We start from the raw sequence: 115,343 nt of genomic DNA on the forward strand, positions 1-115,343 counted from the left end.
TCGATCCCACTTGCTACAGCCGTCATAGCATTTTCCGGTTTCGGATCATTATCAGTCAAGAAGGTTACGGATTCGGCCGCAGCTAAGGTCTTAACATACTGAAGATTGGTTTTGACCGCTGCGGCTAATTCGTTGGCAGTTACTTTGAGGAGCACCGGACTTTTCCTGCCGGGCGGTACATTAACTTCTGCCCGCATATTACGAATCTCCTTGATCGTATCCATCAGCACAGTCATGATTTGTTCGGCTTCGGTTTGTACAAGACCGGCCTGCTCGCCGGGCCAAGGGGCAACAATGATACTTTGTCCGTCATGGGGCAGATTCTGCCAAATAGACTCGGTAATAAACGGCATGAAAGGGTGAAGCAGCTTGAGAATGTTGGATAAAACATACCACAATATATACTGGGCTGTATTGCGGCCCTCGGTATCCTCTTTGTTATAAAGGCGGGATTTGGCCAGTTCAATATACCAATCGCAGAATTCATCCCAAATGAAGTCATATAGTCCGCGGGCAGCCTCACCCAGTTCAAATCGCTCCAGATCGAGGGTTACTTCCCTGACTGTGCGGGCATAACGGCTTAAAATCCACCGGTCAGCCAAAGTATAGCGGGAAACATCCGGCCTAAACGCAGGATCAAAACCATTAAGGTTCATCATTACAAAACGGGATGCATTCCAAATCTTATTGGCAAAGTTTCGGCTAGCTTCAACCCGTTCCCAATAAAACCTCATATCGTTACCGGGTGTATTGCCCGTTACCAGCATGAAGCGAAGGGCATCGGCGCCATATTGATCAATAACCTCCAGGGGATCAATTCCATTGCCTAAAGACTTGCTCATTTTCCGTCCCTGGCTGTCACGGACGAGACCGTGAATAAAGACATGGCGGAAAGGTATATCGCCTTTAAACTTCAGGCCCATCATAATCATGCGGGCCACCCAGAAAAAGATAATATCATACCCCGTCACCAGAACACTTGTGGGATAAAAATGTTTAACCTCAGGCGTATCCTGCGGCCAGCCCATGGTAGAAAACGGCCACAAAGCGGAACTGAACCAGGTATCAAGAACATCCGGGTCCTGCTCCACTCTACCGCCGCATTTCGGGCAGGAGGTGATGTCATCCCGGGATACGGTAACTTCACCACAGTCACAATACCAGGCAGGGATACGATGACCCCACCAGATTTGCCGGGATATGCACCAATCGCGAATATTCTCAAGCCAGTTTGTATATATTTTGGTAAATCTTTCAGGCACAAATTGGATCTTGCCGGAAGTGACGGCCTCAATTGCCGGTTCAGCCAAGGGCTGCATTTTAACAAACCATTGTTTGGAAACCATAGGTTCAACTACAGTGCTGCAACGCTGGCAATGCCCCACGGCGTGAACGTGCTCGTCAATTTTAACCAGATAGCCCTGTTCTTTTAAATCACTCACCAAAACCTTGCGGCACTCGTAACGGTCCATTCCGGCATATTTGCCCGTATCAGCCGCCATTGTACCGTCCGGGTTCATTACGATGATTTGCGACAGCTGGTGCCTTAAACCCATCTCAAAATCATTGGGGTCATGGGCGGGAGTTACTTTAACCGCACCGGTCCCGAAAGCCGGATCAACGTATTCGTCGGCAACGACAATCAGCCGGCGGCCAAGTATAGGCAATAGCAGATATTTGCCGATTAGCTGCTTGTAACGTGAGTCATCAGGATGAACGGCAACGGCTGTATCGCCCAGTATGGTTTCCGGGCGGGTAGTTGCAACGGTTATATACTCGCCTTCCTGTCCTTCTACCGGATAACGGACATAATACAGATTACCCGGCTTTTCCTCGTGTTCCACTTCAATGTCGCTTAAAGCAGTGCTGCAGCGCGGACACCAGTTGGTAATCCGGTGGCCCTGGTAGATCAATCCTTGCTCGTATAAAGTGACAAAAACTTCACGAACGGCCCTGGAACAGCCTTCATCCATAGTGAACCGTTCTCTGGGCCAATCACAGGAAGCGCCCAACCGCTTGAACTGATTAATAATCCGGCCGCCGTACTGTACCTTCCAATCCCATACCCGGCCAATAAAGGCTTCCCGTCCTAAATCGTAACGGGATATGCCTTCTTGCGCCAGCACCTCTTCCACTTTAATCTGGGTGGCAATGCCGGCATGATCGGTTCCCGGCATCCACAGCGTATTATATCCCTGCATCCTTTTAAAACGAATCAGGACGTCCTGGAGAGTGCTGTCCAAAGCATGCCCCATATGAAGCTGCCCTGTAACATTGGGTGGCGGAATCACGATGCTGAAAGGCTGTTTTCCAGTTTCCACTTCAGCGTGAAAGAATCCGTATCTTTCCCAATATTCATACCACCTGGACTCAACTGCTTGAGGATCGTAAACTGTTGACATATTCTGTTCCATAGTTTCCCCCCAGTCGCAATAAAAAAAACTCTTTTCGTCCCTTATAAGGACGAAAGAGTTTTCAACCTTCCGCGGTACCACCTTGATTTCCGGTAAAAAGCCGGACGCTCAAAACCGTAACGTGGCTATCCGGCTGTACCTACTTTTTTTTCGGTACAGCAACTCCTGGCTGACCTTCTGCCGGTAAACCGAGAAGCCTTTCAGCCAGGGGCTTCTTCTCTGCACAGCTGTATCCGGCGTACTTTTCCAATCATCGCTGATAATTGTATAGAATTGGTTATATTATAACTTTCGTTTTCAATGAATGTCAAGCCAGCCTGCAAAAATATGCTACCTAACATGCCAGATAGATCTGGCCTTCTCAAGGTCAGCCACTGTATTAATATTCATAAAACAGTCTAAGTCTGTACCAAACTGTTTCCATTCCTCTTCGCCAATATAATGAATCGTAACAGCAGGGAAAAAATCTTTTATACTGCGCCGGTCGTGGAATAGGCATGATTCAATCGGGGCAAGACAGTTTTTTGAATATATGGCATGTAACGGTTCGACGCTTTCGCCATTGAAAGGAATTAATATGTCCTCATCCGCCAGGCGATTAACCATATACCGGATAAAATCACCATTGATAAACGGCATATCGCAGGCAAAAACAAAACTGTATTGAGTTGGCGCCCAAGTCAGGGCAGCATGTAGTCCGGCCAAAGGACCCTTGTTTTTAATAATGTCCCCGACCATTTCACAGTTAAGGTAGGCGTATTCTTCTTCGCTATTGGTCAATATGACCGGCTTTTTGTCAAATATAGACGCCAGCTTGGTTACCATTATCTCAATGAGCGGTTGATTACCAAGTTTCACAAACGATTTATTCGTTCCCATGCGGCGGCTTTTACCCCCTGATAAAATAAAAGGGGTAATTTGACCTAAAGCAAAGAGGTTCAGTTTATTATCCATCAATATCATTACCATTCTCCGCAAGGCAGTCCAACTTGGTCCCATTATAATGCTCAATCTTTAGTATTGTCAAGTTGCCGGCCGTATAATCTTGGAATACTCTATTTCGGTACTAATAGTTAAACAAATCGGCTCCCCGCCGGGAGCCGATTTGTCATTGCTATTTACTGCTAGCCAGCTTTTTCAACTTTCACTGCGCATACTTTATATTCATAGGTTTTGGTTATTCTGTCAATGGAACCGCTGGTAATTTCATTAGTGGGAGTTGACGCAAAGTGGAAGGACATCCAGACTACTCCCGCCGGTACACGGTCCGTTACCCAGGCTTTGGCCTGTACCTTGCCCCGGCGCGATGAAACTGCAATCATATTCCTATCCTTGATATTTAAGCGTTCAGCATCTTCCGGATTGATCATAGCCAATTCCTCGGAACGGAACTCAGTCAGATTTTTGGAATAGCCGGGAGTGGTTACATTATAATGATAGAGAATACGGCCGGTGGTGAGCAGTAAGGGGTATTCGGCGTCAGGCGATTCACCGGGCGATTGATGTTCAATAGCCTGGAACGCACCTTTACCGCAAGAGAATTTACCCTTATCGTGAAGATATGGGGTACCGGGATGGTCCTTATGGGGAACCGGCCATTGCAAGCCTTTCTCGTCAATGCGGTCATAAGATACACCGCCGTAAATCGGACTTAACGATGCCATTTCATCCATAATTTCGCTGGGATGATTGTAGGACATCGGATAACCCATTTTGTTTGACAAATCCCTAATAATACGCCAGTCCGCCCGGCTGTTGCCGATGGGATCAATGGCTTTGCGGACTCGCTGCACCCGGCGTTCCGTATTGGTGAAAGTGCCGTCTTTTTCGGCAAAGGAAGCGCCAGGAAGCACCACATCAGCCAATTTGGCGGTTTCAGTCAGAAACAGGTTTTGTACGACCAAAAAGTCGAGATGTTTAAGCCCTTTTCGTACATGGTGAGCATCGGAATCCGTTTTTACCGGATCTTCGCCCATGACATACAGAGCTTTTAAGTCGCCGCTAATTGCCGCGTCAAACATGTCGGGAATCATCAGACCGGCTTTATCTGGTAATTTTACTCCCCAAGCTTTTTCAAACTTTTCGCGGGCCGCTGCATCGGTAACTTTTTGGTAGCCTGAGAACACATTGGGCAATGCCCCCATGTCGCAAGCGCCCTGAACGTTGTTTTGACCACGCATTGGGTTGAGACCGGCATTCGGTTTGCCAATATTGCCGGTCATCATGACTAAATTGGCCAAACTCATAACATTGTCCGTGCCGCAAACATGCTCGGTAATACCAAGTGTATAGAATGCCTGCGCACACTCGGCGGTTGCATACAGTCTGGCTGCTTCCCGCAGCAAATGCTGGGGTACGCCGGTTATGCCCTCCACATATTCAGGGGTATATTTCTCTACTACTTCAGCCACTTTGTCAAAACCGGTGGTGCACGAATCAATAAATCGCTGATCCTGCCAGCCGGATTTGAGAATAATATGCATCAAGCCGTTAACAAGGGCGATATCGGTACCGGGCTTCAGCCGCAGCCAAACATCAGCTTTACCGGCCAGTTCAGTTTCGCGTGGATCAGCAACAATCAGTTTGGCACCGTGGCGAAGCGCTTGACGCATTTTCGCGCCAATAACAGGGTGAGCTTCCGTTGGGTTGGCGCCGATAACAAACAGCATTTTGCTGCTGGGTATTTCATTGATGGAGTTGGTCATTGCCCCGGAACCGAAAGAGGTGGCCAGACCGGCCACAGTGGGGGCGTGTCAGGTACGGGCGCAGTGATCAATGTTGTTGGTGCCAATCACCGCGCGCATAAATTTTTGCATCAGGTAGTTTTCTTCATTTACGCACCTGGCCGAACTGAGTGCGGCCAAGGCATCACCACCATGATTCTTTTTTATTTCACTAAATTTGCTGGCAACTAAATCCAGGGCTTCATCCCAGGTTGCTTCCACAAATTCGCCATTTTTCTTGATTAAAGGGGTAGTAAGGCGTTCCGGACTATGAATGTAATCGGTGCCAAAACGGCCTTTCACACAAGTGAGGCGGCCGTTCACCGCACTGGTCGGGTTAGAAGTTACGCCGATTACTTGGCCGTCTTTGACATTAAGGTCGAAGTTGCAGCCTACGCCGCAGAACGGACAGGTTGTCTTAACTTTGGTAATTTCCCAACTGCGGCCCTTACCCATCATGGCTTTTTCTTCCAGCGCGCCTACCGGACAGACAGCTACGCAGTTGCCGCAAAATACACAACTGGATTCTTTATAAGTGGTATCCAGCGCCGGCGCAACCTTGGTGTTAAAACCCCGGTAAGCAAAGTCGATAACGCTGCAGCCGTGAAGTTCTTCACACATTCTGATACAACGACCGCACAGGATGCACTTATTCATATCTCTGACAATAACTGGGTTGTCTTCTTCAATCGGGTAGGCATGTTTTTCACCGCCGAAAGCTCCTGCCCTGGCGCCATACTTGTAAGCGTAATCCTGTAACAGGCACTCGCCGTTTTTGGAACATGTCAGGCAGTCCTCGGGATGGTTTTCCAGCAGCAGTTCAAGAATTGTCTTGCGGGCCTCGACAACAGCATCGGAAGTTGTGGTTACAACCATTCCTTCTGCTGCTTCAGTAACACAGGATGCAGGCAGGCAGCGGAAGCCGGCAATCTCGACGACACAAATCCGGCAGGCGCCGGGCTTGCTGAGTTCCTTATCATAGCACAAAGTCGGAATAAAGATGCCTGCCTTCTGGGCAGCTTCCAGAACTGTAGCGCCTTGGGGTACTGTTACTTGTTTGCCGTCAATGGTTAAAGTTACTTCAGCCAAGATAAAGCCTCCTCTCTTTCATGGGTGTGTCTACTTCTCAACAGCCTTCAATTTCTCCAAAACGTCATCAAGATTCAACGCCTCAGCCCAAGTTACCTCAACAAACTCACCGTCTTTTTTCAACATAGGCGCGAGGGGCTGGTCAACATACAGCAACTCAATGCCGAGCCGGCCTTTCAGGCACAGGGGGCGGCTCTTGCCGGGGGGTTGGGCAGCAACGCCGACAACTTTGCCGTCTTTTATATTCAAATTAAACTTGCAGCCTGAATCGCAGAATTTGCAGGTAACGCTCTTTTTGGTAAATTCCCAGGCGCGCCCTTTACCGGCCATAGGCTTATAGGTAAGAGCAGCCACCGGGCAGACGGCCACACAGCGGGCGCAGTAGACGCAATCCGATTCACCGAGGGACTGGTCAATGGCCGGTGTCACTATTGTATTAAAGCCGCGGTGGGCAAAATCAATAACCGCCCGGCCTTCAACCTCTTGACAGATAGATACGCATTTGCCGCAGAGAATGCACTTGTTGCTGTCCCGGAGGATATACGGATTAGAATCGTCGATGGGGTAAGATTTTTTCTGACCTTCAAAGCTGGATTTTTTCACATCGTACCGATAGGCATATTCCTGTAATCTACAGTCGCCGTTCTTGTCACAGGTCAGGCAATCGGTGGGATGGTTGGCCAGCAAAAGTTCGATAATGGTACGCCGGGCCTCGATAACAGCCGGCGACTCGGTGTCCACAACCATGCCGTTGGCAGCTTCAGTGACGCAGGAGGCAGGCAGGTTTCTGGCTCCCTGAATTTCTACCACACACATCCGGCAGGCGCCAAATCCGGGGTTCTCCTCGCTGTGGCAGAGAGTAGGAATAAAAAATCCCGCTTGTCTGGCTGCTTCGAGAACGGTGGTACCGGCCGGTACAGTTACCGCTTTATCGTTAATAGTAAGCGTTACATTCGCCATTTTTATACCTCCTTACGCCTTAATAATGGCCTGGAATTTGCATTTTTCCACACAGGCCCCGCACTTGATGCACTTGTTGCGGTCAATTTCATGGGGTTTTTTCGCTTCGCCGGTAATGGCGCCGGCGGGACAGGCCTTGGCGCAGGCGGCACAGCCGACACACTTTTCCGGATCGATGCTGAACGTGGCCAGAGCTGCGCACACACCGGCCGGGCAACGCTTCTCGTTGATATGCGCCTCATATTCATCACGGAAATAACGCAGGGTGGTCAGAACAGGGTTGGCGCATGTTTGACCGAGACCGCAAAGAGCCGATTTCGTGATCGTTTTGCCCAGGCGCTCCAGGGTAGGAATATCTTCCGGTTTGCCCTTCCCTTCCGTGATCCGGGTAAGGATCTCCAGCATCCGCTTGGTTCCTTCACGGCAGGGAACACATTTGCCGCAGGACTCAAGCTGGGTGAAGTTCAGGAAGTAACGGGCAACGTCAACCATGCAAGTGGTTTCATCCATGACTACAAGACCGCCGGAGCCCATAATTGCTCCTGCCGCATTAAGGGAATCATAATCTACAGGCAGGTCCAGCAAAGATTCCGGTAAACAGCCGCCGGACGGACCGCCGCTCTGAACGGCCTTAAATTGCTTGCCGCCTTGAATACCGCCGCCAACACCGAAAATAATATCGCGCAGGGTAATACCCATGGGAACTTCGCACAGACCGGTATTGTTGATTTTGCCGGTAAGACAGAAAACTTTGCTGCCTTTGCTCTTTTCGGTGCCCATGGAAGCATACCAGTCACCGCCGTTGCGGATAATAAACGGAACATTGGCATAAGTTTCGACGTTGTTGAGGTTGGTGGGCTTATCCCACAATCCCTTGTTGGCCGGGAAGGGCGGACGTACACGGGGCATACCGCGCTTGCCTTCAATGGAGTTGATGAGTGCGGTTTCCTCGCCGCAAACAAATGCGCCGGCGCCGGCTTTGATTCGGAAGCGGAAATTGAAGCCGGTGCCCAAAATGTCATCGCCTAAAAGGCCAAGCTCCTCGGCCTGGGCAATGGCCAGGTTGAGGCGCCGAATGGCCAGCGGATACTCGGCCCGGCAGTAAATAACCGCTTCATCCGCACCAATAGCAAAACCGGCGATCATCATGCCTTCCAAAACCGAATGCGGGTCGCCTTCAAGAACACTGCGGTCCATAAATGCGCCCGGGTCACCTTCGTCGGCGTTACAAACAATGTACTTTTTGTCGCCAACGGCATTACGAACAAACTGCCACTTCATGCCGGTGGGAAAACCGCCGCCGCCCCGGCCTCTCAGGCCGGACTTTTTGATCTCGTCGATAATGGCTTGGTTATCCATGGTCAAAGCTTTCTCAAGACCCTCATAACCACCAGTGGCGATGTAGTCCTCAATGCTCTCGGGGTTAGTCCGTCCAAGACGGGAGGTTACACTCCTGACTTGCTTTTCATAATAGCTGTGCCGGTTCATTTCAGGAATGCCGGCATAACTCTTATTTGCGCCGGCTATCTGCATGATTGCCCACTCAGTAACCGGTTCGTTTTTGACAATATGGCTATCGATGAGTTGGCTTACCTTTTCCGGGAAAATATCGCCATAAACAACAGCGGCCGACCCGGGAACAGATACTTCAACCACCGGCTCCTTGAAACAGGCGCCAATACAGCTGGTAAAATCAATATCTATATCCAGGCCGCGTTCAGCCGCTTCTTTCTTAATTGTATCCATAACTTTCTGACCGCCTGCGGCAATGCCACAGGTGCCCAAGCCTACCACTATACGCGGCTTGTTCAGCCTGGCATTGTATTTTTCCAGGCACTTGGGGCGCAATTCGTTTAAATTCTTCATTTGTGCCATTTGTGTCATTTGTGCACCTCCTCTTACTCGTATTGAGCCAAAATTTTGGGAATATCGCCGACTGTTATCCGCCCATGGGTGTCGCTATTGACCATAACACAAGGCGCAAGACCGCAAGCCCCGATACAGGCCACTTGCTCCAGGGTAAAGCGCAGGTCCTCGGTTGTTCCGCCATCGCCTACGCCAAGGTAATCCCCCAAAGCCTTAAAAATCTTGCCGCCGCCACGAACGTGACAGGCAGTGCCAAGACACATGCGGATAATGTTCCGCCCGCGAGGCTTCAGATGGAATTGGGCATAAAAAGTACATACCCCATAGACTTTGCTAAATGGAATCCGTAATTCCTGGGAAATCTTTTCAAGTACGTCTGCAGGCAAGTAACCGTAAATATTCTGGGTTTCTTGCAGCACCGGAATCAAAGCGCCCTGATAATCACGGTAATGATCCAGTAATTCCTGCAGCTTCACTTCTTTTTCAGATTCTACTTGTGAGCCGCAATTGCATGTTGCCAATGTTTGTCCCTCCTAAGATATTTTGTGCTCTCCCGGAAACCCGAGATATTATAGATCAAGGCGTTTAACCTTAAATCTTTTTTTATTTCCAAAAATACTAATCTTTCGACTATTCGGAAGTATAGAAGTATATTCCATTGCGCATGTGAAAAATCCTACATGACATAGAAGATTTTTTTCACCAATTTTATTGGCGATGGGGGGAATAATTTGCGAACTTGCCATTTACCATGTTACCATTTTATAATGAACTTGTACATATACAATTAATGAGGTGATTACCATTATCCCGGTAATATCAATCATCGGCCGCTCAAATTGCGGCAAAACCACATACTTGGAAAAATTAATCAGCGAAATGAAGCGGCGTGGATATAAAGTCGCGACAATTAAACATGATGTGCACGGATTTGATATGGACAAACCCGGGAAAGATACCTGGCGGCACGCCCAGGCAGGAGCGGATATTGTTTGTATTTCCTCGCCGGGAAAAATGGCAATGATAAAAAAAGTTGAGCAGGAGCTTTCCCTTGATGAAGTCGTAGCCCACATTGAGGGTGTTGATATCATCTTAACGGAAGGTTATAAACGGGAAGCCAAGCCAAAATTTAAAATTGAAATATTTCGCCAGGAGGTTTGCGACAGTCCTTTATGTATTAGAGACGAATTACTGGCCATGGCTACCGACACTGTGGTTTATGATGATGTACCGCACTTTCCTTTGGCGGATGCCGCTCCCATGGCTGAATTTTTAGAAAAAAATGTATTGCGTCATGTTTAGGGTGCAACTTAATAGATATTAATATTAATTAAAAAAATAAAAAGTTGAGAAAATTTTCTCAACTTTTTATTTTTTTAATTACGTGATTTAAGCTTTTTTAAGCTTTAAAATTTGAAGTTACTGCCCACCAATACGGTTCTTCCCTGGGCCGGAAAGAATAATTCATCGTCATATTGGGCGTCAAAGACATTGTATATGGTGACGTACCAATCCTGTTTGTCATTAATTTGACGCTTGACTTGAAAATCCAGCGTATGGTAGCCGGAAAGGTAAGAATAAACAGGTTTTTGCCCGTTGACCGTAGTGCGATTGTCGTTCGCGCCGGTATCATTGGTGAACCTGTCGCTGGGGACCCAATGGCCGGTAAGACTGAGTGTATATCCTTTGCCGGCCTGGTAATCAACGCCGTAATTTATGTGGTTCTTAGGGGTGTAGGTCAGGTCTGCGGTGTATGTTGTCCCGTCGGAGTTTTGATACACAGCGGCAGTATCTAAATAAGTATAGTTGAAAAAACTGCTCCAGCGGGGAGAAATTTTTTTGTTGAGGTTCAGTTCCACACCCTTGATTCTCGCCCAGGCGAGATTGATAGATTTCTGCGGATTGCCGGGGTCGCTGCCAATCTTATCGGTAATATCATTTCGGAAAATAGCGATATCCCCTGTCGTATTCTCATCGAATTGATGCTTAAGTCCCAGTTCATAATTCTTGGCTTTCTCCGGTTTTAGATCAGGAGTGCCGTTCGCGCCGAAAAGCTGGCTCAGTAAAGGGAAACTGCAGGTTTGACCGTAGGAAGCCCGCAGCGTGTTGCGATTGTCCAACTGATAAACCACATTGACGGTAGGGTCGGTGGATGAGACTGTGTCGGTGGCTAGATCAGCATTCGTTAGCTTATTCCGGTCGTGCCTGATGCCGAGCGTGACAGTGGTCCTGTCGTTGGGGGTAATATTATCCTGCAAGTAGTAGTCAAACCGGTTGCTGTTCGTCATAACCCAGTTATAGTTGTTAGGATCGTTAGGAGCCGTTGAAGGAGAACTGGAGGATTTCCAGCCGATATTATTATACATCGTCCCGAAAGTCAGCGTATGTTTAGAGTCTAGCTTCCAGTTGCCTTTAAATTCCCAGCCGTTTAAAAAAGTGTCCCAAAGGCTGGCATTCCACCTCGTTATATCATAAGCGTTACCGCCGTTGCCGGCGATATTGCCGCTGAGCCTCACTCCTCCGGGCACTCCTACTAGGCTGCGGTCATAATCGCCCCCGTTGGCCCACAGGCCTTGGGATTCAGTATAACGGTAGACCTTAAAATTATAATCAAATTTACTGTCGACCTTTTTGTCATAATCCAAAACCAACTGGGTTTTTTCCCAGTCTCTATATTGCCAGTTGTTCAAGCCGGGCCAAAAGCCACTTGTAGAACTTACCTGCTTGCCATAAGGATCATACATTTGTAAAGAGGCGCCGGAATCGGTTGTCGAATACCCGCCGATAAAAGATAATGAGGAGTTGTCCTGGAATTTCCAATTCAGTTTGGTGTTGAAATACTGAGTTTTCAAGGTAGCATTGGACTCAGAGTCGTATCCGTCATTATGTACAGAGCCTGCGTTAATAAAGTAATTAAACTTGTCGTTGCCTCCTCCATAACTCACAGAGCCGTTCAGAGTGCCATTGGACCCGCCGACAACAGAAACATTGCCGCCCGGATAGTCCTTGCCGTTTTTGGTGGTAATTAAAATTATTCCCCCGATGGCGTCCGTGCCATAAGCTACCGGGGCAGGGCCTTTGATTATTTCAATTTTGGCAATATTTTCTACGGGAAACATATTTAAATCCACCGTGGCTGATCTACTTACTTTGGCAAAAGGATTAACGAAAACACCGTCAATATAAATTTTGGTATAAGTTAGCTGACTCCCGCGGATATCCACGGTTTCAGCGTTTTTTTTGCCCCGGTGCAAGTTCAGGCCGGGAACATCCTCCAGAGCCTGCGCCAGATTTTGCGCACCTTTGGCCTTAATATCCTTGTCAGTTATCACACTGGTAGTGACTAGATATTTCTCCAGCGGGGTTGCATTCACTACCACCTCTTCTAAAGTAGTGTCCGACGGCGCCGGACTGCTCTCCGCCGCGAAAGCCAAACCAGGCAGCATCAGTAAAAAACAATTAAAAATTGCCAGATTGCGGATAATTTTTTTGTCCATTGATTTTCCCCCCCATTTACTACCCCTATTTATTATTTTTTATTTATAGTTCCTGCCCATTAGTCATGAGCGCAGGCTATGCAGGCAATTCTTCCTTCCCGCATTCGTACCCAGGGTTCCATAATTTGTTCACCGCAAAATTCACAACTGGGAGAATTGAAGATAGTTTCCCGGTCGGGAAACACCATAGCCACCGGATAAACTTTCAATATAGTCTCATCACTTAATGTTAATAGTTCTTCCATGCGTTTCCCCTGCTCCGCTTTGAAGGCCAGGTATTCTTCGTTGGAAGCTTTGCCGCTCATAACTTTGCGGGTTAAAGCATTGCCTTCGGGCGTATATTGAAAGGCTTCCGCCCTAGTTACCACGCGAACGGCTTTTTGGGTTTTGCGGCATCCCACCGTGAAAGCCTGCTTGCCGCAATTCTCAATAAATAACCTGCCTTTACCGATGGTACAGCCCAGCACCACTTGAAATGCGTCAACCGTACAGCGATCCGTTTCCGCAATGGTAACCAGATCGCCCTCTGCCGGATCTTTCATCCCTAAGGCTGACAAGGCTGCTTTCGCCAGGCGGTAACCAGTCACCAAGCCAGGGCAAACATGCCCGTGAAAATCCACAACTTTCTGAAAATCCGGCGGATAAGGATAAGTAGTTATCATGGTAACGTAAACCTCCTCCTAAACCTCCTCCTAAAATTTAATAGCTAACGCCATAGCATTGTACCGGATAGGAATCCCATGCTGACGGCGGGGGAATTTGCCGGCCCCGCTCCAAAAACAGCAATTGATCCCCCAATGCTTTGGCCTCATTAGCGTCATGGGTAACAAGTATAAAGGGAATGTCCCAGATTTGCTGCATTTTTTTCAGTTCAACCTGCAATTCAAGGCGGGTATCATGATCGAGAGCGGATAACGGCTCGTCCAATAATAGAATATGCGGTTCGGCCATTAAAGCCCGCGCCAGGGCCACTCTCTGCTTCTCACCGCCTGATAAATTGTGTATATACCTGCCGGCAAGATGGCCGATTCGCAACAGGCTCATCAGTCTGGCATACAGTTCATTTGCTTTACTGTTGTTTTTTTTCACACCATACCAGATATTCCGCCGTACATTCATATGGGGAAAGAGGGCGTAATCCTGAAACATGTAACCAATACGCCGGTAGCGCGGCGGAATAAACCGGTTTGATTCGGAAGCAAAAAATACTTGTTCGCCTTTCATTATTGTTCCTTCATCAGGCTTTATAAGCCCGGCAATGCAGCGAAGCGTCGTGGTTTTGCCGCAGCCGGAAGGCCCAAATAAAACCACGATATTATTCTGGACGGAAAAATGTATGTCCAGGGTGAAGTCGGCCAGTCTTTTTTTTATATCTACATGCAGCATTAGAATATCTCCCTTGCAGATAATGTCCCGCGCCTGGACTTAGACCAGATATTCAACCAGACAATGAGTGAAAAGGTAATAAGACTGATAATTATTACATAAAATCCCGCCTGCGTCAGGTTATTTGACTCAGCAGCGAAATAGATGGCCAGCGGAAGCGTCTGGGTTTTGCCGGGGATATTACCGGCCACCATAATCGTAGCGCCAAATTCCCCCAAAGCCCGGGCGAACGACAATACCAATCCCGCCACCAGCCCCGGCCACGACAACGGCACCGTTACTGTCCAAAAGACCTTCCATTCACTGGCCCCCAGCGTTCTGGCCGCATCTTCCAGCGATTGGTCTATTCCCTGGAATGACGCCTTGGTGCTTTGGTACATAAGGGGAAAAGCCACCACGATCCCGGCTAAAATTGCCGCATAGGGCGTAAAAATGATTTGTGTATTAAAATATTCACTTAGCAAACGCCCTATAGGCCCATTTTTTCCGACTAATACCAACAGCAAAAAGCCTGTCACCACAGGCGGCAGGACCAGCGGCAAGGTAAATAAGGCTTCGACTGCCGCCTTGCCGGGAAAGTCCCGGCATCTCATCGAATATGCGGCTGAGATGCCGAGGACAAAAACGAACCCAAGCGACATTGCCGCTACTTTAAGGGATAAAATAACAGGCTGCCATTCAATAGTTGTGTGCATCGTAAGCTACCATCCTGTTTTGACCTGATTCAACCCCTAATCCTATTTTCCCATGGTAAAACCATATTTTTCAAAAACGGCCTTGCTTTCCGCACCGGATAAGTAGGTCAGAAAATCTTCCGCTGCTTTCTGCTGTTTAGTACCGGCCAGCACTGCCGCAGGGTACAGAATGGGTTGGTGCGATCCCTCGGGAGCCGTAGCGGCCACCTTAACCTTATCACTGGCAAGGGAGTCGGTTTTGTAAACAATGCCTGCCTCCACATTACCTGTCTCCACATAGGCGAGAACAGTTCTGACATCTTTGGCAAATACGACTTTTTCTTGTACTTTATCCCAAATGTTCAGTTTCTTCAGCACTTCCTGGGCATATTGCCCGGCCGGAACAGTGGCGGTTTCACCAAGCGCCAGCTTCTGAACACTATCCTTTGCCAAATCCTCATATGTAGTAATTTCCAATTTGGAATCTTTGGGTACTACGACGACCAGTTTGTTTTCTACCAGATTTTTGCGGGTAGCTTTGTTGACAAGATTCTTTCCTTCCAGTTCATCCATTTGCTTCGGCGCTGCAGATATGAAAATATCGGCGGGCGCTCCTTGTTCAATCTGTTTCTGCAAGGAGCCGGACGCTCCCAAGTTATATACTAATTTCACATTGGGATTTTTTACTTGATAGTTCTTCTGGATTTCAGTAAGAGCATCCTTCAAACTGACTGCGGCAGATATATTAAGTTCCACAGGCTCTTGCTGGGCGGCAGGGGCTGGCTGCTGGCTCTGCTTGGCGCCGCCGCAGCCGGAAATAGCCAGCACTACCACTAACATAAATGCCATCATCACTAGAATCTTCTTGTTCATAAACTTCATAAACAATTCCTCCCAGATCAATTTTTTTCACCCTTGTCCATTATTTATAGGCAAGGTATCAGCTTTTAATCACCGCCCCCTTCCTCATGCATAAAAAACATAATACCTAAAATGAAAATGAATGAAAAAAACACAACAAAACTAGACAAAAATCCTTCTTTTGTAATTATATAGGCAGTTGCTCCTATTGGCAAGATTATTATGTTACTTTATATTGATACTGCAGTGATTTAGTTGCTTCAATTGTAAAGTTTTGCATTCAAAGAGTCAAAGCCCCTGAATAAAATCACGGGAATGCGCAGCCGCATTCCCGTAACAAGAATGAAATAAAGTATATGAAAAGTCGACAAAAACCGGAACGAAAGCGTACTGGTTGTACGCTGAAATGAAGCACGCAGAAATAACAACGCAACTGGCGGTTTTTCAGCAGTTTCTATCTTAAATGAGCAGTAAACTTGTATCCGCCAGTTTACCAACTGCCCCGAACTGCTTAGAAGCCGTCAGCTGCTAGGCGCGACGAGGACCGGAACGGAAGCGTACTAGTCGTACGCTGGAGTGAGGACCGCAGGAGCAACAACGCAGATGGCGGCTTCTAAGCAGTTCCCCCCTTAAAGCCAACTAATCGCTAAGCAGAATAACCTCAACCTCCGCCCCTGCTGGCAACGGCGGTGTATCTTCCGGTATGACGATAAGCGAGTTTGCCGCCATAGCCGACTTTAGCATTCCGTTACTCTGAAAATATAAAGGTTCAGCCAAAATATCATTATTTTTCTGCCAGCACCTTGCCCAAACAAAACGTTTAGCACCGGTTTTTTTGTTGAAGGCAGCTGCAAGTACCGCTTTAACCCGCGGTCGCCACCAAACCTTACGTCCGCCCATTTTCAGTAATACCGGTCTAACCAGTTGCTCGAATGAAATAGCGGCGGCGGCAGGATTACCGGATAAACCGAGAAAAAGTTTGTCTTCCCGTAGTCCGGCCAAAACCGGCATTCCCGGTTTTATACTCACCCGGTCAAAGAGTACGGTTATTCCTAATTTTTTATAAACTTCACCAATAAGATCATAATCTCCCACCGAGGCTCCGCCCGTTGTCATGAAAACATCACAGTCCGAGGCTGCTTCCAGCAGATGGGCAATTTGATCCACATCATCCGCGGCGTTGCCCATTAATACAATTTGTGCGCCTGCTTCCGACGCCAGAGCACTCAGCATATAGCTGTTAGAATTACGAATTTTTCCCAAAGACAACGGGAAATCTACCGGAACAATCTCGCTGCCGGTGGCAATTAGCGCCACCCGGGGCTTACAGAAAACAAAAGGCCGTCCTTTTCCCAAAACCGCCAACATCCCCATTACGCCCGCGTTAATCACAGTACCGGGAGATATAAGTTCTTCTCCCTGGCAAATTTCCTCCCCGCGGAAACATATGTTTTTGTTTGCCCCTTTGCCTTCAAGAACAGTCACCATCTCACCGTCGACAACAGTATCCTCCAACCTGACTACGCCGGTGGCCCCGGGCGGCAGCGGCGCCCCGGTCATGATCCGGCACGCTGTTCCTGGGGTGACAGGTTTTTGGGAAAGCCCGCCGGCGGGAATATTATCAATCTGCCGCAAGACGACCGGGTTGTCCGGCGCAGCATTGGCAACCTCCTCCGCGACAAGGGCATACCCGTCCAAAGGTGATCGGTCGAAAGGGGGAAAGTCGATATCGGATACTACGGTTTCCGCTAAAACCCGGTGCCAGCAATCGCTTAACGTTACTCTTTCCTTTGGCATTACGTTTACTGAATTTAACAATATTTCCTGGGCTATCTCCAACTTAATCGCCATCGTCCACCCCTCTTTAATTTACTTTCCAAAAGGACAGTAAGGATACCTGCATTCTTGACACCTTAGACACAAGCCACCGTACCCCATACCGGCAAAGTCCTGTTTCGTTAATCTCTCACCGGCAAGAATCCTCGGGAATACCAAATCAAAGACCGTTGTTTTGGAAAACATACCGCATCCGGGCAGTCCTAAAATCGCAACCTTGCCAAGATAAGCTAACATAAACATCGCTCCCGGCAGTACCGGCGTTCCATAGGTAACAACCTCGGCGCCGGTAGCACGGATAGCTTCCGGAGTTACATCATCCGGATCAACCGACATTCCGCCTGTGACAACAATCACATCAACGCCGGCGCTGACGAAATTGAGAATAGCGCGGGTAATTTTCGCCTGATCATCAGGCTGTGAGCTAATACCATGGAAAGCTGCATTATATATTTTAATTTTTTCCGCTAAGACAGGGCCGAACTTGTCCTGAATGCGGCCAAAAAAAACCTCATTGCCAGTAACAATCACAGCTGTTTTAAGGGAGTTTAGCGGTTTTACCGATATTATATCTTCATATTCGTCGGCAACAGCCCCGGCAGCCCGGATAACAGCATCCTCCACCACCAAAGGGACTACTTTAATCCCGGCCAAAATATCCCCTGCTTTAACCGGCTGGTTGCCATGCAAGGTGGACAGTACGATATAATCGACTGAATTAATCCTGGTCACCGCCGCGCGGTTTACTTTTAGTAGCCCTCCTTGCTTGGCGACAAGATCAACCCGCCCTTCCACCGGCTCTGTAATCGAAGTGTTCGCGCCAGCCACTTTGCCGGCAATCCGTCTGGCCGCCTCGTCTTCATGCACTTGCCCTTCACCTAGTTCTAACAAGTAAATATGTTCCTTGCCGATGTCCAGCAGGTGTGGTATATCTTCCTGCCGGATAATATGTCCTTTTCGAAATAGCGGCCCCTTATATTCTCCCGGTACAATTTTTGTCATGTCATGCCCCAATACCATACCAACAGCATCACATACCCGCACTTTTTTGAACGACACTTGATTCCCCCTCCGAGTCCCCCGAATTATTATGCCGGCAATATCCGTTCCGAATGAATAAATGAGTAAATAAGTAACTGCAATCTTGATTTTGTGATAAATCAAATATTTATTTCGCGCAAAATATTTTCAATCCTGCCATTGATGAATCGATTATTGAATCGATTATTTTTTCACGTAAATAGCAAATATTAACCTAATCTCTCCAGCCAAGCCATCCTATTTTTCTCTATCAAATCCGTGCAAATCTTACACTCCTCACTAAGTACCCGCTCCTTGCCCGCCCAGGGATAACGGGGCACGGTATAAGACGCCGGCTGGCTGGCAACACTTTGCAAAGACATAACATATTCTGCCGGCAAACCTTTCTCCCTTGCGCCCCGGATTATGGCGTCCAAATACTGGGCACTAGGCGGCTTAGGGTTGCCCAAAGATGATTTTTTATAAATTAACGCATCTTCAATACGCCCCCTGCCATCGACAACCGTAACCGGATAATGAAAATAATTGCCGGCGCCGTCGACCCGGGCATCCATCCATTCGTCAAGCCGTTCGCATTCCGCAAAATCCAGGGCATAGAGCACCCCCCACAGTTCTGCCCCGGTATCAGCCACAATTGTTTCCACCGCGCCATCCCAAATTGCCGAATAGCCGTAAAAACCCAGGCGATAGCCCGGAAGCCGGGCAATGTTCAGCACCTGGGGGTGTATATCGATCTGCCGCACCTGCTCATTGTTCATGTTAATTCCATAAGCAAAATAATGCCGAAATTTTCTCCGCCGCAATATTATTCCTCCCTTGATTCTACTTAATCCTACTTGATCCTATTTAACGGGGCACAACAAGTTGTCGATCGGTTAACAACCCATTAACAACCCTGGCAGCTATTGTAAAAACTAAAAATTTGGTGTAAGATAAATATTAATGTGTAAAGCGTGACGAATAGGAGACGCTATGGCCGACAAAGATCTCTATACCCCGGAAGAAGTGGCAAAAACCTTGAGAATTTCCCGGTTTACCGTTTATGAGCTGATTAAACGCGGTGAATTGCCAGCTTACCGGATTGGCCGCAGCATGCGGATAGAAGCTGTCGAACTGGAAAAATATATACAGAATTCCAAGCAAGCCCTCACATCTGCCGCCCCGAATTCGGTTGCCCACAGCCAAGACTTTTCCGCCCCGTCCGGCCTTATTCTCTGCGGCCAGGATGCCGTCCTCGACGTATTGGCCAGTCAGCTGGAATCAAGGCTTCAGGGCAACCGGGTTTTTCGGCGCTTCATTGGCAGCATCGGCAGTTTGATTGCTTTATATAACCAGACAGTAAACGTCGCTACCGCCCATTTATGGGACAGTGACAGCGACGAATACAACATTCCCTATGTCCGTCGTTATCTTCCCGGCCAAAAGGCGCGCATCGTTAATCTTGTCTACCGGATGGAAGGCTTTTACGTTGCTCTGGGCAACCCCAAAGGAATTGCCGATTGGAGTGACTTGACCCGTCCGGACGTAAGGTTTATCAATCGCGAGCCCGGCGCCGGCGCCAGGGTGTTGCTGGATGAAAAACTGCGCCGTCTTAATATTGATTCCAGCCTGATTAAAGGTTACAACCGCAAAGAAATGAGTCATTTGGCTGTTGCCAGTTGCGTCGCCCGCGATGATGCCGATGCCGGCATCGGTACGGAAAAGGCGGCGATGCAAGTTGCCAATGTGCAGTTTGTTCCGCTGCAAAAAGAACGGTATGATTTGGTTATGTTGCGGCAAGACGTGGATAATCCGGAATTTAAGCTGATGATGTCCATCCTGCGCTCCGCCGAATTTCGCCGGGAAGTGGACGGAATGGGCGGTTATGATACTTCGCTTATGGGTGAAATCGTAGCCGATGTATGACAAAACTGCAATTGTTTAAAAAAGACGCATTTCCCACGGCACTGTTGTGCCGACGAACAATTAACAGTACAGTTGCCGGCTGCCGCTTCCCGATATTTTTGGAACCTTCTTTGCCAAATGTCAGCAAAAGTATATTCCCGCAGATTGAATGAATATTGTGCATCATTGCAGAATGAGCAAGGCAATACGTTAAGGTTTTCATCAACATAAACGGAAAAAAATCCGCACTCGCAGCTATCCAGAAAATCGGCATCAACCATTGTATTACATAACAAATTTGGCACAAAACAGGCATCAAATCCTATTTTTATTTTAGTTGCCGGCTGATCCACCAATTGCAGAAAACGCCGCAGCTTCTCTCCCGGTTTTAGACAATCGTCATCGCCGGCCATTCCTAAAGGCTTGTAGGTTAAAAAGACTATGGAGTTGAAACTTGTAAAATATTCATCGCAAGCGCCGCTGAGAATATCACTGGCCTGGTCAATACTCACTTCGGACAGCACAAAGTGAATATTGGCCTTTATTTTAGTTTCTGCCAATTTTGCGCCCAGTTTTGCCAGTTGCTGCCCAGTCATAGCTGTGCGGTAAGGATCATAAGAAATTGCCACGGCGCCGCAGTATTGCCTGGTTGCCTTTATTATCTCAGGGGTAAAGGCAATGCCGCTGGTTGTGTAATTAGGGATTATGGCGTAATCTTCCCTGGTGGTGCGGAAAATCTCAATAATATCCGGATGCTGCAACGGTTCGCCGCCGCCCAGGGCCACCTGGAAAACTGCCCCGTATTTCTTATCGGTTAACTGCTCTAACACGCACCGGTAATCGGCAAGGGACATAAAACCGCCCGCCGGGCTGCTGTTCCGGTAGCAATAACGGCAAGTATTGGTGCAGTAGTTTGATATGGAGATATCAGCCAGTTCAGGCCATGGCGCCATTAGAGGATTGGCGGCAAATGTATCGCCCCACCGGAAAGTCGCTCCGGTTAAAGTATCCCCCATAAAATTATAACCGGTTTCATGTCTGCGAACCAATCCCATATCAGTACACCCGCTGCTTGCCGCTGACAGGCGTTGCGCCAATAACCTGCAAGTCTCCGATTTTACCCTTGTGCAGCAGCGAACAGACTATAGCCCACAGCTGTTCATCCGTATATTGGCTAAAATCCATTTGCCGGACATCAGGCATCTGCCAATGATAGAACATGCCGCCATCCTGAAAATATTCCGCCAATACTTCTTTAATCTCTTTGGGCCGGGTTGTAACCACCAGACTGTGTACCGGCTCATTATTTATTGTAATCGTTTCGCCTTCGCGCTCCAGTTTTTCCAGGAGAAATTGGATGAGCCGGCTTTTGCCCGACGGCCCGGCCTGTTCAATCATTTGCTCCGCCATGTTTTTTTTCAGTGTAAGCAAAAAGCTTACACTGCTGCTGTTAGTAACAAAATCTGCTCTAATCTTCATAATCTTTCGCCTCGCTTATACTTATTTGTCCGGATTCAAAATTTCTGACACTTCGTTGTCACTCAGTTCATAAGAGTAAAAGGACCGGTAAAAATTTTTCACTTCCAAAGCCATATCCACGTCAGCAAATAATTCCGGCTGCAGGACTTTGGCAATCCACAAGGTCTGCAGCGCTTCCTCGGCGCTGCGCAGGGACCACAGGTAAACACCTTTGGGATTTACATAAACGCGGTTATTTTTTACAGCGTTAATCTGACTCCACTGGCTGCTTTTTTCTATCACCGCCTTGGCATCGCGGGATGCCGCAATAATTACGTCGGGGTTCCACTGAATTATATTTTCCACCGTCACCTCCCTGCCTACACCGTCAACCCCGCCTGAAGCCGCAACATTTTTGCCGCCGCCCATTTCAATCCAGGCATCGGTTATTGAATTTTTACCATCGGTACTAATGGGCTTATTACCGGCATAATACACTTTCAGCCGTTGATCGGCGGTAAGAGATTTGGTCCTGTCGGTGACTTTACGGATGTTGGCCGTATAATAATCACAAAACTGCGCGGCTTTTTCCTCTGACGGCGGTCCCAATACTTTGCCGACCACTCTGACCGCCTGCATTATTTCTTCCGGGTTACTGAGACTGACCTGCACTACCGGCACTCCCATTTCTTTCAATTTATTGTTATTGCCTCTAGCATTCCCGCCGAAAACAACATCCGGCTTGGTCTTCGCCAATTCTTCCGCATTTACTTCACCAGCCAGAAAATCAAAGGGCGCCGGTATTTCGCGAATCCGCGGATACACCTTGGCCAAAATGCAATTGTCTTTCAAACCGTTTGTCGTTGCCACAAGCTTATCGCCGGCTGCCAGCATAATCACAAACTGGTTCATAGCGCCATTGGCGGCAACTCGTTTTACTTCCTGCGGCAAGGTAACAACGGTTCCGTTCATATCCGTTACTGTTCTGTGCCCGCCGGCGTCGCCCGCCGGCGGAGACGCCGGCGGCTTCGCGCAGCCGCCGGCAACAGCAAGCACAATCAGTATCATAACGGTTGCCAATACATGTTTTGCCTTTATTAGCACCATCCCTTAAAAACCTCCGTTTTGTCCAATCTAAAAACTTCTGCTTATCTCCAGGCCGATTGTGCGGCCAACGTCATAGTAATACCCTGCTTCCGCATCTTTTCCCGTACCACCGGGGTATCCTTTGTAAAAAGTGGCGTATTTTTTGTCAGTCAGGTTCTGCCCATATAAGGTGATTTTCGTATATTTATCCAGTTTCTTACTGATGCTGGCGTTCAAAACGGTAAACCCGCCAATCGGCGCCTGATAAGAGCCGCTGATGTATTTATAGGGGTCAACCCGGAGAAGGCTGATAGCGCCGTCGATAGAATCTTTTTTGTAATTAAGGCGCAGAGAGTATTTATTATTGGGGTTTGTCGCATCTTCCTCCCAATTGCTGGCAGTATAGTATGTATAGCCAAAATCGTAGCTCCAGGTGTCAGACAAGCGGCCGTTTATTCCCAGTTCCACCCCTTGCCGGCGGCTGGCCGGCAAGGTTTTATAAAGCGGCACGCCAACTTTTGTTACGCCGTCGGTGTCATACATGTAACGCTCTGCCGGGTCACTGGCGCCGTCTGATGCCAGGGCATTCTTTATATCATAGTGAAAGGCCGTCAGTGAAACATGAAATGCCGGATTATATTTAGCATTGACACCCAGTTCATATTTCATCCGTTTTTCCGCCGGCAGGCTTGAGCCGTCGCTGGAAACATAGGCCTCCGCATAGGGGGTTTTGTTGTGGGAAACTCTGGCGGTCAGTTTATATACCGGATTCATTTGATAATTTGCTCCCAGCGAATAGCTGGTGGTGTCATTGGCCCATACGCCGCTGGCAGTCCGGGCAGTATACTCCGTGCCATTTTCCGTATAATAGTATTTGCCTGTCCCCTCCTTGATATAGCGCTTATCCAGGCGGGCCCCGCCGTCCAGCGTCAGTTTGCCGTCAACGCGGTATTCATCATACAGATAGTAGCCGTACAACTTTTCCCGGCCGGCGCCGGTCACGCTGCCCTCCGTCAATTGATACCAGTCGATCAGCTGCGTGCCGAATTTCAGCGTATTGTTGCCGTTGGTAATGGTATGCATCAAATTTATGTCATCAGTGCTGTCCTTGTAACGCTGTCCCTGGAACGCGTAATTCATGGCGCCGGTAGTCACATTGTAGGTGTATTGGTACTGGGTGCCGTCCGTGGCGGTGTGGCCATAGCTCAGCAAAGTGGCCTGTTTGTCATTCCATTTTTTCTCGGTGCTGAACGAAAACAGGCTGGTATTAATCGGATCGTACTTCCACATGGCCAGCGTGGTTGCGCTTGTTACCCACTTGCCGGCGGCGTTTTTCGTCCAGGGGTAAGGGGTAAGCCTATCCATAAACGGCTGGATCTCTCTCTCTCCCCTGCTGACATACGCTGACATTCTGGTAGTGAAGCCATTGTCCTCGTAGCCGGCATTAAACAGGAATGAGTTTGCCTCATAGGCGTTGTTCCAGCCGTCTACCTCTTTATAAGTGGTGCCGGCCGCACCCTGATCGTAGGATGTGGTATTATAGGGCGCGTACCATTTGTCGGTTTTGCCGTCGGATTTTGTGCCGAAATAGCCAAAACCAAAGTAGCCTTTATCTTTACCCTTGTCTTTAATGGTGCCGCCGCTGAACAAAGTGAGTTTGCGGGTATTGAGGCTGCTGTAGCTGATCGTTGCATTATTTTCCGTACCCCTACCTTTGGCCCGGCGGGTGTTAATGAGGATAAAGCCCTGGTTGGGCGCCACGAAAGAGCCCGGCGCGGCCAGCGGTCCCACCGTGAGCACGGTGGAATCCCTGACAACGGTTACGGATTCTATCAGTTCCACCGGCAAATCTCCCAGAATGCGCTGGGCCTCTGTCGCCGACATGTATACGCCGTCGACGATAATGCCAATATTGCTGTTGCCGCCGCCGCGTCCCTGCACGAAATTGTGAACTCTGGCGCCCTGCCGCTGGATACTGATCCCCTGGGCAGTTTCCAGCAAATCATATACATCCCGGGGCCGTATGTCCTCAATGTCCTTTCTCGTAAAGGTTTCCACGGCGGTGCTGCTCTCGGGCAGCACAAACCGGCTGGACAGCGGCTCGGGTGTTGGTGCAGTCTCGGTTATTTCCGCCTTATCTTTCGTATCGTGTACTTCCACTTCAGCCACCGGAATACTGGTAGTCTGAGTTTCCTCCGGCGCGGCATCCTCCGCGTCGGCGACTCCGGGTGCTGTCAGCGCCAGGACAACGGCCAGCGCCGTCCCGCATACCTGTTTGGTTACCCCTTTTTTATTATTCCTTTTTCCCAAGTCTGTCCCCCCGTTTATAATAATTTACTGCTCAGCTCTTGCATTCCCGGGATCCGGCGCGCGGGATTTCCTTTACTCAAGTTTCATCATCCACACGCCGCTATAGCTTACCGGGAAAAATCTTGCGTGAAACTCCCTAAGCTTATCCTCAGGACTCAGATCGGCGAATTCCCGGGGATACAACTCTTGGGCCACCGCCTGTATGCCGGCGAAAGCAAAGATATGGCCGACAAAATTATGAAACACACTATATACCCGTTTGTTTTTCACGGCCGCCAGTAATCCCAGCCGGGACGGTTCATGTAGGCGGCCAATAGTCGCTGCGACTGCTCCGCCTGGGCATAATAGCCGCAGCGCAGTCTCCCCCCTGCACCTGCCAGTTTTGTCCGGGAAGAATAATCACAGCCGGATTGGCACGCATAAGCTGTTCCGGATTAATTGCCGCCATATTGGCAACCACCCCGTCGGCAATATTGTTGGCCTTCAGTTTATGCAGCACCGCTCCCCAGGAGTTGTATTTTGCCGCATCGCCATAACTGCCGTACGTATTGGAATATTTATCATTACTCCCCGGAATACAATCATTCAAGCTCTGCCTGGAGATCATACAAGCCCTTGCGTCGATATTCCATGGCCATGACCGCATTGATCAGCTCTTCCACCAGATTGACGGCGCCGTTAAAGCCTGCATAGCCGCGGTTGCTGATGCTTATCGAATCAAACACCGGATAGGTGTAGCGAATAAGCGCCAGTCCGTGCCGCTCGGCCAATTTTCTGTCAAAGGAAGAGCCAAAGAGGATGACGGCGTTTGATTCCACGACCTGCTGCGCAAAGTCAGCCGGCTGCTCCTCGGAATCATTGCCGGCGGCCAGCACCTGCATGCCCAACTCTTGCCGCAAAAATATCTGCAGCGCCCGGGCCCGGCAGGTGTCGCCGCCCACGGCAACCGGCAGCGCGTACAACTGACGGATATAATCGTAGGCGGCTTGTAAATTCTCCGTCGCCCGGCGCTCCTGGCTGCCAATATGGCTGCCAAGCCTTAGGCTCAGTGCGGCGGCAACGGCTGCGGCAAACCGGCGGCTGCCTTCCAGGCCGTAGGGATAGTCGACAACGACCTGTGGCGTGCCGAATTTTTCCGCCAGGTAGTCGCCGATGGCTTCAAAGCCGGGAAAAACGATGTTCAGCGCCGCTGCCGGCACATTGCTGACCGCCGCGTAGTTGTCGTAGGGGAAAACGGCGTTAATCTCCACCTCCTTTCCCAGTAGCCGCCTGATTTCCGCCAGGTCGGCGTCGGCTTTAAAATCATCGGCCAAAATTCCGATAAGATTGACGGCCGTCTGTTGGACCGGCTTGGCCGTCATCGTGTCGATCAGGGTCTTCATGGCATGCAGCATGCCGGCTGCCATATTGCCTTTGAAGCCGGCCGCTTTGAAGAGCACAATCTTTTTGGCGGTGGCAACCGTGGCGATAATTCTTTCCACATCATCGGCCATGATTTCCGCCACACAGCCGGTGATAACAAAAATGACGGGCGAATTCTCGTACTGTTCGTTGCTGTGCGCCAGTGCCTGCCGCAGCGAACGGGCGCCGCCAAAAATCACGTCCTCCTCATACAGCACACTGCTGGCCTGCCTGACATCCTGCAGCCGGGAAGGAATATGAAAAGCCATTGTCCCCCAGCTGCAGCCGATGGTGGAATGGATCAGCACGGCCGCATCCCTGACGCTTGCGGCCGTACGGTAAGCGCCAAACAGGGTGCAGCCTGTCACGGCAATCATGATGATGCTCCTCGCAACAGCCACATCTTCCGCCACAGGATATGGGACGAGGTCACCGCCGGCGTGTCCAGCAGCGGATAGGTGAGCGGGTTGTAGCCGAATTTTGTAAGCATCAGCCCTCTGGCGGGCGCCGCCTGTTTTACTTTGCCGGCCAGATCATAGGCAATTTTGCGATAATTTTCAAAATCAAACGGGGTAAACAGGGTCTCGTCGGCCAGGATTCTGGCATCAGGCCACGCCGCCGCCAGTTCCCTGCCGCCCAGTACATAATCGGTTGCCGCCATAATCTCCCGCAGTTCCTCGGCCGACGGGTTGATGATCACTTGTGCCTTGCTGCCGTTTTTCGCCAGCGCGTTATAAATATTGCGAATGCCCAGCTCCACCGTGTCCGGCAGCGAGCCGGCCAGCCGCATTCTTCTTTGGTCAATGGCGAGGCAGATATAATGGATCGGCAGGCCGTAGTCCTGCCCGTAAGTGTCCAGCAGGGCCGGTATATTGCCGAAAGAGCGGCTATATACGGTAAAACGGTAACGCCCCAAAAACTCCCGCACCGGCTGAAGCTGGGCAAGGGTATGCTCCCGTTGCCGTTCCAGCACGGCGGTGGCCTGTTCCTCCAGGTCAAAGTGCCGGGCGATGGCCCGGTAAAGGCGGACAATACCCTGCAGCCCCTGATAACCGGCCGGCCAGGTCACCGGAAAATATTCGGTGCCGAATAGGGCCTGCATCCCCTTGGCCCACCGGACCCGTCTGACAATATTAAGTTGCGCCCGGGGCGCCGTGACAATGTCCGCGGTGGTACAGTTCGGCAACAGGCAGTTGGTATGAATGCCGATAGCCCGCAGGGTATCTACCATGCCTTTGATAACGAGGTTGCCGCCTGCGCCCCAGGCAAAGCCTTCAATATTAACCGTGCGGGACGCTACCGGCTGCCCTTGCATCACCTGCCTGACCAGGGCCGACATAAGTTCGCCGAAGCCGCAGCCTTTGTATTCCTCCATTTCCCGCCCGAGGGTCTCCGGCTTATCCCAGTGTTGCAGCCATTGCCGGAAGTATCTCTTTTTGGTGTTTTTGTCAATGTGGGAAAACACTTCCGATTCCACGGCGATCAGCCGGCTGGCCACCAGCGGCTGGAGCTCGGCCAGCACACCCCGGATTTCCGCATGGATCATATCGGTCGCCGTACTGGGAACCACTACGATCAGCGCCGGCTGATAACGCCGGGAAACCGCCAGTACGGTTTCCCGCAGCTTATCGGCGCCACCGAAGATAATGTCTTTTTCACTTAAGTTGGTGCACTCGGCTTCATACACCGGCAGATACCGCCGCCGGGCATTGTAGCGGTAATGGAAGCCGCAGCCGATCGGGCCGTGAATGATGGGAATGGCATCCTTGATCTCCCCGGCGGCAAACAGGGCGCCGCTGATTTTTCCCCCGACGCTGAAGCTGTGGGGAACGGTTGAGGAATAGATGCCGGTAAAGCAATGCTCCTGATAAAAGTCCCGCAAATTATTATTCATGTTTACCTCCTGCCCGCGAGTGTTAAAACTCGACTTTGGCTGACAGTGACACCATCCGCGGCGCGCCCAGCAGCAGGCCGTCACCGCTGCGGTAATAGGACCAGTACGATTTATTAAATATATTGGAGACATACAGATTGTACGTGGTCTTATGGCCCTTGCCTGCGGTCACATACCGGATGCCGGCGTCAAAGGTGGTTGCCCCCGGCATGTAGGCCTGGGTCGCATTGGTGTCCACCGGCCGCCGGCCAAAGTAGTTCACGCCGGCGGAAACCGTCACTCCGCTTACCTTGGGCATTTTATATTCCAGGTAGGCTTTGGCCATCTGCTCCGGCACATTGACGGGAACCTTGCCGTTCTGGACAGGATTGCTTTTGTTTTCGATAATTTTAGCCTTCATCAGCGTGAAGCCGCCAATCAGCGTCAGCCGTTCGTTCACTTTGCCGGTGGCGGTAACTTCCAGCCCCTGATGGATCTCCTTGCCTTCCTGTTTATAGATGCTGTCCGCCGGGTCCAGATACCCGTTGGCCTTATTCATTCTAAACAGGGCCGCAGTCACATCCATATTGCCCATGGTGGCCTTGACGCCGGCCTCCCATTGATCACTGACATACGGCGGCAGCAGTGCCCCATTGTTGACGGCGCCGGCGTTATTTACGTAACCGCCGCTCTCCAGCCCCTGCATATAGGAAACATAGGTGGCGACATTGGGATGGGGCTTATAAACAAGAGCTACGCTGGGGGTGGTTTTATAATTGGTGTAGCCGGCGCCGCTCACCGGGTTGCCGGTATTAATGTCCCAGGTCTTGTAGGTCAGCCGGGCCCGGTTGACTCCCAGCAGCGCCGACCAGGCGGGATTGATGGTAATGCGGTCGCCCACCATAAAGCTTTCATACTCGGTGGCCGACGGATTTTGAAACACATCGGCGCCAGCCGCCGGCCGCGAATAGGCTGAGGGACCGTAAATATTGGAAGGCCCTAATGTATAGAACTGATCCGCGCCCCGCTTATAGCGAAAGCTGGTCCCCCAGTAGCCAAAGGTAATGTCATGGCGGATCTTCGCCGTAGTAAAGGCGGTATCAAACAGCAGATACGCCGAATGCGTGTCTTCGTACTGGGTGGGAGTATAGACGTATCTTTCCTGGTAGCTGCCGGCAGCGGTAAGGCCCGAAGGCTGAATGTAGTCGTAGCGCCGCCACATATCGCCGTACCGGTAGGCGGCCCGCAATTTGAAGTTGTCGTTCAGCTTAGATTCCAGCCCGATTCCCATTAACGTCTTTTCGGAATCATTGTGCGTCCAGGATTGCCCGTATTGCCTGGCGGCATCAAAGCTGTCGGCCGAGGGAACCTGGCCGTTGACCAGCGGAATGTAGGCTGCAAGCCCCCGCATGGTTACATCCTGGTGAAAATAGTCGGCTTTAAGCAAGGTAGCCGGCGAAAGCTGATAATTAACCGCTACGGCAATCAGGCTGCGGTCCTGGGAGCTATTCTCAATATAAGTGCCGCCATTTTCCCGGTAAGCATTAAGCCGGTAGGTAATACGGCTGTTACCAGCCACCGATCCGCCGAGATCGGCATGAATATACTGAATCCCGCCTCCGTACAAACCGGTGGCCAGGCTGGTTAACGGCTGCGAAACCGGTTGCTTGCTTATATAATTGACCGAACCGCCCACAGCCGAAAATCCATACAAGAATCCCGAAAGGCCGTTAAGCACTTCAATTCTTTCCACATTTTCCAGCGGCACATAGGTAAAACTACGGTCGACCAGACCGTCGCGCAAATCGCTTTGATCAGCGGCCGTAAACCCGCGGACCATGACCCGTGACAGGGAACTATACGTATTGGACTCCATCAGCGTCGCTACCGTGGGATTGGTCTTTAGCGCCTCGGATTCGGTGTGGGCGCCGCGATTTTCAATCAATTCCCCGGAAGTGACATGCAGAGAAAAGGGGGTATCCTTGAGCACCATCTTCCCCAACGGACCGGCCTGCCCGGTCCGATACCGGTAACCGCTGGCGGCGCTGCCCTCCTGGGGCGGGTTTTGTTCCTTCTCGTCCTGAACCTCCACTTCGGTCAGCGGAACATCGCCGTCCGGCGGGGTGCGAACTTCAGCCTGGCTGTCCTGCACCGCCGGTTGTGTTTCCGCCGCCGCGGCTGGAGCGGCAATGCCCCAGGCCACCAATAGCGCCAATGCGGTCGAATAGATAACCGGTTTCATACTTTTCGGGTTGGTGTGCATCTTTATTCCCCCATTCATCGGTGTTTGCGACAGTAAAAAAAATTAGCTGCCAGGAATACAGTTATCCTGTAGCTAATACCTCATTGTATTACACGTATGTAATTGCCCCGCAGCGGTCGTTAGTTGTTCAGGGAATTAAGCCGGCTGCCGTCCGGCGACAGGCCGCTCAGTATTTTGGCGGCTTCGTCGTCGGTGAGCGGATAGTGGTAAAACCTGGCATAGTAATCTTTAAGATCAGCCGTCAGGTTGAGCTCGGGAAACAGTTCCGGATAAAGTTTCTGGGCCATAAATTCCATTAGCAGTACTCCTTCCGTACTGCCGTCCCAAAAGAAGACGCCTTCCGGCACCGCATATACTTTCCCGGTTCTGACCGCCTTGATATTCTGCCATCTGGCGTCTTTAAGCACTAAATCGACAGAATATTGCCGGCCCACAAAAATGACATCCGGGTCCCATTGAATGATTTCTTCCATGGCTACGGCGCCTTTGCCGTCAAGGCCGGTATGTCTGACAAACATATCGGCGCCGGCCAGCTCGCCAAAGCAAAAGGTATTGGTATTTTTCCCCTGGGTGCTTAACGCGCCGGGCCCCCGCAGGTAGTAAGCCTTTAACCGCCGGTTTGCGGGTATTTTCTCCGTCCGCGCTGTTACATACTTTACTTTCTCGTCAAAATAGGCGCACCATTGTTCCGCTTTTTGGGCGGCTGCTTCGCCCATAACCTGCCCGAACAGCTGTACGGCCTGCTTCATGGCTTCGGCGTAGTCCCGACTGCCGGTCAGCCTTACGGATACCGGCTGGGACACCAGCACCGGTATACCCAAAGCCGTCAGGTCCTCAAGCTGCTTTTTGTCAAAACGGGCAAACACGATATCCACTTGTTTCTGCAAAAGCTCTTCCTTGTTTACGATGCCGCTTATTTTAGCTATGTTTTGCACAGCGGGATTGGTCTTAAGCATCCACGGGGCGTTGGTTAATACCATGGCCGCAAGTTTATCGCTTTCCCCCAGCAAAAAAAGTTTTTCATAACCCAGCACTTCCAGGGCGGCTACCCGGTTTATCCTGGCCGGTATTGCCACCTGCCGGCCCGCCAGATCGGTCACAATCCGCCGGGGCCCATTGCCGGCGGTTGCTTCTGTCTGCTGCCGGGCGCAGCCGCTTGCATAGGTGACCAAGGCTGCCGCTGCCAGGAGAAGAAAGAACACAGCTGTTTTTCTGATTGTGATCGGCCTCCTTATTTGCTGTCCGCCTCAGCTGCCGGCATGATTCACGGCTATGGCGATTTTCGCCAGGCCGCTTTGCTGGATGGCGTCCATTAGTTCGACCACCCGCCCGTGTTCCACGCTGCGGTCGGCATTAATGATGACCGCCAACTGCGCCCCGGCTTTGCTTTGCTGCGCCAGGCGAGCCGCCACCGCGGCCGTTGAAGGCATGGCCTCCTTATCCCAAAACAGCTTGCCGTCCTTGGTTACGGTCAGCGTTACCACCTGCCGCGTCTGATCAGGCATGCCCGCGGCCTGGGGCAGGTTGACCGGCATACTGTACTGGCTGGTCATCGACAAGGTGGCCATCATAAAAAACACAAGCAAAAAGAACATGGTATCGATCATGGGAATAATTTCAATTCTGGCTTTTTTAGCCGGATTGCGCGGTATTCGCATTACTGTCATCCTCCTCGGTCTCTTTTCCCGGCTTCTTTTTCAGCAAGTCACTAAGTTGGGGGATGCAATATGGCCTGCACTTCGGTTTCGTTAAGTTCATAATCATAGAAGATCTTATAAAACTCCCGCACTGCCTGATTCATATCGATATCCCGGAACCGGTCGGGCTGCAGTATTTTTGCCGCCCACAAAAGCTGGAGAGCGCTTTCGCCGCTCCTGGTACACCAGGCATTTACGCCCTTGGGACTGACATATACCTCGCCGTTGAGCACCGCCGGCAATTGTTGGCACCGGCTATCCTGGAAAACCAGCGCCCGCTGGTCCGCGTCCCGCGTAATAATAACATCCGGCTGCCAGTTAACCAGGCTTTCCATGGAGATGTCCGCCCTGACGCTTTCCACGCCGCCGGCCGCCGCTACATTTACGCCTCCGGCCATAGCAATCCAGGAAGTTACAACTGAATTTTTTCCCTCGGTATTCAGCAGGTGATCGGCAATATAGTAGACTCCCGGCTTGCGGTTCGGGTCAGCCGCCGCTTGTCTGGCTGTCAGCTGCCCGACAATGCCGTCGAAATAACGGCAAAAACGTGCGGCCTTATCCGCCTCCCTGGGCCCCAGTACTTGCCCCAGAAGGGTCACTGCCTGTTTAAATTCGGCCGGGGTGCTGAAGTACACGATAAATACCGGTATCCTCACCGACTCAAGCTGTTTTTTCAGCAAATCATTATTGGACCATAAGATAACTACTTCCGGCTTAACTTTAAGCAGTTCCTCCAGGTGCAAAGTGCCGGCAAAGACAGCGGGTATATTGCGGATGCCGGGAAAAACTTTGGCAAACCAGGGATTATCCTGTACAACCGGTGAAGTTGCCACCAATTTGGGCGCAGCCCCCAGCAGCAGCAGCAGCGAGGACAAGGATACGCCATTGGTGGTTATGCGGGTAACCTCGGCCGGCAAAACCACCCGGTTGCCGGCCATGTCCGCAACGACCCGGGTGCCGGATGCCGCCGGCCCGGCGCGCTCCGCTGCCGGTTGATAAAGAAGCCGGAGAAAACCCAGGACCGCCAGCGCAGCAATCAACAGCCAGATCAGCTTTCGGTTAGCCATTACAATTGGAGTTCAGCCGAAAAAGCTACGGTGCGCGGGTTGCCCAGATAGAGAAGATCGCTGCGGGTAGTCCAGTAATTTTTATCGGTAATATTGTCAACCATTAACCGGAAAGTAATATCCTGGCCGTTAATTTTGGTATTATAACGGACACCGACATCGCCCACAACTACCGCGGGAATGGAAACGGTATTGGCCGCGTCGACCCACTGTTTGCCGGTGTAGGAAATACCGCCGATCAGTGTTAATCCTGGAACTGAAGGTAAATCGTACTCGGCAAACAAACGCGCCATGGATTTAGCGACTCCCTGCGGGGTTTTGTTCAATAAATCGGCTGTGCTTGTTTTGTCCACTTTGGCGTTAAGCTGGGTGAAACCGCCGACGAGGGTCAGGTTCTTGTTAACCTTGCCGCTGATGATAACTTCACCGCCGTTATATAAATTACGTCCGTCCTGAGTGGAAATTTGCGTAGCCGAGTCGGTATACTGACCGGCTTGGTTAATGCGGAACAGTGCGGCACTGACATCCACTCCGCCCAGCTTGGCTTTGGCGCCCAGTTCCAACTGTTTGCTCACATACGGGGCAAAAACCTCGCCCAGATTGCCTGCCGTTGTGGAAACCAGCCCTTTTTGCAGCGCTTCCAGGTAAGAGGCATAGACAGTCACATTGGCTTTCGGTTTATATAGGACGGATACACTGGGCGTAAACTTGGATTCATTGTAAGGCGTTCCGCTGCTTACGCCTGTGGCTGAATTCCAGCTCCGGTCATCGATAGAAGCATAATTGCCGCCCACGATCATTGACCAGGTTTTGCTGAAAGTAAGCTGGTCAGCCAGCAATAGCGACTGATACTTGACCTTTTGCGAGGGAGTAGTGCTGTAAGTAAAAACCGGATTGGGCGGATAACCCGAGTCGGCCAGCAGATACTGCGTGCTGCTGGTATAACTGCCGGCGCTGCCAGCCGGATATTGGGTTTCAATTAAATCCTGCATCCAGCCCAATGTCAGCTTGTGGCTCCATTTACCGGTTTTAAACTCTTTATCAAGAAAAATACTGCCCTGATTGGCTATCGTATGGTAGGCGCCCTGATAATCCACCCTGGGCGTATAAACCAGCGGACTGCCGTTTACCAGCCGCCGCCGGTAGGTGCTGTACTCTCTCTCCACATCGCTGTAACGGTATGCCGCCCGCAATGTTAGGGTATCATCCAGCTTGGCCGTAAAAGAAGTGCCGATTCTGTCAGTTCTGTCGCGGGCGAAGGAATAAGGGGAACCCCAGTTAATGGAAGCGTCGGGAGCACTTGGTATACTGGTTGCGCCATTGCGCATATAAAATGCCTGCGCGTATTCCAGGTCCCGTTCAAAGTGAGAAACATCAAACGACCATACGGTATTGGGATTCGGATGCCAGTCAAACGCGCCGCTCACTAAAGAACGTTTGTTTTTCTGTTTATCAATGCCCGTGTCGCCGCCGGTTACGCCAAGCACATTCAGCCGGTAGGCGAATTTGCCGTCTTTCCCGGCAGGGCCGCCGAAATCACCCCGGATATAGCCCTGGGAGCCGCCGTAGTTTCCCAGGGTCACCGCTTCCAGCGGAGTGTTTGTTGGGCGTTTCAGCACATAATTGATCATGCCGCCGGGTGAAGTCACCCCATAAAGGAAACTGCTGGTGCCGCTCATGACTTCGATGCGGTCTTTGTCCTCAATCGGCTCGACAACGGCCGTGCCCCGCAAGCCGTCAACAGCAACATTGCTGGTCCAGATGGAACTGGTAATGCCCCGGATAACATAATAATCAGTTACGCGGCTGCCGCCGGTCCCACTCTGCACGGCAGGACTATATTTCAGGGCATCGGCTGCCGATTCCGCCAGCATATTTTTCATGAGTTCACCAGGGATCACACTGATAGTATAGGGCGTGTCCAGCAGCGTCCGTTTTCCCAGGGGGCCGATATTCACGTCAGTGGCGCGGTAGCCGTTGGCCGCACTGCCGTCGGGAGCCGGACGCGCCTTGGTGTCTTTTACTTCCACATCCAGCAACGGAACGTCATCTGCCGGCAAGACGCCGGTTGCCGCCGGCTGGCTGACAGCCTCCTCCGGCTGCGGGGCCGCCGTCTCTTCCGCCCCGGTCAAACCAGGCATTCCCAGCGTCAGAGTAATTGCCAGCGCCGCGCCCCAGACCACCGGTTTCAAATTGCGCTTTTGCCGTTTCATAATATCCTCTCCCTATGAAGCAGTGCCGGCGGCCTGTTCCTGCAGTGCCAGTTCCAGCCGGGTCGCATATTGTTCAATGGTTTCTGTTTCCCGCTCCACGCGGGTCAGAAAGTAGTTATAGGGTATCAGGGTTATCACTGCTACCGTTATGCCGGCGGCGGTGGCAATCAGCGCCTCGCCCACCCCGCCGGTCACGGCGTGGGGCTGGCCTATACCGGATGCAGCCATAATCTGAAAAGAGCCAATCATGCCGATAATCGTTCCTAACAGCCCCAGCAATGGCGACAAGGTTATAATGGTATCTAAAGCCGCCAGTCCCCGCCGCATGCCGGCTACTTCGGCGATACCCGCCGTCTCCATGGCTTTGCCCGGACAAAACCGGCAGTCAAGTCCCTTGTGCAATACCCGGATGATCGGCAGATCGGCATCGCCAATTTTCTGCTGCGCTTGCTCCATATGGCCCTGCCGGACCAGCGCCAGCAGGTCGTCGGCGTGGTGCACCCTGCCGATCCGCCGGAAAAACAGCCAGCGTTCCACAATAATGGTAATGGAAATAATTGAGCATAATGCCAGTGGTAACATAATCCAGCCGCCGCTTGCGAGCGTCTGCACCATAGATTCATTTCCCCTTTCCTTAACGTGAACATGGAATCATTCCGGATCCGTAAGGCGGAATGTAACTTTTACGTCATAGAAGCTGGCAACGGGATTCCCGCCTTGAGTTGCCGGCGAAAAACGCCACTTTGCCACTGCTCTGACGGCAGTGTCGTCAAATATGTCATAACCGCTGCTCTGACGGACGGTCACTGTTTTGGCCGAACCATCAACATCAATCAGCACACGTACTATTACCGCCCCTTCCCATCCCTCCTTCCTGGCGGCGCTGGGATAACCCGGCGAAACTTTATGCAGGACACTGGCTGAGCCAGACTGAACCGCGCCGGCTCCCTGACTCTTGCTATTTTGATCTGCCGCCTCAGCCCCAGGGCTGGCTGCCGGCTCTGCCGCCTCATTCCCGCTTGTATGCGGCAATGGCGGCAAAAATGCTTCCCCTGCCGGCGACTTAAGGACCGGCGGCACAGTACGGTCCGCCTGCACCTGCCGCGCTGGCCGGCGCTGTTCCACCGGCGCCGCCGCCGGCTCAGACTCGTCAGGCGCTGCTTCCGGCGCAGGCTCATCAGCCCCCGCGGCCGGTGCAGCCGTCAATGCGCCTGTTTCCAGCACACTGGCCGGCACTATTTCTATTGCCGCTCGGGGGGGCTGCACCACAGCCGGCGTCGTTTGTCCAATACACAAGATATATATCAATAAGACGCCATGAACCGCCAGTGATATTCCTGCACTCTTGCAATACGAACCGTCGATCATATTGACCACCAGCCCACCTCCTTTACAATGAATTTCTTAACCTAATTAACCTGGAATGCTAAGTAACTACAGGCAGGATTTCCGCAGTTAATACTTCATTGCATTGGGATTTTATGTTAATTTGCTGCGTAATTATATGTTTGCAGCAAATGGAATGCATACCTGCACCTCGCTGCCGTTTTTCAGTTCCGACTCGATAATCTGCACACTTACGCCATAGGTTTGCCGTAAATAATCCTCGGTAATTACCTGTCCGGGTAAGCCGATGCTGAAAATTCCGTCTCTGCCAAGGGCCATGACTTTCGAGGCATAAAACAGCGCATGATTGGGATAATGGGTTGTCATTATGACGCCGATGCCTGATTCGTTGACAAGTTTCTTTATATATTCCAAAACCCGGATTTGATTGCCGAAGTCCAGGTTAGAAGTCGGTTCATCCATGATCAAAATCTCCGGCTGTTGGGCAAGAGCTCTGGCAATCAGCACCAGTTGGCGCTCCCCGCCGCTGATCTCGGTATATATGCTGTTTCTTAAATAGGAAATTGCCAATGTGTCCAAGGCCTGTTCAGCTATTTCCAAATCAATGCAAGTGGGCGAGCCAAACATACTAAGATGCGCCGCTCTTCCCATAGCCACTACATCCACTACTTTGAAAGGAAAGGGCGGCGTATGCGCCTGGGGAACATAGCCAACCCTGGCGGCGAAGCGCCGGCGCGACCAATTTTCAATATTCTCGCCGTCCAGGCTGATTCTGCCTGACTGCAGCTTTAAAAGCCGCAAAATAGTCTTGAACAATGTCGTTTTTCCCGCGCCGTTCGGGCCAAGCAAACAAAGAAATTCGCCGGACTTAATCTCGAAGGAAACGCCGCTGATTACCGGCTTTGACCCGTAGCCGCAGGTAATGTCATCGATTTCCAGTATCAAGGTTCCCATCCCCTTTACAGTGCAGTTTATGCCCAGCCTTTCCGCGTATTTATCAACAAATACAGAAAAAAAGGAGCGCCAATAATAGAAGTCAATATTCCCAAAGGCACCTCCACCGGAAACAGCGTGCGCGCCAGATTGTCGACCGCCAGCAGAAAAATGCTGCCCATCATAATCGTTGCCGGGATCAGGAATTTATAGTTGGGACCCATCAGCAGCCTGGATAAATGGGGTACAATCAGTCCGACCAGACTAATGACGCCGCTGATGGAAACGGCGGCCGCCGTAATCAGCGTTGCACAGGCAATGACAATAAGCCGCAGCCGGCCGGTATTGACCCCTAACGCCTTGGCTTCCTCTTCACCAAAGGCCATTATGTTCAGGTTCCAGCGCAGCAGATAAAGCACGGCTAATCCGGACAGGATCGGAAAAGCGGCCATTCTCACATCCTCCAGCGTAACCGCAGCCAAGCTGCCCATCAGCCAATACGTAATGGCCGGCAAGGTGTTATTGGGATCGGCGACATATTTGACCAGGGAAACAAATGAGGTAAACAAAGTTCCAACAATCACGCCCGTTAAAATCATCACCAATATGCTTTCCCCCCGGCGGCTAAACCATATAGCGACTATATACGTGACCAGAACCGCCAGTAAACCGAAGGCAAACGCCGTAAGCTGAATGGCAACAGGGTTAAAAGAAAGAAGTATGCCCAACGCAGCGCCAAAGCTGGCGCCGGCCGTGACTCCTAAAATCCCGGGTGAAACCATGGGATTTTTGAACATCCCCTGATAGGAAGCGCCGGCTGTCGCCAGAGCAGCGCCGACAAGCATAGCGGCCATAATCCTGGGAAGACGGATTTGAGTCAAAATAACCTCTATTTCCGGTGACCAAGATTGCTTAATCGGAATTATTTTGGAAATTAATACGGTAAATATTACATCAGGCGCAAGAGGGTGCCGGCCTAAGGCAAAAGACAAAAAGAACATGATTAGTAAGGCAGCCAGCAGCAGCAAAATTTTTTTATTCGCAGCTTTCTTATCGTCTACAGGCATATCAGCAGCTCCTATTCATACCGTCTTCAATAACAACAAAAAGCCTCTCCATTCATCGAATAGACAGGCTTCTTTGCCTCACTAATAGCCGGCGCAACTGTAAGCAGGCAATAAATTTGTCCGCCAACTAACGTGTTCTGTTAAGCGTGTAACCTTGGTTAATAATATGAATCCGCTGGTTGGGCAAATTAGCTAAATCCACCAGCAAGTCGCCGTTGTCCTGCAATACGTTGTCCAGCCATACCGGCTGCTCTTGGCAGGAAATTTCCAATACGCGAAAATTTCGTTTGCGCAAAACCGTATCCAATACGCGCTGCATGGACACCGCATTGGCTGCTTCCGCCGGACTGAGCGTCAGGCTGTAACGGCCGTCGCCTTTGGGCTCAGGCAGGGAAAAAATTGGCGCCAGGGAGCGTCGTACGCGGTCGCTTCGTTCCAAGAGCACCTCATGCCATAATTCGTCAAGGAATTCTTCCGGCTTCCCAGGTATTTCCCAAATCAAGCAATTGATTTTTTCCAATTCAAAATAGGGGATACCGCTAACGGACAATCCGACAAATACCGAACACTCGCCGAGAAAACCGGCAATTTGGGCTATTCGCCGGCGAGTTTCCGCCATGTTTGAACCATCGCCCAAGCAGCAAGGCATTTTGCGGTTAATCCTCCAGGTGCCATGCTGACGGCCAAATACAACAATCTGCCCAAACTCGAAGATTGAACAGGTATTATTGTCTGACCCGACCATTACGGCAATTTCTTTATTCATCGCAAGCCTCCTTTGTTAAGCATAATACTTACAGCGCTAGCGAAGCCGTGAGGTATTCCCTGCCCCGGCCGCAGGCAATTGTCAGCGGCCGGAATGCACCGGACAAACTAACGGGCAAATTGGCTGCAGTCAGCCGGTGGCGAAACCGGGGCCGGCCGGCCATGCATGCATGCCGCTGACACTAATTCGGCCAAAGTCGGCAGTTTTTCCGGCTCAATGCCGGTAGCGCAATCGGCAAACGTGGAAAAGGTATGGACGGCATGCTGCAAAGATACGTTGCCGGCCCGCTCGCCGATACCGTTGACAGTCACGCTGACGAACGGCGTTCCGGCTTGGACAGCCGCAAGACTGTTAGCCAGCGCCAGGCCAAAGTCATTGTGCAGGTGAATTTCCAGCGGCAGCGGACAATGTTCAACCAAACGGCGCATTTTGGCATAAGTCCCCAAAGGTTCCATCAGGCCAACTGTGTCGGCGTAACGAATGCGCTCCGCACCTGCTTGGGCAGCCGTAGCCGCGAACCGCAAAAAAAACTCACAATCGGCGCGGGAAGCGTCTTCCGCGCCCACCAGAACCCGGCAGCCGAAACTGCGGGCGTACCGCACCGACTCACCGATCTTTTGCAACACCCAAGCACGTGATTTGCGCAGCTTACAGTTAATGTGCAAATCCGACACCGGCGCCGAAATATGGATGAAACGGCAGCCGCATTGGACCGCGGCTAAAATATCGTCTTTGACCGCCCGGCACCAGCCAATTACCTGGCTGTTTAATCCCAATTGGTTTATCGCGGTCAGCGCTTCCCGCTCTTCCGGGCCATTGGCGGGAATCCCCGCTTCAATGGCAAAAACTCCCGCCGCGTTGAGAGCTTTGGCAATGTCAATTTTTTCCTCAGGCAAAAATACCAGTCCGGCGGCCTGTTCGCCGTCCCGCAAGGTAGTATCGACGATACCGACGTTCATAGCGCTGCCTCCTGCACCAACAGCCGAAATTGAGCATCGGAAACAGGTGCTTTTTGCTTAACCGACAGTTTCTGGACTTTAGTCAGAACGTGTCTGGCGTCCTCCGGTCGAAGGGAAATATTCAACTGGTTTAGTTTATAGCGGATCGAGGCAAGGCCCGAATGCCGCCCAATGACAATATTGCGGGACAAGCCCACCATTTCCGGGGAAAACGGCTCATAAAGCCGGCTGTTTTTGGTGACGCCGTCGACATGAATACCGGATTCGTGGGCAAAAATTTGCGAGCCGATTACCGGTTTTGTCACCTCAATACTGTGACCGGTCAAATCCATAACCCGTTGGCAACGGTTGGCAATGCCCTGCGGCACATCCACCGTCAGGCCCAGCAAATGCTTCATGCCCATGATTATTTCTTCAAACGGGGGATAGCCGCCCACCCCGCCAATGGCCGCCGACACGCAACAGCAGCCGCCGCTGAGGGCGCTGAGAGCGTTTCCCGTTGCCAGGCCGTTGGCATTATTGCCGTGAAACTCCAGCAAACAAGGCAGTTCCGCTTTGAGACGGACAATGGCGTTATTTAAGGCCAGCGGCGCCATCCGGGCAAAGGGATCAGTCACTATGACGCTGTAAATCCCATATTTTTCCGCAGCAGCGCGTAAAGCGGCCAAACCGTCCACTGCCTCTGCCAGAAACGGATCAACCGCGAGGGAGGTCCGCAGGCCAAAAGACCTGGCCGCTGCCAAGGCGGCGGTTATTGCCGGGGAAATACCCGTAGCGGCGTCGGCGCCCTTTAGTTGCAGCAGGGTGAAGCCTGAGCGGTGCGCTTTCTCAACTTGATCTTCCTCAGGCGAAACAGCCGGACGCATGTCTTCCAGCCGGTGAAACAAAGCAGCCGGCTTGTCGTTCAACGAATCCAAAGTTATATCAAATATGACCGGCGCCATGTCCGTTATTTCTTGCTTAATGCAGCGAAGCTCAGCCGGGTTCATTTTCCGGCGGGCTAAGATGTAGCCCAAAGTCTGGTCAGCCATCACAACTTTAGGATCCACTGTTTTCACCTCTTTCATCACGATTTCTCATGGCGTCGATATCCGGCTGGGCACGGCGTTCATACCGCCGCGGCGTCTTTGGGGCCGGCCTGGTGCAAATCCAAATACCGGCAGGCTTGTTGCAGACCTTCCTCTACGCTGCCGCATGCTTCGACAACTTTGATCCCGTTTCGGGCAAGATGTTTTTGGGCATCGTAGCCAATCCGCATGGTGAGTACGGCGTCACAGTCAGCAATAGCCTGCACCGTTTTGTTTTGGCTTTCGCACGCAACTTCGTTGTCGTCGCTTGCTTGGCAATATTTCACTGTTTTACGCGTTTCCAAAAGTAAATTGTTAATGCCGTCGCTTTCATAAATATGGAATTCCTCGGCATGACCGTAATGTAAATCCACCAGTTTACGATACTTTGAGGTAACAGCAATTCGGTAGACTTTAGCGGAATGGGCGGCGTCCGGCGCGGCTTGTTCGCCGCCGGCGCGAAAGTTGTGGGCCTGGTCATTGCCAAGCAATCCGACTGCATCGGCCCGGCACTGCCGGCAGTGCCGCATTTGGGCTATGTCCTCCTGGCAAATATCGCGCAGGATAGTTAAATCTTTCATGCTGGTCTGGGGTAAATTTTCAAACACGCTGCCCGGCGCCGGGATTAAGGGCATAATGTTAGTCATCACCGCTCCCAACTGCTTGACTTTTTTCACAACTTCCACAATATGATTGTTGTTTATGCCATTGATCATTACAATATTGACTTTTACCAGCACTCCCCGGCCGGCCAAATATTCAATGCCGGCCATTTGATTATGGATTAATATTTCAGCCGCCTGTTCCCGTATATAATGACGGCCCTGATACCAGACATGGCGGTAGATGGACGCACCGATGGACGGGTTTAGGCAATTGACGGTAACGGTGACGTGGTTGAGCCCCAAGGCAACAATTTCCGGCGCGTACTGCGGCAGCATCAGGCCGTTGGTGGACAAGCAAAATAGTATTTCCGGCGAGCGCCGTTTAATAAGTTCGACGCTTTCCCGCGTTTGCTCCCAGTTAGCCAGCGCGTCCCCCGGCCCGGCGATGCCCACGACGCTTAAGTTCGGCAATTTGCTTTTTACCCGCAAAAATTTGTCGCAAGCCTGCGCCGGCGTCAAAATTTCACTGGTAACTCCCGGCCTGCTTTCGTTAACGCAGTCAAATCTACGGTTGCAATAATTGCAGCTGATATTGCACTCCGGCGCAACCGGAATATGCATTCTGGCAAATTTATGCTGGGCGTCGCAGGAGTAACAGGGATGTTTGGCAGTGGCTGCCGCCACTTCTTCGGGCGTTTTCAACGGCATCGACAGACCCTCCTTCCCATAAATAATTACAAGCTAGCGTTTTTGCACTTTGGAGCATTTTATCCGTTACGTTACTGCTGATTAAACGCCCGCTCATATTGCGCCCAGTTGATGGTTTTGGAACGAAACGCCGCCTCCCAGCAGTTGCCAACCCTTTCCAGCAGGTTAAGCATTCCTTCATAGCCAAAATACGCTCGGTCAAGATAAATGTCGGTATTGGCCGGCGCCAGCACATCAAACGCCGTCCTAATGCCCAGTTCCTCCGCCACATACTTTTCCCAGGCCGATCCCAGCACTGCGTCAACTTCAACCGTGGCCAGCGCTTGCTTAATCTGGTAACCGTCCGCCCCAAACACTACTTTGGGGCGGATGCCCAATGCGTTTAATTCCTGCCCCAACAGTTTGCGGACGTAAGGCGAGTCCGACTTAATCAACAGCAATTCCGGGATCATCTCCAATTCTTCATACAGCATTCTGACAAGACCAATGCCGATAGTGGCGTCCGCCACAACCGCAATTTTACAATTGCGGTAGCGGGGAATAATCATCAGCGCCCGGCGGCGCAGGGTGTCAATCACCAGTTCCTCGCCGGTTCGTATTAAGGCGGCAGCCGCATCTTCCGCGTTAAAGTATGCTCCCAGAGCCTGCAGCCAGCGGGCGGTGTTTTTCAAGCCAACGGGCAGCGGCATATCGGCAAGTATCAAGGGAATGCCATGGCGTTCCTGGATTTTGCGGGCAAATGTGTGGCCGACGTCATGACTTAACAGGATATTGGCCGCCGCGGTTCCGGCATTTTCCAGCTCACTCAGGGTAATATCATGGGCCACAACCGTTTGTACGGTTATTCCCATACAGTTCAGGACCGTCTTTACCCAGGCCAGGTCCGCCCGCCAGGTCGGGTTCAGATTGATTTGAGGCGCGATAATGTTGACAGTGTTTGCTGTCCGGGAAGGATTGGCGGCGATAAACGGCAGCAAAGCTTCCAACCCCAGGTTGGCGCCGGCGTAACTGTCGCCCCTGAAGCCGCCGGCCATGACCGGTATGAGTTTGGCGCTGATTTCTGGCTGCAGATTGCGGCACAGACCGTTTAAGTCCTCGCCGATTATATCCGCCGCACAAGTGCCGATGACAAACATGCTTTTGGTTTTAAAGGACTGATCGGCTTCTTTAATCAAGGCTTTCAGCTTGCCGGAAGCACCCATGATGATATCCGCTTCAAACAAGCGGCTGCAGCCGATTTTGCGGCGGGTAAAATCAATTTCGTGATGATCGTAAGCCATGGCGACCGTAGCCGCGCACCCTTGGGGCGAATGGATCACCATGCTTACATCCCGGATCCCGGCGATAATGCCGGCGACACCTTCGAGGGCGCAGCTCAAAACCGGATCTTTGCTGTGCTGGCAGTTTTCAAAAGTCAGTTCATCATACATCGGCCTTTCCTCCTCTGGGCATAAACCGTGCAGTCCGGTAAATTCTGGGCCAGCTTGCTGGTCAGGGATTGAGCGGAAGACAGCCCGCCGCTGTTTGGGGGAAAGACAATCTGTTTGGTCAGCCAACTGCGAGGCCGCGCCGCATAATCAAGAGCAGTCTTAATGCATTTTGCCACTTTCAATGCGCCGCGATAGCCAAACCGCGGCCGGTTGAGAATGGCGTTCAAATCCACAAGGGGCACCGGCGGAAAACTGAGGGATGAACCGAAATAAACGGTTGAGGCCGGATCAACGCCCCCCAAATATTCCAGCAGTTCCCTTTCAGTCTGCTGCATGGATTCATACTTGCCGAACTTGAGCGTTCCCTTAGTGATTAAAACTTCCGGGTCAAGTCCTGTTTCCAGCAAATAGTCGATGCTGGTCTGGCGGGCTTCGGTGCTCCAAGGGTGGAAATTGAAAATAACCGGTCGCATCTTAAAGTCGCTTTCCAACATATGGGCGATGGATAAGGCTTTGACTGCGTCGTGGCCTTCGACAATTGCCCGTTTACCTTCCAGGTGCCGCCTGGCTTCATCCAATTCAGCCTTGATAGCGGCATATTCCCGTTGGATCAAAAGTTCGGCCTCCCGCTCCATGCCCAAATGGACGGCTGCTCCCCGCAGCCATTTTTCCGTGGCGGCAATCCCATAGGGAAGAATGGTGGAATTAAGAGGCGTGCCGAAAGCATCCCTCATTTCCGTGCCGATGGCGTAGCCGATATCCAGGCAAAGAGTGCAGTTAACGGCCACACTGGCCGCCTGTTTGATTTCTTCCAGGGTGCAATTGCCGGCGATAATGCTATGAATCCGCGCGCCCATTCCTTCAATCAGGCGGACCAGCTCTTTTACATCGGTATCAACTTCTGTGCGTTCCGGGCCCAGTTTGCTGCCGACGATATTGACCGAACGGGCCAATTGCCGCTGGCGCTCCGGTGTCGGCCGGTCCATCAGCTTGACGATTTGGCGGAATACCAGGTCAAAGCCGCTGCGGTATTCACCGGCAAAGCCTTCGCAGTGGATGGGCATAATTTCCGCCTTAATTTCCGGGCGGGCCTTATCGACAATGGCGTCCACATTATCGCCGATAATGCCGGCGGCGCAGCTGGTGGCCACAAAAATTACCGCTGGCTGGTATTTGCCATCCACTTCCCGGATGGCGCTCCGCAATTCTTTTTCACCGCCATAGACAATTTTGGTTTCATCCATATTGGTGCTGACTACCGGCTCGTAAGGCGCGCCGCTGTTGCGGCAGTTGGTCAGTTTGTAGGCCTGTTTGACGCCGTAAGCGCAACCGCCTGGCCCGTGAGTTATGACAACAGCATTTTTGATCCCGCTTAATATTTTCATTGCCGTCCAGAACTTGCAGGGCCGGGTGTGGCTGCCTTGCAAGGCGGTTTTTATCTTGCCGGCCTTCACCTGGCTGTAAAGTTCTCCCAAAGGCCCGTGAAAAACAATACTGTCATCCATTTGACTCACTTCCTACCAAACATTTAAAATCCATTCCCGGTCATGCTTGTGTTCCATTGAGGCAAACATCGTGTTGGCAATGGTTTCACCCAGCCAGATGGCGCCGTTATAACCAATCACCGGCTGGCGGTACAAACCGGCGCGGTCAAAGGTCGGAAAACCGACCCGCACCATGGGAATGCCATAGTCAATGGCCACATAGCGTCCTTTGGAATGACCCATGATTAAGTCAAGCTCGATTTCCTTGTCCCTGAGCCGCCGCTCAAGTTCCCATAAATCGGCGTTAAAAACTATTTCCATGTCAAAATCAACTTCGTCCCGCAACAAGGCAAGGCGCGGGTCGCGCTCATAGGCGGCGTTTTCATCCCCAATCAGCAGCAAAACCGGTTGCAGTTCAACTTCCAGACAAAACTGGGCCAGTCCGAATACCAAATCAGGATTGCCGTATATCGCCACCTTTTTGTCGGCAAAAAACATATGCGCCAGGTCAGCCAGAGCGTCAATCGCCTTGCCCCGTTCTTTGACCAAGGATTCCGGTATTGGCTTGCCAGTCAGTTGGGCGATATTTTTCAGCAATACGTCGGTATTTTTTATACCGATCGGCGTGTCGGCGATAATAGCCGGTACGCCGAATTTATCTTTCAAATACGCAGCCGCACTGCCGCCTTCATAGCGGGATAAAGCGACGGTGCCAATAGCATTGGCGGCGCCGGCGATATCTTCGATTGTGGTGCCGCCGCTGATTGTCACTGCTTTATCGGGCAAAGTGGGTGAGTCAAAATCTTCAATGTCAATCAATATATTGCCTTCGACGCCTATTTCCGAGAGAATATGCTTGATTTCGGTTACATCGCCGGGATTTACCCAGCCGGTAATCACATTAAGTTTGCCGTTAGGCTCGCCTTTTTTGGCCAAGTTGCTCACCAGCGCCTTAATTGCCGCGTCATAGCCGGTTACATGGCTGCCGTTGTAGCTGGGAGTATGGACCGGGATCAGTTCGATTGGGCGGTCGGGATGGTTGCTTTGCAAATGGCGCTTAATTTTGCGGATTACGCCTTCAATATCATCGCCGATGGTTTCGGTGGAACAAGTGGTTATAATCGGAATAATCCGCAAATCCGGATAACGCTGAATCAACGTTTCAACCGCTTCCTCAACCCGCTTCACCGCGCCGAAAACGGCTGCGTCCTCGTGGACCGACGATGAAGCAATATCAAAATTTTCCTTAAAATGCTGGGCGAACAGCAACCGGACAAACATGCTGCAACCTTGCCCGCCGTGTACTAAAGGTATGCAGTCTTTCACGCCGATGCCGGCATATTGCGCCCCGCACGGCTGGCAGTTGTACATGGGGTTGATGATGCCGGTCCGATTTTTCTTGCTAACTGAACAGGACATTTTGTCACCTCTTTTGCAGTTGTATGCGCGCTGATGATTGCTTAAGTTTAATAATTAGGAACATGCAGCTCGCAGTTGGTTGATTTTTCTATGGCAATTTCCCGGATGCGTTGTTTGACCCCCGCGATCAGCGGTTCAATTTCTGATTTCTCCATATTTCCCAGCCAGGAAAATTTGGTTTTTAATTCTGCGGCCAAAATCTTGGCATCGGCGTAAAAACATTTTTCCTGCGCCGTATCAAGGACCGGCGTTTCTCCGGACAGCAGGACTTCCACCGTGCCTAAAACACCGTTAATATTCTCTTCCCGGTCCCAGGCGCGGGAGTAAAATTGCCATAAACACCGTTCCTGCACATATGCGGTCAGGGCTTCAATTTTGTCGATCATGCCGCATCACACCTCCCTGATATCAATTGGCGCCAGTTTCATTAACGGAGAATTCATGGCGTTGTACATATCGCGGGCCATGTTCACAAACCCTTCAAATCCCATGTACGGGCCGTTATGATAAGCATGACCGTTAATATACGGAATGTGCAATTTTTTTACCAGATCACCAACGCGCGGTCCGGTAAATATAATATCGGGTTTCAGCATTTCGATCACTTCAAAGAATTCCAGTTCGTTGCCGTCGTCGATATAAACGGTCCCAACTTGGCCGCGGGCTATTACCTTTTCAAAATCTTCCTGGTGACCGAACTTCGAAGACATGGCCACAACCTGCACGCCTAAGTCGTCTTCTACCGCTTTCGTCCAGTGCCACAGGCGCGGACCGCCGGTCCATATGCACATTTTTTTGCCGCGCAGCCGCTCTTTGTACCAGTCGAGCTTTGGCTTCCATTTAGCCGTTTCTTCCGCTATTATTTCTTCCGCTTTGTCTTCCAACCCGAAAAACGCGCCGATTTTGCGCAATCCTTCCGCCATATAATCGAATCCCCAGCTATCTATGTCCAGCCGCGGAATACCGTACTGCTTCTTTAACTCATTGGCGATATAACCGGCCGACCGGGCACAGTTAACCACATTCAACTGCGCCCTATGCATGGCCCGCAGTTCGTCATAAGTGGCGTTGCCTGTGAAGTGGGCGATAACCTGAATGTCCATTTTATGCAAATATTTTTCCAGTACATACGTATCGCCTTGAATGTTATAATCACCGATAAAGTTTATCGTGTAGGGACTTTTGATTTCCGGTTCCAGCGTGCCGACTTTTTCATTGATCCAGCCGATGTTGAGCACGTGATGGCCTTTGGACTGGCTGACGCCGGCAAAGCCCGGGCACTCAACCACAAAAATGTCCACGTCGCCTAATTCTTTCTCCACCGCCTTCGCCACGGCTTTGGGATCGTCGCCGATGAGCGCGGTGGCGCAAGTCGTATAAATAAACATTCTTTTGATATGCGGCATTTCTGCGAAAGCTTCGATGATGCTTTGCTTGAGCTGTTTTTCGCCGCCGAATACTATGTGCTTTTCCTTAAGATTGGTTGACCATACGTATTTTAATTGAAAATTGTCATTATCACTGGGATAACGTTTGGTATGCCAGGTATCATAGGCGCAGCCGACCGGCCCATGAATCATTTGAATACAGTCTTTGATAACGCCGCCTATAACCAGCTTGGCACCGCAATAGCTGCAGCCCCGCTCCGACAGGGAACCTGGAATAGTCGGGACGTTAGAGATTGGTAAATAATGCGTCGTATCTTCACCCGGCGCTTTTATATAGCAGTGGCGTTCCCGTTCGGGAATTGTTTCATCACATTTAAACAACTTTAACGGCATGTCAAACCTCCTGTATTTTTTTGCCGGCTACAAAATGGCCTTATCGCCTGTTTCTCCAGTCCGCACACGGACAGCCTCTTCCACGGGGCATACAAAAATTCGGCCGTCACCAATCTGATTGGTCTGATTCACGCTAACAATCGCGCTGACAACCCGGTCGACGTCTTCGTCGGCTACCACCACGATAAGCAACCGCTTGGGAATAAATTTCATCCCGGCCGTTTGGGCCTTGGCAAGCACTTCGCTGGCTATGCTGAAGCCGCACTCGCCGGCGATTCCCCGCTGTTTGCCCCGGCCCAACACCGCGAATCCGGTCATCCCCGGATAGCCGATGCTATCCAGCGCCGCCTTGGTAACATTAACCTTGTTGGACCTGATTATCGCAACTATTTCTTTCATTAACTCCACCTCCTGCCCGTTATCCGTTCACCTGCCGCTTAATAAGCCGCAGTTCGCGGCGGGCCTTGCCTCGTAAATTTACAAGCACTTCTTACAATCCCTCCAGATTGGTCCTGACGGTTACGGCTTTTTCCACCGCTGAAACAAATATTTTGCCGTCGCCAAAATTGCCGGTATACGCTTTTTTGGTAATAACATTTACTGCTTCTTCCACATCGTCATCTTTGACGACTATCAGGATCATTACTTTGGGAATTTCATCATAATGGGAGTTGCCAAAGGTAATGCCTTTTTGCTTGCCCCGGCCGACAACATTCATTTTGGTTAAAGCGCCAAAACCCGCCTCTTCCAGACCGTCCGTGACATCATCGGCTTTTTCCGGTCGAATCATTGCCCGAATCATTTTCATTGTAAATCTACCGCCTTTCCTAAATGCTTATGATTAATCCACAAGCCCGTATTTAACAACCATCAATTCCAGTTCATCCATGCTTAAGGGCGTGGGAATGACCAGCTTGTCGTTATCAATAATTTTGGCGGCCAGGTTTGCGTACTCCTTAGCCTGGTTGCAGTTCGGGTCGTATTCGATAACGGATTTTTTATTGAACTCCGCTTTCTGCACAATGTTGTCGCGCGGCACAAAATATATCATCTGCGTGCCCAATGCTTCGCAAAACTCTTGCATTAATTCCAGTTCCTTATCCACATTGCGGCTGTTGCAAATAATTCCGCCCAGCCGCACACCGCTTTGGTCGGCATATTTGAGCATGCCGCGGGCAATATTGTTGGCGGCATAGATTGCCATCATTTCACCGGAGGCAACAATATAAACCTCTTCGGCTTTGCCCTCCCGGATCGGCATGGCGAAGCCGCCGCAAACAACGTCGCCTAATACGTCATAATAAACAAAGTCAAGGTCCTCCGTATAAGCGCCCAATACTTCCATCAAATTGATGGCGGTGATAACGCCCCGGCCTGCGCAACCGACACCCGGTTCCGGCCCGCCGGACTCCACACAGCGAATCTTGCCGAACCCGGTTTTCACAACTTTCTCAAGGGAGATAGCGTCTTCGCCTTCTTCCCGCATGATGTCCATTAAAGTCTCCTGCGGTTTTCCCCCCAGCACCAGACGGGTGGAATCAGCTTTGGGGTCGCACCCGTGAATAAACACCTTTTTATTATAAAAGTGAGCCATAGCTGTTGCCGTATTCTGCTGGGTAGTAGATTTACCAATGCCGCCTTTACCATAAAACGCAATTTTTCTCATAACTTTCAAAACCTCCTAAAGATACGTAATTTAAGATACTTAATTTAATATTTAACAGCCTGTGGCGATTGCAACGATATTTGCGGTCACCTCCCGTGCAAAATAATAAGCCGCCCATCATTTGATGATAGGCGGCTTTGCCTCAAAAACAGCTGATTAACTTGTTATATTTTTAAACAAATCAACCAATCATTTAAATAAAACAAAACTAAAAAACAATCTACCGGTAATGGCAACAGCATCGTTCGTTGCTTTAGTTGATATAGTTGTTTTAGATGTTTTAGTTATCGCAATTATAACACGAGTATTTTGGCAATGCAATATCTCCTGATAAAAATATAATATTGCGATTATTTGAATTCAATCCGCCTAATTTACGCACTTCCAGGCCATAATCAATTAAATTCAGTGTCCAACCATCATTTATGATTATTTTTACCAGCTTAGTTTTGTTTATTTTGTTGATTTAATTTTAATAAAACTATTGAAATCAACAAAACTAAATTGTATAATTATCAATAATACAGCAGCTTCACAATGGCGTGCCGGCGGGGACTACCCGTGCGGCCTATTTTTTTGGAGGTGGTCAGGATGTCGGTCTTGGTTGCAACAAAAACAGCGCAGGCGTTATCCGGCTTGCCATATATTATGCTGGAAGAAGAATTGTCTTATTATAATCAGCACAAAAGTTGGCCGGACCGGCCACAGGAAAGCATCAACATACCGTCAACCCCTTTGCATCGCCAATTGGCAGCCCTTTGTATGCAATATCCCTATTGGAACGATTACCGCTTGTTAAGTTATTTACAGAAGCGTGGTCAAAAACTTACTTTAGAGCAGTTAAGACAATTAAAAAATGATTGCCGGCTTGACAGCCGGGAAGCCATTTGCAACACATTGATCCGTCTGGCCGACCGCGCCGGTCTGGCGTTGAATCCGCAGCAAATCAGCTATATCGAACGGGCAATGCCGGAATATCGCGACCGGGATGTTTCTTCCCGGCGCGCAGGCGAGCTTATCGTATACAGCCGGCTGTTCGGGCGGGGAATCGGGGACATCGGCCGGGTCTACGCCCATGTGTTTGCCGATATGTATTCGGGCTGCATTATAGGGGAACTGAACCAAGACCGAAGTGTCAACGCCGCTTTACAGCTCTTTGACGCCGTTGTGGCGCCGTCTTTTCAGAACGCGAATCCGCTGGTGACAAATGTTATGCATTCCACGCAAGAGATGAACGATTTTAAGAAATGCACGAAGATGGAAGTTTCCCATAAAAATATGAATTGGGTGCCCACCCGTCGCAAATTCGGCGTAATCGAAAAATGCGAGCGAGCCGTAATACAAAGCGGTTTTTTTGAATGCGCCGCAAGCTCGTTAACCGTTCTGCAGTCTGCCTTTCGGCATTGGCTTGCCCAATATAATCAGGCCGGCGGCCAGCCCATTATTTAAAAATCAATAAATATATTGACAGGAGTGATTTATTTATGGAAATGCCGGATAGAACCCCGGAAGAAAACCCCAATATGGAAGCAGCCACCGAAATATTGACGAAATTGTACAGAATAAAGCTTAACCAATTGCGCGCCGATCATTCCGACCCGGCGGCAACAACCCGGCTCAAAGCCGAAATGGCCGCAATGCGCCATGAACACAAGATGCTCGCCCGCCCTGAAGTTATCGAAAAAATACTCACGGTTTACGGACAGGAAATGCAAAAATATACAACCCAAGCACAGGATTGAAGCCAATTTTACAACGGCTATCCTGAAAATCTAAAACGTTCTCCATTTTCAGGCAAAATAATAGCCGGATGCCTCTCGTTTGGAAGGAGGTATCCGGCTATTAGCGTATTACGCCAGCAATATCCGTTCGGAATGAGTATAAATATTGCATCGTTCACCACGGGCAAAACCGATAACAGTTATCCCCAGTTCTTCGGCCATATCCAAAGCCAGTCCGGTGGGGGCGGAGCGGGCGATAATAACGGCAATATTCATCTTGCTGACTTTTAGGATAATTTCCGAAGATACCCTACCCGTAAAAACGATAATCTTGTCATGGGTGGAAATACCTTCAAGCAAACAACGACCGTAAATTTTATCAAAAACATTATGCCGGCCAATATCGGCGCTAAAGCAAATTAACTTTCCATCTGCCGCTAATGCCCCGCCGTGAACTCCACCGGTAAGCCGAAATACATCCGATTGCTGTTCCAGCAGCCGGGAGTATGCTACTATACTTGCAGGAGTCAACTGTAAACTGCTGTTAACCGTTCGCGCAGTCAGCACGTCATTGGCAAAGTAAAAAGTACTGCGGCCCTTACCGCAACAGGCAGTTAAGTACCGTTTCAAAAATAGCTTCTCGGATATTGTCTCGCCGGCGACTGTTTCCACCTTAACTATCCCCTGCAAGGAATCAAGTTCCAGGGACTTTATATCGCCGGCCTTTTCGATAATGCCTTCCGACGCCAAAAAACCCGTAACCAGATAGTTCTCTTCCCCTTCGGCAGCCAGCATAGTGATTAATTCCTTGCCGTTTAAAAACACGGTAAGCGGAACTTCCTCAACTACCGGCTCCTCCACTGCCGCAGCTTCAGTTCCGTTAAGCTTTATGACCTGATGCAGCGCTGTTCCCCGCGGTATGTCCATTTTTGTTCACCTCTCACCACAGGACACGCTAAGTACATGCTCCTGATAAGCTTTAGCCAATAAAGCGGTAATATTCCCTTTTATTAAAGAATGCTGATTACAACAGATAACCGGAATAATTTCCATGATAGAGCTGGTGAGAAAAATCTCGTCGGCTTTATCCATCTCTACCGGCAAAACCGCTCGTTCTTCCGTTGTGATAGACAGCCGGCGCGCCAGTTTAATTACCACATCCCTTGTTATTCCCGGCAGTATTCCGCTCCCGGCATCGGGCGTAATCAGTTTTCCTGACGAAACCAAAAAAATATTGCTCATAGTACCTTCCGCCAAATACCCATCTGTATTCAGCATTATACCTTCTTGCGCTCCCTGCTGTCTGGCTTCCGATCTGGCCAGCATATTGTCCAAATAGTTGGCGGACTTGATTTTACATAACGGAGAACTTAAATTACGCCGCAGACTGACGGTAACCACCTTCCATCCTTCCTCCACAGTCGACGCCCGCGCCGCAACCGGTCCGGCGAACACCACCACCGTTGGACTGCCGCAGGTAGCAGCATCAGGCCGCGGCGCCCCAATACCCCGTGACAGAGTAAGTCTAACGGAAGCTTCTTTTAAGCCATTCGCCGCCAATGTACCATAAACGGCTTCACTTAAATCCCGCCGTCCGGGAATTTCCGTCCACCCCAGTATGCGCATCCCATACTCCAAACGCTCCAAATGAGCATCCAGACAAAATACTTTCCCATTATAAGCCCGCATGGTCTCAAACAAACCATGCCCGTACAAAAAACCGTGATCCAAAGCAGACAACACCGCTTCAGTCTCATCAACCAATCTACCATTCACATAAATCATTTTCATCACCAACTAAAGAAAAAAGTATCTTTACTCAGATTATCAACTGCCAAGAGCTATCCTGAAAATCTAAAACGTATAAGACAAAGGAACCGAAACCGCAGAGACACAGAGGACACAGAGAAAGAATAACGAAAAGCGTTGGAAACATAACAGATGCTTCCTACCTTAACGAGCGGTAAGCTTGTATCCGCCAGCCCACCAACTGCCACGAACTGCTTAGAAGTCGTTAGATGCTAGGCGCCGGGGATTTCGAGGCCGGAGGCGTACGGTTTGTACGTTGAGGACCTCGAAATCCCTGGCAACGACGCAGATGGCGGCTTATAAGCAGTTCCCACCTTTAAGCCTCCAAGCTAATACCCTAGTGCGCGTATCAGGGCCCGTGCCTTATCAAGCGATTCCTGATATTCCAGTTCCGGCACGGAGTCGGCGACGATGCCGCCGCCGGCCTGGAAATAGGCTTGACCGTTTTTAATGACAAATGTCCGGATTACAATATTAAGGTCGGCATCACCGTTAAAATCAATATAGCCGATTGAACCGGTATAGATGCTGCGCCGCACCGGTTCAAGCTCGTCAATGATTTCCATGGCCCTGACTTTCGGCGCCCCGGTTATTGATCCGCCGGGAAAAGATCCTACTATCAGGTCAATAACATCCTTATCCGGGCGCAGCTTGCCGACAACAGTGGAAACTAAATGAAAAACCGTCGGGTAGGCTTCCAGCCTGATAAGATCCGGAACCTTTACGCTGCCATACTCACAAACCCGGCCCAGGTCATTGCGCTCAAGATCAATGATCATGACGAGCTCGGCCCTGTCTTTTTCACTGGCCAAAAGCTCCGCCCTAAGCTGCCGGTCAGACTCGGGATCGGCCCCCCTTGGCCGGGTACCCTTGATGGGGCGCGTCTCCACCATGCCGTCTTGAACCAGCAGGTACCGCTCAGGCGAAGCGCTGGCCACAACTACATCGACAAAATTCAAATAGGATGCAAACGGCGCCGGATTAATATGTCGGAGATAACGGTATAAATCATAAGGGGGTACTGTTAACTTGGCTGAAAACCGCTGCGTAATGTTGGCTTGGAAAATATCACCGGCAGCAATATAGTCGATGGTTCTCCGGATAATATCGCAATATACTTCCTTCGTAAAGACAGCCGTATAATCGCCGTCAGGAATTGGCGGCGCCGGCTCAGGCAGCGGTTTTGCCGCCGTTGCCAGCTCGGCTAGCTCTTTGATGCGCTGCTTTGCCCTTAGCTTGCGCGCATTTTCCTCCTTGGCGGGAAAACCGTTAGCAGCTATGTACGCCTTGCCGGTATGGTGATCGAAAATCAAGACAGTATCATAGAACCCGAGTACACAGTCGGGGTTGCCAAGATCATCGCCGCTAAATTCCGGGATAGTTTCCAGCAGATACCCCATGTCATAGCCAAAATAACCGATAACTCCTCCCGTAAACGGAGGAAGTCCCGGAATTTTTTCCGTCCGGTAAGCAGCCAGCAGCTGCTTTATTTCAGAAAATGGATTGCCCGCAAAGGAACGGCTGCCGTCCCGGGTCTTGATATGTATTGTTCTTTCTTTACTGGAAAAGACCAAAAAAGGATCGCGGGCGATAAAAGAATAACGGCCCATGCCGTTTAGATCCATGCCGCTGTCTAAAAAGACACTATACGGCTCGTTCGCAAATTGAGCAAAAATAGTTGCCGGCGGCTGAGAAACGTTGATTTCATGAATGATGGGACTCGGCTTCATGTTACTATTGGTAATCTCCCTTCATATTGGCTCAGTTCATTAATTGCCATGAACTGCTTAGAAATCGTCAGATGCTTCCGTTGCATATGAAAAAGACTTATTGAAAACCAACTAGATAATTACTTATGAATCAGCATAGTCACACCGGGCGCGACGAGAACCGGAACGCAAGCGTACTAGGATGTACGCTGGAGTGAGGATCGCAGGAGCAACGACGCAGATGGCGGTTTATAAGCAGTTCTCTACTTAAGGTGAATAGACATTATCAAAAAATTGCGCAGCATGGCATAGCCTTCTTCGGTAAGAATGGATTCAGGGTGAAATTGAACCCCCTCAAGCGGGTATTCTTTGTGGCGCACGCCCATGATTTCTCCTTTATCGGTTTCAGCTGTGATTTCCAGACACGCCGGCAAGGTTTCCCGCTTAATAATCAGCGAATGATACCGGGTGGCGGTAAGCGGGCTTTTTAGTCCCTTGAATACGCCCCGGCCATCATGATATATCTGAGATGTCTTGCCATGCATCAGCCGTGGCGCACGGATCACATCGCCGCCGAAAGCCTGTCCAATGGATTGATGCCCCAGACAGACCCCCAATATGGGCACTCGCCCCTGGCAATGCTGAATTAGCGCAAGGCTGATACCTGCTTCATTGGGTGTACATGGCCCGGGAGAAAGAATAATATGATCAGGGTTCAGTTCTTCGATCTCGGCGAGGGTAATTTTGTTGTTGCGGAATACCCGCACATCCTCTCCCATATCGCCGAGGTATTGGACGAGATTATACACAAACGAATCGTAGTTATCGATCATTACAATCATGTTTTCATTCCTCCCGGCATTATTGTACCACATTTGTTGCCATGTTACTATTTGGCATCTAAATTTATTCTATTCAGCCCACGAGACATTTACCCGTCTACTTGATTTCGAGTCTAATAAACTCGTTTTAAAGCGTTATGGAACTTCACGGAACCTGCGGCTCGCCTACATTTCGTTTCTCATCGCCACGTATCTTTTTAATCGCGTTGTTACAGAACTGTTACAGTTATTATACCGCAACTATAACCCACCGCCAAAGAAAATAGCCAGCTACCGCCGGCTATTTTCATGCAGTGATTATCTTGTTTAGGTGGTCCTCAAACTCATCCAGAGTGCTGGCCTTGACACTCCATTTATGCAAGGCTTTCAAAACCCACACATCCCCTACCGCATTGATCTTATCCCGTAGCGGCTGCCGGACCACAGGAAACCGTTCCGTCAGTACATCCAAAATATTTTCCCGCAGCAACGCCACCTCAGCCTTTCGAATATCCTCGGCAATCCACTCTTTATAAACCTCCGACTGCATTAGCATCTCCCCCCTTATAAACTGCCGGACAACCTCCGGCCCATATACTTCCCCGCCAAAAATCCCAAGTACCGCAATCAAATCCTGCTGCAAGGCACCATCCTGCACATCGGCGACGATGTGACTAAGCGCCTCTTGCATCACCGTTGCCGGCGGCGTGTCGCCCTTCATCATCGGCATCAGCGGATAAAATCCCACCAAACCCTGCTCGATCACATCAGCCCGCGACATTTCCCACAGGCGAACTACCTGATATTGATAGTGTACCGTCTCCGTCTGGAATCCGTGCATCTTATTCTCATGCTCCGGAAAAAAGAACACCGCTGCCTGATGTACCGGCGGCGTACCTTGGCCGGCGGTCATAGTATAGCTCCCAAATGTCCGCCTGATACCTGAGCATCCGGGCCGGAAAAGCCGGATCATGATAGCCCTGAATCTCAAAATGGACAATCGCCTCTCCCGCCGGCGTCGTGACGGCAAACACTTCGTCTAGCCGGGACTGCGCTTTCGGGGTCAACTCCTTTGCCATTGACCGGACACTGTCCGGCCTGGCCTCCGGGTAAATAAACCGTACCCAATCCGCTGCCCGGCGTTCTACCAGGCGTTTAATCGGAATGTCAAACCGTGGCAATCCCTCACCACCTTCACAAATCATCTCACTACGTCCCATTATACCACATAACGCGCCGAAAGTTACATAGCGCCACCCCAACCAAGGGCAAGCGGAGTAACTTCCCCCCCCTCCCTAGATCAATACCCCGAAAAATTAAACTCTGATCCTAAAAAAAGAGGGCCAGGAATAATCCCGGCCCGCCCTTTATGCCTTTTAGTTAGCGGCAACAGGCACTTTTAATTTATTTTCTGAATACAGCTCAACGGTGTCATATTTTTTCTTAACTGCGATTGCCGGTCCGTCGCCGACAGCGCCAAGGACGGCTTTTTGGTTCGCGGTCGCAAAACTTTCAGTATACAGTACGTTTGTACCGCTGACATTTTGTTTCGTATTCGGCCAGTAAACCGCGGCCGCATCAAAATCGGCGGCGCCTATGCCGGCATAGGTCGGCACTTCTTTGGCAATGGCCGCTCTGACATCGGCAATATTATTGTATTTAACCCCAAAGTAACCCAGGGTATCCAGCAATACCTGCAGATTATCCTTACCGGTTTTCGGCTGGAGGGCCGCATGTGCGGCTTGAATACGGCGGTCGCTCCTGGTATAGGTTCCCTCGCTCTCCACAGCGCTGACCAGCGGCACTGCCACATCAGCGGCAGCGGCAGTCTCTGTCAGGAAGATATCATAGACGGCGAGGAAGGAAAGACGTTTTAATAATGCCAGCTTGTCCGGGCAAACCGCAGGGTTTTCCCCGATAATTACCAAAGCTTTGATTTTACCGCTGTCAATGCCTTGCGCCACAGCGTCGGCCGGCAGAACAAAGCCCATATCAATCGCGCCCTGGCTGTTGTTTTTGCTGCGGGCAAGGATTACGCCCCGATAGGCGGCGCCTACTTTACCGGCAAGCACAGCCGCAAAAGCAAACAGTTTTACTGCCTCTTTGCTAACAGTATCTTCATCAATAAGGATGAACGGTTTTGCCGCTTTACTGTATCTTTGCGCCAAAGATTTGGCAGCATCGCTGACCTGAACAGCAGCCAGGGAAGCTTTCAATTCGGCAAAGCCCTCGGCCTTAGCCGCCACCTTTTTCTCATCAGTCACACCCAGATCCAACAGCGCTTTGACGAATGCTTTGACATCGGCAGTGCTTGTCAGGGATTGAGGCCATTCAGCGTTAGCCAGTTCGGCCACCCTGATTTTGAAATCCAACACCGGATGATTGCCTTTTACATCGCCGACTGTCAGAACAAAATCGCTGTTATCAAGTTCGGCATAACTGTTGGTGGAGGCATCATAACCAAATACCTCGTCAAGACCGCTGCCACCATTGACAGTATAGGAAGTCTTAACCGTGGTTTGAACAGCGTCAGCCAACTTGCCGGCAAGAAACAGTTCCTCATTGGTCAGCCGCGGTGATACCACCACGCCAATGCTGTCTTTACCATGGATGGCAGCAATAGCCTGCAACCCCTTAACAACCTCTAAATTGGCCTCATTCCAATCAGCCTGGACAAATTGGCCGTGGCGTTTGATAACCGGCTGCGTCAGGCGCGAGCTGTCATTAACATAATCGAGGCCGAATTTTCCTCGCTGGCAAAGCCAGCCGTCGCCTTGCGTCTTATCAGGTGTAATTCTGAATGCTACATCTCCTCTGTACTCAACGTTGACACGGCAGCCTACGCCGCAGTAACCGCAAACCGACGATACATTGTTCAGGCTGGCGGGAACTTGTTTGGCAGCAGCTTGTTTTTCCATGCAGGCGCCGGTTGGGCAGACATCAACGCAGGAACCGCAGGCGATACAAGAAGTTTCACTGAGCGGTAATTTAAATTCAGGATAAATGACGGAATCGAAACCACGACCTACCAGTCCGATAGCCGTTGCTCCCACAACCTCATCGCAAACGCGAACGCATAAGCCGCAAAGTATACATTTGTCGGCATTGCGTTCAACGAACGGATGATTATCAATCACTTGCCGTTTCGGTGATTCAATGCCGGCAGGTTTTTCCGTATCAATGTCATATTCCTGAATATATTTAAGAAGCCGGCATTCAAAGTAATCACGGCAGCCGCATTCCAGACAGCGCTTGCTTTCACGCAAGGCGTCTTCTTCCGTAAAGACTTCGGCAACCTGCATGAAATTCTTATTCCGCACATGCTCGTCCGCCACCCTTAAAGCCACCCGGGGCACTTTCTCTTTGTCGGCAAAGGCTGCGGCAGTGAGATCTTTCTGGATGATAACTCTCTCTTCGGCATAAGGCGCCAGATTACCATTAAGATAACCGTCAATTACCGTGGCCGCATTTTTGCCTTGAGCAACAGCATCAATAGCAATCTTGGGACCGGTTACCGCGTCGCCGCCGGCAAATACCTTGTCAAGGCTGGTGGTAAACGCGCCTTCTTTAACAACGATATTGCCGGCTTTGTCGGTGGCAATACCGTTGATATTGCCGATAACCGTTTTTTGGCCGATGGCCGCAATGATTCTGTCTGCTGCAAATGTTACGGTCTCGCCGGTAGGCTCCGGTTTTCTCCGGCCGGAAGCATCAGCCTCGCCTAACTGCATGACCTGGCATTTTAATGCGTTGGCACGGCCATTTTCGCCCAACACTTCCAGCGGGGCAACCAGGAACTGGAATTTAACGCCTTCTTCCATGGCTTCATCAATTTCCAGTCTTTCGGCCGGCATTTCCTCCAAGGTTCTTCTATAGACAACGGTGACCTGGTCAGCACCCAGCCGTACAGACGTACGCGCAACGTCCATAGCCGTATTACCGCCGCCAACTACCAGCACTTTGCCGCCCAAAGCGACATTGCCGTTCCTGGTGACTTCCCGCAAGAAATCGATGCCGCCAAGAACGCCTTCCATGTCGTCACCCTTGCAGCGCAGGCCCTGGCTTTCCCAGGAACCAATCCCAAGGAATACAGCGTCGCAACTGTTGCGGAGATGATCCAGGCTGACATCGTCGCCAATCTTGGTATTGTAAACAAACTCTATACCCATTTTTTCCATCAATGCAACTTCGGCGTCAATCATGGCCTTGTCCAAACGGTATTGCGGGATGCCATAGCGCAGCATGCCGCCCGGATAAGGCATAGCTTCATAAATAACTATCTTATGGCCATCCCGGGCCAGGAAATAACCGGCTGTAAGTCCGGCAGGGCCGGCACCGACAATGGCCACTTTCTTGCCGGATGGTTTTTTCATGGGCGGCAGATATGGTTCCCCTTTGAGATCAAGCTCAGCAACAAAGGCTTTCAGAGCAGCTATGGAAATGGGCTCTTCCACCAATTCCCGGCGGCAGGCCTCCTCGCAAGGATGCGGGCAGATCTTGCCGATGCTGAAGGGAATGGGCATTTTTTCTTTAATCAGTTTCAGCGCTTCCCTATATTGACCGTTGGCTATCAGCCCGACATAGCCCTGACAATCGGTGTGGGCCGGACAAGCCTGATGGCACGGCGGCCGGCAATCGCCGCGATGGTCTACTGCCAACAGTTTTAACGCCGTTTTCCGGGCATTGACAGTCCGGGAGGTATTGGTTTTGATTACTTGCCCGTTTTGGGCAAAAGTCGCGCAGGATCTGACAAGCTTAGGGCTTCCTTCCATTTCCACCACGCAGAGTCCGCAGGCGCCATAGGGTTTGATTCTTTCATCATAACAGAGATGTGGTATTTCGATACCGTTTTCGGAAGCGGCCTGCAGAATAGTTTGACCATCCAGCGCAACTATTTCCCTACCGTTTACATTTATACTTATTTTGCTCATTTTTATCACTCCCTTCTAGCCGGCACAAACCGCGTCGAACCGGCAGGCGCCTAGACAGCTGCCGCACTTGGTGCACAAGGCCTGATCAATTTTATGGGGTTGCTTTTTCTCGCCAGTGATAGCTTGTACCGGGCACTTTTGGGCACAAAGAGTGCAGCCTTTGCATTTATCCTCCCAGATAGTATAAGTCAATAACGGTTTACAGGTTTTAGCCGGACATTTCTTGTCTCTGATGTGGGCTTCATATTCATCCCGGAAGTACCGAATGGTAGTTAATACCGGATTGGGCGCAGTTTGCCCCAAACCGCACAGCGACCCGTCTTTTATATTAATGGACAGTTGTTCCAATTCCTCAATATCGCCTTCACGGCCTTCACCGGCTGTTATTCTTTCCAATATTTCCAGCATCCGCTTGGTCCCGATACGGCAATAGATACATTTGCCGCAGGATTCCTTTACGGTAAAATCAAGGAAGAATCTGGCCATATCAACCATGCAGGTGTCCTCATCCATAACAATCATACCGCCGGAACCCATAATAGCACCGGTTTGATTGATGGAATCATAGTCAACCGGAGTATCCAGGAGTTGTTTCGGTATACAGCCGCCGGAAGGCCCGCCCATCTGTACAGCCTTAAAGTCCTTATCGTTCAGAATTCCGCCGCCGATACCGTAAATAACTTCCCGCAAAGTCATGCCCATCGGCACTTCCACCAGGCCGCCGTTTTTGATTTTGCCGGCCAGGGCAAATACTTTGGTTCCTTTGCTTTTCTCGGTGCCGTATTTGGCATATTCGCTGCCGCCGTAATAAAGAATCCACGGCACATTGGCAAAAGTCTCCACATTGTTGATATTGGTTGGCTTACCCCAGAAACCTGATTGGGCAGGAAAGGGCGGTTTGAGCCGCGGCATTCCCCGCTCGCCTTCCAGGGAAGCGATAAGGGCGGTTTCCTCACCACAGACAAAGGCGCCGGCGCCTTTCTTGATGTTCATGTCAAAGGAAAAGTTTGTCCCCATGATGTTATCGCCCAGCAGATTTTTCTTTTTGGCATCGGCAATGGCAATTTCCAAACGTTTGATTGCCAGCGGATACTCGGCCCGGCAATAGATGTGGCCCTCACGCGCACCGATAGCGTAGCCGCAGATAATCATGCCCTCCAGCAGCGCGTGGGGATCCCCCTCCAGCACGCTCCGGTCCATAAATGCGCCGGGATCGCCTTCGTCGGCGTTGCAAACAACATATTTAATATCGCCTTTGGACTGTCTGGCAGCATTCCATTTGAACCAGGTGGGAAAACCGGCGCCGCCCCGTCCACGCAAGCCGGAAATCTTAATCTCCTCAATAACCTCTTCCGGCGTCATATCTTTAATGACTTTTGCCAGAGCCTTATAACCGTCCTTGGCAAGATAATCATCAAGATTCTCCGGGTCAATTATACCACAGTTCCTTAAAGCAATCCGCACCTGCTCAGCCAATATGGGATAGGGCTTTTCCGAAGTCGATACAATGTATTTTTCAAGCGGCTGCCCGCCGAGAACATGGTTTTTGAATATTTCTTCCGCCATTTCCGGGGTTACGTTGGCATAGGTGGATACGCGATCGTTGTCAATGACATCCACGATAGGTTCATAAAAACACATGCCAATACAGCCGGTAGATATCAGTTCGATATTCCGGCCATGATTTTTTATTTCTTCTGCCAGTTTTTCCCTAACCTTACGGCCACCGGCGGCAATACCGCAGCTGCCGAAACCCACTCTAAGCTTCACAGGCAACACCGCCTTTCTCGGCTTCACCGATGTCTTTTAATATCTTTCTCGCCCTCTCCGGTGTAAGCTTGCCATAGGCCTCGCCATTGATCATAATAACCGGTGCCAGACTGCAGCATCCCAGACAGGCAACGTTCTCCAGTGTAAACAAACCGTCGGCAGTAGTCTCACCTGGTTTGATCCCCAGTTCGTCACAAATTGCGCTGCCTACTGCTTGGGAGCCAAGTACATGGCAGGCAGTACCCTGACATTGTAAAATGATATACTTACCGACAGGATTTAAACGAAACTGGGAATAGAAAGTCGCTATCCCGTATATTTTCGCCCGTTTACTGCCGGTATTGTCCGCAATGGCCTGGAGAGCGGCCAACGGCAGATATCCGTAAATTTCCTGTGTTTTCTGCAGTATGGCAATAAGACTGCCCTGCTTGCCGGCATATTCCTTAAAAACAGGTGCAAGCAGGGACAGGTCTACATCGCCGTCGGCAAATTCCGTTTCGGGCTCTTTTTCCCGCGAATTACCCATGACTCTACCTCCTTCAATAATGTCCGGTATTCTGTACTTTGATTATCGGGTAAATAATTTTTCGGCTTGTTATTCCTGTTATTGTTGTGAATGCCGGGTGGATAAAGTTAAAACCTAGCCCGGCAAGCTCAATATACCATTACATTATTTCGACCCTAACCCATAATTTCCTTTGTCTCTTTGTCTTCTGATGTAGCCCGAATATCTGATTCTTACTGAACTTGCGCTTAAATCCCTCTAATCTTTTTTTTGCCTCTTTTTAGATCGAAATATTTAAACATAAAAAAATCGTCAGATTATTTTATCCGGAGACTCCGCTCCTTAAACAAATAATCTGACTTATAAGGTTATTGGGGGGATATGAAATTTTGACGATTAACACAATAAGTGAAAGAATCAGTACACTAATTCTATTGAACCGTCGTATACCGAACGGTACGTACGGTGGTGTAAAACAGAAGAAGGACTGGAGCCTTGCAGCGTCCAGTTCTCCGATCAGCCCGTAATAATCCCCGAGCCCTTCTTCTCGAGCTGCCACTTAGCTGCCTCGATCGTGTTTTTCATTAAAATAGCGGTGGTGGCAGTGCCGGCACCGCCCGGGACCGGGGTAATCCAGGCCGCCTTCTCGGCAGCGACCTCGGTCTCTACATCGCCGATGATCTTGCCGTCCTTGGTTGCATTGATGCCGATATCGATCACGATGGCGCCCTCTTTGATCCAGTCGCCTTTGATCAGGTGGGGCACACCGACGGCAACGACCAGAATCTCCGCCCTCCTGACGTGGTACTCGCTCAAACCGCGTTGACCGGTGGCGATATGGCTGATAGTAACGGTACCGAAGGCATTCAGGAACAGCAGCGCTGCCGGTTTGCCCACGATATCGCTGTGGCCGACAACCACTACCTCCTTGCCGTAGATGTCCACCCCGGTGGATTTCGCCAGTTCAAAAGCGCCTAAAGCGGTGCAGGGAACCAGTCGGGGCTTGCCGAAGGTCACTAGGCCCATGTTGGTAGGGGTGATACCCTCGACGTCCTTCTCGTAAGCGATGCTCCATTGCACCACTTTGGGGTCGATCTGAGGCGGTAAGGGCATCTGCAAGATGATGCCGGTGACATTGGGATCGTTGTTTAAGCCGGCGATATGCTCGAGAAGCTGGTCCTGGGTCAAATCCGCAGACAGTTCCTGAAGTTCATACTTGATGCCAGTAGCCTCGGCAACCTTGCGCTGGGCATTCGTATATACACGCGAGGCATCGTTCTGTCCCACCTGAACTGCAACCAGGCTGGGAGACACTCCCTTGGCCTTCAAGTCAACGACTTCTTGTGAAACCTCAGCCTTGATCTTCTCTGCAAGCGGTTTTCCCAACAATAACTGAGCGGCCATTAATTAATTTTCCTCCTTAATAATTTTAATAATTTTCTATAATACCGTTTTTCCCGCCTTATGCCTTGGGCCGCGGCAGGAATCCGGCGCCCTTGACGATTTCCGGCAAAGCGGCTTCCCAGCCTACCGGCATGATGTGGATCCCGGCAACACCCGGAATCTTTTTGAGCTCATTGCACATTTCGATCGCTATTTGGATACCCTCTTTTTCGCCAGCCGCCTTGGCTTCCGCTTTATCCTTGCCTTCCACAGCCTTTTTCATTCTTTGGATGATACTGTCAGGTATCTCCATCCCGGCAACATCATTCTGCATGTACTGCAGGGCTCTAAGTGCCCTTACCGGCAGAATCCCGGCTGTGATTTTAGCCCGCTGATGCAGACCACGCGCCACAGCCATTTCCATGAACCGGGCAAATTTCTCCAGATCAAAAATCGCTTGGGTTTGAATGAAATCGGCGCCGGCGTTGATTTTCTTTTCCAAACGCGTCACGCGGAATTCAAAGGGATCGCCAAAGGGATTTTCTACCGCGCCGATGAAGAAACGGGGTTCGTGGGCTTTAATGGGAGCACTGGATAGGAACTGTTTATCATCCCGCATTTTTTTGACCATCGAAATCAATTGGATGGAATCAACATCATATACATTCTTACCGGTGGGATGATTACCAAAAGATTGGTGGTCACCGCTTAAACATAAAACATCGCAAATTCCTAAGCTGTAAGCGCCAAGTAAATCGCTTTGCATAGCAATACGGTTACGGTCCCGGCAGGTCATTTGAATGATGGGCACACCGCCGCCCTTTAACACATGCACGCCGGCGGCAATACTGGACAGCCGCACAATCGCGGTTTGATTATCGGTTAAGTTAAAAGCATCAACTATATCTTTGAGTTCATGCGCGTGGTGCTCAAGATCGTGACCGTCGGAATGCTGGGGCGGTCCAAGCTCGCCCGTAACGATGAAGTGCCCCTGGGCGTACAGTTGTTCTAATTTGCTTTCTGTTTTTAAAGAAGGTGCGCGTAATGCTGCTGCTTCACTCATAACCGTACATCCTCCCTCACAATTTTGCGAGGACCGCCGTCTCTGTTCTTGGACCAGTCTTTCGCCGGCTGAATCTCACTAAGAAGATCCAAGCGGTTTTGAGCCTTAAGGCGGTCATAGATTAACTGCCAACCACAAGGAGTGTCCTTACTGATTTCACATTTGCCGCCTTGGGAACCGCCGCAGGGACCGTTCAAAATGCTCTTGGAACAGCGGATAACCGGGCAGATGCCACCAGTTTTAGCCAGGACACATTCGCCGCACAGCATGCAGCGTTCTTCCCAGATACCGTGCTCAATAGCAGCGCCGGCAAACTTGGTGTTTTGTCCGGGAACGAAAATCACATCCGGATAAGTCTCCGCCATATACTGGACGCCTACGCCGCAAGCCATGGAAACTACCGCATCCACATCCTTGAGATGCTCTTTAAATCTGGCGGCATACTCAGGATCGCACTGGCGTTCATAAGTTGCGGTAGTAATTTCTTTGGGTGTTCCGTCAACTTCCAGCTTCATGCGGAGGGCACTGGCCAGAATATCGGTTTCTTTCTGGCCGCCGGATAAACATACGGTAACACAGCCGCCGCAACCGGCAACCAGCACTTTTTTGGCGTTCTTTATCGACTCTGCGATTTCCTCTATTGGCTTTATTTCTGCAACTATCATATCGCTTGACTCGTCTCCTTTCTAGGCCTTCCGGGCCTTAAGCGGACTCGGACCTAATTTTGTGATAAGTCCGGCCATATCCCGGGCGATATGGGCAAAACGCGGACCATGGGTACCGGAGACATTATACATTACTAAACGTTCGCCGCCGATCCCAATTTGGTCCAGAATAGTTTTTGCATGCTCCAAACGCTTCTTGGCGCGTGAGCTGCCGTTAACGTTCATGCATTCATGCTCGGGACAGCCAGCGACAAACACGGCGTCGACGCCTTTCTCAAAGGCTTCGAGAAGCAACCTGACGTCAACTTTACCAGCACAAGGAAGCTCAATGGTTTCTATTGCGACATTGCTATTTGCATCGGCCGGTGGGCCAAGGTCGGAGCTGACCAGTGCGCACATGCGGCAAACGAATCCAACTACCTTAACATCACTCACTCTTAACCCACCTCCGTCAACGCAGTTTCAACCCGCGCCAGTACCTCATCATCTTTATAATGATGGAGGAAAATAGCTTTATTCGGACATTCAGAAGCGCACATGCCACAACCGCGGCAGTCGGCCGGCGGAATGTAAGCAGCACCCATTTCCTTTTTCTCTCTGGTAATTTGCGGGATATTATACGGGCAAGTCCGGACGCAAGTCAGGCAGGCAGCGCATTTTTCCCATTCAACTTCGGCAACAATACCGCCCATCATCAGGACAGGCTGACTTAAAATACGGGCCGCGCGGCCAGCTACCCCTTTGGCCTGGGTCAAACACTCGACTACGGATTTCGGTCCATGGGCTGCACCGGCAATGAAGATACCACCGCCGGGGAAGGCAATTGTCCCGAAATTGGAGTGAGTCTCTGACAAAAAGCCGTCGGCATTAACTTGAATCCGGAAAATATCAGCCAATTGCTTGGCTTCCGGCGTAGCGGTTTGCGCCACTGCCAGGATTACGTTGTCAGGCCGGAGCGACAGCGTCATACCGGAAGCCGGATCAACAACCGTCAGCGAGAGACTGCCGTCATTGTCCTTAACCAGGATGGGTTTATCGGTTTCGTCATAGTGAATGAAAATCACGCCGGCTTTGCGGGCTTCCCCGTATTTAAGCTCAAGATAGCCTGGGGTCCGGATATCCCGGGACAAAACGTATACACGGGCGTCCGGGTTTTGCTCTTTGATTTTCATCGCACTGTATACCGTTTCGGAACAGCAGGTTCGGCTACAGTAGCCATGTTCCTCGTTGCGGGAACCAACGCATTGGATAAATACATAAACGGGTTCACCCTTGGCGGGTAAACGGCTGTCACCTACGCGGTACATGGCTTCGGTGCCGGTAATAACCCGCGCATCCTGGCCAAAAAGGTATTCAGACGGGGCATAAGAAGTAGTTCCTATAGCCAAAACAACTACACCGTGTTCTATCTTCCGAGTCGCTTTTACAGTTCCCTCTCCCACCGCCACGGTAGTAATAAAGTGTCCTTGGCGGCCGGTAAACTCAACCACTTCCGCTTTGGTAAGCACCTCAATTTTATTGTTCTTTTTAACCTGCTCTTCCAGGTCCTGGACAGTTTTCTGCAGACTTTCCGTTTCCAGACTTCCGGTCAGGTCCCGTACATAACCGCCCAGCACATCACTCTTTTCGACCAAAGTACTGGCGATACCCCGATCGGCTAAAGCCAGTGCCGTTACCATACCGCTAACGCCGCCACCGACAATTAAAGCCCGGGGAACTACCGTTTCGGTATGCCACAGAAGAGGCTGGTAGGACTTAACATCTGCAACAGCTTTCCGGGTCAGTCCTATTGCTGTCTGAGTTGCCTTGTCGGCATTATTTTCCCAGGTTTTGTGCGGAACAGACGCCATTTCCACCAGCATCCGGTTAAGACCGGCTGCCTGAACAGCGTCCTGGAAAAGATTGAGGTTGTGTTTTAAGACACAAGGGGAAACAACAATACGGTTTATCCCTTTGCTGGCAATCAGTTTTTGCATTTTTTCAATGGATTGAGGCAGACACATGGATTGATCGCATTCCACGACACATACGTCCGGTTGCGTCTTGGCAGCGTTGATAGCCGCATCTATATCAGCGTCCATTGCCGCCAGACCGCCTTTACAAAGGAAGACCCCCACCCGTGCGGCTTCCTTGCTCACATCACGCTCGGCAACAGGCTTGCGGGCCGGTCTTTCCGGCTTGCCAAGGGCTTTGGCGGTCGCAGCCGCGGCGGCGCTGGCGAGGGCCATAGTTTCCGGCACATCAAGCGGTCCTTGGCTGCCGCCGACAGTGTATATACCTGAACGCTTAGTTGCCACCGGATCAAGCGGATCCACTTGGGCAAACCCAAATTCATTCAGCGGAATTCCCAATATTCCGGCAGTTTCACTTAGCCGGATAGAAGGCCGAATGCCAGCGGCAAGTACGACAAGATCAAATTCCGATTTGACCGGCTTGCTGGCAGCCGCATAATTAATTGATAATTTTTCCGTAACCGGATCTTCTTTGACCTCGGAGATCATGGTCCGCACATACTTGGTTCCAAGCTCCTGGGCTCTTGACAGGAAGGTGTCGAAGTTTTTACCGCAGGCTCTAATATCAAGATAAAAGACGGTCACATCGGTCTTAGGATCGTATTCTTTGGCCAAGACGGCTTCCTTGGCGGTAAACATACAGCAAATGGCGGAACAGTAGTCGCCTTGGCAAACAATATCGCGGGATCCCACACATTGAATAAAGGCGATTTTCTCGGCACACTTGCCGTCAGACGGACGTCTAATGCAATCTGAACGATAACGGCTTTCAGAAAGCAAATGCTCAAATTCCAAGCTGGTAACAACATTCTTATAATATCCGTATCCGTATTCGCCTTTCTTGGAAACGTCATACATGCTGAAACCGGCTGCCAGAATTACCGCTCCCACCGAAAGTTTTTGCGTGTGCTTACCAGTGGCGACATCACTAATGGCGACTTGGAACTTGCCCACATCTCCCTGACAATCAACCAGTTTGGTTCCGGTATACACCTTAACCAGCGGGTTATTGTGAGCGCGGGTGATCAGAGACCCTAGAACGGTGCTTGAAGCATGCAGGTTGCCGCCTAAATATAATGCGGAGATATTGACCTGATCTCCCCATACACAGGCGGGTTCACTATCTTGCTTGGAAGAATCCACCAGTTTACCACCTAAGTTTGCTTCATCCGTTATAAGATGGACAGGATATCCTGCACCTGCCAATTCTAGAGCCGCCTGCAGACCGGCAATGCCACCGCCGATAACGAGCACATCCTTTTGCATGGCTCTCACTGCCTTTCATAAATTATCTTTATTACTACCACACACACCATTGCAATTTAGACATAGCCGATATAACTAAAGAGAAACCGGACAAAACCTATGATGGATAGTTCTGCCGGTTTCTCCGCAAGGTTACAACAACTGCAATGATGTCAAGAGCGGTATGGGATCAATAATATGTTTCTTCATCCATTTTCTTGCGTCAGGATGTCCGAAACTGATCCCCAGCAATTCGGTGAAGAAGAATATCGGGATCGGTTTTTCTATTTCTTTCTGCCGGGTTTCCAGAGTCATCTGACATAACGGACAGGCGGTTACAATGGCGTCGGCACCCGCACGCTGGGCCTCAGTTACCAAGTTTTTGGTTATCTCATAAACGATGTCGGTACGCGGTATCGTTAAGCTACCGCCACAACAGTCAGTCTTGTATGACCACTTTTTTACGTCGGCACCAATCAATTTCATCAATTGATCCATTGCCTGCGGCTGCTCCACATCGTCAAAAGCAACATACGTGGGTCTGGTAAGCAGACAACCATAATACGGAACAAGCTTGAGACCGTTGAGAGGTTTTTTCACCTTCTCGCCGACTTTGCCAATAAATTCTTTTCTCATGATAACTTCCAGCGGATGAGTAACATGGACGTTACCGCTATAGGACGATCCCATTATGCTTTTCAGCTCTTCGTTAGCTTCCTTGGCTTCCGGAGTGCCTTCGCGCACATAATGGTCAGCGGCTTTTACAAGGTTATAGCAGGCGGCGCATGGCAGGACCAGTTCCTTTTGCTGTTCGGCTTCAGCGATGACTAGATTTCTAAGGGGCAAAGCAAGGGCGAGAAAACGGTCGGTGGAGTGTCCGGCGGTAGCCCCGCAGCAATTCCACTCCTGAAGTTCGGCCAGTTCCAGCCCTAAGGCGCTAAATACGGCCTCAGTTGCCAGATTATACTCTTCCGCCGTGGAGTGAAGTGAACATCCCGGATAATAGCCTAATTTCATCGTGCCTTTTTCTCCTTTGCTCTCTGGAATATTTTCTTAATCTCGCCTTTCCGCCGCTTAAGCGCATTATGAGGTAGTATTGGCATCTTGTTGCGCATGCCCATTTTTAATGCAAGGTCCATGTCCGCCAGAAAAGTCCCTGTACAAAACTTGTAAAGTCCCATGAGTCCAGCTTCATAACCGCGGCCTTCGCCGCCGATCACCGGGAATCCTTTCATGGAATCAAGAAACAACTCGTAGAATAGTTTAATATTGAAATGACTGGCAGGAATTTTGTCTTCGGCAATGGTTTCCATTTTAATCGTATCCATAACCTTGGACGTATCGATACCGTTAGGGCAGCGAACCGCGCAAGTTTTACACCCAACACACAACCAGGGGGTATTGCTCTTATACACCTTATCTTTTTCCCCCAGCTGGATCATGCGCAGAATCTCGTAGTTGTTATGGTCCATGGCAAAGTTCAGCGGACACCCGCCAGCGCATTTCATGCATTGATAACAGGCTTGGATGTTCTGATGAGACTTTCCCTCGATTTCCCGGCAAAAAGAAGTCTTACCCGTTTTAGCAGATTGATTCACCGTTGACATCATTGACCTCCTTTCCTGGGTGAGCCCAACGGCGAATTACCGCTGTCTGAACACCTTCGGGTAGGAGTCGCAATAGATATCCTTGTTGAGGATTATGCGGGCAGACGCAATAGCGTCGACGAGCAGATCATCATTAACGTCAAGGATGGCGGAATCAAGACCAACAGCCATAGCCATAACGGCAAAGGTGCGGTTGAGGAGCGGGCGATGGGGAGTCTTTTGGGAAACGTTGGAAAGACCGATGGTTGTCAGCGGCGCCGGATTGGACAAGAGTTTAATTTGGCGGATGGTTTCCAAAGCTTCGGACGCATGCTCCTGGGCTACGTTAACCGGCAGGATGATTGGGTCAATAAAGAGGTTGTCAGGCTGAAGACCATAAGCTTCAGCATTGGCAACGAATTCCATAGCTAAAGCTACGCGCTCGTCGGCACTCTTGGGAATACCGGATTTGCTGATGCAAAGGCAAACAACGTCAGCCTGGTATTTAGCGGCCATCGGGAAAACCCGGTCAATTTTTTCTTGTTCGCAACCAATAGAGTTGATAACTGCGCCGGGTTTGCCGTATTCGATTAGAGCCGCTTCCATAGCGTTATAGTCAGTAGTATCGATAGCGAGAGGCAGGTCGCTAACTTCCCTAACAACTTTAATCATCCAGGGAAGATCTACTGTTTGGTCCTCAGAGTTAGGGCCGGTGTTCACATCAAGATAGTGAGCGCCGCCTTCTTTTTGTTTAACAGCCCATTCTTGCAGAGGCTTGGGATCATGCTCCCGAACCGCCTTACCGATGTCCTTAAACATACCGTTAATTCTTTCGCCAATCATAATCATTTTAAATCCTCCTCGTTATATTTAAATTTGGGGGATACAACAGCGCATGCACATTATCGGACAGTCAAAAAAGTTATCCGGAGCATTAGAGTTCAGGTTTAACCATTAATTCTTCACTATTCTTCTTGAGGAGACGCAGCGATTCAGGATGGCGTAAAACCGCGATATTCGCGCCGCCCTGTAAAAGACCGGCAGCAGTCACAGCTTCCCAAAGTATAGCACGCTCTTCCTGGTTACCCCAATTGGGAAAGTCTTCTTCCGGAGCAATGGCTTCCTTGGACCGCCATGCTTCATAGCCAATTTGTAAAAGAACAGGCATAGCCAGCATTTTGTCGCCTTGGAGAGCGCCCAGACGGCCACGTTCGAGGATGGAGTAAGTATACTCAATGCCATAACCGAGAGCGGCGGTACTGGGATCAATAAGAATGCTTTCGGCGGGAAGACCCATTTCGGTGATCAGGATGTTAAGCTGTTTACAAATGTTGATATCCAGGGGGCTGAGAGCCAGAAGCTTGTGCTTATAAACCATGCAGGCAGCAGCAAGCGACTTGTATTTTTCCTGCTGAGCAGAGCCGATAACCAGGTTTTCACCAGCGGCGGCTTCAGCAACAACCGGCCAAACCGCATTGTCTTTTTCCTCAACGCCAGAGCCAACGACGATCAGGGGCACACCGACGGCAGCCAATACATCCTTAACAATTTTGGCACACTCTTCCGGGCTCTTGTCACCATTATCAGGATGAGAGCCGGCAAGTTTCAGGTAAATCAGATCAGCGCCGAATTCTACGGCTTTTTTAGCCCAAGTTACCGGGTCACCGGAAACTTCTGCGTAAACCTTTTGCAGGATAGGATCCCAGTCGGTAGGAGCAATATCCTGGATTTCGAGAGCAGCAACCGGCTTTAAAGGAATCTCGCCTTCATAATGAAGAAAAGGAGCTGACGCGTCACCGCCGACAGTTACTGTGCTGGTACGAGTACCTCCTTGTTCTTTGGTAGCACCAATGGTAACAGTGTTGATCTTGCTGGAATATTTTTCTTTCAAAATATTTGTTGCCATAGTTACACTCCTTCCAAACAGTTAGATTTGTATTTCTTTGCAGATGGCGTTAACCGCCTGAACAGCAGCCGACTGCTCGGGTAAATCGTACAGCGGCTGACTTAAGAGGTCAAATTTGGCGACCAGGGGATCATAAGGTATCACACCGATGAGGGTCAGACCGGTCTTATCAATTTCGCTCTTTAAGGCGGCAACATCCTCATCATTCTGAGTTTTAGTCAAAACCAGATAAATGTTTTTGACATCGGATTTTATGGAATCCACCAACTGGCGAACGCGGCCGGCGGAACGGATACCCCGGGCCGAGGTATCACTAACCACGAACATATAGTCAATGTCTTGCGTCACACGCCGGCTGATATGCTCCAGTCCGGCCTCATTGTCCATGACTACATAGCCGTAGTTTTTCCCCAGTTTTTCCATGTATCCGCGCAACAGATTATTGGGAAAACAGTAACAGCCCGGTCCTTCGGGTCCACCCATCACCAGCATATCAACATAATCTGATTCGGCGAGAGAAGCCTGGAGTTTAAACTCAATATACGTCTCCTGCGTCATGCCGACAGGGATAGCTCGCGGGTCCTTGGTACTGCTTATCAATTCGGAGATAGTCTGAGTAACCTCCATACCTAAAGCCTCGTTCAAATTCGCATTGGCATCAGCGTCAACAGCCAAGATGGAACCTTTATTGTTTTTGACGAGGTAACGAATTAATAACGCAGCAAAAGTGGTTTTCCCCGAGCCGCCTTTTCCTGCCACAGCGATTTGTTTTGCCATGTCTATCCGTAAACTCCTTTCATTACCACCCAACCCTAGAGATCGACATTGGGAAATAAGGTCAAATCAGTGTGTGGAATAAACAGTGATGAGATAAATTCATCCATAAACATATTGCCCACTGACAATTCAATATAAGTCATCTTACCCGCCACATCCTGAGCCTCAGCCCAAGCCTCAGCCGACAGCAGCGCCATACAGGCCCCTTTGGCTGAACTGTTGCCGATGAACTTGTATTTTTCCACCGGCAAATCAGGCAATAATCCGATGGCGATAGCATCAGGTATATTAAGGTAGTTGCCGAAACCGCCGGCCACGTAGACAGTTTCAATAGAACCAAATTCAAACCCGACTACGTTAAGCAAGGTTCGAATGCCGGCAAATACGGCACCCTTGGCTCTAAGCAAATTCTTCACATCGGCTTCGCTGATTACAATATCCCGGTCAATCTCGGTATCGGCGGCCCAAACCAGAACGAACTCAGGCCCGACCTCGCCAATCCTCATGCGCGGGGTCGGCAGGTGCGTCTGAAATTTTCCGGCCCGGTCAATAATTCCGGTTCGGCGCAGTTTAGCCAAACCGTCAATTAATCCTGTGCCGCATATTCCCAGCGGTCTGCCGTTATTGATGGTCGCGTAAGATACTTCGTACGTTTCCGGGTTAATTTGCATATGCTCAATGGCACCGTGCATGGCCCGCATGCCAAAAGTAATCCCTGAACCCTCAAATGCGGGGCCGGCCGAGCAAGAACATGTGACCAGCCAATCACCTGCTCCCAGTACCATCTCACCATTTGTACCGATATCAATCAGTAAGGATACCTGCGCATCTGCTTTCCCCATGGCGGTGAAGAGAGTGCCGGAAACAATATCCCCACCCACGTAACTGGCCACTGCCGGGAAACAGAATACCGGCGCGTCGGGGTGAACCCTGATTCCCAGTTCCTGCGCCTTAACAACCGGGAAAAAGTTCGCGGTTGGAATATAGGGCTCCAAGCGGATATATTGGGGATTGATTCCCAAAAACAGATGCGCCATAGTGGTGTTGCCGGCAGTCATCATTACCCGGATATCGGCTTCGTTAATCTTGCGCTGCTTAACTAACAAATCCTGAATTAATGTATTAATGGTGTCAATAATACTCTGGTGAACATCCTTCATGCCGTCGGGTTCGTCAACAGCATAAACAATACGGCTGATTACATCATCACCGAAGCGAGCCTGACGATTGTGAGTACCTGCGGTATCAACAATAGTACCTTTACGGAGGTCCAACAGATACGCTACTACAGTGGTAGTCCCAATATCGACTGCGATGCCGTACAGAGGCTGATGACGGTGGCCGGGTTCAATTGCAATGACTTCAGCTTTGCCACCAACCTCAGACAGCAATATAGATATTTTAAAGTTTTCTACCCTTATAGTATCACCCAATTTGCGCAGGAGAGAAAGCGGGATATTTATATCCGTACACTTGGTTTCTTTCCGCAGGGACAAAACAAGTCGGCTCAGGTCATCCCGATTGTCTTGGAGACTGGCAGCAGGCATTGTCAATTGTACCCAACGACATAGCGGGTTAAGCGGATACCCGTGTAAGGGATCTTCGTGCTTTTGCTTAAAGAGATCTTTCAATTGCCAAACGTTTAGCAGGTACTCCCGCAAGGCATCCGAAACACCCTCCCCCAGCGCAACATTCTCAACCAGCACTTGATGTTTGCCCATGGCTGATATCTTAGGGATTTCAACAACCAGATCCTCGTCCTCAACCAGACTTTGGCAAGCCAAATTCAGCCCTTTTTCCGCTAAACGCGTCGCCAAATAACTTTCGCGCCGCGCTTTCGCCTTACCGCTTTTTATGATAACAGCACATTTTCCGCAAGTGCCGTCACCGCCGCAAGGTGCTTTAATTTCAATATTGGCCTTGCCCGCGGCCGTCAACAGATCGATACCTGGTTCAACTGCTACTTTAACTCCTGCGGGAAGAAATGTTACGGAACGTGTATCCATTGTGTTGTACCCTCCTGATTTTGCAATCAAGGCTGTTAATTTCTGCTAAATTCGCGATCAGTGCAACGCAAGCTGAAAGCAACTTCTCTTAAACTATTTCATAAGTTGGGGATAACGGGCTTTAGCGAATGCCGGGATACCAGCGGCTTCTTGCGGTCCGACAATTACGTCATAACCGGATTTTTCTTTCAGTTTGCCGCTGATGATTGCAACATGACCCGGGATAACGATGGAGTTATGATTAACTTTATCAAGAACGCCGCAGTCCTTAACGAATTCATAAATCGGCTCGGCAACGAATTTGCCGGCAGCCCAAGCGGTAAGAACGGAAGCGCCGTCAGTATCAACAGCCACGATATAGCCGGGGATCTTGCTGGCGGAAACTTCACCTTCAACAGCGAAGTAGGTAAGCGCAAAGTTAGTGCAAATATATACAGGGGAATCAGGAGTAACTTCACCGATTTCATAGATTGTAGCTTTAACAGCCATCGGTTTTTGCGGGTCGGTGTAGATGTTCATTCTCCAGGCAAACAGCGGGAGAAGGTGATGTTTTTCATCAGCCTTTACAACAACTATGCTGGCATATTTAGCAACATAAGTGGTAGCTTCCAGAATTTCTTCTTTGGGATCGGTAGCGCTAGTCCAAGCGAGCATCGGATAACCGAAGGGACGGAATTTTTTCTTGATGGCCAAACGACGGGCATTAACATGTTCAGCCAGGGTTTTAGCTTGTTGACGGCTGCCGAAGTCGATCACCAGTTCTTTGTATTGAGCAGCAACTTTTTCAACTAAAGCGGCAGTGTCATCAAGGCCATTGCCTTTAACTACTACAGGGACGTTATTAGCTTTAGCCAGAGCTACGACTTTTTCCCAGTTTTCAGCAGTAGCGGCATAGATAAGCGGCTTTTTGGCAGCAACTGCCGGCAGAGCGGCTTCGAGAGCAGCCACATCTTCGCTTACCAGCAGCAGCGCGAATTGAGCTTTAGCGGCGACTGCTTCAACAGCAGCTTTGAAGGTAGCGGCGTTACCGGAACAATTGGTAATAGCAACGAGGTTGATAGCAACTTTCTGACCAACCCGTTCCAAGACCAGACCGTTGATTTTTTCAATCTTGGCGTCCAGTTCGGCGCCAGACAGGGTATCTGATACTTGGACAGCAACGGCAGTTTCATGATAGAAGGTTTTGTCGTGACGGAATAAAACAGTTTCATCACCCATTACGATTTCCTGCTCGCCTACGCCAACTTTAACAGTACGCACAGGCGGTGCGGAAGCAGCACCCAAATTTTCTTTTGCCGCCTCGGATACGTGCGGGCACTGATCAAGAGAAGCTTTTCCGTTAGCTAACGCCATAGCGAAAGCCAGGCAGGTGGGTGATCCACAGTCTTTACAGTTTGTTTTGGGCAGTTGTTTGAAAATATCCAAACCTGTTAATGCCATTTTCTCTACTCCTTTCATATTAAAAAAACTTTTAAAAATTATATAAGAACGGGGATATACCCGCAACTATATTATTTTTTGTACGGATATGTCCCGCATTCATCAAAGTGGTTATTACATCAACGGATCCATTGTAAGGGCCGGATGTTGTTTTTCTTCCAGGAACGGCAGAATTTCTTCCTCAGTAATACCAACCGTTTCGTCAGCGATTTTGCTGACGAAATCTTCACCCAAGCCAGCCGCTACAGCCGCTTCGACCAGTTCCTGACCTAAGTGCTCTTTCAGCTCTTTTGGCATCCAGACGACACGGCCAAGGCCACCGTCAGCAGGAATAAACTTGGAGCTGATGAGATAACGGCGGCCAATGCCCATGAAACCGGGAGTTTGCGTGCCGCCACCACAGGTGCCGGCCAGAGTTGAGAAGGTCATACCGCAGGGAGTATCGCCGGAATGTTCCCGGGTGGTTATCATAACGCCGTTACACAAGGGTAGTATCGCCATAATGGCTTCGAAGCATCCGCAGGAAGTCATGGGGCGGTCCATTAGGGTATAGAGATTTACTTCCTCGATGGTACGGTTAGAACCGTTGTATACGAATTCATTCATGCTCGCCCACATACCCTTAACTTCGTCAAGGCATTCCCCTTTAGGGATTGGCTGGTTTGGACCGGTCGGCGTGATTTCATTGGACGCTTTGGCGTCAAGCCAGGATACGGCGCCGCACAGACCTACGCGCTCAGGGGATACGATACAAACGTGGTTGGGAGCGAAGGACTGGCAGAGTAAGCAAGAGTAGAACACGTCAACAGATTCGTCAGTGAGGCCTTTGAGACGAAGATCGCGGGCCTTGTATCTTTCGCGGGCAATTTTGATTTTTTCCTCAATAACAGCTTGGTCGGTAATAAGAGTAACTTGCACCCGGTCAACGATGGCCGGATAATCGGATTTATACTTGGCAATAAGAATTTCACCGAAGTCTCTGATCTTAAAGCCGGCAGCCTTGGCGCCCTTGCTGATACGCACCCAGCACATATCCCGCTGGGCGACGTGCCATAAACCTTCGCCATAGTTAATGTTGTAGTGAACGCGGCGCTCAAGCACGCCTTCGAAGTCTTCCTGCATCTTACGGCCGAAGATGTCAACCATCATACCCAGCGGGTAGATGCTGCCTTCCGGCATCTCGTCGATTTCCGGCCCAATAACTTCGATTTTGCCGTCTTCCAACTCTTCGGCGTCCACCATGCGGACAAGTTCGAAACTGGTGGAACGGCCGCCGCCGAATTCAACGTGAGCGTCTTTTTTGCGGATGGTCTCGCCTTCGAAAGCAGGACCGATGGTAATGGGTACGGGAATATCAACGATTTTGAGTTTAATGCCGCGCAGTTCCAAACCAAGCTTGGGAATTTTTTCATAATCCGGCTCGTATTGATACCAGTCAGGAATTTCTTCGGTAAGAGGCTGGTCGGTAACAACCGGGAAGCCCATGAAAATTGCGCCGAATTCAGCTGCGGTTTTAACAATATCGTTAGGCCCGAGCTGGATTACGAACGCTCTTACGCGGCGAGCCTGGTAGTCCAAAGCTTTTTCGCGCTGACCGGCAGGGATACCGCCGAAAGCCAGACCGGCGCGGAAAGCGAAGTTAACGGCGTGAATAACTTGGGTAAAGTTGCCCAGCGGGAAGGTGATGAAGTCAACGCCGACTTTTGCGTCTTCTTCGATTAATTGTTCAATGACTTCGTTAGCCAGCATGAGCATAATGCCTTTGGATTGGAGATCTTTTACCATTTTGGCGACAGACTTGCTGTCTTTGCCTTTACCGAGGATAACGGCAACGCCGGGAATGGTGAAGTCAACCAACGGCACGCCGAACTTACGAAGAATGGGGTCGGTCAGAAAGCCGGTGTACGGATATTTATCAGGCTTCTCTTCCCTCACATAGCGCAAGGCTTCAATGACTTCCGCAGCATAGAGGGTGGCTTCGCCGTTGAGTTTGGCATTTTCAAAAGTAAGTTCTTCTTTAATGTTGGTGGTACGGATTCGGTTGAGTATCGGGGCAAGGTCACCGATTTTATTTACTTCCTCACCGCTCAGGGATGTGATTACCGGCAGCCGGTAAGCGGTGTCGGGATATTTAACCGGGCGGTCAGGGCCATATTCTTTAATGGCTTTGGCCAGAAGAATTTCCGCATAACTGGTGGCGGTGACGGCGCCTTCATAGGCGCCTTTGAAAAGCTCGATAGACATATTGATCTTCGTCCTCCCTCGTAGAGTCAATTTCTTAAAAAACCAGTGTTCGGTAGATAATCGTTATTACAAGACGCCTAATTAATTATTATTGGTTATTATTGGGCTTCTTTCGCCTGACGGGCCTTAGCGCGAATGCGGTTTTTCCAGTTGCGCTCCTCCAGAATTTCTACCATTTTGCCGGCAGCTTTAACCGGGTCGGTTTCCCAGAAAAAGAACCCGCCAAATACGTCTTCAGCAATCTTGGTTACTATGTCATTAACCAAGGTGCTGCCCACAATGGGAGGAACAACGCCAACATGAACAGGGTTACCCAGGGCAACGTTCCAGGAACCGATCGCTATAGCTTTTTCGGACATTGCTTCCGGCGCGGTAGCTACATATGGGACCTCGGCATTGTCAAGGCCCATTTCCTTGGCCATCAGAGTGACCAGTTCTTGGGCGCGGCTGTTATCGACGCAGGAACCCATATGGAATACCAGCGGCAGTTCCGTGGTCAAGCCTGCTTTTTCATTCAGGCGGGCAAAAAGCTTCTTGAGACCTTCGCCGGCGTATTTTTGAACACCTTCACCGTTTAACAGGCCTTCTTTGCCAAAGCATTGGGCGGCGCAACCGGTAGCGACCATGAATACGTCGTTCTTAGCCAGTTCTTGCGCCACGGTCAGGTGATTATAATCATGCGGTCCTTTCAAGTTGTTGCAACCGGCAAACAGGGCAACGCCTTTGATTTCACCGGCTTCAATGGCGTCAATCAAAACCCGAATGGGGTTATCGGGATTTACTTTCTTGAAGATATTAAGCAGGGATTCAAGCGTAAAACCTGCGACGACCGTGCTCTTAACATCAGGAATGCTGACTTTGGCGGCATCGCGGTTTTTGTAAGCATCGATAGCCAGGCGGATAATTTCTTTGGCGCTGTCAATGGCGTGATGCTCATCAAAAGCCAGGTGGTAGGATCCGGGTATCTTCATGATCGGCATGGTGGTAACGATTTTGGTGTGGTAGCACTCGGCCAGGGAACGCAGGCTGGGCATAATACACTGAACGTCAACAACCATGGCATCCATAGCGCCGGTCAGTATGGCCAATTCCTGGGTGGCAAAGTTGGTGGCGATAGCAACGCCTTCACGGGTCAATACTTCGTTACCAGTGCAGCAGATACCAACAATGTTGATGCCTGATGCGCCGGCAGCTTTAGCTTCGTCGTTCATTTCGCGGGCAGCTTTGACTACCATCTGACTCAGAAGCGGGTTGTGGCCGTGAACGGCGATATTTACTTTATCGGCTTTGATTGCGCCCAGATTCGCCTCAGTTACCACAGGCACACCGGTACCAAACAGAATGTCGGAAAGGTCGGTAGCCAGAGCCATACCGTCATAGTCGCACAGAGCAGTCTTAAGACCGCCGAAGATGATGTTGACGGGATCGGCATCGTTACCGACATGGGTCTGGTGGAGGAGCTGCGCTATGCTAAGGTTAATGTTGGTCGGCATAATAGTAGTATTATGGAGAACGGCAAGACGGCTGTCGATACAATTACTGGTAATCCAGGTCAGATCCTGTTCATGCATACGGCCGAATTCGTCAAGAGCAGCGTTAGCTACATCTTTAGTAATATCGTCTACGCTGCGGCCTTCTGTTTCCACCCCGATTTTTTTAGCAACTCTCATAAGTTTATCGGGATCGGTAACCTGATAATCTTTCAGTTTGCCTTCAGCCACGTGGAGAAGAGTTTCAGCGATATGGCGACCGTGGTCAGAGTGAGCGGATGCACCGCCGGCGATATAACGAACGGTATTTCTAGCTACGATGGTATAGTCGGCAGCACCACAAATACCTTTGTTACCGCCTGGTTTTTTCGGCAGAATACGGCACGGGCCTTGGATACAAATCCGGCAGCAGATACCTGTATTACCGAAGGTACAACGGGGCTCTTGGGCTTTGGCCCGGTCAAAAGTCGTCAGAAAGCCAATTTCTTGGGCTTTATCCAGCATTTGAGCCGCGGCAACGTCAACAGTTCTTTTTTCCTTTTCGGACATGCTTCTTTTCCTCCCTATGTTCATCATAGTTGATTTCATTTGGGTATACCAAAGGTACCTGGAGGTACCAGACCAAGGGATTTGTTGCTTTTTTCACAAATCTAATTTACAGGTATTCGCCCTTAAAGGGCGAATACCTGCAAACGCTGGGATTATTTTTAATTACCAGATTATGGTATTCAATTATCGAATTATATTATATTTCCCGTCAAGTCTTTGGTTTCTATTAGAACAAGCCGCTGACTTTGCCTGTATTGACGTCCACATCGATCCGGCGATAAGCGGGATCAGAGCTGGTTCCCGGCATCAGGCTGATAGCGCCGGCCATCGGGCAGAGAAATTTGGCGCCGCCATAAACCAGAACGTCGCGGATGGGCAGTCTCCAGCCCTTCGGCACGCCTTTCCAGGTCGGCTCGTGGGACAGGGACAGGTGAGTCTTAACCATCATGGTGGAGAAGTCGGCGAACTTGGGATCAGCCTCGAATTTTTTAGCTTTCTCCTCAGCCAGCGGAGCCCAATCGACACCATCGGCGCCGTAGATTTCCGTGGCGATTTTCTCAACCCGCTGCCGTAAAGGCATTTCCAGCGGATAGAGGAATTGCAATTTGACTTCTTCCTTGCAGGCGTCGATAACGGCATCGGCCAGATCGAGAGCGCCGTCGCCGCCTTTCAGCCAATGCTCGGATACAGCGGCCCGGGCGCCGGCTTGTTCGGCGATCCGCTTCACCAGGGCATGCTCCGCCGGGGTATCGGTGTAGAAGGAGTTGATGCAGACAACCGGTTTGATGCCGGACTTCTTGATGACGTTGATCAAGTGTACCAGGTTTTCGCAGCCTTTCTCGACAAGTCCCAGGTTCTCCTTGGTGTACTCGTCCGGCAGCGGGCGGCCGGGTACTACGGCAGGTCCGCCACCATGCATTTTGAGCGCGCGAACAGTAGCTACCAGAATGGAGACATTCGGCGTCAGTCCGCTCAGGCGGGCCTTGACGTTCCAGAATTTCTCGAAACCGATATCGGCAGCGAAGCCGGACTCGGTAACGTGATAATCAAAGGTTTTCAAACCAATGCGGTCGGCGATGATGGAGGATTGACCAATAGCGATATTGGCAAACGGGCCGGCATGAACGAAACACGGCTGACCTTCAACAGTGGCGCACAGAGTCGGATTGACGGTATTACGCATCCAGGCAGCCATAGCGCCGGCGACATCCAGGTCGGCGGTGGTAACCGGCTTGCCCTGCTTGTCGTAGGCAACAACGATGTGGTTGAAGCGCTCGCGCAAATCAGCCAGGTCCTTGGCTACAGCCAAAATGGCCATTAACTCGGAACCAACGGCGATGCCAAACTTGGACTGCATCATGTAACCGTCTTTTTTGCCGCCAAGTCCGATCAGGATATTGCGCAGACCCTGGGCAGCAAAGTCGATAACCCAGCCCATCTCAACATTCTTAGGATCAATGTCCAGTCGCCGCAGGCCCCTCTTGGATAATTCCTCATCGGTGTAATTGAGTTCGTGTTGCATTCTGGCGTTCAGGGCAACCATGGCCAGGTTATGAGCATTCATAATATCGTTGATGTCACCAGTCAAACCGAGAGAGAATTCTGTCATCGGGATCAATAGCGCGTTACCGCCGCCGGCAGCAGTACCTTTAACGTTCATGGTCGGGCCGCCGGAAGGCTGCCGCAGAGCGCCGCCAACATTTACTCCACGCTTGCCAAGACCTTCCATGATGCCCAGGGAAGTGGTTGATTTACCTTCACCCAGCGGGGTGGGAGTAATGGCAGTCACCTCAATATACTTACCGTTCGGTTTATCTTTCAGGCGGTCAATAACTTTCAGGAAATCAACTTTCGGAGTTTTACCATAAGGAATTATTTCATCCTTCTGCAGTCCCATCATCTCTTGGTACTTTTCGGTTGTGGGGATTGCTCCGGCTGCTTCGGCTAGTTCGGCAATCTGCCAGTCTTTCAATTCTCTAGGATCCCATGCCATAAACTACATACCTCCTCAAAATATTTAGAGTTGTCTTATCGTCACTTCTTGTCTTTCCAGCCTTTGACGCGCAAATAAATTTCTTCCATGCTCGCTTTAAAGGCTCCGGTAAGTATGTCTTGCTCCCCTTCTCCCAGCGCAACATCCAGCAGATCGTCATCAAAACGAATCATGCCCAGCAGTTCGTCAGCAGCAAACTGTTCCGTGATAAATGCTTCTTCTTTTGGAGAGCGAATCTTATTAGCGACTACTTTTATTACTTCAATGCCCAGATCTTCAGCCAGTTGCATCACCACCCGGGCTGTTTTAACACTGGTTTTGCTCGGTTCAGTAACGACAACCATAAGATCCACACCTTTGGAAGTGCCACGGGTGAGATGCTCAATACCGGCACCCATGTCCAAAATCACTACATCGTCTTTATTGAGCAGTAATGAATCTATGACTGAGTAAAGAAATGAGTTTTCGCGGCAATAACAGGCGGAACCGCCTGGTTTTACGCCTCCCATACGCAGGAATTTGATGTTACCCACGCTAATGGAATACTCATCCAATACGTCATCAACTTCAGGATTAAGGGAATAGAAAGCACCGCCACCGGCGCTTTTTTCCTTAATCACATCCTGCATCTCAATCAGAGGAACTACTTTAGCCAAAATATCATCGGGAATTCCCAGCGCAAGACCTAAACTGGCATCAGGATCGGCATCAACAGCATAAACGCGATGTCCGTCGCGGGAAAACAGTTTAGCCAAACTGGCAGAAATGGATGTTTTGCCGACACCGCCTTTGCCGGAGAGTGCGATTTTCAATTTTTCACCTCCTTTACGCCTATAATACTTAAATTAATTGACAACCCAAGCTACAAACTTTCTTATAAGCTTTTGAACAAGTTGTGATATTCAATATAATTCAAATAGTCAAATAAATTATTTCAAAACTTTAGCCGTTTTATTCAAAAGACTGGCGCCGGCTGCAGCCGCCACAACCAAATCTTCCGTAGGCAAATAATATTGGGCAGTAGAATCGAATAGCGCTGTTGCATTGGCCGGCAGCTCCTCGTCTCCTTCCCAGATGACATAAGTAATGGGCAGATTCGGCAGAATATCAAGCGTAACAGCCGCATCACCAAATTTTGCCGCCCGCCCGCCAACTTTTTGTCCAGCCTGCGCAAGCAGGTGGGAATTTTTGCCAAAAGCGGCTTTGAAACCGCCAAGTACCCGACCGGAAAACGGTTGCAGATAAATCATACCACCAGGGATTTCTTTGAAAGAAATCAGTTTATTAGTCAGCGATTGGCCACCGGCAGTAAGCAGATAATGCATAATAACAACTTTTGCCGCGATTGGAACTTCATCTTCCCTGTCAGCATAGGACACTTTTCCCTGCAGGTAGCTGACAGTATAGACATCATTAAGATATTGGATTGTGAAAGTACTTCTCCCATAGTCAAACCGGGTACCGCTGTTCCGGGCAATTTCCTCTGCATCAATTCTTGTTGCAAATTCGGCGCAAGCCTTTTCGTAAGCCAGTTGATAGCCTTTCTGCAAATTTAGGGCGGTAGTGTCACCAGTTTGCATAGACAAGCCTCCTGTTTGATATAACCCACTTAAAGGGGGGGAAACTGTTTAGAAACCGCCAACTGCATCGCCGCAGCAACTACGTTGCTGTCATCTGCGACAAGTTAACTCGCGTTGATAACACTAACGATCAGAATCGTCGTCACACCCGGTCTGGCTATGTCAGTGGGTAGAGTTTAGCCTGCTATGTTGCAATAAGCTTCAGGTATACAACGGAAGCATCTGACGATTTCTAAACAGTTTGAGGCATTTGATGACCTGAATATAGTCTAATATCCTATTTCTTAAGTTTGCTTAGAACCAGTTCCAGGGTAGCATCGGCAATCTTGGAGCCATCCGCCAGTAATCGTTCCATTTCCGCCCGGTTTCTGCCGACATATTCCTGGTCCTTGATGGTATTAAGGTTGATCACCACATTGAGCATTCCACTGATCAGCGCGGATTTTAAGAAAACCACCCCGCAGCCGACATCGGAAATAGCCAGATTAGTACCGATCTGGCCCATACGTTCGTGAATTTTGATACCTTCGTAACATTTACGCATAATTTCCATGGGTCCGTCACAGGCATCCTTGGAGCATTTCTCCAGGACTTGCTCTTTATATGCTATCTGTTCCGGAGTATCTTTAGGCAAGCCATAAGCCTTGGAAAGAGGTTCAAAAACCTTGGCATCCTCATCCACAAGAGCTTTCAATTCGGCAATCACCTTGTCCCCTTTGGCGATTAGTTCTTTGACTTCATCCTCAACTTCGGCATATTTCTTTTTGCCCACAGTCAGATTGCCGACCATATTGGAAAGAGCCATACCAATAGCGCCGCCAAGAGCTGCCGCACCGCCGCCACCCGGTACCGGAGCCTTGGAAGCCAATACTTCCAGAAAATCGGAGCAAGACTTATCCACCATACTCATTGAGCCTTTATCCTCCCATCTGCTTCCGTTTTTTTTGGGGAAATAACAATAGATATAGCTAGATACAGCTACACAGTTATACAGGTCTACAGAAGCTGGTTTGTTACTTCTCATATTTCACATACGTTTTGTAGAACTCCGTAGGAAAAAATTCGCTTTTTTTTTATAAAATCCTGCTAGTTTTTCATTATTCAAAAAAAATTATTCAGTATATTGTGTATATGCTGTTAAAACATAGTATTATATAGCGTTTCTTTAAAGATAGTTTGTTTATACTACGTCTCTCATACTATTTATGGATTAAATAATTTAAATAATTAAGGAAGCAACCGAAGACAATAACAGTAATATACTGACAAGTCCATTACGCATAAAGTAAGTCTGGGTCACTTTACTTAAATCTCCCGGACTGACAACAGAATGCTGATAAATCAACACGGCGGTAACCAGAACAACTCCGGCGTAATAGACATAGTGAAGCCGGGCCATAATTCCTACAAGCAGAAAACCCATAATACTTAAGCCGTGCATCAGCCGGGAAAATATAAGCGCCCCATTTATGCCAAACCGTACCGGTATCGAATGCAAATTTTGGGATTTATCAAAATTCACATCCTGACATGCGTAAATAACATCAAACCCTGCTATCCAGACTCCTACCGCCAATCCTAACATAACCGCTGTCACAGTAATATCTCCTCTAACGGCAACCCAGGCGCCAACCGGAGCCGCCGCCAGCGCAAGACCCAATACCAAGTGGCAAGTCGAGGAAAAGCGTTTCATGTAAGGATAGACCACCAATGGGATCAGCGCCAGCGGCCATAATCGCAAACATAAGGGATGCAGGTTAGCGGCAGCGATTAGAAAAAGCAGCAGACTGGCAATGATAAACCCTATAGCTTCCCGCGGTTTAACCGCCCCGGTAACCATGGGGCGATGGGTAAACCGGGGATGTACCTTATCATATTTCAAATCAATGAAGTTATTAAGAGCTAATGCCGCACTCCGGGCGCCAATCATGGCTAAGGTTATCCAAAACGCATCATGAGCGCTGGGTATGCCTTTTGCAGCCAAAAAAGCTCCCATATAAGCAAAAGGCAAAGCAAATACCGAGTGCGACAAGGCTATATTTTCCACATGCGCTTTAATTTTATTCAAGGCCCAGTTCCTTCCATTTGGCGTTCACAATTTTCCGGATATCCTCAGACATGGAAATTTCTTCCGGCCATTCTCTTGCATGCCCTTCTGCCGGCCAAGTCTTAGTCGCATCAATGCCTACCTTTGTGCCCCAATTGGGCGAAGGCGAGGAATGATCCAAAACGTCCAACGGCCCGTCCACCATTACAATATCACGCCGCGCGTCAATATTGTTGAACACCCGCCACCAGACCTCGTCCATATCCTGCACGTTTACATGAGCATCCACAATAATAATCATCTTGGTAAACATCATTTGGCCCATACCCCAGAGGGCGTGCATAACTTTTTTTGCCTGCTGGGGATAAGATTTTTTGATTGAAACAACCGCACAATTGTGAAAGACCCCTGCCAGCGGCAAATTTATGTCCACTATTTCCGGTAAATGCATTTGCAATACAGGCAAAAAAATCCGCTCGGTGGCTTTGGCCAGGTAGCAGTCTTCCATCGGTGGTTTGCCCACGATGGTAGCCGGATAAATAGGATTTTTACGATGGGTAATACAAGTTATGTGAAATACCGGGTACTTGTCAGCCAAAGAATAATAGCCGGTATGGTCGCCGAAAGGTCCCTCCACCCTGAATTCACTCATATCCACATAGCCTTCAAGAATGATTTCGGCAGTTGCCGGCACCTCAATATCTACCGTTTCGCCCTTAACCATCTCTACCGATTTTTTCCGCAAGAAACCGGCGAAAATCATTTCGTCAATATCCCTGGGCAACGGTGCTGTTGCGGCATACGTAACGGCCGGATCGCCGCCGATGGCTACGGCTGCCTCTATGCGCTCATGGCCTAATTCACGATATGCCCGGTAGTTTTCCGCCCCGTTCTTGTGGATATGCCAATGCATGCCTGTTGTCTGTTCATCAAATACTTGCAGGCGATACATACCGACATTCCGTTTACCGTTGTGGGGATTTTTGGTGAAAACCAAAGGTAAGGTAATGAATCTTCCCGCATCTTTCGGCCAGCACTTTAAGATAGGAAATTTATTCAAAGAGGGTTTATCCTTGATAATTACCTCTTTACAGGGTGCACTTTTTATGTATTTCGGAAAATTAATAGCACGCTTCGCGGTAGGAATCAATTTTACCAAATCCAGTTTATTCTGCAGTGATATATATGGCAGTTTCAATATTTCTCTGATTTCCCGGGCAATATCGTCAACCCTCTCCACTCCCAGCGCCAGAGCCATTCTCTCCATGCTGCCGAAGGCATTCATCAGTACGGGAATATCAAAACCTTTGACATTCTCAAAAAGAAGAGCGACATTTTTGTCTCCCTTCATTTTCGACACTCTGTCGGTTATTTCCGTTATCTCCAGTTCACAGTCCACGGATTGGCGAATACGTTTCAGCCATCCCCGCTCCTCCAGCGCACTGATAAATTCTCTCAGGTCGTAATAAGCCAAAATTTTCTTCTCCTTCCATTTTTCATCAACTTCCCGAGTACAGCAAAAAGTCACCGGCAGATTGCACCGGTGAACTGCTAGCTATTTACGTAATATATATTTTACGACCAATAAACTGATTTCGTAGAGTAAAACCATTGGTATAGCTACCATTGTCTGGGAAAATACGTCAGGGGTGGGAGATATAAAAGCCCCGATTACAAACGACAGGACCAAAATCATTTTTCGTTTGGATTGCAAAAATACGGAATTAATAATACCTAGTTTCGCCAATACCAAGATAAACAAAGGAAGCTCAAAAATAAAACCAAAGGGAAGTAAAAAGGAAATAACAAAAGACAAATATTCTCCCAGGGAAAACAACGGCTGCAAACTTTCCGTGGCGAAACCCATAAAAAACTTGAGGCCGGCAGGCAAGACCAAATAGTAGGAAAAAGTTAAGCCAATAAAAAATAACAAGATTGATGCCGGTACTAAAACTATACCTGCCTTACGTTCATTATTGGTCATAGCAGGCACAATAAAAGCCCATAGCTGATACATAACGATGGGTAAAGCCAATAAAAGGCCGGCAAAAATGGAAACTTTCAAATAAGCAAAAAAAGCTTCTGCCGGATTCATGTAATACAATTTTCCCGCTGGAGCGGTAATAACTTGAACCAATTCCTTAGCAAAAAAATAGGATACAGTGCTTCCAACAGCAACCGCTGCAATCATAATGATCAACCGCCGTCTCAACTCTTGCAGGTGATCAATTAACGACATAGAGCCTACTGCTGCCTCAGTCTCTTGGGTTTCTTCCGTATATTGGTTGTCTAGCGCCGGATCATCGTCCATACTGTTTTTAGAATCCGCTTCTTTTTCATTTGTGGTTTCAAGCATTTAGACAGCCTCACTTTGTAGCCCGGAAGTTAATTCTTTTCTTCCGGGCGCTTCACTTCTTGTTTCTGTTCCTTCTCTTGGACTTTTACCGGCTCTTCCTTAGGGTTGGCTATTTCACTGGAGGCTTTACGAAACTCTTGTATCCCCTTGCCAATAGCCTTGCCAACCTCAGGCAGTTTGCCGGGACCAAATACAATTAACGCTATTACCAATATTAGAATTAATTCCGGTGCGCTGAAACTAAACATAATAAATCATTCCTTTCTGAAAAATATACTTTATTATTATACGTCTTTTATACTCTTCACTCTTCACTCTTCACTCTTTACTCTTCACTCTTCACTATCTTTCCCGCTCCATCAATTCTGCCGGAAACCAATATAATCGGCAATGGCCACCAAGGCTTCCCTGACTCCGGCGGGAATGTGAGGCGGCAAGACGCTCTTGGCTGTTTCCAGGTATCTTTGAACTTCTGAATAACAGTATTCAATCGCACCCGTTGCAAGAACAATATCCAGGCCCCGATTGACCTTATCATACGACATGTTTTCATCTTTGATTAAGACACGAAGCTCATCACGGTCAACGCTATGCCGGAGCGCAAAAATAATAGGCAATGTTACAATTCCTTGACGAAGGTCATTGCCGGCCGGCTTGCCCAGCTGTTCAGATGACGCAACAAAATCTAAAATATCGTCGGTTATCTGAAACGCCATACCAATAGAATAGCCGTATTCTTGAAAAGCAGCAATTTCGCTATTGGAAAGATTAGCTGACAAGGCTCCCAGCGTACAGCAGGCAGCAATAAAATCGGCGGTTTTCTGGGACACTCTCAGCCGATAGTCATCTTCGGTCCGGTCAGGATTATGGGATTCCTGGAGTTGAATGATCTCGCCTTCACACATGGAGCATATTACGTGTGTTAATATTGTCAATTTCCTAACATCCACAGTTGTGGCAACGACAGAGAAGGCTTTGGCCCATAAGTAATCGCCGGTTAATACAGAAGAGTGGTTGCCCCAGCGGGCATTAGCCGTTGGCTTTCCTCGTCGCAGGCTGGCATTGTCAATTACATCATCATGTACCAATGTAGCCATGTGTATGAGTTCCAGCGCTACCGCCATCGGAATAAGCTCATTTCTCTCACTGGGCCCACTATGGGCGCATAATAGATATAAGGCGGGCCGTAAGCGTTTACCTCCCGCCTTAACCAAATGCAACCCGATCTCATTAACCAAATCTACCGGCGACTGTATTACTAAAGACAATTCTTTTTCGACTGCTGCCAGGTCGGGTTCAACAATTTTCAACAAATTTTTAGGGAATTTGCTCACTACATTATCACCTACACCAAAGTCTGTCTCTATAATACACCATAACCCGGCGGCAGTCTAGAAATTTTGCTTGTTTTTTTCCACGCGAATTGCACAGTCAGGACATATCATTTGACAAATGCCGCAGACAATGCATTTATCCATGTCTGATTCAACCCGTGGCGTACCATACACACCAAGCTCTTCCGACCAAGAGATGCATTTAACAGGACATTTTTCCATACACAGTCCGCAGCCTTTACACAGACTGGGGAAAACAGCCCAGAAGCCTTTCTCGCTGTCATATTTTGCCGATTCCCAGTTAACTTTAGCCATTATTTCTCCTCCTTACATTACGCTCTTAACAAGTTGATAGCCGCGTTCCAAAGCTTGGTAATTCATATCACGAAGTTTCGGATTGGTTTCAAACTTGTCTCCCAGTCTAGTTTCGATAGCTTTTTTAATACTGTCAAGAGGCAGTAATTCAGTGGCCGCGATAACTGCACCAAGGATTATGATGTTGAATACCCGCGGCTGCAGCTCATTTTTGGCAATATCGTTAGCGGGAATAGCAATAACTTTGTTAATTGCCGGAATATCAGCAGGATCAACGCCCGCGCCGGGACGAGTGAAAGAAGCAGTCTTCGGCTCACCGGCAATTAAATCTTGTTGCAGGTCGGCATTGGGCTCACTGGCAGTCGGGGAAGGCGGAGTAACGTCAAAGTACTGAAGACCTACAATATTGTCTTTTACTTCCCCTTCGGTGATCAGAGAGTTATCGTAAATGTATATAGTATCTTTTCCGGCATACATTTTCGTACGTTTTACCGCCCGCGGACTTACCGGAATCAGAATATCGGCTTTTTGAAACTTGGGAGCACCAATCTGTCCGTCACTGACTTGCACAAAAGCAATAGACACGCCACCACGCTGTTCAACACCAAAGTTGGGGATATATAAGGCGTTCTTACCCTCTTCATTAGCAGCTTCCGCCAAAATCTCGGCAACGGCCTGAACGCCTTGGCCGCCTTCACCGGCTATAGCAATTTTAACCAGTTTTGCCACAGATTAGCCCTCCTTTGCTTGCGGTGTTCTGAGTTCGCCGACTTTGAAAAATTGAGTCATGTCCTTCTCAATAAATTCCCAAGTTTGTTTAGCGTTTGTACGCCAGTTGGTCGGGCAGGAGGACAAGCACTCGACAAAAGAGATCCCCTTGCCTTCGATTTGATTTTGAAGAGCTTTTTTAAGAAAGCCTTTCATTTGCCGCGGGTTGGCAATAGTACCGCGGGCTACATATGCGCCCTCAGGAGCAACAACTGCAACCATTTCCGGTCCTTTGGTGGGATAACCGGCTTGTTCCACATCGCGGCCATAAGGCGTAGTCTCGGTTTTCATACCAGGCAGAGTAGTGGGAGCCATTTGACCGCCGGTCATACCATAGTTACAGTTGTTGCAGAGAATAATGGTTATCTTTTCCCCACGGACAGCAGCGTTGAAAAGGTGCTGGGAGCCGATTGCATAGCCGCCGCCGTCACCCATGTAAGCAACACCGATAATGTCGGTATTGGCCCGCTTCATACCGGTGATTACCGGAGTTGTACGGCCATGGTGGGTTTGTACGGTGTCAACATTGAAAAAATCCCATGCCAACAACGAGCAACCGATGTCGCAGCCGAAAACCATTTTGTCTTTAAGACCCAATTCGTCAATAACCTCACCCAGGCATTTCAGAATAATACCATGTCCACAACCGGGACAAAATTTATGTGCTTTCGTTTCTTCATTCCAGCTTTTAGGCATGGCTGGCTGAAGAATATTATTTTCTTTCAATTCTTGCATATTGTTCCTCCATCCTGCTCTTACAGTTTGTTATATGCTGCGATAATTTCTTCGGTGGTGATACCAACACCCGGTCTGAGCAACGGTACAATTCCGATACTACTGCCATAGATTTCGGTTTGTACCAGCTTGAGCAGCTGACCGTACGCAGACTCAGCCAGCAACAAAATCTTTGCGCCTTTGCTAGCTTCCCGGAGTTGCTGACCCGGAAACGGGCGAACAGTGATCGGGCGAAAAAAGCCGACTTTTTTGCCTTGAGCCCGAAGCTGGTTGTAAGCGGTTAGGGCGGCACGGGAAACAATGCCGTGCGTAACAAGGATAACGTCGGCGTCTTCACAGCCTTGCGCATCCCACTCCACAGCCTTGGCAGCCATAGCTTCCCAATCGCGTTGGTTGGCCATAACAACTTCATAAAGTTCATCTTCGGTGTTATAAGTGTTGCGAATATGTTTAACAACCCGGCCGGGGTTGGCCGTATCACCTAAGATCGCTTCAGGTTTTACCAGTTTTATGCCTTTCTCTTCCGGATCATAAATTGTCAGCGGCTCACGCATTTTAGCCTGATAACCGTCACCCAGGATGAACACTGGAAAATGATAAGTCCATGCTGCATTAAAAGCTTTAATCGTATAATCAAACAGTTCTTGGTGAGTAGCGGTGGAGTATACGATACGATGACCTTCACCGTTGCCGCCAAAGGTTGTAAGAGTAGTTTCCTGCTGCGCGTAAATAACAGTTGCAGTAGAGGGGCCGCCACGCTGCTGGATAATGTAAACAATAGGCAGACGCATCATTTCGGCCATGCCTGCCGATTCCTGCATTAATACATTACCAGGACCGGCGGTAGCAGTAAAAGCTTTTCTACCGGAAATAACGCCGCCAAGGGTAGTAAAACCGGCGGAGATCTCATCCTCCGTTTGCAGGAACCGTTTGCCGTACTTAGGCGCAAGCCGTGTCCAATAGTGCATAATTTCATTTTGCGGTGTGATTGGATAGCCGTACATAATGTCTGCTTTAGCGGCAATAGCAGCCCATGCACACACCTCATTACCTGTCATAAATACTCTTTGTTCACCTTGTAGTGAAACCTCGGCCATAAGAGCACCTCCCGATGATAGTCGCCTTTAGTACCACTATATATACTCCGTGTGAGCGCCTTGACATATTGACATATGGTTTAGTCTTTACAAAAAATTATATTTTATTTGTTTACACAATCTGCTGCCAATCTGCTGCCAACCTTCTAACTATCGGCGTATTCCGGGAAATATCTCATACTGGCTTTTTTCCACTCATGAGTACTATAAAGCATGATGTACTGATTGAGACCCGCCAGTTCTGCAAGTGTTCCGGCAATATTGTGACAATCGTCCCGGGTACGGGCATGAATCATAGTATATAAATTATACGGCCAATCCGGACAGGTCACGCGGGCATAGCAATGGGTTACCGCAGGATTATCAACCATAATCCTGCTAATCTCATCAATCCTATTTTCCGGCACAAGCCAGGCACATAAAGCATTGGCATTATATCCCACTTCCCTATGGCGCAGTACTGCACCCAGCTTACGCATTTGACCGCCTTGACGAAAGTTATTTAACCGTAGCAAAAGTTCTTCTTCCGTAATGCCTATTTTTTTGGCTAACTGCTGATACGGTTCTGCGATTAGAGGAAAATCCTCTTGCATTGCCGCAATAATTCTTTTATCTAATTCGTCTAAATGCATACGCCACCGCCTTATAATTGAAACTCAACACTGACTTTATACTTTTTTATCGCCGGCAAACTCAATAATTTACTTACTCCGGGCATAGCTCTAATTTCATCTAATATCTTTTCTTGTTGATTTTGATCGGCAGTCAACAAGGTAAACCACAGATTATACTCGCCTTCCCGTTCATAATTATGAGTAATGCCGGGATATCGGTTAATCGCCGCGGCTATTGCGGGAATACATTCCGGCGGAGCTTTAAGCGCAGCCAATGTGCTGACATAGCCTAGTCGGGCCGAATCAAAAAACGGCCCAATTCGCCGGATGTAACCGTGCGACTTAAGCCAGGCAAGACGTTCCAGCACAGTAGTTTCATCAGTTCCCAACTCTTTTGCAACTTCAGCGAACGGCCGGCTGGTAAGCGGCAAATTCGTCTGAATGTAATTTAGCAAATGTTTATCAAAATCCGTAAGCATACGCATGTTATTCCTCCGTTAGTAATTAAGTTGTATTACTAAGCTTATCAAATGCCCGAACTATCCTAAAAAACTAAACGTTATAAGGCAAAGGAACCGCAGAGACGCAGAGAACACAGAGGGACACAGAGAATGGATAACCAAGAACGTTGAAAAAACATAAATAATTATTCCCTCTGTGTTTCTCTGCGCCCTCTGCGCCTCTGCGGTAAACGTTCTCCATTTTCATTCCTTGTGGTGTCCAATATATGGCGAACAGCTAAACTAAGGAATGGGACAGCTTCCTTGCCGTCCCATCAGCATAATTTTGATTATTATTTTAACAGAATATTTCTAATAACGTCAAGAATTTCCGCCCGTCCTTGCCCGTTTTCCGCGGAGAAAGCAATAATTGGATTAGCTGCAGCAGTTAGTTTAATTTCTTTGCGAATGATTTCAAGGTGGGACTTTATCCGGCCTTTAGCTATCTTGTCAGCCTTGGTGGCGACTACTTGAACAGGTAAATTATGAGTGGTAAGCCATTCATAAACCTTGACATCACTTGCCATAGGCGGATGCCGAATATCAATCAATTGGCACACCAAAACCAGCCGCGTAGATTTAAGCCAATATTCCTGAATAAACTTGGACCATTCCTGCCTGGCGGACCTGCCGGTACGGGCGTAGCCGTAGCCCGGCAAATCAACTAAAAAGAAATCGTGCCTGAAATCTCCAGTTTTTGCCGACAGTCGATAAAAATTAAGGGTCTGTGTCTTTCCAGGAGTAGAGCTGATGCGGGCTAATCCATGCCTGCGGCATAAAGAATTGATGAGAGAGGATTTGCCCACATTAGAGCGGCCGATAAATGCTATTTCGGTTAACTCTCCCTCCGGATACTGGTCAAACTTTACAGCGGATGCAACGTACTGAGCATCTACTATATTAAATGACTCCGTATCATTATCATTCATCCTTCGCTCACCAATGCTGCTTTTAGAACCTCATCCATGTGCTCAACCCAAATAAATTCAACGCTACGCTTAACATTGGCGGGTATTTCATCCAGATCCCGCTTGTTTTCCTTAGGCAACATAACTTTTTTTATACCGACACGGTGAGCAGCCAATACTTTTTCTTTGATACCGCCAACAGGCAATACCCGGCCACGTAATGTAATTTCCCCGGTCATGGCCAGGTCACTTCTTACAGGCTTGCCTGTAAGAGCAGAAGCAATCGCCGTGGCCATAGTAATGCCGGCGGACGGACCATCTTTCGGAATAGCACCCTCCGGCAGATGGATATGGATATCCATTTTTTCATAAAATTCTTCGTCAATACCCAGTTCTGCTGAGCGGGAGCGGATGTAGCTAAACCCGGCTTGAGCCGACTCCTGCATGACTTCACCCAATTGCCCGGTTAAAGTCAATTTCCCCTTACCTTTCATGGTGGATATTTCCACAGCCAAAACATCTCCTCCCACCTCTGTCCAGGCCAACCCGGTAGCGACGCCGATCTGATCGGTTCTCTCGGCTTGAGTATGACGGAATTTGGGCGCGCCTAAGAAGGTGTGAAGGTTTTGAGCGGTTATTTTGATACTGGTGCCTTTCCCTTGCACAATACGTCTGGCAACTTTACGGCACAAATTGGCAATATTGCGTTCAAGGTTACGTACACCGGCTTCCCGGGTGTAATCACGGATTACTTTTTGAATGGTACCTTCGGAAAAAATAATCTGTTCATTGGTTAATCCGTGGTCGGCAGTCTGCTTGGGAACCAGATAACGTTTCGCAATTTCAATTTTTTCTTCCTCCGTATAGCCGGCTATCGTAATTAATTCCATCCTGTCGAGGAGAGGCCGGGGTATATTATGCATAATATTGGCGGTGACTACCCAGAGTACCCGTGATAAATCAAATGGCAATTCAACATAATGATCACTGAAACTATTGTTCTGCTCGGGATCTAACACTTCTAACAAAGCGGCGGAAGGATCGCCGCGAAAATCAGCACTCATTTTGTCAATTTCATCTAACAGAAAAACCGGATTTTTGGTGCCGACTGTGCGCATTCCCTGAATAATACGACCAGGCAGCGCTCCCACATAGGTGCGGCGATGCCCGCGAATTTCCGCTTCGTCTCGCACCCCTCCCAATGAGACACGGACAAATTTTCTTTCCATTGATCTGGCTATGGAACGGGCTAAAGATGTCTTACCAACCCCCGGTGGTCCTACGAGACAGAGAATGGGGCCTTTCATCTTCTCAGTAAGTTTTCTTATTGAGAGATATTCTAAGATACGCTCCTTGACTTTTTCCAAACCATAATGATCTTCCTCAAGTATCTCCTCAGCTAAATTGATATCCAATCTATCATTGGTTTCGGTAGTCCAGGGCAAAGACAGCAACCAGTCAAGGTAAGTGCGAATAACACCGCTTTCAGCAACCATTGGCGGCATTTTTTCGAGACGATCAATTTCTTTGCTGATTTTTTCCGCCACTTCTTTAGGAAGCTTTTGTTCTTCCAAACGTTGACGGTACTCTTCCACTTCCGTTGAGCGATCGTCTTTTTCGCCTAATTCCTTTTGAATGGCTTTAAGCTGTTCCCGCAAATAATATTCCTTTTGGGTCTTCTCCATTTGCTTGCGAACACGAACATGAATCTTTTTCTCAAGTTCCAGAATTTCCATTTCCCGTCCGAGTATTTCGCATAATTTTTCCAGCCGTTCATTGGCGCTGACAGCGTCCAGGAGTGCTTGCTTATCTTCTATTTTAAGAGACAGGTGGCTCGCAATCAGATCGGAAAGTCTGCCCGGTTCCTCCACTACTACAACCGATACAAGAGTTTCCGGCGGTATTTTTTTACTAAGCTTCACCCATTGTTCAAATTGGTTAATAACCGTACGGGTTAATGCTTCAATTTCAGGCGTCTTGGTTTCAACTTCAGTAAATTCTTGTATTGCTACCTGATAAAAAGGCTCAAAGCTGACAAATTCCTCTATTTCAGCCCGGTGTAATCCTTCAACAAGAACGCGAATTGTGCCACCAGGCAATTTTAACAGTTGCTTAATCTCGGCAACTGTACCAATTGAAAAGATATCCTCCGGCTCAGGCGTATCATTCTGAGCGTCTTTCTGAGTTGCCAGCATAATGAGCCGGTCTTGTACCATTGCTTCTTCCAATGCACTTATAGATTTTTCCCGCCCCACATCAAGATGGATAATCATATATGGAAAAACCAGAATACCGCGTAATGGCAGCAGTGGAATAGTGCGTTTAGCCATTCATATTCCTCCTTCGAATCTTGAATCTGTGCAATGACCTGGTAATTTAGTTGTAATTTCAGTTGTATTTTCGGTACCACATATACTAAATATTCTTAGCCAACCAATAAAAATCCTTTCACGTAAATCATAAAATGTATGCGTACATGTAAACAGCCGGGAATTGAATTATCCCGGCTTAGCTTCCATGCTGGCTAATCCCGCTGCCGCTAGTACCTTGGGTACTGCCGGAGCGGAATCAAAATGAACCGTTTCCTTATAGAAGGACATTGCGTATTTTAATACCTCGTCAATTGTCTCTACAGCTATTACGTCAATATCCATACTGCCAAAATATTCCTGCCAGTTTTCTTTGGGTATCAATACCCGACGAGCTCCAGCCTGTTTCGCGGCGACTACTTTAGCGCTCACACCGCCAACCGGCTTTACTAATCCCCGTATGGATATTTCTCCGGTCATAGCAATTGTGTTGTCGATTGGGGTATTATTAATTGCAGAATAAATGGCTGCAGCCACTGTAATGCCGGCCGAAGGTCCGTCTATGGGAACACTGCCGGGAAAGTTAACATGAATGTCATATTTATGACAGTCAATATTGTACTTGTTTGCAAGTACAGTAAGTACATTGTCAAGGGAGCCTTTAGCCATACTTTTTCGCCTCATGGTTTTTCCCGGTGAGCCAAATTCTTCTTCATCAATAACGCCGGTAACAATTAGTTTTCCTGTTCCCAATTCATTTGGCACAACGGATACCTCAATCTCTAGCAGCAGCCCTATGTTGGCTCCGTAAACCGCCAAGCCGTTGGCAACCCCCACTTGCGGTTTGCCGGCAATCTTCTTTTCCGGCCGTGGATTGTATTGTCCGAAATTAATAACCCATTCTACATCAGCCCGGTTGATCCGTTGCTCATAATTCCCGCTGCTTTGAACTATACCGGCGGCAATCTGAATTATATTTACTGCTTCCCGCCCGTTCGTTGCGTATCTGGTAATCACTTCCAAAGCATCTTCATCCAGTACATAGTTTATTTTCCGGGCTGCTCCCCGGGCAATCTGGGTGATTTCATCAGGCAACAACGGCCGGAAAAATATTTCTACACACCTTGAGCGAATGGCAGGAGGTATATCGTGGGGCATCCGGGTAGTAGCGCCGATGAGCCGAAAGTCTGCCGGCAATCCGTTTTGAAAAATATCGTGAATATGCTGCGGAATATTGGAATCCTCACTATTGTAGTAAGAACTTTCCAGAAATACTTTCCGGTCTTCCAGCACCTTTAATAGTTTATTCATTTGTATGTGATGGAGTTCACCGATTTCATCTATGAAAAGTATACCACCATGAGCTTTAGTCACTGCCCCGGGTTTAGGCTGAGGAATTCCGGCCATCCCCAGTTGACCCGCACCTTGATAAATGGGATCATGCACTGTTCCGATTAAAGGATCCGCAATGCCACGCTCATCAAATCGCGCCGTGGTAGCATCCAGTTCAATAAACTTAGCTGCCATCTTAAACGGAGAAAAAAAATTATGCTTAGCCTCATTCAAAACCAGCCGGGCTGCCGCAGTTTTTCCCACCCCTGGCGGACCATAAATCAGCACATGTTGAGGATTCGACCCGCATAAGGCCGCCCGCAGGGCTTTAAGTCCCTCCTCCTGGCCCACAATTTCTGTAAAATCAGCAGGTCTGGTTTTTTCCGCCAATGGCTCGCTTAAGGAAATCTCCCGCATTTTGTGGAGCTTATCCATTTCTTTTTTGGATTCTCGTTCCACCGCCACCCGGTTTCCTTGCTGCGACCTTAAGAGGTTCCAAAAGTACAGTCCGATAACGATCGCGAAGAATAACTGGATAAAACTAATGATATTGACGGCATAATCCAAAATTCTTTTACCTCCTTCCCCCGACAACTTAAAAAGTGTCTTATCATAGCTCTAGTATTGGCAAACGAAACGTTTTTATCCTGGGAAAAAGCTGAAAAAAAAGGGAGCCGGCCGGCTCCTCTCTACTATCTATTATCTATTATCTATGCTGATTCTTCTTTTTTCTTATTTTTTCTTTCAACTGCAACCAGCATGGGCTCTTCCTTATTGATTACCACTTCTCTGGTTACAACGCACTTCGCTATATCCGTACGGGAAGGCACTTCATACATGACATTACGCATAATGCCTTCAATGATGGCCCTAAGACCACGTGCCCCGGTATTGCGCTTCAATGCCTCTTGAGCAATCGCCCGTAGAGCTTCTTCCTTAAATTCAAGCTGCACGTTGTCGATCTCCAAGAATTTTTGATATTGCTTGACAAGCGCATTTTTAGGTTCAACTAAAATACGCACTAATGCCTCTTCGTCAAGAGCGTCAAGAGTCACAATCACAGGCAAACGACCGACAAACTCGGGAATAAGGCCGAACCTAAGAAGGTCCTCAGGCAAAATTTGTTTTAAAATCTCGCCAACCTGTTTCTTTTCCTTGCTCTTGATTTCAGCGCCGAAACCCATATTCTTTTTACCGGTACGGGCGCCGATAATTTTCTCAATACCGTCGAAAGCACCGCCGCAAATAAACAATATATTGGTAGTGTCAATCTGGATAAATTCCTGGTGCGGATGTTTACGCCCACCTTGTGGTGGAACGCTGGCAACCGTTCCTTCCAAGATTTTAAGAAGCGCCTGCTGTACACCTTCACCGGAAACATCCCGGGTAATAGAAGGGTTTTCTGATTTACGGGCGATTTTATCGATCTCATCGATGTATACAATACCTTTTTCAGCTTTTTCCACGTCATAGTCTGCCGCCTGAATCAGTTTAAGCAGTATATTTTCCACATCCTCGCCGACGTAACCGGCCTCAGTCAGTGATGTAGCATCGGCAACGGCAAAAGGAACATTTAAGATTTTTGCTAAAGTCTGAGCAAGAAGCGTTTTGCCGCTCCCGGTAGGGCCAAGCATAACAATATTGGACTTCTGCAATTCAACATCATCCATCTTGGCACCCAGATTTATCCGCTTGTAGTGGTTGTATACCGCTACAGCCAGCGTCTTTTTAGCTTCTTCCTGACCAATAACATATTGGTCTAGTATATCGTTTATTTCTTTCGGTTTTGGAACATCGCGCAGTTCTACTTCAATATCCTCGCTTAGTTCCTCTTCGATAATCTCATTGCACAACTCAATGCACTCATCACAGATATATACTCCCGGTCCCGCCACCAGTTTCTTTACCTGTTCCTGGAGCTTGCCGCAAAATGAGCACTTAAGTTGACCCCGGTCATCCCCAAATTTCAACATATTACCACCTCTCTATTTGGGAGTCTCCTTTTGTCTCTCACCACGTACGATAACTGAATCAATGAGACCGTAATCTTTTGCCTGTTCACTGGACATAAAGAAATCTCGCTCAGTATCTTGTTGGACACGGTCCAAAGGTTGGCCGGTATGATCAACAAGAATCCCATTCAAAATCTCACGCAACCTGAGAATTTCACGCGCCTGTATTTCAATATCAGTTGCTTGTCCCTGCGCCCCGCCAGCCGGTTGATGGATCATTACCCGCGAATGGGGAAGGGCAAAGCGTTTGCCCTTGGCGCCGGCGGCAAGAAGCAAAGCGCCCGCACTGGCGGCTAGTCCCATGCAAGTAGTGGTTACATCAGGCTTGACGTATTGCATGGTGTCATACATTGCTAAGGCAGCAGTTACTACTCCTCCCGGACTATTAATGTATACATGAATATCCTTTTCAGGATCTTCAGACTCCAAAAACAACAGTTGGGCAATAAACAGATTCGCCACATTGTCGTCAATAGGACCGCCAATAAATACAATACGGTCTTTTAATAACCGGGAATAAATGTCATAGGCGCGTTCACCGCGGCTGGACTGCTCTACTACTATTGGTACATAAGGCATTTGAAAATCACCTCGGATAAAATATTTCTTACTAAGCTACACTGTCGATGATCAGTTGAGCGGCTTTCTTGCGAAGTACAGACGCCTGCAGCGCTTGAAGCCGCCCGGTATCGCGAATTGCCTTGGCAACTTCTTCGGGAGTAGTCCGGTATGAATCAGCCATGGCTATAATTTCGCTGTTAAGTTCCTCCGTAGAGTAGGTAAGGTCTTCCGTTTTTACAATAGCTTCCAGAACCAAATCGGTCTTGACGTTGTACGCGGCAGCTTCACGATAGCTATTCCGAAGTCCTTCCATATCCATTTTAGTATATTCCATATATTTCTCGAGTTTCATGCCACGAGTTTGTAAATTAATATCTAAATCTTGAATCATATTGTCAATTTGATTCTCGGTCATGACCTCGGGTACTTCCAATTGGGCATTTTCCACTGCCATTTTGATGGCTGCCGCCCGAAACTCGCGATCAGCCTTTTGTTCTGCAGCCTGTTCTAGCTTATTCTTTATATCTGCTTTTAATTCCTCCAAGGTGTCAAATTGACTGACTTCTTTGGCAAATTCATCGTCAAGTTCAGGTAATTCTTTCCGTTTAATATCATGAATGTTGACGATAAACTTAGCCTCTTTACCCGCGAGATCAGCAACAAAATAATCTGCTGGAAAAGTTACAATCACTTCACGTTCTTCCCCGACTTTGGCGCCAACCATTTGATCTTCAAAACCCGGGATAAAACTGCCGGATCCGATCTCAAGCGGGTAGCTTTTGCCTTCTCCCCCCTCAAAAGGTACTCCATCAACGTACCCTTTGAAGTCAATAATAGCCAAGTCGCCTTGCGTAAGCTCGGCGTCTTCCACCACTACCATTTTCGAGTGCCGCAAACGAAGTTTTTCTAATTCGCTGGCGATGTCAGACTCATTGATCTCGACAACAGTTTTAGCTACGCTAAGACCTTTATATTCACCTAAAGTTACAGTTGGCTTTTTAACAACTGTAGCTTTAAAAATAAGTGGCTGATTCTCTTCCAAAGTGACAACTTCAATTTCCGGACGGCTAACCGGGTCAATATCCTGTTCCTGCAGGGCTTTGGCATATGCTTCAGGCGCCAGGATTTCAAAAGTCTCATCCAATATTGCTTCTTTTCCCAGATGCATTTCAAGTATTTTGCGCGGAGCTTTTCCTTTACGGAAGCCTGGTATGTTCACCTGATTAGCAAGTTTTTGATAAGCCTTCTCCATAGCTTTCGCAACTTCAGTTTGCGGGATCTCTAAATTGAGCACGGTTTTATGATTGTCAATTTTTTCCGCAGTTACCTTCATTTATACTGTATCCTCCTTATGAAATTAGGTGCGACATCGGCCAGGTCAACCAAGAGCCAATACATAGCAGTATACCCATTATTGTCATATTTCATTGGTCCTTTTAAAAACGTCCCGTATATTTCTCTAATACGTTCACCACGAAGCCGCAGTATGTCATGCATCATATCATACCATAATTGTACACCAAAAACAAGATAACATGTAAAAAACCCAGCTATTCTGCTGGGTTTATATATTAATATGGAGCGGAAAACGAGATTCGAACTCGCGACCCTCGCCTTGGCAAGGCGATGCTCTACCACTGAGCTACTTCCGCATATCTTTTCACATTTAAATGCAATAAATGCAATATCCCGACAACGAATGTTATTATACACCTATGAATACATTTTGTCAATAAATTGCGAATATAAAACTATTCTATCGAACTTGGTAAGTTTAGCAATTAAATAGGAGTTGATTTACAAAATCGAAGGTTTTTTTTATGACACTTGATAACACTTCAGCATATTATGTACAAAGGCAGAAACTAAAAATTAACAGGGTTTCCTCTGCCTTATGAGGATATATCCCGGCTTGACATCAAGCCCTAGCAAAGGGGGATCCGCAATTGTACTACCGCCTGCAAGACCATTGTGCGCTGGTAAAAGGATATTCGCGGGGCGCGATATATGATTTCACATCAGGGAAGGTCTATTCCATAAACAAAGGAGCTGTTGAACTCTTAGATGCCTGCCAGGAAGCTCCTGTAGATGATCTGTTGGATACTAGCCTCTCTGAAAACAAACGTTTTCTGTCTTTTTTTGATAGCCTGACTTCCAAAGGATTGGGAGGCTATTTTACCGACCCACCCAATCGGATTAAACCGGCTGTTCCTGCCGCAGCGCCTAATAAGCTGGAATTTCTTTGGCTAGAGCTAACGTCTTCCTGCAATAACAAATGCTTGCATTGCTATTCATCCAGCGGCCCAACCATAAAGAACGACCTTGTTCCTCACGAGCGCTGGTTATCGCTAATTGCCGAGGCCCGGCAGGCAGGTGCTGATGCGATTCAATTCATTGGCGGTGAACCTCTTATGTACCCAGCCTGGAAAGAACTCGTCACGAAAGCGTACCAGGAAAAATACGATGTCATTGAGATTTTTAGCAATGCCACCCTAATTAACGACTCCTGTATTGAATTTTTCAAAAAACATAATGTCAGTATTGCAACCACAATTTATGCCAGTAAACCGGAAGTTCATGATATGGTAACTCAACACGCGGGCAGCTTCACTAAAACTTTGACGGCAATCCGCAAAATTATTGCCGCCGGTATTCCGCTTCGGCTCGCCTCAATCATTATGAAAGCAAATGAACATGAAGCAGAAAACATAATGCATCTTTATGAAGAATTGGGTCTGGAAGCTTCGCCTCCGGATGTGGTCCGTCCGACAGGGCGGGGGGATGATAAAGACCTGCTCCCCACTACTTTCAAAAAAAACCCTATTAAGCCACCATTTTATACCGATTTGGATACATTCCTGGCAGCACAGATCCGTCACGCTTGCCTGCATGGAAAAATAGCTGTTACTTCAAGCGGCGACGTTATTCCATGCATATTTGCAAGACAGCAGGTATGCGGCAATATACTTCATTCACCTTTAGCAGAAATACTTAACAGGCAATCACTAGCTGCCTGCTGGTGCACAACCAAAGACCACATAGAGAAATGCAAGGACTGTGAATATCGTTACGCCTGTCCTGACTGCCGCCCGCTGGCTCAGGGCATGGACCCTGAAAAACGCTGGTTGGCGCCTGCACAAGAATGCCTATATAATCCTTATGAAGGAAAATGGGAGGAGAAAGCATAATGGCTGACAACAGATTTAAAGCTCCAAAATGGGAAGATCCGGAAATGGATGAATGGGATTATGAAGAGGACGACGACATAGATTTTGAGGAAAGACAAATAGGCTGCCGCCCTTCATGGACCCCTTGCTCGCCTAATCGTCCTTGCTCGCCCCGCCAGTGCAACCCGAACCGCTGGTGTTCGCCCCGTCAATGCAACCCGAACCGCTGGTGCTCGCCCCGTCAGTGCAACCCAAACCGCTGGTGCTCGCCCCGTCAATGCAACCCGGACCGCTGGTGCTCGCCCCGTCAGTGCAGCCCGAACCAATGCTGGCCCCGTACAGGGCAGCGGCCGTGTTACCCCTTCTAAACTGAGAAAATTGACGCCCATTTTGCGGCGTCAATTTTATTTTTGGCCATAACAATATGCAACAAAAAATAAGCGTCTACCCGCCAGCCGGATAGACGTTTAAAAAGACTCCGGGATCAAAATCCCGCGAGCCTGGTAATTCTCATAATTGGTGCGGGAGAAGGGACTTGAACCCCCACGGTTTCCCGCCAGATCCTAAATCTGGTGCGTCTGCCATTCCGCCACTCCCGCATCGGGTATAACTGCTTGAGATATAATAGCACAGTATCATATCACTGTCAATCCAGAGGAAATAAATGGTGACCCACCCGCGACTCGAACGCGGGACACCCTGATTAAAAGTCAGGTGCTCTACCGACTGAGCTAGTGGGTCACAATGTCACAATGGCAGGGGCGGCTGGACTCGAACCAACGCATGACGGAGTCAAAGTCCGTTGCCTTACCGACTTGGCTACGCCCCTTTATAAAACTTGACAAAACTTGGGGTGACTAGAGGGATTCGAACCCTCGAATAACGGAGCCACAATCCGCCGTGTTGACCACTTCACCATAGCCACCATATCATCTCGCCGGCATTACCGCCTGACGACGAAATTTATTCTATCACACCCATATATTCATGTCAAGCCATTCGCATAAGTTTCTCAGGTGAGTATGACCACAGAAAAGCACCCAGTGCCCCCTCCTCTCCCGCGTAGCCTTCTCGTTAAAACCCCATCAGGTCCGCAGGGTCGTAATCAGCCGCTTGGGTTGTAAAAGCAGCCGGATGGCGTCCGCCGGCGACCGCACCACAATGTTGGCCGCCGCCAGCACGCCGGTGCTGGCGCCTTCAGGTCCCAGCACGCAGATTTTCAACCTGGCAATGAAAAACATTGGCTGATCGTTGACGCCGTTGCCAACCACCACGGTGTGCTCGCCTCCCCATTCCTGGACGCACCGGGCTTTTTCCGTCCCGTCCTGGTCTGCTGCTAACACAATCAACTCCACCCCCGGCACGGCCGCCAGTTCCTGGCGGGCCAAGCCGAAAGTATCCGCCGTAATCACCGCCACGTGGGTTTTGGCCGCCAGTTCGACCAGCAACTGCCGTACTTCATCGGCCATACGCCCGTCCTCGGCCAGCGTCCCGTTATAATCAAACACAACATGGCGGAATTCATACTGTCTGCCATTGGGCAACTGTACTGGAATCATTGTTTTCACTCTCCCTTTATTACCACTTGTTATTTTGCGGCAAAGGAATTTTGAAAGACGGCTTTATCGCCTAGTTCAGCCTCAATCTCCAGCAGGCGGTTGTATTTGGCAATCCGCTCGCTGCGGCAAGCCGAACCGGTCTTGATCTGACCGCCGCCCATGGCCACGGCAAAGTCGGCCAGGAAGGTATCCTCCGTCTCGCCGGAACGGTGGGAAATCACATAATTCCAGCCGGCCTGGCGACACAGCTTGATGGCCTCGATAGTCTCGGTCACCGTGCCGATCTGGTTGAGCTTAATAAGAACCGCATTAGTGGTCTTTTCCTCAATGCCGCGGGCAATAAATTTGGTATTGGTGACGAAAATATCGTCGCCCACAATCTGGAGATAATAGCCTAATGCGGCCGTATGTTCGCGAAATCCCTCCCAGTCGTTTTCCGCCAGGCCGTCTTCTAGGGAAACCAGGTAGTATTTGGGGGCCCAGGTTTTGTAGAGCGCCGTCATTTCGCTGCTGCTCTTTACACCTTGCCCCGACTTGGTCAAATGGTACTTTCCATTCTCATAAAACGAACTGGCGGCCGGGTCGAGAGCCAGGGCAATATCCACGCCCGGCACATAGCCCGCCGCCTGGATGGCTCCAATAATCAGCTCGCAGGCCTCCTCGTTGCTCTTTAAGTTAGGCGCAAAACCGCCTTCGTCGCCAACGCTGGTGGCATAGCCCTGCTTACCCAGGATTTTTTTTAAGGCATGGAAGGTTTCCACACCATACTGCAGTGCTTTGGCAAAAGTCGGCGCACCAATCGGCATAACCATAAACTCCTGAAAGTCCACACTATTGTCGGCATGCTTGCCGCCGTTTAAAATGTTCATCATCGGCACCGGCAGGCGCACTGCCGCCGCGCCGCCCAGGTACGCATACAGTGGCAGTCCCTGGTCGCTAGCCGCCGCCCGGGCCACCGCCATGGAAACGCCAAGAATGGCATTGGCCCCTAGATTAGCTTTGGTTGGTGTGCCGTCCAGGTCGATCAGCAACCGGTCAATCCCCTCCTGATCACCAGCATTTCGCCCGATGAGTTTAGGCGCAATGCGCTCTTTCACATTGGCCACCGCCTGCAAAACACCCTTGCCGCCGTAGCGGGCCTGGTCGCCGTCCCTAAGTTCCAGCGCCTCATTTTCGCCGGTGGACGCTCCTGACGGCACCGAAGCCGACGCCCGGACGCCGCTGGCCAGTTCCACGTTTACCCGAATGGTCGGGTTACCGCGCGAATCCAAAATTTCTAACGCATTTACATTGACGATCTCGCTGCTCATGATGAATTCCTCCTTTGCTTTCTTCCATCTAGTTTATGCACAAAGCTTATTGCCAACCAGCAACCGTGCCATTAAAAAACAGACTCCTACCACGTACGTGGTAGGAGTCATTACCGTTTGCACGGGGTTCAGGCGAACTCCATCGCCGCTATTTCGATATAGTTTTATTATACCAGCCTGCCGGATTCAACGTCAATAGAAACCTGCTGTGCAAAATACCGCCCAGGCCGGTCTGACACTAGTCTTTTACCCAGTAAGGGCTGACACTTCATATGAAAAACCGTGGCTTGCTCCCACTAAATTAAAGTTTCAGAAAATGCAGTTTCTGCCGCGTTGTTGTAAAACTGCTGTGAAACAAAAAAGAGCTTTACGAAAACCTCGTAAAACCCTTGAAATATCTATGGTGACCCCGGCGTGATTCGAACACGCGGCCTTTTGATTCGTAGTCAAACGCTCTATCCAGCTGAGCTACGGAGTCGCTTGTGAATTAACTACTTGCATATTATATTACTTACAACATGGATTGTCAACATATTGTCCATAAAAAATAATTACAGTTCTTGCCAAGGGAAATGGCAAGAATGGCTCCGGACTATAACCAGAAGCGTTATATCTCAACCGAATCACAAGCAGTAGCAGCGGCTATCGCCGCCCCAACTCCCGAACCATCTTTGGTAAGCCGAATTATTACTCTGTTTTCCGGCAAAACTTCGTCCAAAGCCCCACGCAGGTAGTCAGCATACCCAGGCATTTTTTCATACAAGGAACCATCAATAGCGACTGTATGCGCTTTATCCAAATCCGGGTCAAGATATCCGATTACTCCGGCCAAAATAGAAGCAACCAGTCTGGCCGACCGGATAACTATTAGTTTAGTCACATCCTGAATAAACTTCAAATCGGCAATATTAAGTTCCCCAAGCCCGAGTTGTTCTTCAGCCACTTTCGCAATATGTCTAAGTTCGTCGGTAAAATCTGCAACAATAGCGGCCACGTCACCGCCTTGCAGCGTATAAGACAGAGCGTCACCGCCCAAGTAATCCTTCACCGTCAAGCGGACAATTTCACCCAGATAATGGCCGCTTACCATTTTTTCCAGATGCTGAGTACCAGGCCGCTCACTCTCTCCGTCCAGTATCAGATCATATTCATTCCGCGGCACACCGGCAAAATTTCCCGATTCAATATTGACGATCATGGGTCTACCGGTTAGGGGATGGGCCGGCTCCAGATAACAGGTATTATGCCCTGTTCCGCATATACACCCCACATCAGCGCCCCTGTCAGTATAAGCCGCGGTTAGCAGTGTGCCTACTGTATCGTTGATGATGGCTACAGGCCGCACATGCTCGACTTTTTGGCGTTTAAGAGCCTGTTCAAGCAGGTCGCCCACATCTTTACCCTCTACGCCGGTTGTTCTTATTTCCTTACTCCAGCTAATCAGTACAGCGTGGTTCGCTCCATGCTGGGCGCAAGGATAAGAGAAGGTAAATCCAAGCGGATAAACGCCGTTATTTGTTTCAGCCGCTATTTCACCAATTTGTCCGGCAATAAAGTCAAACAAATCTTCGGCACTTGTTTCCACAGAAGTATAATCGTAGCCGGCAGCAGCATCTTTCAGCGGAAATCCTCTTCTGTCAGCAATTTTAAATCCGCCCTGTCCGGCAATGCATACCTTAAGTACCCGTACGTTAGTACCGCCAAAGTCAATGGCAATAAATACGCCTTTTTCCGTGCCGTCAGGATTGGCCAGATAAGAGGGCAACATCTTTAAACAACTCGGCTTGTCGCTCAATCCATCAATCATTGATCGTTGCAAATCAGACGCGATAGAATGCAACATACTTGTAGTGAGTGTAAATTTAGGCGTAATGGTCTGTAAAGCATCAGACAAAGCTTTCATTGAATCCAACTCCCTCCAACCTAAGGCAAGTTAAACTCTTATCATCTTATCACCTTTTCCATAATATCTATATAATAATTTAATAATTTTGCATTAAAACACAAATTAATAAAAGATTAAGGATTACTGAATGCGGCTACCCAGATCTTCAAGCAGGATGAACGTAAGAATTGTGCTGACGCTCCTTAACAAGCTTATGATATTGATCAATGACCCTATCAAGTTTCTGGCTTGCAGCGATTACCTCCGGATTGGAGAATCCCTTCTGTTCCACCAGCCGATGAAGCTTCTCCCTAAGAGTTTCAATTTCTTCGACCCTATTGATAATTTCAGACACTTTGTCTTTATCAACCCTTTCTGCTGGAAATGGCGCATTCAGTTACCTTGTAACATTATAAACCATTATTGTTGTTTATTGGAAGTATAAAATGTTTCTTTGATCGATATTTTTTATTTATATGTAAATAATGCTTATTTATTGTTATTATACTTTCTGTTAGACCAAGAAAAACTGAAGACTCCTTTCAGATTGTCTCCAGTTTCGCGTTTTTCTTAATAAATTAATCCCTTAAAAATTTAGGGTTGCAAAATAATCGTCAATTGTTTCGGCGCGACGAATTAATTCTACAGTGTCATCAGGCTTAAGAAGAAGTTCGGCGGAACGCAGCTTACCATTATAATTAAATCCCATGGCGTGACCATGCGCGCCAGTGTCATGAATAACAAGAACATCACCGATATCAATCATGGGTAATTTGCGGTTAATGGCAAACTTATCGTTATTCTCACAAAGTGAGCCGGTTACGTCATAAATATAGCCAAGGGGCCAATTTTCCTTACCGACAACCGTAATGTGGTGATACGCTCCATAGAGCGCCGGGCGCATGAGATTGGCCATACAAGCATCCAGTCCAATATAGTTTTTGTAGATTTCCTTTTTATGCAACACTGTGGCCACTAAATAGCCATATGGACCAGTAATTACACGACCGCACTCCATGGCGATTTTAAGAGGATCCAGTCCATTGGCTACAATCTTGGTCTCATATGCTGTTTGAATACCTTTGCTCAAATAATTGATATCTACCGGCTCTTCTTCCGGACGGTAGGCGATTCCGATGCCACCGCCAAAATTGACAAATTCCACTTTAATATCCAAAGTTCTATGAATCTCAATCACCAAATCAAACATCATATTGGCTGTTTCAATGAAATAATCTGGATCAAGTTCATTGGAAATAATCATGGTGTGAAGTCCAAAACGTTTTACCCCGCGGGCACTCATCAGGCGATAAGCATCTAACAGCTGCTTTCTGGTAAGACCGTATTTCGACTCTTCCGGATTACCGATAATAGCATTACCACCCTCCCTTAAAGGTCCGGGATTGTAACGGAAGCAGACCATTTCGGGAATGCCTGCGTATTTGTCCAGATAATCAATGTGACTGAAATCATCCAGATTGATAGTGGCTCCTAGCTCTCGCGCCTTTTGAAACTCAATCGCGGGAGTATCATTAGACGTGAGCATGATTTCATCACCAGACATGCCTACTTTTTCTGCTAATATCAATTCAGGCAAGGAACTGCAGTCGGCACCCAGTCCTTCTTCCCGCAGAATTTTCAGTAAATGCGGGTTGGGATTGGCTTTCACCGCAAAGTATTCCTTAAACGCAGGGGCCCATGAAAATGCTCTGATCAGCTTCCGGGTGTTTTCCCTAAGCGCCTTTTCATCATAAATATGAAATGGTGTAGGATATTTCTTTATAATCTCGTTTAATAGTTCTTTCGTAAATGGTAATCTTTTCTCAACCATGCTGTTTCGCCTGCCTTTTATATATTTAAGTATACTTTCCAAATAAAAATTAGAAATCGTCAGATGCTAGGCGCGATGAGGACCGGAACGGAGGCGTACTGGGTGGTACGTTGGAGTGAGGACCGCAGGAGCAACGACGCAGATGGCGGTTTCTAAGCAGTTCCCTACTTAAAGTGAATAGTATAAATAATAAAGCGATTTGCGCTATTGTATCCCGCAAACCGCTCACAAGCAAAGTAAAAAATGCCAGTTGACATGTTATGCACGATAGCGCTCCACTCCGGCACCCCGGAATGACAGTCTTGTGCTTATTCAGCACAAACCCAGCAAAAGCTCCCGGCCGGAACTTTCACTTCGGCGGTCATCCCTTTCCGCGCACTCATAGCCTGCCGCGCTTCCTCGCGTACTCTTGATCTGCCGCACCTCTATCCAGTAAATAACTATTGAATTGTGTCTATAATAACAGGACGCCCCGAAAGTGTCAATAGTAAATGAGCAAGTATAAAAAAAGGATATTCTTACATTATGTGGAATTTATTAAAAGGCTACACACATTGCGCAGGAGGCGATATAGATATAATGGAAAAACAAGAAGTTGAATTAGTTCATTTTGTATGTGAAAAATGCGGTCGCATGCTGGTATGGACGCTGCCTAGCGCCCAAGTACTTTGTCAGCAATGCGGACAATGGGTTCGACAACAGCAAAGAAATCCCCCTCCTCAAGGTATAAGAAAAGATTTAGCTTATGCCAATTCTTTAAAAACGTAAGCTAAACCTGTTCCCGGTTAGTGCCGCACAGCTGACGGTGGTCTGCCGCGTTTGCGCAACCGGGCAGACTGCGCGGATTCCTCTACATATTGTACCTCTGCCCGGGAAAGACCGTAGAGATCATAAATCAAATAATTCATTGAGCTAGAGAGTAATTCAAAGCTTGGGGACGATTGGAAATACCGTCCCGCGGATCCTTCCAATGATAAGGTCATGCTCTCCAGCTCTTTTTTTATTAACGGGTTTAAGACAATTGGTAGCTTTTCCAACGTTTCAATATCTGTTTGCGCCAGGGAGCGCCCTTTTTCCAGACTAATAGTCTGATAGTAGTAATTCATTAGCCGGGAATTTAACAGGCATACAATATATTCCAGACTGGTTAAACCCCCTGATAGGCTAATAGAATGCAGATTATTAAGATGATAATAACCGTTTCGGTCGATTGCGGCAATCAGGCTGTCACCAGTCTGTCGCAGCAAAATTTTAGGATTTTCGATAATGGCCTTATCCCAGCCTCCTTTATTCAATTTGTCCGGATTGACATCCAACCAATCACCCCGGTATTCAATTAAAAAAGGGATGACTTGCGCCGATGAGGTCAATCCCCGCTTCCAAGTTGGGCCGTGGGGCTGCTGACTTTTTATCTCTTGCTGGGAAGTCAGGGAACGCATACCTGTTTTAATTCTGGCCAAGTCCCCTAGCTTGTTGCCGGCCTGATCCATTTTTTCCACTATGGTCTTATCCATTTTATTAAAAAACATGCGAAAGCGGTAATAGGACTGGGTATGAAAGTATGTTTGACTATACCGGAAGGCTGTAATTTGTCCATTTTCCTGCATTTTGGCAACTTTAACTTCATGGGTCTCTTTCTGTTCCGGCTTATGAATTTTGGTCAGGATACTTATAGTAGGAATACCAATAGTGGCTCCGGCAAATACAGGCTGACTCAGCAGTAAAATTTCCTCTATCAGACAATTATCTAAAATATAACGCCGAATCTTGGAGAAATACCGTCCCAAAAGATAACTGTCGGGGGTAATAAATCCCAACCGGCCGCCGGAAGTCAATACTTCTAGCGCCCGCTGGATAAACAAGGCGTAATAACTAATTTTATACTCGGCGGAATGCTGATAATTCGCCCTGATGTAGGCGGTATAGCCCGCGTTAAGGACGCCGGTCCGGTTAAGCCCGAAACTGACATAGGGAGGATTTCCTACCACATAGTCGTATCGCTGACTCCAAAACCGGCGTTTCTTTTCAACATTATTTTCTCTGTTATTCCCGCTGTCTTCCCTTCCGTTTTCCCATCGTAACAAGCTGTCACAGGCAATGATATTTAAGTTTGCCGGTGGCGATGAGCCTTTTAACAGGAAATTAACAGCGGCAATTTCGGCGGCAAAACCATCTATGTCCGCACCGTACAGGCAATGCCGCAATATATGATAATGGAGGTTTGTCTCGTTCCAGTAGGAAAGGCCTTTCATCTTTATTAATTTTTGCCCGTTACCGTATTCCACTTCATACTCTTGATCCGCATAGGCTGCCTGAAGAGCCGGCAGAGCGGCGGCGAACTTTTTCTTTAATAAATCATAAGCACTCAGCAAGAAGTTGCCGGTACCGCAGGCAGGGTCGAGCACCCGGACAAAAGGATTGGCAACCACATCAGCCGCGGACAACGTATTTTCCAATATGTAACTGATAACAAAATTAGGAGTGTAGTATCTCCCAGCCGCTTTTTGGGTTGCCCGTTCCATAATTTGCTCGTAAATTTCGCCTAAGAGAGCGGGATGCCGGAAAAAATCATCTGCGAAACAATAATCCAGCCGATCAAGCTTTTTCCCTAACTGCCGGATAAACGGCTCCAGTTGGAAGAAATCCGCGCTAGGGTCTTCGTCCGGA

At 49.2% G+C, this 115,343-nt stretch carries 100 protein-coding genes, 6 tRNA genes, 2 riboswitches and 1 other annotated feature (2 of these 109 only partly in view); of the genes, 7 read left to right on the forward strand and 99 right to left on the reverse strand.

Features of this window, described 5'->3' with window-relative positions; genetic code table 11:
• The 6 genes from MAMMFC1_RS02030 to nuoE (MAMMFC1_RS02055) form a co-directional block, all read right to left on the reverse strand.
• Positions 1-2,414, reverse strand: the 5' portion of a protein-coding gene (locus tag MAMMFC1_RS02030; RefSeq protein WP_126306026.1) for a valine--tRNA ligase. It extends 235 nt beyond the left edge of the window; only the first 2,414 of its 2,649 coding nucleotides appear in the window; the start codon lies at positions 2,412-2,414; the stop codon falls past the left edge of the window.
• Positions 2,415-2,456: 42 nt separating this feature from the next.
• Positions 2,457-2,677, reverse strand: a binding site (T-box leader).
• A 67-nt stretch (positions 2,678-2,744) separates the two neighbouring features.
• A complete protein-coding gene (mobA, locus tag MAMMFC1_RS02035; RefSeq protein ID WP_158618606.1) occupies positions 2,745-3,368 on the reverse strand; it encodes a molybdenum cofactor guanylyltransferase in 624 nt (207 codons plus the stop codon).
• A 170-nt stretch (positions 3,369-3,538) separates the two neighbouring features.
• The gene (gene fdhF, locus MAMMFC1_RS22200; protein ID WP_126306030.1) at positions 3,539-6,226 is read right to left on the reverse strand and encodes a formate dehydrogenase subunit alpha; all 2,688 of its coding nucleotides are present in this window, start codon (positions 6,224-6,226) and stop codon (positions 3,539-3,541) included.
• Positions 6,227-6,256: 30 nt separating this feature from the next.
• Positions 6,257-7,186 carry a 2Fe-2S iron-sulfur cluster-binding protein gene (locus MAMMFC1_RS02045; protein ID WP_126306032.1) on the reverse strand — a complete coding sequence of 310 codons (930 nt, stop codon included), beginning with the start codon at positions 7,184-7,186 and terminating at the stop codon, positions 6,257-6,259.
• 12 nt (positions 7,187-7,198) lie between these two features.
• The gene (gene nuoF, locus MAMMFC1_RS02050) at positions 7,199-9,070 is read right to left on the reverse strand and encodes an NADH-quinone oxidoreductase subunit NuoF (protein WP_269471857.1); all 1,872 of its coding nucleotides are present in this window, start codon (positions 9,068-9,070) and stop codon (positions 7,199-7,201) included.
• A gap of 14 nt (positions 9,071-9,084) precedes the next feature.
• On the reverse strand, positions 9,085-9,573 hold the full coding sequence (nuoE, locus tag MAMMFC1_RS02055; protein ID WP_126306034.1) for an NADH-quinone oxidoreductase subunit NuoE: 489 nt from the start codon (positions 9,571-9,573) through the stop codon (positions 9,085-9,087).
• A gap of 274 nt (positions 9,574-9,847) precedes the next feature.
• Here nuoE (MAMMFC1_RS02055) and mobB point away from each other — a divergent pair, with 274 nt between their 5' ends.
• Positions 9,848-10,354: a molybdopterin-guanine dinucleotide biosynthesis protein B gene (gene mobB / locus MAMMFC1_RS02060; RefSeq protein ID WP_232035621.1), complete on the forward strand. Its 507-nt coding sequence runs from the start codon at positions 9,848-9,850 to the stop codon at positions 10,352-10,354.
• A 104-nt stretch (positions 10,355-10,458) separates the two neighbouring features.
• Here the strand turns inward: mobB and MAMMFC1_RS02065 are convergent, their stop codons facing one another.
• From MAMMFC1_RS02065 to MAMMFC1_RS02100, 8 genes are all read right to left on the reverse strand, one after another.
• Positions 10,459-12,549: a TonB-dependent receptor plug domain-containing protein gene (locus MAMMFC1_RS02065; protein WP_126306036.1), complete on the reverse strand. Its 2,091-nt coding sequence runs from the start codon at positions 12,547-12,549 to the stop codon at positions 10,459-10,461.
• Between the two features lie 59 nt (positions 12,550-12,608).
• On the reverse strand, positions 12,609-13,211 hold the full coding sequence (locus MAMMFC1_RS02070) for an FmdE family protein (protein WP_126310396.1): 603 nt from the start codon (positions 13,209-13,211) through the stop codon (positions 12,609-12,611).
• 37 nt (positions 13,212-13,248) lie between these two features.
• Entirely contained in the window at positions 13,249-13,935 is a 687-nt protein-coding gene (locus MAMMFC1_RS02075) for an ATP-binding cassette domain-containing protein (RefSeq protein ID WP_126306038.1), read from the reverse strand.
• On the reverse strand, positions 13,935-14,630 hold the full coding sequence (gene modB, locus MAMMFC1_RS02080; protein ID WP_126306040.1) for a molybdate ABC transporter permease subunit: 696 nt from the start codon (positions 14,628-14,630) through the stop codon (positions 13,935-13,937). The genes MAMMFC1_RS02075 and modB overlap by 1 nt, the downstream gene beginning before the upstream one ends.
• A gap of 42 nt (positions 14,631-14,672) precedes the next feature.
• Complete coding sequence (gene modA, locus MAMMFC1_RS02085; RefSeq protein WP_232035622.1) at positions 14,673-15,491, reverse strand: molybdate ABC transporter substrate-binding protein; 819 nt, start codon at positions 15,489-15,491, stop codon at positions 14,673-14,675.
• Positions 15,492-16,109: 618 nt separating this feature from the next.
• Complete coding sequence (locus MAMMFC1_RS02090; RefSeq protein WP_126306046.1) at positions 16,110-17,321, reverse strand: molybdopterin molybdotransferase MoeA; 1,212 nt, start codon at positions 17,319-17,321, stop codon at positions 16,110-16,112.
• 18 nt (positions 17,322-17,339) lie between these two features.
• Entirely contained in the window at positions 17,340-18,365 is a 1,026-nt protein-coding gene (locus MAMMFC1_RS02095) for a molybdopterin-binding protein (RefSeq protein WP_197723894.1), read from the reverse strand.
• Positions 18,366-18,556: 191 nt separating this feature from the next.
• Positions 18,557-19,150, reverse strand: a complete 594-nt coding sequence (locus tag MAMMFC1_RS02100; protein WP_126306049.1) for a gamma-glutamylcyclotransferase family protein — start codon at positions 19,148-19,150, stop codon at positions 18,557-18,559.
• Positions 19,151-19,319: 169 nt separating this feature from the next.
• Between MAMMFC1_RS02100 and MAMMFC1_RS02105 the strand changes: the two genes are divergently transcribed.
• On the forward strand, positions 19,320-20,252 hold the full coding sequence (locus MAMMFC1_RS02105; protein ID WP_126306051.1) for a helix-turn-helix transcriptional regulator: 933 nt from the start codon (positions 19,320-19,322) through the stop codon (positions 20,250-20,252).
• Here MAMMFC1_RS02105 and MAMMFC1_RS02110 read toward each other — a convergent pair.
• The 29 genes from MAMMFC1_RS02110 to nifH all read right to left on the reverse strand — a co-directional run bounded on the left by MAMMFC1_RS02110 (position 20,210) and on the right by nifH (position 50,831).
• Complete coding sequence (locus MAMMFC1_RS02110; protein WP_126306053.1) at positions 20,210-21,286, reverse strand: radical SAM protein; 1,077 nt, start codon at positions 21,284-21,286, stop codon at positions 20,210-20,212. The two genes, MAMMFC1_RS02105 and MAMMFC1_RS02110, sit on opposite strands and share 43 nt — an antisense overlap.
• A gap of 1 nt (position 21,287) precedes the next feature.
• Entirely contained in the window at positions 21,288-21,710 is a 423-nt protein-coding gene (locus MAMMFC1_RS02115; protein ID WP_126306055.1) for a hypothetical protein, read from the reverse strand.
• A 21-nt stretch (positions 21,711-21,731) separates the two neighbouring features.
• Positions 21,732-22,796, reverse strand: a complete 1,065-nt coding sequence (locus MAMMFC1_RS02120; protein ID WP_126306057.1) for an ABC transporter substrate-binding protein — start codon at positions 22,794-22,796, stop codon at positions 21,732-21,734.
• A 27-nt stretch (positions 22,797-22,823) separates the two neighbouring features.
• Positions 22,824-25,085: a TonB-dependent receptor gene (locus MAMMFC1_RS02125; protein WP_126306059.1), complete on the reverse strand. Its 2,262-nt coding sequence runs from the start codon at positions 25,083-25,085 to the stop codon at positions 22,824-22,826.
• Between the two features lie 72 nt (positions 25,086-25,157).
• Positions 25,158-25,355 carry a hypothetical protein gene (locus MAMMFC1_RS21250; protein ID WP_126306061.1) on the reverse strand — a complete coding sequence of 66 codons (198 nt, stop codon included), beginning with the start codon at positions 25,353-25,355 and terminating at the stop codon, positions 25,158-25,160.
• Positions 25,356-25,383: 28 nt separating this feature from the next.
• Positions 25,384-25,692, reverse strand: a complete 309-nt coding sequence (locus MAMMFC1_RS02135; RefSeq protein WP_145987597.1) for a hypothetical protein — start codon at positions 25,690-25,692, stop codon at positions 25,384-25,386.
• Positions 25,667-26,899: a nitrogenase component 1 gene (locus MAMMFC1_RS02140; protein ID WP_145987598.1), complete on the reverse strand. Its 1,233-nt coding sequence runs from the start codon at positions 26,897-26,899 to the stop codon at positions 25,667-25,669. Before MAMMFC1_RS02140 ends, MAMMFC1_RS02135 begins: the two co-directional genes overlap by 26 nt.
• Positions 26,860-28,380, reverse strand: coding sequence for a nitrogenase component 1 (locus tag MAMMFC1_RS02145; RefSeq protein ID WP_158618607.1), 1,521 nt, complete (start codon positions 28,378-28,380; stop codon positions 26,860-26,862). Before MAMMFC1_RS02145 ends, MAMMFC1_RS02140 begins: the two co-directional genes overlap by 40 nt.
• Before the next feature lie 22 nt (positions 28,381-28,402).
• Positions 28,403-30,622: a TonB-dependent receptor gene (locus MAMMFC1_RS02150; RefSeq protein ID WP_158618608.1), complete on the reverse strand. Its 2,220-nt coding sequence runs from the start codon at positions 30,620-30,622 to the stop codon at positions 28,403-28,405.
• Positions 30,623-30,741: 119 nt separating this feature from the next.
• Positions 30,742-31,824 (reverse strand): ABC transporter substrate-binding protein, encoded by a 1,083-nt coding sequence (locus tag MAMMFC1_RS02155; protein ID WP_158618609.1) that lies wholly within the window; start codon positions 31,822-31,824, stop codon positions 30,742-30,744.
• Positions 31,825-31,869: 45 nt separating this feature from the next.
• Complete coding sequence (locus MAMMFC1_RS02160) at positions 31,870-32,280, reverse strand: ExbD/TolR family protein (RefSeq protein ID WP_158618610.1); 411 nt, start codon at positions 32,278-32,280, stop codon at positions 31,870-31,872.
• Between the two features lie 50 nt (positions 32,281-32,330).
• Positions 32,331-33,386, reverse strand: coding sequence for an ABC transporter substrate-binding protein (locus MAMMFC1_RS02165; RefSeq protein WP_126306074.1), 1,056 nt, complete (start codon positions 33,384-33,386; stop codon positions 32,331-32,333).
• Positions 33,386-35,599: a TonB-dependent receptor gene (locus tag MAMMFC1_RS02170; protein WP_126306076.1), complete on the reverse strand. Its 2,214-nt coding sequence runs from the start codon at positions 35,597-35,599 to the stop codon at positions 33,386-33,388. The genes MAMMFC1_RS02165 and MAMMFC1_RS02170 overlap by 1 nt, the downstream gene beginning before the upstream one ends.
• Before the next feature lie 12 nt (positions 35,600-35,611).
• Positions 35,612-36,214 carry a MotA/TolQ/ExbB proton channel family protein gene (locus tag MAMMFC1_RS02175; RefSeq protein ID WP_126306078.1) on the reverse strand — a complete coding sequence of 201 codons (603 nt, stop codon included), beginning with the start codon at positions 36,212-36,214 and terminating at the stop codon, positions 35,612-35,614.
• Between the two features lie 36 nt (positions 36,215-36,250).
• Complete coding sequence (locus MAMMFC1_RS02180; RefSeq protein WP_232035776.1) at positions 36,251-36,967, reverse strand: energy transducer TonB; 717 nt, start codon at positions 36,965-36,967, stop codon at positions 36,251-36,253.
• A gap of 132 nt (positions 36,968-37,099) precedes the next feature.
• Positions 37,100-37,900, reverse strand: coding sequence for an ABC transporter ATP-binding protein (locus MAMMFC1_RS02185; protein WP_197723896.1), 801 nt, complete (start codon positions 37,898-37,900; stop codon positions 37,100-37,102).
• Between the two features lie 17 nt (positions 37,901-37,917).
• A complete protein-coding gene (locus MAMMFC1_RS02190) occupies positions 37,918-38,946 on the reverse strand; it encodes a FecCD family ABC transporter permease (RefSeq protein WP_126306083.1) in 1,029 nt (342 codons plus the stop codon).
• 127 nt (positions 38,947-39,073) lie between these two features.
• Positions 39,074-39,712 carry a Fe-only nitrogenase accessory AnfO family protein gene (locus MAMMFC1_RS02195; protein ID WP_126306085.1) on the reverse strand — a complete coding sequence of 213 codons (639 nt, stop codon included), beginning with the start codon at positions 39,710-39,712 and terminating at the stop codon, positions 39,074-39,076.
• 107 nt (positions 39,713-39,819) lie between these two features.
• Positions 39,820-40,671: a beta/alpha barrel domain-containing protein gene (locus tag MAMMFC1_RS02200; RefSeq protein ID WP_126306087.1), complete on the reverse strand. Its 852-nt coding sequence runs from the start codon at positions 40,669-40,671 to the stop codon at positions 39,820-39,822.
• Positions 40,668-41,738, reverse strand: coding sequence for a homocitrate synthase/isopropylmalate synthase family protein (locus tag MAMMFC1_RS02205; protein ID WP_126306088.1), 1,071 nt, complete (start codon positions 41,736-41,738; stop codon positions 40,668-40,670). The genes MAMMFC1_RS02200 and MAMMFC1_RS02205 overlap by 4 nt, the downstream gene beginning before the upstream one ends.
• Before the next feature lie 41 nt (positions 41,739-41,779).
• Positions 41,780-43,051: a nitrogenase cofactor biosynthesis protein NifB gene (nifB, locus tag MAMMFC1_RS02210; RefSeq protein WP_126306090.1), complete on the reverse strand. Its 1,272-nt coding sequence runs from the start codon at positions 43,049-43,051 to the stop codon at positions 41,780-41,782.
• A 71-nt stretch (positions 43,052-43,122) separates the two neighbouring features.
• Positions 43,123-44,481, reverse strand: a complete 1,359-nt coding sequence (locus MAMMFC1_RS02215) for a nitrogenase component 1 (RefSeq protein WP_126306092.1) — start codon at positions 44,479-44,481, stop codon at positions 43,123-43,125.
• A complete protein-coding gene (locus MAMMFC1_RS02220) occupies positions 44,466-45,986 on the reverse strand; it encodes a nitrogenase component 1 (protein WP_126306094.1) in 1,521 nt (506 codons plus the stop codon). Before MAMMFC1_RS02220 ends, MAMMFC1_RS02215 begins: the two co-directional genes overlap by 16 nt.
• A 12-nt stretch (positions 45,987-45,998) precedes the next feature.
• Positions 45,999-47,384 (reverse strand): nitrogenase component 1, encoded by a 1,386-nt coding sequence (locus MAMMFC1_RS02225; RefSeq protein WP_126306096.1) that lies wholly within the window; start codon positions 47,382-47,384, stop codon positions 45,999-46,001.
• Positions 47,385-47,431: 47 nt separating this feature from the next.
• Entirely contained in the window at positions 47,432-47,770 is a 339-nt protein-coding gene (vnfG, locus tag MAMMFC1_RS02230; protein WP_126306098.1) for a V-containing nitrogenase subunit delta, read from the reverse strand.
• A 6-nt stretch (positions 47,771-47,776) separates the two neighbouring features.
• Positions 47,777-49,165: a nitrogenase vanadium-iron protein, alpha chain gene (vnfD, locus tag MAMMFC1_RS02235; protein WP_126306100.1), complete on the reverse strand. Its 1,389-nt coding sequence runs from the start codon at positions 49,163-49,165 to the stop codon at positions 47,777-47,779.
• Positions 49,166-49,192: 27 nt separating this feature from the next.
• Positions 49,193-49,564, reverse strand: a complete 372-nt coding sequence (locus MAMMFC1_RS02240) for a P-II family nitrogen regulator (protein WP_126306102.1) — start codon at positions 49,562-49,564, stop codon at positions 49,193-49,195.
• Positions 49,565-49,655: 91 nt separating this feature from the next.
• Entirely contained in the window at positions 49,656-49,973 is a 318-nt protein-coding gene (locus MAMMFC1_RS02245) for a P-II family nitrogen regulator (RefSeq protein WP_126306104.1), read from the reverse strand.
• 33 nt (positions 49,974-50,006) lie between these two features.
• Entirely contained in the window at positions 50,007-50,831 is an 825-nt protein-coding gene (nifH, locus tag MAMMFC1_RS02250; protein WP_126306106.1) for a nitrogenase iron protein, read from the reverse strand.
• A 591-nt stretch (positions 50,832-51,422) separates the two neighbouring features.
• Here nifH and MAMMFC1_RS02255 point away from each other — a divergent pair.
• Positions 51,423-52,280 carry a hypothetical protein gene (locus MAMMFC1_RS02255; protein WP_126306108.1) on the forward strand — a complete coding sequence of 286 codons (858 nt, stop codon included), beginning with the start codon at positions 51,423-51,425 and terminating at the stop codon, positions 52,278-52,280.
• Between the two features lie 35 nt (positions 52,281-52,315).
• Complete coding sequence (locus tag MAMMFC1_RS02260; RefSeq protein WP_126306110.1) at positions 52,316-52,573, forward strand: hypothetical protein; 258 nt, start codon at positions 52,316-52,318, stop codon at positions 52,571-52,573.
• A gap of 108 nt (positions 52,574-52,681) precedes the next feature.
• Here MAMMFC1_RS02260 and fdhD read toward each other — a convergent pair whose 3' ends face one another.
• The 45 genes from fdhD to MAMMFC1_RS02485 all read right to left on the reverse strand — a co-directional run bounded on the left by fdhD (position 52,682) and on the right by MAMMFC1_RS02485 (position 104,576).
• Positions 52,682-53,479 carry a formate dehydrogenase accessory sulfurtransferase FdhD gene (gene fdhD / locus MAMMFC1_RS02265; RefSeq protein ID WP_126306111.1) on the reverse strand — a complete coding sequence of 266 codons (798 nt, stop codon included), beginning with the start codon at positions 53,477-53,479 and terminating at the stop codon, positions 52,682-52,684.
• A 6-nt stretch (positions 53,480-53,485) separates the two neighbouring features.
• Positions 53,486-54,343, reverse strand: coding sequence for an aminotransferase class IV (locus tag MAMMFC1_RS02270; protein ID WP_126310399.1), 858 nt, complete (start codon positions 54,341-54,343; stop codon positions 53,486-53,488).
• 347 nt (positions 54,344-54,690) lie between these two features.
• Positions 54,691-56,091 (reverse strand): aminodeoxychorismate synthase component I, encoded by a 1,401-nt coding sequence (pabB, locus tag MAMMFC1_RS02275; protein ID WP_126306113.1) that lies wholly within the window; start codon positions 56,089-56,091, stop codon positions 54,691-54,693.
• Positions 56,092-56,333: 242 nt separating this feature from the next.
• Positions 56,334-56,912, reverse strand: a complete 579-nt coding sequence (locus MAMMFC1_RS02280) for an anthranilate synthase component II (RefSeq protein ID WP_126306115.1) — start codon at positions 56,910-56,912, stop codon at positions 56,334-56,336.
• Between the two features lie 286 nt (positions 56,913-57,198).
• Positions 57,199-57,804, reverse strand: a complete 606-nt coding sequence (locus MAMMFC1_RS02285) for an RpnC/YadD family protein (protein WP_126306117.1) — start codon at positions 57,802-57,804, stop codon at positions 57,199-57,201.
• Entirely contained in the window at positions 57,740-58,153 is a 414-nt protein-coding gene (locus tag MAMMFC1_RS02290) for an RpnC/YadD family protein (RefSeq protein ID WP_232035623.1), read from the reverse strand. Before MAMMFC1_RS02290 ends, MAMMFC1_RS02285 begins: the two co-directional genes overlap by 65 nt.
• A gap of 114 nt (positions 58,154-58,267) precedes the next feature.
• Complete coding sequence (locus MAMMFC1_RS02295; protein ID WP_126306121.1) at positions 58,268-61,822, reverse strand: molybdopterin-dependent oxidoreductase; 3,555 nt, start codon at positions 61,820-61,822, stop codon at positions 58,268-58,270.
• 15 nt (positions 61,823-61,837) lie between these two features.
• Positions 61,838-63,592, reverse strand: coding sequence for an NADH-ubiquinone oxidoreductase-F iron-sulfur binding region domain-containing protein (locus tag MAMMFC1_RS02300; protein WP_126306123.1), 1,755 nt, complete (start codon positions 63,590-63,592; stop codon positions 61,838-61,840).
• A complete protein-coding gene (gene nuoE, locus MAMMFC1_RS02305; RefSeq protein WP_126306125.1) occupies positions 63,582-64,118 on the reverse strand; it encodes an NADH-quinone oxidoreductase subunit NuoE in 537 nt (178 codons plus the stop codon). Before nuoE (MAMMFC1_RS02305) ends, MAMMFC1_RS02300 begins: the two co-directional genes overlap by 11 nt.
• Before the next feature lie 495 nt (positions 64,119-64,613).
• Positions 64,614-65,501, reverse strand: coding sequence for a bifunctional 5,10-methylenetetrahydrofolate dehydrogenase/5,10-methenyltetrahydrofolate cyclohydrolase (locus MAMMFC1_RS02310; protein ID WP_126306127.1), 888 nt, complete (start codon positions 65,499-65,501; stop codon positions 64,614-64,616).
• A gap of 58 nt (positions 65,502-65,559) precedes the next feature.
• Positions 65,560-66,543, reverse strand: coding sequence for a methylenetetrahydrofolate reductase (locus MAMMFC1_RS02315; protein ID WP_126306129.1), 984 nt, complete (start codon positions 66,541-66,543; stop codon positions 65,560-65,562).
• Positions 66,540-67,208: a methylenetetrahydrofolate reductase C-terminal domain-containing protein gene (locus tag MAMMFC1_RS02320; protein ID WP_126306131.1), complete on the reverse strand. Its 669-nt coding sequence runs from the start codon at positions 67,206-67,208 to the stop codon at positions 66,540-66,542. Before MAMMFC1_RS02320 ends, MAMMFC1_RS02315 begins: the two co-directional genes overlap by 4 nt.
• Positions 67,209-67,229: 21 nt before the next feature.
• Positions 67,230-67,643 (reverse strand): hydrogenase iron-sulfur subunit, encoded by a 414-nt coding sequence (locus tag MAMMFC1_RS02325; protein ID WP_197723897.1) that lies wholly within the window; start codon positions 67,641-67,643, stop codon positions 67,230-67,232.
• 2 nt (positions 67,644-67,645) lie between these two features.
• The gene (locus tag MAMMFC1_RS02330) at positions 67,646-70,486 is read right to left on the reverse strand and encodes an FAD-dependent oxidoreductase (protein ID WP_126306133.1); all 2,841 of its coding nucleotides are present in this window, start codon (positions 70,484-70,486) and stop codon (positions 67,646-67,648) included.
• A 132-nt stretch (positions 70,487-70,618) separates the two neighbouring features.
• Positions 70,619-71,482 carry a CoB--CoM heterodisulfide reductase iron-sulfur subunit B family protein gene (locus MAMMFC1_RS02335; RefSeq protein ID WP_126306135.1) on the reverse strand — a complete coding sequence of 288 codons (864 nt, stop codon included), beginning with the start codon at positions 71,480-71,482 and terminating at the stop codon, positions 70,619-70,621.
• Positions 71,479-72,072: a 4Fe-4S dicluster domain-containing protein gene (locus tag MAMMFC1_RS02340; protein WP_158618611.1), complete on the reverse strand. Its 594-nt coding sequence runs from the start codon at positions 72,070-72,072 to the stop codon at positions 71,479-71,481. The genes MAMMFC1_RS02335 and MAMMFC1_RS02340 overlap by 4 nt, the downstream gene beginning before the upstream one ends.
• 36 nt (positions 72,073-72,108) lie before the next feature.
• Positions 72,109-72,900: a dihydropteroate synthase gene (locus MAMMFC1_RS02345; protein ID WP_126306139.1), complete on the reverse strand. Its 792-nt coding sequence runs from the start codon at positions 72,898-72,900 to the stop codon at positions 72,109-72,111.
• An 85-nt stretch (positions 72,901-72,985) separates the two neighbouring features.
• Positions 72,986-73,957, reverse strand: coding sequence for an acetyl-CoA decarbonylase/synthase complex subunit delta (locus MAMMFC1_RS02350; RefSeq protein WP_126306141.1), 972 nt, complete (start codon positions 73,955-73,957; stop codon positions 72,986-72,988).
• 21 nt (positions 73,958-73,978) lie between these two features.
• On the reverse strand, positions 73,979-74,734 hold the full coding sequence (locus tag MAMMFC1_RS02355) for an ATP-binding protein (protein WP_126306143.1): 756 nt from the start codon (positions 74,732-74,734) through the stop codon (positions 73,979-73,981).
• A gap of 35 nt (positions 74,735-74,769) precedes the next feature.
• Complete coding sequence (locus MAMMFC1_RS02360; protein WP_126306145.1) at positions 74,770-76,740, reverse strand: ASKHA domain-containing protein; 1,971 nt, start codon at positions 76,738-76,740, stop codon at positions 74,770-74,772.
• 93 nt (positions 76,741-76,833) lie between these two features.
• Positions 76,834-78,180, reverse strand: a complete 1,347-nt coding sequence (gene acsC, locus MAMMFC1_RS02365) for an acetyl-CoA decarbonylase/synthase complex subunit gamma (protein WP_126306147.1) — start codon at positions 78,178-78,180, stop codon at positions 76,834-76,836.
• Positions 78,181-78,294: 114 nt separating this feature from the next.
• On the reverse strand, positions 78,295-80,424 hold the full coding sequence (acsB, locus tag MAMMFC1_RS02370) for an acetyl-CoA decarbonylase/synthase complex subunit alpha/beta (RefSeq protein WP_126306149.1): 2,130 nt from the start codon (positions 80,422-80,424) through the stop codon (positions 78,295-78,297).
• A 98-nt stretch (positions 80,425-80,522) separates the two neighbouring features.
• Positions 80,523-82,463: an anaerobic carbon-monoxide dehydrogenase catalytic subunit gene (gene cooS / locus MAMMFC1_RS02375; RefSeq protein ID WP_126306151.1), complete on the reverse strand. Its 1,941-nt coding sequence runs from the start codon at positions 82,461-82,463 to the stop codon at positions 80,523-80,525.
• Between the two features lie 226 nt (positions 82,464-82,689).
• Positions 82,690-84,456, reverse strand: a complete 1,767-nt coding sequence (locus MAMMFC1_RS02380; protein ID WP_126306153.1) for a formate--tetrahydrofolate ligase — start codon at positions 84,454-84,456, stop codon at positions 82,690-82,692.
• A 41-nt stretch (positions 84,457-84,497) separates the two neighbouring features.
• On the reverse strand, positions 84,498-85,268 hold the full coding sequence (locus MAMMFC1_RS02385) for an ATP-binding protein (RefSeq protein ID WP_126306155.1): 771 nt from the start codon (positions 85,266-85,268) through the stop codon (positions 84,498-84,500).
• Between the two features lie 117 nt (positions 85,269-85,385).
• Positions 85,386-86,036: a DUF3786 domain-containing protein gene (locus MAMMFC1_RS02390; RefSeq protein WP_126306157.1), complete on the reverse strand. Its 651-nt coding sequence runs from the start codon at positions 86,034-86,036 to the stop codon at positions 85,386-85,388.
• Between the two features lie 277 nt (positions 86,037-86,313).
• On the reverse strand, positions 86,314-86,946 hold the full coding sequence (locus tag MAMMFC1_RS02395) for a cyclodeaminase/cyclohydrolase family protein (RefSeq protein WP_126306159.1): 633 nt from the start codon (positions 86,944-86,946) through the stop codon (positions 86,314-86,316).
• Between the two features lie 309 nt (positions 86,947-87,255).
• Entirely contained in the window at positions 87,256-88,104 is an 849-nt protein-coding gene (locus MAMMFC1_RS02400; protein ID WP_126306161.1) for a UbiA-like polyprenyltransferase, read from the reverse strand.
• On the reverse strand, positions 88,097-89,557 hold the full coding sequence (locus tag MAMMFC1_RS02405) for a menaquinone biosynthesis decarboxylase (RefSeq protein WP_126306163.1): 1,461 nt from the start codon (positions 89,555-89,557) through the stop codon (positions 88,097-88,099). The genes MAMMFC1_RS02400 and MAMMFC1_RS02405 overlap by 8 nt, the downstream gene beginning before the upstream one ends.
• A gap of 81 nt (positions 89,558-89,638) precedes the next feature.
• Positions 89,639-90,439 (reverse strand): twin-arginine translocase subunit TatC, encoded by an 801-nt coding sequence (gene tatC / locus MAMMFC1_RS02410; RefSeq protein WP_232035624.1) that lies wholly within the window; start codon positions 90,437-90,439, stop codon positions 89,639-89,641.
• Positions 90,440-90,468: 29 nt separating this feature from the next.
• Positions 90,469-90,687 carry a Sec-independent protein translocase subunit TatA/TatB gene (locus MAMMFC1_RS02415; RefSeq protein ID WP_126306165.1) on the reverse strand — a complete coding sequence of 73 codons (219 nt, stop codon included), beginning with the start codon at positions 90,685-90,687 and terminating at the stop codon, positions 90,469-90,471.
• Between the two features lie 111 nt (positions 90,688-90,798).
• Entirely contained in the window at positions 90,799-91,773 is a 975-nt protein-coding gene (locus tag MAMMFC1_RS02420) for a polyprenyl synthetase family protein (RefSeq protein ID WP_232035625.1), read from the reverse strand.
• A 57-nt stretch (positions 91,774-91,830) separates the two neighbouring features.
• Positions 91,831-92,088 carry a 4Fe-4S binding protein gene (locus MAMMFC1_RS02425; protein WP_126306167.1) on the reverse strand — a complete coding sequence of 86 codons (258 nt, stop codon included), beginning with the start codon at positions 92,086-92,088 and terminating at the stop codon, positions 91,831-91,833.
• A 12-nt stretch (positions 92,089-92,100) separates the two neighbouring features.
• The gene (locus tag MAMMFC1_RS02430; protein WP_126306169.1) at positions 92,101-92,817 is read right to left on the reverse strand and encodes a 2-oxoacid:acceptor oxidoreductase family protein; all 717 of its coding nucleotides are present in this window, start codon (positions 92,815-92,817) and stop codon (positions 92,101-92,103) included.
• A gap of 3 nt (positions 92,818-92,820) precedes the next feature.
• On the reverse strand, positions 92,821-93,591 hold the full coding sequence (locus MAMMFC1_RS02435) for a thiamine pyrophosphate-dependent enzyme (RefSeq protein ID WP_126306171.1): 771 nt from the start codon (positions 93,589-93,591) through the stop codon (positions 92,821-92,823).
• Between the two features lie 20 nt (positions 93,592-93,611).
• Positions 93,612-94,688, reverse strand: coding sequence for a ferredoxin oxidoreductase (locus tag MAMMFC1_RS02440; RefSeq protein ID WP_126306173.1), 1,077 nt, complete (start codon positions 94,686-94,688; stop codon positions 93,612-93,614).
• 146 nt (positions 94,689-94,834) lie between these two features.
• Positions 94,835-95,320: a siroheme decarboxylase subunit beta gene (ahbB, locus tag MAMMFC1_RS02445; protein ID WP_126306175.1), complete on the reverse strand. Its 486-nt coding sequence runs from the start codon at positions 95,318-95,320 to the stop codon at positions 94,835-94,837.
• Between the two features lie 11 nt (positions 95,321-95,331).
• A complete protein-coding gene (gene ahbA / locus MAMMFC1_RS02450) occupies positions 95,332-95,781 on the reverse strand; it encodes a siroheme decarboxylase subunit alpha (RefSeq protein WP_126310403.1) in 450 nt (149 codons plus the stop codon).
• Between the two features lie 314 nt (positions 95,782-96,095).
• Positions 96,096-96,731, reverse strand: a complete 636-nt coding sequence (gene yihA, locus MAMMFC1_RS02455; RefSeq protein ID WP_126306177.1) for a ribosome biogenesis GTP-binding protein YihA/YsxC — start codon at positions 96,729-96,731, stop codon at positions 96,096-96,098.
• Positions 96,728-99,040 carry an endopeptidase La gene (gene lon, locus MAMMFC1_RS02460; protein ID WP_126306179.1) on the reverse strand — a complete coding sequence of 771 codons (2,313 nt, stop codon included), beginning with the start codon at positions 99,038-99,040 and terminating at the stop codon, positions 96,728-96,730. Before lon ends, yihA begins: the two co-directional genes overlap by 4 nt.
• 168 nt (positions 99,041-99,208) lie before the next feature.
• Positions 99,209-100,918, reverse strand: a complete 1,710-nt coding sequence (gene lonB, locus MAMMFC1_RS02465; protein WP_126306181.1) for an ATP-dependent protease LonB — start codon at positions 100,916-100,918, stop codon at positions 99,209-99,211.
• Between the two features lie 143 nt (positions 100,919-101,061).
• Positions 101,062-102,324, reverse strand: coding sequence for an ATP-dependent Clp protease ATP-binding subunit ClpX (gene clpX / locus MAMMFC1_RS02470; RefSeq protein ID WP_126306183.1), 1,263 nt, complete (start codon positions 102,322-102,324; stop codon positions 101,062-101,064).
• 12 nt (positions 102,325-102,336) lie between these two features.
• On the reverse strand, positions 102,337-102,942 hold the full coding sequence (clpP, locus tag MAMMFC1_RS02475; protein WP_126306185.1) for an ATP-dependent Clp endopeptidase proteolytic subunit ClpP: 606 nt from the start codon (positions 102,940-102,942) through the stop codon (positions 102,337-102,339).
• A 31-nt stretch (positions 102,943-102,973) separates the two neighbouring features.
• The gene (tig, locus tag MAMMFC1_RS02480; protein ID WP_126306187.1) at positions 102,974-104,257 is read right to left on the reverse strand and encodes a trigger factor; all 1,284 of its coding nucleotides are present in this window, start codon (positions 104,255-104,257) and stop codon (positions 102,974-102,976) included.
• A 244-nt stretch (positions 104,258-104,501) separates the two neighbouring features.
• A tRNA-Gly gene (locus tag MAMMFC1_RS02485) sits at positions 104,502-104,576 on the reverse strand.
• 294 nt (positions 104,577-104,870) lie between these two features.
• Between MAMMFC1_RS02485 and MAMMFC1_RS02490 the strand changes: the two genes are divergently transcribed.
• A complete protein-coding gene (locus MAMMFC1_RS02490; RefSeq protein ID WP_126306189.1) occupies positions 104,871-106,112 on the forward strand; it encodes a radical SAM protein in 1,242 nt (413 codons plus the stop codon).
• On the forward strand, positions 106,112-106,459 hold the full coding sequence (locus MAMMFC1_RS02495; protein WP_232035626.1) for a hypothetical protein: 348 nt from the start codon (positions 106,112-106,114) through the stop codon (positions 106,457-106,459). The genes MAMMFC1_RS02490 and MAMMFC1_RS02495 overlap by 1 nt, the downstream gene beginning before the upstream one ends.
• A 149-nt stretch (positions 106,460-106,608) precedes the next feature.
• On the opposite strand, the gene MAMMFC1_RS02500 is transcribed toward MAMMFC1_RS02495, so the two are convergent.
• From MAMMFC1_RS02500 to MAMMFC1_RS02545, 10 genes are all read right to left on the reverse strand, one after another.
• Positions 106,609-106,690: transfer RNA gene (locus MAMMFC1_RS02500), tRNA-Leu, on the reverse strand.
• Positions 106,691-106,756: 66 nt separating this feature from the next.
• A tRNA-Lys gene (locus MAMMFC1_RS02505) sits at positions 106,757-106,832 on the reverse strand.
• A 12-nt stretch (positions 106,833-106,844) separates the two neighbouring features.
• Positions 106,845-106,920 (reverse strand) — tRNA-Gln (locus MAMMFC1_RS02510).
• A 20-nt stretch (positions 106,921-106,940) separates the two neighbouring features.
• Positions 106,941-107,016: transfer RNA gene (locus MAMMFC1_RS02515), tRNA-His, on the reverse strand.
• A gap of 160 nt (positions 107,017-107,176) precedes the next feature.
• On the reverse strand, positions 107,177-107,650 hold the full coding sequence (locus tag MAMMFC1_RS02520; protein WP_126306191.1) for an HAD family hydrolase: 474 nt from the start codon (positions 107,648-107,650) through the stop codon (positions 107,177-107,179).
• Between the two features lie 29 nt (positions 107,651-107,679).
• Entirely contained in the window at positions 107,680-108,960 is a 1,281-nt protein-coding gene (gene eno, locus MAMMFC1_RS02525) for a phosphopyruvate hydratase (protein ID WP_126306192.1), read from the reverse strand.
• A gap of 94 nt (positions 108,961-109,054) precedes the next feature.
• A riboswitch (Fluoride riboswitch) is annotated at positions 109,055-109,116 on the reverse strand.
• A gap of 245 nt (positions 109,117-109,361) precedes the next feature.
• Positions 109,362-109,438 (reverse strand) — tRNA-Arg (locus MAMMFC1_RS02530).
• A 129-nt stretch (positions 109,439-109,567) separates the two neighbouring features.
• Positions 109,568-110,863: a hexokinase family protein gene (locus MAMMFC1_RS02535; RefSeq protein ID WP_126306194.1), complete on the reverse strand. Its 1,296-nt coding sequence runs from the start codon at positions 110,861-110,863 to the stop codon at positions 109,568-109,570.
• A 148-nt stretch (positions 110,864-111,011) separates the two neighbouring features.
• A complete protein-coding gene (locus MAMMFC1_RS02540) occupies positions 111,012-111,200 on the reverse strand; it encodes an aspartyl-phosphate phosphatase Spo0E family protein (protein WP_158618612.1) in 189 nt (62 codons plus the stop codon).
• Positions 111,201-111,431: 231 nt separating this feature from the next.
• Complete coding sequence (locus MAMMFC1_RS02545; RefSeq protein ID WP_126306198.1) at positions 111,432-112,676, reverse strand: diaminopimelate decarboxylase family protein; 1,245 nt, start codon at positions 112,674-112,676, stop codon at positions 111,432-111,434.
• A 260-nt stretch (positions 112,677-112,936) separates the two neighbouring features.
• A riboswitch (Lysine riboswitch) is annotated at positions 112,937-113,112 on the reverse strand.
• Between the two features lie 143 nt (positions 113,113-113,255).
• On the opposite strand from MAMMFC1_RS02545, the gene MAMMFC1_RS02550 reads away from it, so the two are divergent.
• Positions 113,256-113,444, forward strand: a complete 189-nt coding sequence (locus MAMMFC1_RS02550; protein ID WP_126306200.1) for a hypothetical protein — start codon at positions 113,256-113,258, stop codon at positions 113,442-113,444.
• A gap of 17 nt (positions 113,445-113,461) precedes the next feature.
• Here MAMMFC1_RS02550 and MAMMFC1_RS02555 read toward each other — a convergent pair whose 3' ends face one another.
• Positions 113,462-115,343, reverse strand: partial view of an Eco57I restriction-modification methylase domain-containing protein gene (locus MAMMFC1_RS02555; protein WP_126306202.1) — the 3' portion only. Its footprint extends 266 nt past the window's final position; the window shows 1,882 of its 2,148 coding nt (coding positions 267-2,148); the start codon falls outside the window, past its right edge; it ends in the stop codon at positions 113,462-113,464.

The organism is Methylomusa anaerophila (genome assembly GCF_003966895.1).
In the GTDB taxonomy this organism is placed as follows: Bacteria; Bacillota; Negativicutes; order Sporomusales; family Sporomusaceae; genus Methylomusa; species Methylomusa anaerophila.

Coding starts and splice junctions, on each gene's coding strand:
- mobA (WP_158618606.1), bottom strand. CDS start 3,368: ATGGATAATAAACTGAACCTCTTTGCTTTAGGTCAAATTACCCCTTTT.
- MAMMFC1_RS02045 (WP_126306032.1), bottom strand. CDS start 7,186: ATGGCGAATGTAACGCTTACTATTAACGATAAAGCGGTAACTGTACCG.
- nuoF (WP_269471857.1), bottom strand. CDS start 9,070: ATGACACAAATGGCACAAATGAAGAATTTAAACGAATTGCGCCCCAAG.
- MAMMFC1_RS02065 (WP_126306036.1), bottom strand. CDS start 12,549: ATGGACAAAAAAATTATCCGCAATCTGGCAATTTTTAATTGTTTTTTA.
- MAMMFC1_RS02070 (WP_126310396.1), bottom strand. CDS start 13,211: ATGATAACTACTTATCCTTATCCGCCGGATTTTCAGAAAGTTGTGGAT.
- MAMMFC1_RS02075 (WP_126306038.1), bottom strand. CDS start 13,935: ATGCTGCATGTAGATATAAAAAAAAGACTGGCCGACTTCACCCTGGAC.
- modB (WP_126306040.1), bottom strand. CDS start 14,630: ATGCACACAACTATTGAATGGCAGCCTGTTATTTTATCCCTTAAAGTA.
- modA (WP_232035622.1), bottom strand. CDS start 15,491: ATGAAGTTTATGAACAAGAAGATTCTAGTGATGATGGCATTTATGTTA.
- MAMMFC1_RS02090 (WP_126306046.1), bottom strand. CDS start 17,321: ATGGCGATTAAGTTGGAGATAGCCCAGGAAATATTGTTAAATTCAGTA.
- MAMMFC1_RS02105 (WP_126306051.1), top strand. CDS start 19,320: ATGGCCGACAAAGATCTCTATACCCCGGAAGAAGTGGCAAAAACCTTG.
- MAMMFC1_RS02110 (WP_126306053.1), bottom strand. CDS start 21,286: ATGGGATTGGTTCGCAGACATGAAACCGGTTATAATTTTATGGGGGAT.
- MAMMFC1_RS02115 (WP_126306055.1), bottom strand. CDS start 21,710: ATGAAGATTAGAGCAGATTTTGTTACTAACAGCAGCAGTGTAAGCTTT.
- MAMMFC1_RS02120 (WP_126306057.1), bottom strand. CDS start 22,796: ATGGTGCTAATAAAGGCAAAACATGTATTGGCAACCGTTATGATACTG.
- MAMMFC1_RS02135 (WP_145987597.1), bottom strand. CDS start 25,692: ATGATCTCCAGGCAGAGCTTGAATGATTGTATTCCGGGGAGTAATGAT.
- MAMMFC1_RS02145 (WP_158618607.1), bottom strand. CDS start 28,380: ATGAATAATAATTTGCGGGACTTTTATCAGGAGCATTGCTTTACCGGC.
- MAMMFC1_RS02150 (WP_158618608.1), bottom strand. CDS start 30,622: ATGCACACCAACCCGAAAAGTATGAAACCGGTTATCTATTCGACCGCA.
- MAMMFC1_RS02160 (WP_158618610.1), bottom strand. CDS start 32,280: ATGCGAATACCGCGCAATCCGGCTAAAAAAGCCAGAATTGAAATTATT.
- MAMMFC1_RS02165 (WP_126306074.1), bottom strand. CDS start 33,386: ATGGCTAACCGAAAGCTGATCTGGCTGTTGATTGCTGCGCTGGCGGTC.
- MAMMFC1_RS02170 (WP_126306076.1), bottom strand. CDS start 35,599: ATGAAACGGCAAAAGCGCAATTTGAAACCGGTGGTCTGGGGCGCGGCG.
- MAMMFC1_RS02175 (WP_126306078.1), bottom strand. CDS start 36,214: ATGGTGCAGACGCTCGCAAGCGGCGGCTGGATTATGTTACCACTGGCA.
- MAMMFC1_RS02180 (WP_232035776.1), bottom strand. CDS start 36,967: ATGATCGACGGTTCGTATTGCAAGAGTGCAGGAATATCACTGGCGGTT.
- MAMMFC1_RS02185 (WP_197723896.1), bottom strand. CDS start 37,900: ATGGGAACCTTGATACTGGAAATCGATGACATTACCTGCGGCTACGGG.
- MAMMFC1_RS02190 (WP_126306083.1), bottom strand. CDS start 38,946: ATGCCTGTAGACGATAAGAAAGCTGCGAATAAAAAAATTTTGCTGCTG.
- MAMMFC1_RS02195 (WP_126306085.1), bottom strand. CDS start 39,712: ATGAATAAAGAAATTGCCGTAATGGTCGGGTCAGACAATAATACCTGT.
- MAMMFC1_RS02200 (WP_126306087.1), bottom strand. CDS start 40,671: ATGAACGTCGGTATCGTCGATACTACCTTGCGGGACGGCGAACAGGCC.
- MAMMFC1_RS02205 (WP_126306088.1), bottom strand. CDS start 41,738: ATGAAAGAGGTGAAAACAGTGGATCCTAAAGTTGTGATGGCTGACCAG.
- nifB (WP_126306090.1), bottom strand. CDS start 43,051: ATGCCGTTGAAAACGCCCGAAGAAGTGGCGGCAGCCACTGCCAAACAT.
- MAMMFC1_RS02215 (WP_126306092.1), bottom strand. CDS start 44,481: ATGTATGATGAACTGACTTTTGAAAACTGCCAGCACAGCAAAGATCCG.
- MAMMFC1_RS02220 (WP_126306094.1), bottom strand. CDS start 45,986: ATGGATGACAGTATTGTTTTTCACGGGCCTTTGGGAGAACTTTACAGC.
- MAMMFC1_RS02225 (WP_126306096.1), bottom strand. CDS start 47,384: ATGTCCTGTTCAGTTAGCAAGAAAAATCGGACCGGCATCATCAACCCC.
- vnfG (WP_126306098.1), bottom strand. CDS start 47,770: ATGATCGACAAAATTGAAGCCCTGACCGCATATGTGCAGGAACGGTGT.
- vnfD (WP_126306100.1), bottom strand. CDS start 49,165: ATGCCGTTAAAGTTGTTTAAATGTGATGAAACAATTCCCGAACGGGAA.
- MAMMFC1_RS02240 (WP_126306102.1), bottom strand. CDS start 49,564: ATGAAAGAAATAGTTGCGATAATCAGGTCCAACAAGGTTAATGTTACC.
- MAMMFC1_RS02245 (WP_126306104.1), bottom strand. CDS start 49,973: ATGAAAATGATTCGGGCAATGATTCGACCGGAAAAAGCCGATGATGTC.
- nifH (WP_126306106.1), bottom strand. CDS start 50,831: ATGAGAAAAATTGCGTTTTATGGTAAAGGCGGCATTGGTAAATCTACT.
- MAMMFC1_RS02255 (WP_126306108.1), top strand. CDS start 51,423: ATGTCGGTCTTGGTTGCAACAAAAACAGCGCAGGCGTTATCCGGCTTG.
- MAMMFC1_RS02260 (WP_126306110.1), top strand. CDS start 52,316: ATGGAAATGCCGGATAGAACCCCGGAAGAAAACCCCAATATGGAAGCA.
- fdhD (WP_126306111.1), bottom strand. CDS start 53,479: ATGGACATACCGCGGGGAACAGCGCTGCATCAGGTCATAAAGCTTAAC.
- MAMMFC1_RS02270 (WP_126310399.1), bottom strand. CDS start 54,343: ATGAAAATGATTTATGTGAATGGTAGATTGGTTGATGAGACTGAAGCG.
- pabB (WP_126306113.1), bottom strand. CDS start 56,091: ATGAAGCCGAGTCCCATCATTCATGAAATCAACGTTTCTCAGCCGCCG.
- MAMMFC1_RS02280 (WP_126306115.1), bottom strand. CDS start 56,912: ATGATTGTAATGATCGATAACTACGATTCGTTTGTGTATAATCTCGTC.
- MAMMFC1_RS02285 (WP_126306117.1), bottom strand. CDS start 57,804: ATGACCGCCGGCCAAGGTACGCCGCCGGTACATCAGGCAGCGGTGTTC.
- MAMMFC1_RS02295 (WP_126306121.1), bottom strand. CDS start 61,822: ATGAGCAAAATAAGTATAAATGTAAACGGTAGGGAAATAGTTGCGCTG.
- nuoE (WP_126306125.1), bottom strand. CDS start 64,118: ATGGGTAATTCGCGGGAAAAAGAGCCCGAAACGGAATTTGCCGACGGC.
- MAMMFC1_RS02310 (WP_126306127.1), bottom strand. CDS start 65,501: ATGGCCGCTCAGTTATTGTTGGGAAAACCGCTTGCAGAGAAGATCAAG.
- MAMMFC1_RS02315 (WP_126306129.1), bottom strand. CDS start 66,543: ATGAGTGAAGCAGCAGCATTACGCGCACCTTCTTTAAAAACAGAAAGC.
- MAMMFC1_RS02320 (WP_126306131.1), bottom strand. CDS start 67,208: ATGATAGTTGCAGAAATAAAGCCAATAGAGGAAATCGCAGAGTCGATA.
- MAMMFC1_RS02330 (WP_126306133.1), bottom strand. CDS start 70,486: ATGCAAAAGGATGTGCTCGTTATCGGCGGTGGCATTGCCGGTCTGCAG.
- MAMMFC1_RS02335 (WP_126306135.1), bottom strand. CDS start 71,482: ATGAAATTAGGCTATTATCCGGGATGTTCACTTCACTCCACGGCGGAA.
- MAMMFC1_RS02340 (WP_158618611.1), bottom strand. CDS start 72,072: ATGTCAACGGTGAATCAATCTGCTAAAACGGGTAAGACTTCTTTTTGC.
- MAMMFC1_RS02345 (WP_126306139.1), bottom strand. CDS start 72,900: ATGATTATGATTGGCGAAAGAATTAACGGTATGTTTAAGGACATCGGT.
- MAMMFC1_RS02350 (WP_126306141.1), bottom strand. CDS start 73,957: ATGGCAACAAATATTTTGAAAGAAAAATATTCCAGCAAGATCAACACT.
- MAMMFC1_RS02355 (WP_126306143.1), bottom strand. CDS start 74,734: ATGGCAAAACAAATCGCTGTGGCAGGAAAAGGCGGCTCGGGGAAAACC.
- MAMMFC1_RS02360 (WP_126306145.1), bottom strand. CDS start 76,740: ATGGATACACGTTCCGTAACATTTCTTCCCGCAGGAGTTAAAGTAGCA.
- acsC (WP_126306147.1), bottom strand. CDS start 78,180: ATGGCATTAACAGGTTTGGATATTTTCAAACAACTGCCCAAAACAAAC.
- acsB (WP_126306149.1), bottom strand. CDS start 80,424: ATGTCTATCGAGCTTTTCAAAGGCGCCTATGAAGGCGCCGTCACCGCC.
- cooS (WP_126306151.1), bottom strand. CDS start 82,463: ATGTCCGAAAAGGAAAAAAGAACTGTTGACGTTGCCGCGGCTCAAATG.
- MAMMFC1_RS02380 (WP_126306153.1), bottom strand. CDS start 84,456: ATGGCATGGGATCCTAGAGAATTGAAAGACTGGCAGATTGCCGAACTA.
- MAMMFC1_RS02390 (WP_126306157.1), bottom strand. CDS start 86,036: ATGCAAACTGGTGACACTACCGCCCTAAATTTGCAGAAAGGCTATCAA.
- MAMMFC1_RS02395 (WP_126306159.1), bottom strand. CDS start 86,946: ATGAGTATGGTGGATAAGTCTTGCTCCGATTTTCTGGAAGTATTGGCT.
- tatC (WP_232035624.1), bottom strand. CDS start 90,439: ATGCTTGAAACCACAAATGAAAAAGAAGCGGATTCTAAAAACAGTATG.
- MAMMFC1_RS02415 (WP_126306165.1), bottom strand. CDS start 90,687: ATGTTTAGTTTCAGCGCACCGGAATTAATTCTAATATTGGTAATAGCG.
- MAMMFC1_RS02425 (WP_126306167.1), bottom strand. CDS start 92,088: ATGGCTAAAGTTAACTGGGAATCGGCAAAATATGACAGCGAGAAAGGC.
- MAMMFC1_RS02435 (WP_126306171.1), bottom strand. CDS start 93,591: ATGCAAGAATTGAAAGAAAATAATATTCTTCAGCCAGCCATGCCTAAA.
- MAMMFC1_RS02440 (WP_126306173.1), bottom strand. CDS start 94,688: ATGGCCGAGGTTTCACTACAAGGTGAACAAAGAGTATTTATGACAGGT.
- ahbB (WP_126306175.1), bottom strand. CDS start 95,320: ATGCATTTAGACGAATTAGATAAAAGAATTATTGCGGCAATGCAAGAG.
- ahbA (WP_126310403.1), bottom strand. CDS start 95,781: ATGCTTACGGATTTTGATAAACATTTGCTAAATTACATTCAGACGAAT.
- yihA (WP_126306177.1), bottom strand. CDS start 96,731: ATGAATGATAATGATACGGAGTCATTTAATATAGTAGATGCTCAGTAC.
- lon (WP_126306179.1), bottom strand. CDS start 99,040: ATGGCTAAACGCACTATTCCACTGCTGCCATTACGCGGTATTCTGGTT.
- clpX (WP_126306183.1), bottom strand. CDS start 102,324: ATGTTGAAATTTGGGGATGACCGGGGTCAACTTAAGTGCTCATTTTGC.
- clpP (WP_126306185.1), bottom strand. CDS start 102,942: ATGCCTTATGTACCAATAGTAGTAGAGCAGTCCAGCCGCGGTGAACGC.
- tig (WP_126306187.1), bottom strand. CDS start 104,257: ATGAAGGTAACTGCGGAAAAAATTGACAATCATAAAACCGTGCTCAAT.
- MAMMFC1_RS02495 (WP_232035626.1), top strand. CDS start 106,112: ATGGCTGACAACAGATTTAAAGCTCCAAAATGGGAAGATCCGGAAATG.
- MAMMFC1_RS02520 (WP_126306191.1), bottom strand. CDS start 107,650: ATGATTCCAGTACAGTTGCCCAATGGCAGACAGTATGAATTCCGCCAT.
- eno (WP_126306192.1), bottom strand. CDS start 108,960: ATGAGCAGCGAGATCGTCAATGTAAATGCGTTAGAAATTTTGGATTCG.
- MAMMFC1_RS02535 (WP_126306194.1), bottom strand. CDS start 110,863: ATGAAAGCTTTGTCTGATGCTTTACAGACCATTACGCCTAAATTTACA.
- MAMMFC1_RS02545 (WP_126306198.1), bottom strand. CDS start 112,676: ATGGTTGAGAAAAGATTACCATTTACGAAAGAACTATTAAACGAGATT.
- MAMMFC1_RS02550 (WP_126306200.1), top strand. CDS start 113,256: ATGGAAAAACAAGAAGTTGAATTAGTTCATTTTGTATGTGAAAAATGC.